Origin of the sequence: Pandoraea anhela (assembly GCF_902459655.1) — a bacterium.
Classification (GTDB): Bacteria; Pseudomonadota; Gammaproteobacteria; order Burkholderiales; family Burkholderiaceae; genus Pandoraea; species Pandoraea anhela.
This window is the reverse complement of sequence record NZ_CABPSB010000002.1, coordinates 55327-169883: the sequence shown is the minus strand read 5'-3', so window position 1 is coordinate 169883 and position 114557 is coordinate 55327. Positions and strand designations below refer to the sequence as shown.

General features: G+C 65.2%; 102 protein-coding genes, 1 tRNA gene, 1 pseudogene and 1 riboswitch (2 of these 105 only partly in view). Of the genes and pseudogenes, 25 read left to right on the top strand and 79 right to left on the bottom strand.

All coding sequences use genetic code 11. The annotated features are described in order from the left end of the window. Together PAN31108_RS03875 and PAN31108_RS03870 are read left to right on the top strand one after the other, a co-directional pair. Positions 1–955 carry the 3' portion of a catalase gene (locus tag PAN31108_RS03875; RefSeq protein ID WP_150667575.1) on the top strand. Its footprint begins 515 nt before the window's first position, so 955 of the gene's 1470 nt are visible here — the last part of the coding sequence; the start codon falls outside the window, past its left edge; the stop codon is at positions 953–955. A 184-nt stretch (positions 956–1139) separates the two neighbouring features. Further along, positions 1140–1218: riboswitch (Fluoride riboswitch) on the top strand. 147 nt (positions 1219–1365) lie between these two features. After that, a complete protein-coding gene (locus PAN31108_RS03870) occupies positions 1366–2757 on the top strand; it encodes a voltage-gated chloride channel family protein (protein WP_150667849.1) in 1392 nt (463 codons plus the stop codon). Positions 2758–2798: 41 nt separating this feature from the next. Here the strand turns inward: PAN31108_RS03870 and PAN31108_RS03865 are convergent, their stop codons facing one another. Further along, a complete protein-coding gene (locus tag PAN31108_RS03865; protein ID WP_150667574.1) occupies positions 2799–3758 on the bottom strand; it encodes a DUF72 domain-containing protein in 960 nt (319 codons plus the stop codon). Positions 3759–3987: 229 nt separating this feature from the next. On the opposite strand from PAN31108_RS03865, the gene PAN31108_RS03860 reads away from it, so the two are divergent. From PAN31108_RS03860 to PAN31108_RS27140, 4 genes are all read left to right on the top strand, one after another. Next, entirely contained in the window at positions 3988–6072 is a 2085-nt protein-coding gene (locus tag PAN31108_RS03860) for an ATP-dependent helicase (protein WP_150667573.1), read from the top strand. Next, a complete protein-coding gene (locus PAN31108_RS03855; protein ID WP_150667572.1) occupies positions 6063–6425 on the top strand; it encodes a GNAT family N-acetyltransferase in 363 nt (120 codons plus the stop codon). The genes PAN31108_RS03860 and PAN31108_RS03855 overlap by 10 nt, the downstream gene beginning before the upstream one ends. A 198-nt stretch (positions 6426–6623) precedes the next feature. Further along, the gene (locus PAN31108_RS03850) at positions 6624–7358 is read left to right on the top strand and encodes a bestrophin-like domain (RefSeq protein ID WP_174994839.1); all 735 of its coding nucleotides are present in this window, start codon (positions 6624–6626) and stop codon (positions 7356–7358) included. 302 nt (positions 7359–7660) lie between these two features. Further along, positions 7661–7813, top strand: a complete 153-nt coding sequence (locus tag PAN31108_RS27140; protein WP_370819567.1) for a DUF6726 family protein — start codon at positions 7661–7663, stop codon at positions 7811–7813. Between the two features lie 239 nt (positions 7814–8052). On the opposite strand, the gene PAN31108_RS03840 is transcribed toward PAN31108_RS27140, so the two are convergent. The 7 genes from PAN31108_RS03840 to PAN31108_RS03810 all read right to left on the bottom strand — a co-directional run bounded on the left by PAN31108_RS03840 (position 8053) and on the right by PAN31108_RS03810 (position 16750). After that, a complete protein-coding gene (locus PAN31108_RS03840; protein ID WP_150667569.1) occupies positions 8053–9225 on the bottom strand; it encodes an alpha/beta hydrolase in 1173 nt (390 codons plus the stop codon). Between the two features lie 125 nt (positions 9226–9350). Continuing rightward, a complete protein-coding gene (locus tag PAN31108_RS03835) occupies positions 9351–10751 on the bottom strand; it encodes an HdeD family acid-resistance protein (RefSeq protein ID WP_150667568.1) in 1401 nt (466 codons plus the stop codon). 239 nt (positions 10752–10990) lie between these two features. Then, the gene (gene argG / locus PAN31108_RS03830; protein WP_150667567.1) at positions 10991–12325 is read right to left on the bottom strand and encodes an argininosuccinate synthase; all 1335 of its coding nucleotides are present in this window, start codon (positions 12323–12325) and stop codon (positions 10991–10993) included. Between the two features lie 166 nt (positions 12326–12491). Further along, positions 12492–13388, bottom strand: coding sequence for a LysR family transcriptional regulator (locus PAN31108_RS03825; protein ID WP_150667566.1), 897 nt, complete (start codon positions 13386–13388; stop codon positions 12492–12494). Between the two features lie 275 nt (positions 13389–13663). Then, on the bottom strand, positions 13664–14512 hold the full coding sequence (locus tag PAN31108_RS03820) for a DMT family transporter (RefSeq protein WP_150667565.1): 849 nt from the start codon (positions 14510–14512) through the stop codon (positions 13664–13666). A gap of 482 nt (positions 14513–14994) precedes the next feature. Next, positions 14995–15978 (bottom strand): pyridoxamine 5'-phosphate oxidase family protein, encoded by a 984-nt coding sequence (locus tag PAN31108_RS03815; protein WP_174994838.1) that lies wholly within the window; start codon positions 15976–15978, stop codon positions 14995–14997. A 49-nt stretch (positions 15979–16027) separates the two neighbouring features. After that, positions 16028–16750 carry a glutathione S-transferase family protein gene (locus tag PAN31108_RS03810; protein ID WP_150667564.1) on the bottom strand — a complete coding sequence of 241 codons (723 nt, stop codon included), beginning with the start codon at positions 16748–16750 and terminating at the stop codon, positions 16028–16030. Positions 16751–16901: 151 nt separating this feature from the next. On the opposite strand from PAN31108_RS03810, the gene PAN31108_RS03805 reads away from it, so the two are divergent. Beyond that, positions 16902–17795 (top strand): LysR family transcriptional regulator, encoded by an 894-nt coding sequence (locus PAN31108_RS03805; RefSeq protein WP_150667563.1) that lies wholly within the window; start codon positions 16902–16904, stop codon positions 17793–17795. A 282-nt stretch (positions 17796–18077) separates the two neighbouring features. Here the strand turns inward: PAN31108_RS03805 and PAN31108_RS03800 are convergent, their stop codons facing one another. The 6 genes from PAN31108_RS03800 to PAN31108_RS03775 all read right to left on the bottom strand — a co-directional run bounded on the left by PAN31108_RS03800 (position 18078) and on the right by PAN31108_RS03775 (position 23578). After that, positions 18078–18371 carry a hypothetical protein gene (locus PAN31108_RS03800; RefSeq protein WP_150667562.1) on the bottom strand — a complete coding sequence of 98 codons (294 nt, stop codon included), beginning with the start codon at positions 18369–18371 and terminating at the stop codon, positions 18078–18080. Between the two features lie 379 nt (positions 18372–18750). Further along, positions 18751–18827 (bottom strand) — tRNA-Val (locus tag PAN31108_RS03795). An 81-nt stretch (positions 18828–18908) separates the two neighbouring features. After that, positions 18909–19736 (bottom strand): NYN domain-containing protein, encoded by an 828-nt coding sequence (locus tag PAN31108_RS03790; RefSeq protein WP_174994837.1) that lies wholly within the window; start codon positions 19734–19736, stop codon positions 18909–18911. A 282-nt stretch (positions 19737–20018) separates the two neighbouring features. Beyond that, positions 20019–21452, bottom strand: a complete 1434-nt coding sequence (locus tag PAN31108_RS03785; protein WP_150667561.1) for an MFS transporter — start codon at positions 21450–21452, stop codon at positions 20019–20021. A 133-nt stretch (positions 21453–21585) separates the two neighbouring features. Further along, complete coding sequence (locus PAN31108_RS03780; RefSeq protein WP_150667560.1) at positions 21586–21810, bottom strand: DUF2783 domain-containing protein; 225 nt, start codon at positions 21808–21810, stop codon at positions 21586–21588. 49 nt (positions 21811–21859) lie between these two features. Further along, the gene (locus PAN31108_RS03775; protein WP_150667559.1) at positions 21860–23578 is read right to left on the bottom strand and encodes an FAD-dependent monooxygenase; all 1719 of its coding nucleotides are present in this window, start codon (positions 23576–23578) and stop codon (positions 21860–21862) included. Positions 23579–23780: 202 nt separating this feature from the next. On the opposite strand from PAN31108_RS03775, the gene PAN31108_RS03770 reads away from it, so the two are divergent. Beyond that, a complete protein-coding gene (locus tag PAN31108_RS03770) occupies positions 23781–24236 on the top strand; it encodes a MarR family winged helix-turn-helix transcriptional regulator (protein WP_174994836.1) in 456 nt (151 codons plus the stop codon). A gap of 142 nt (positions 24237–24378) precedes the next feature. Here the strand turns inward: PAN31108_RS03770 and PAN31108_RS03765 are convergent, their stop codons facing one another. Together PAN31108_RS03765 and PAN31108_RS03760 are read right to left on the bottom strand one after the other, a co-directional pair. After that, complete coding sequence (locus PAN31108_RS03765; protein WP_150667557.1) at positions 24379–26100, bottom strand: acid phosphatase; 1722 nt, start codon at positions 26098–26100, stop codon at positions 24379–24381. A gap of 254 nt (positions 26101–26354) precedes the next feature. Then, a complete protein-coding gene (locus PAN31108_RS03760; protein ID WP_150667556.1) occupies positions 26355–27284 on the bottom strand; it encodes a LysR family transcriptional regulator in 930 nt (309 codons plus the stop codon). 188 nt (positions 27285–27472) lie between these two features. Between PAN31108_RS03760 and PAN31108_RS03755 the strand changes: the two genes are divergently transcribed. Further along, complete coding sequence (locus PAN31108_RS03755; protein WP_150667847.1) at positions 27473–28201, top strand: DsbA family protein; 729 nt, start codon at positions 27473–27475, stop codon at positions 28199–28201. A 67-nt stretch (positions 28202–28268) separates the two neighbouring features. Further along, positions 28269–28889 carry an NAD(P)-dependent oxidoreductase gene (locus PAN31108_RS03750; RefSeq protein WP_150667555.1) on the top strand — a complete coding sequence of 207 codons (621 nt, stop codon included), beginning with the start codon at positions 28269–28271 and terminating at the stop codon, positions 28887–28889. A 77-nt stretch (positions 28890–28966) separates the two neighbouring features. Here PAN31108_RS03750 and alkB read toward each other — a convergent pair whose 3' ends face one another. The 5 genes from alkB to PAN31108_RS03725 all read right to left on the bottom strand — a co-directional run bounded on the left by alkB (position 28967) and on the right by PAN31108_RS03725 (position 33199). Further along, on the bottom strand, positions 28967–29632 hold the full coding sequence (alkB, locus tag PAN31108_RS03745) for a DNA oxidative demethylase AlkB (RefSeq protein ID WP_150667554.1): 666 nt from the start codon (positions 29630–29632) through the stop codon (positions 28967–28969). Between the two features lie 55 nt (positions 29633–29687). Then, a complete protein-coding gene (locus PAN31108_RS03740) occupies positions 29688–30485 on the bottom strand; it encodes a 2OG-Fe(II) oxygenase (protein WP_370819565.1) in 798 nt (265 codons plus the stop codon). 20 nt (positions 30486–30505) lie between these two features. Continuing rightward, complete coding sequence (gene ada / locus PAN31108_RS03735) at positions 30506–31696, bottom strand: bifunctional DNA-binding transcriptional regulator/O6-methylguanine-DNA methyltransferase Ada (RefSeq protein WP_246183763.1); 1191 nt, start codon at positions 31694–31696, stop codon at positions 30506–30508. Positions 31697–31793: 97 nt separating this feature from the next. Beyond that, positions 31794–32783 (bottom strand): CopD family protein, encoded by a 990-nt coding sequence (locus PAN31108_RS03730; RefSeq protein WP_150667552.1) that lies wholly within the window; start codon positions 32781–32783, stop codon positions 31794–31796. Beyond that, complete coding sequence (locus tag PAN31108_RS03725) at positions 32783–33199, bottom strand: copper resistance CopC family protein (protein WP_246183762.1); 417 nt, start codon at positions 33197–33199, stop codon at positions 32783–32785. Before PAN31108_RS03725 ends, PAN31108_RS03730 begins: the two co-directional genes overlap by 1 nt. Positions 33200–33958: 759 nt before the next feature. Between PAN31108_RS03725 and PAN31108_RS03720 the strand changes: the two genes are divergently transcribed. Then, positions 33959–35245 carry a GTP-binding protein gene (locus PAN31108_RS03720; RefSeq protein ID WP_150667551.1) on the top strand — a complete coding sequence of 429 codons (1287 nt, stop codon included), beginning with the start codon at positions 33959–33961 and terminating at the stop codon, positions 35243–35245. Further along, positions 35242–35763, top strand: a complete 522-nt coding sequence (locus PAN31108_RS03715; protein ID WP_306440130.1) for a 6-pyruvoyl trahydropterin synthase family protein — start codon at positions 35242–35244, stop codon at positions 35761–35763. Before PAN31108_RS03720 ends, PAN31108_RS03715 begins: the two co-directional genes overlap by 4 nt. A 197-nt stretch (positions 35764–35960) precedes the next feature. On the opposite strand, the gene PAN31108_RS03710 is transcribed toward PAN31108_RS03715, so the two are convergent. Further along, positions 35961–36680, bottom strand: coding sequence for a pirin family protein (locus PAN31108_RS03710; protein WP_150667550.1), 720 nt, complete (start codon positions 36678–36680; stop codon positions 35961–35963). A 398-nt stretch (positions 36681–37078) separates the two neighbouring features. On the opposite strand from PAN31108_RS03710, the gene PAN31108_RS03705 reads away from it, so the two are divergent. Both PAN31108_RS03705 and PAN31108_RS03700 read left to right on the top strand, forming a co-directional pair. Beyond that, entirely contained in the window at positions 37079–37948 is an 870-nt protein-coding gene (locus tag PAN31108_RS03705; protein ID WP_150667549.1) for a PhzF family phenazine biosynthesis protein, read from the top strand. A 146-nt stretch (positions 37949–38094) separates the two neighbouring features. After that, the gene (locus tag PAN31108_RS03700; RefSeq protein ID WP_150667548.1) at positions 38095–38679 is read left to right on the top strand and encodes an IMPACT family protein; all 585 of its coding nucleotides are present in this window, start codon (positions 38095–38097) and stop codon (positions 38677–38679) included. Positions 38680–38901: 222 nt separating this feature from the next. Here the strand turns inward: PAN31108_RS03700 and PAN31108_RS03695 are convergent, their stop codons facing one another. The 7 genes from PAN31108_RS03695 to PAN31108_RS03665 form a co-directional block, all read right to left on the bottom strand. Then, positions 38902–39360, bottom strand: a complete 459-nt coding sequence (locus tag PAN31108_RS03695; protein ID WP_150667843.1) for a cupredoxin domain-containing protein — start codon at positions 39358–39360, stop codon at positions 38902–38904. Positions 39361–39494: 134 nt separating this feature from the next. After that, entirely contained in the window at positions 39495–40841 is a 1347-nt protein-coding gene (locus tag PAN31108_RS03690; RefSeq protein ID WP_150667547.1) for a multicopper oxidase family protein, read from the bottom strand. Further along, positions 40838–42499, bottom strand: a complete 1662-nt coding sequence (locus tag PAN31108_RS03685) for a TolC family protein (RefSeq protein WP_150667546.1) — start codon at positions 42497–42499, stop codon at positions 40838–40840. The genes PAN31108_RS03690 and PAN31108_RS03685 overlap by 4 nt, the downstream gene beginning before the upstream one ends. Beyond that, entirely contained in the window at positions 42496–43065 is a 570-nt protein-coding gene (locus tag PAN31108_RS03680; protein ID WP_150667545.1) for a hypothetical protein, read from the bottom strand. The genes PAN31108_RS03685 and PAN31108_RS03680 overlap by 4 nt, the downstream gene beginning before the upstream one ends. 261 nt (positions 43066–43326) lie before the next feature. After that, positions 43327–43794 carry a hypothetical protein gene (locus PAN31108_RS03675; RefSeq protein ID WP_150667544.1) on the bottom strand — a complete coding sequence of 156 codons (468 nt, stop codon included), beginning with the start codon at positions 43792–43794 and terminating at the stop codon, positions 43327–43329. A gap of 82 nt (positions 43795–43876) precedes the next feature. Next, a complete protein-coding gene (locus PAN31108_RS03670; protein ID WP_150667543.1) occupies positions 43877–44281 on the bottom strand; it encodes a hypothetical protein in 405 nt (134 codons plus the stop codon). A gap of 249 nt (positions 44282–44530) precedes the next feature. Beyond that, positions 44531–45001, bottom strand: a complete 471-nt coding sequence (locus PAN31108_RS03665) for a hypothetical protein (protein ID WP_150667542.1) — start codon at positions 44999–45001, stop codon at positions 44531–44533. A 627-nt stretch (positions 45002–45628) separates the two neighbouring features. Here PAN31108_RS03665 and PAN31108_RS03660 point away from each other — a divergent pair. The 4 genes from PAN31108_RS03660 to PAN31108_RS03645 all read left to right on the top strand — a co-directional run bounded on the left by PAN31108_RS03660 (position 45629) and on the right by PAN31108_RS03645 (position 49503). Further along, positions 45629–46144 carry a hypothetical protein gene (locus tag PAN31108_RS03660; RefSeq protein WP_150667541.1) on the top strand — a complete coding sequence of 172 codons (516 nt, stop codon included), beginning with the start codon at positions 45629–45631 and terminating at the stop codon, positions 46142–46144. A gap of 287 nt (positions 46145–46431) precedes the next feature. Next, positions 46432–46710 carry a hypothetical protein gene (locus PAN31108_RS03655; RefSeq protein ID WP_150667540.1) on the top strand — a complete coding sequence of 93 codons (279 nt, stop codon included), beginning with the start codon at positions 46432–46434 and terminating at the stop codon, positions 46708–46710. Between the two features lie 605 nt (positions 46711–47315). Then, positions 47316–48365 carry a porin gene (locus PAN31108_RS03650; RefSeq protein ID WP_370819564.1) on the top strand — a complete coding sequence of 350 codons (1050 nt, stop codon included), beginning with the start codon at positions 47316–47318 and terminating at the stop codon, positions 48363–48365. Positions 48366–48654: 289 nt separating this feature from the next. Next, positions 48655–49503, top strand: a complete 849-nt coding sequence (locus tag PAN31108_RS03645; protein ID WP_150667539.1) for a 3-hydroxybutyryl-CoA dehydrogenase — start codon at positions 48655–48657, stop codon at positions 49501–49503. Between the two features lie 135 nt (positions 49504–49638). On the opposite strand, the gene PAN31108_RS26285 is transcribed toward PAN31108_RS03645, so the two are convergent. The 14 genes from PAN31108_RS26285 to PAN31108_RS03570 form a co-directional block, all read right to left on the bottom strand. Next, the gene (locus PAN31108_RS26285; protein ID WP_174994835.1) at positions 49639–52047 is read right to left on the bottom strand and encodes a hypothetical protein; all 2409 of its coding nucleotides are present in this window, start codon (positions 52045–52047) and stop codon (positions 49639–49641) included. 41 nt (positions 52048–52088) lie between these two features. Beyond that, positions 52089–54305, bottom strand: a complete 2217-nt coding sequence (locus PAN31108_RS03630) for a hypothetical protein (protein ID WP_150667536.1) — start codon at positions 54303–54305, stop codon at positions 52089–52091. Positions 54306–54363: 58 nt separating this feature from the next. After that, entirely contained in the window at positions 54364–56598 is a 2235-nt protein-coding gene (locus tag PAN31108_RS03625; RefSeq protein ID WP_150667535.1) for a hypothetical protein, read from the bottom strand. A gap of 112 nt (positions 56599–56710) precedes the next feature. Next, complete coding sequence (locus PAN31108_RS03620; protein ID WP_150667534.1) at positions 56711–58651, bottom strand: hypothetical protein; 1941 nt, start codon at positions 58649–58651, stop codon at positions 56711–56713. 171 nt (positions 58652–58822) lie between these two features. Continuing rightward, positions 58823–61066: a hypothetical protein gene (locus PAN31108_RS03615; protein WP_150667533.1), complete on the bottom strand. Its 2244-nt coding sequence runs from the start codon at positions 61064–61066 to the stop codon at positions 58823–58825. Positions 61067–61403: 337 nt separating this feature from the next. Then, positions 61404–62351 carry an NAD(P)H-dependent flavin oxidoreductase gene (locus tag PAN31108_RS03610; protein WP_150667532.1) on the bottom strand — a complete coding sequence of 316 codons (948 nt, stop codon included), beginning with the start codon at positions 62349–62351 and terminating at the stop codon, positions 61404–61406. 422 nt (positions 62352–62773) lie between these two features. Continuing rightward, on the bottom strand, positions 62774–63697 hold the full coding sequence (locus PAN31108_RS03605) for an MBL fold metallo-hydrolase (RefSeq protein WP_150667531.1): 924 nt from the start codon (positions 63695–63697) through the stop codon (positions 62774–62776). Between the two features lie 63 nt (positions 63698–63760). Next, positions 63761–64192: a MaoC family dehydratase gene (locus PAN31108_RS03600; RefSeq protein WP_150667530.1), complete on the bottom strand. Its 432-nt coding sequence runs from the start codon at positions 64190–64192 to the stop codon at positions 63761–63763. A gap of 72 nt (positions 64193–64264) precedes the next feature. Then, on the bottom strand, positions 64265–64522 hold the full coding sequence (locus PAN31108_RS03595; protein ID WP_150667529.1) for a DUF1289 domain-containing protein: 258 nt from the start codon (positions 64520–64522) through the stop codon (positions 64265–64267). A 21-nt stretch (positions 64523–64543) separates the two neighbouring features. After that, positions 64544–64981: a thioesterase family protein gene (locus PAN31108_RS03590; protein ID WP_150667528.1), complete on the bottom strand. Its 438-nt coding sequence runs from the start codon at positions 64979–64981 to the stop codon at positions 64544–64546. Between the two features lie 78 nt (positions 64982–65059). Further along, complete coding sequence (locus PAN31108_RS03585; RefSeq protein WP_150667527.1) at positions 65060–65578, bottom strand: YbaK/EbsC family protein; 519 nt, start codon at positions 65576–65578, stop codon at positions 65060–65062. Between the two features lie 100 nt (positions 65579–65678). Continuing rightward, entirely contained in the window at positions 65679–66611 is a 933-nt protein-coding gene (locus PAN31108_RS03580) for a hydroxymethylglutaryl-CoA lyase (protein WP_150667526.1), read from the bottom strand. Between the two features lie 74 nt (positions 66612–66685). Beyond that, the gene (locus PAN31108_RS03575; RefSeq protein WP_150667525.1) at positions 66686–67630 is read right to left on the bottom strand and encodes a 2-hydroxyacid dehydrogenase; all 945 of its coding nucleotides are present in this window, start codon (positions 67628–67630) and stop codon (positions 66686–66688) included. A 333-nt stretch (positions 67631–67963) separates the two neighbouring features. Further along, positions 67964–68515 (bottom strand): YaeQ family protein, encoded by a 552-nt coding sequence (locus tag PAN31108_RS03570; RefSeq protein WP_150667524.1) that lies wholly within the window; start codon positions 68513–68515, stop codon positions 67964–67966. A gap of 258 nt (positions 68516–68773) precedes the next feature. Here PAN31108_RS03570 and PAN31108_RS03565 point away from each other — a divergent pair, with 258 nt between their 5' ends. Further along, a complete protein-coding gene (locus tag PAN31108_RS03565) occupies positions 68774–69610 on the top strand; it encodes an alpha/beta fold hydrolase (protein WP_150667523.1) in 837 nt (278 codons plus the stop codon). 98 nt (positions 69611–69708) lie between these two features. Here PAN31108_RS03565 and PAN31108_RS03560 read toward each other — a convergent pair whose 3' ends face one another. The 3 genes from PAN31108_RS03560 to PAN31108_RS03550 all read right to left on the bottom strand — a co-directional run bounded on the left by PAN31108_RS03560 (position 69709) and on the right by PAN31108_RS03550 (position 72604). Then, positions 69709–70086 carry a helix-turn-helix domain-containing protein gene (locus tag PAN31108_RS03560; RefSeq protein WP_150667522.1) on the bottom strand — a complete coding sequence of 126 codons (378 nt, stop codon included), beginning with the start codon at positions 70084–70086 and terminating at the stop codon, positions 69709–69711. A gap of 595 nt (positions 70087–70681) precedes the next feature. Then, a complete protein-coding gene (locus tag PAN31108_RS27060) occupies positions 70682–71551 on the bottom strand; it encodes a helix-turn-helix domain-containing protein (protein WP_306440129.1) in 870 nt (289 codons plus the stop codon). A gap of 129 nt (positions 71552–71680) precedes the next feature. Next, the gene (locus PAN31108_RS03550; protein WP_150667521.1) at positions 71681–72604 is read right to left on the bottom strand and encodes a DMT family transporter; all 924 of its coding nucleotides are present in this window, start codon (positions 72602–72604) and stop codon (positions 71681–71683) included. A 347-nt stretch (positions 72605–72951) separates the two neighbouring features. Here PAN31108_RS03550 and PAN31108_RS03545 point away from each other — a divergent pair, with 347 nt between their 5' ends. Continuing rightward, the gene (locus PAN31108_RS03545) at positions 72952–74223 is read left to right on the top strand and encodes a diguanylate cyclase (protein ID WP_246183760.1); all 1272 of its coding nucleotides are present in this window, start codon (positions 72952–72954) and stop codon (positions 74221–74223) included. Positions 74224–74273: 50 nt separating this feature from the next. Here PAN31108_RS03545 and PAN31108_RS03540 read toward each other — a convergent pair whose 3' ends face one another. From PAN31108_RS03540 to PAN31108_RS03520, 4 genes are all read right to left on the bottom strand, one after another. Further along, the gene (locus PAN31108_RS03540) at positions 74274–74519 is read right to left on the bottom strand and encodes a hypothetical protein (protein WP_150667519.1); all 246 of its coding nucleotides are present in this window, start codon (positions 74517–74519) and stop codon (positions 74274–74276) included. Positions 74520–75318: 799 nt separating this feature from the next. After that, positions 75319–75504 carry a hypothetical protein gene (locus PAN31108_RS03530; protein ID WP_150667517.1) on the bottom strand — a complete coding sequence of 62 codons (186 nt, stop codon included), beginning with the start codon at positions 75502–75504 and terminating at the stop codon, positions 75319–75321. A gap of 299 nt (positions 75505–75803) precedes the next feature. Further along, positions 75804–77018 (bottom strand): porin, encoded by a 1215-nt coding sequence (locus PAN31108_RS03525; RefSeq protein WP_150667516.1) that lies wholly within the window; start codon positions 77016–77018, stop codon positions 75804–75806. A 224-nt stretch (positions 77019–77242) separates the two neighbouring features. Further along, positions 77243–77833: an NAD(P)-dependent oxidoreductase gene (locus PAN31108_RS03520; RefSeq protein ID WP_246183759.1), complete on the bottom strand. Its 591-nt coding sequence runs from the start codon at positions 77831–77833 to the stop codon at positions 77243–77245. A gap of 191 nt (positions 77834–78024) precedes the next feature. Between PAN31108_RS03520 and PAN31108_RS26965 the strand changes: the two genes are divergently transcribed. Together PAN31108_RS26965 and PAN31108_RS03515 are read left to right on the top strand one after the other, a co-directional pair. Further along, entirely contained in the window at positions 78025–78159 is a 135-nt protein-coding gene (locus tag PAN31108_RS26965) for a hypothetical protein (protein WP_281350032.1), read from the top strand. Continuing rightward, complete coding sequence (locus PAN31108_RS03515; protein WP_246183758.1) at positions 78159–78821, top strand: AraC family transcriptional regulator; 663 nt, start codon at positions 78159–78161, stop codon at positions 78819–78821. Before PAN31108_RS26965 ends, PAN31108_RS03515 begins: the two co-directional genes overlap by 1 nt. Positions 78822–79054: 233 nt before the next feature. Here the strand turns inward: PAN31108_RS03515 and PAN31108_RS03510 are convergent, their stop codons facing one another. The 16 genes and pseudogenes from PAN31108_RS03510 to PAN31108_RS03435 all read right to left on the bottom strand — a co-directional run bounded on the left by PAN31108_RS03510 (position 79055) and on the right by PAN31108_RS03435 (position 97367). After that, on the bottom strand, positions 79055–81076 hold the full coding sequence (locus PAN31108_RS03510) for an acetyl/propionyl/methylcrotonyl-CoA carboxylase subunit alpha (protein ID WP_150667515.1): 2022 nt from the start codon (positions 81074–81076) through the stop codon (positions 79055–79057). Positions 81077–81290: 214 nt separating this feature from the next. Next, positions 81291–82298 (bottom strand): annotated as a pseudogene (gene bioB / locus PAN31108_RS03505) (biotin synthase BioB); the annotation flags it as partial. A 136-nt stretch (positions 82299–82434) separates the two neighbouring features. Next, complete coding sequence (gene bioD / locus PAN31108_RS03500; RefSeq protein WP_150667513.1) at positions 82435–83229, bottom strand: dethiobiotin synthase; 795 nt, start codon at positions 83227–83229, stop codon at positions 82435–82437. Continuing rightward, positions 83222–84430, bottom strand: a complete 1209-nt coding sequence (gene bioF / locus PAN31108_RS03495; RefSeq protein WP_150667512.1) for an 8-amino-7-oxononanoate synthase — start codon at positions 84428–84430, stop codon at positions 83222–83224. Before bioF ends, bioD begins: the two co-directional genes overlap by 8 nt. Beyond that, the gene (gene bioA / locus PAN31108_RS03490; RefSeq protein ID WP_246183757.1) at positions 84427–85848 is read right to left on the bottom strand and encodes an adenosylmethionine--8-amino-7-oxononanoate transaminase; all 1422 of its coding nucleotides are present in this window, start codon (positions 85846–85848) and stop codon (positions 84427–84429) included. Before bioA ends, bioF begins: the two co-directional genes overlap by 4 nt. 383 nt (positions 85849–86231) lie before the next feature. Continuing rightward, positions 86232–87023: an enoyl-CoA hydratase/isomerase family protein gene (locus tag PAN31108_RS03485; RefSeq protein WP_150667511.1), complete on the bottom strand. Its 792-nt coding sequence runs from the start codon at positions 87021–87023 to the stop codon at positions 86232–86234. A 52-nt stretch (positions 87024–87075) separates the two neighbouring features. After that, entirely contained in the window at positions 87076–88683 is a 1608-nt protein-coding gene (locus tag PAN31108_RS03480; protein ID WP_150667510.1) for a carboxyl transferase domain-containing protein, read from the bottom strand. An 80-nt stretch (positions 88684–88763) separates the two neighbouring features. After that, a complete protein-coding gene (locus PAN31108_RS03475) occupies positions 88764–89171 on the bottom strand; it encodes a YchJ family protein (RefSeq protein ID WP_150667509.1) in 408 nt (135 codons plus the stop codon). A 19-nt stretch (positions 89172–89190) separates the two neighbouring features. Then, entirely contained in the window at positions 89191–89796 is a 606-nt protein-coding gene (locus PAN31108_RS03470) for a 2-hydroxychromene-2-carboxylate isomerase (RefSeq protein ID WP_150667508.1), read from the bottom strand. Positions 89797–89931: 135 nt separating this feature from the next. Then, complete coding sequence (locus tag PAN31108_RS03465) at positions 89932–90609, bottom strand: SDR family oxidoreductase (protein ID WP_150667507.1); 678 nt, start codon at positions 90607–90609, stop codon at positions 89932–89934. A 201-nt stretch (positions 90610–90810) separates the two neighbouring features. Then, positions 90811–91995 carry an acetyl-CoA C-acetyltransferase gene (locus tag PAN31108_RS03460; protein WP_150667506.1) on the bottom strand — a complete coding sequence of 395 codons (1185 nt, stop codon included), beginning with the start codon at positions 91993–91995 and terminating at the stop codon, positions 90811–90813. Positions 91996–92172: 177 nt separating this feature from the next. Further along, positions 92173–92853 (bottom strand): carbonate dehydratase, encoded by a 681-nt coding sequence (gene can, locus PAN31108_RS03455; RefSeq protein WP_150667505.1) that lies wholly within the window; start codon positions 92851–92853, stop codon positions 92173–92175. Between the two features lie 55 nt (positions 92854–92908). Beyond that, complete coding sequence (gene aceK, locus PAN31108_RS03450; protein ID WP_150667504.1) at positions 92909–94729, bottom strand: bifunctional isocitrate dehydrogenase kinase/phosphatase; 1821 nt, start codon at positions 94727–94729, stop codon at positions 92909–92911. A gap of 107 nt (positions 94730–94836) precedes the next feature. Beyond that, positions 94837–96018, bottom strand: coding sequence for an isovaleryl-CoA dehydrogenase (locus PAN31108_RS03445; RefSeq protein ID WP_150667503.1), 1182 nt, complete (start codon positions 96016–96018; stop codon positions 94837–94839). A gap of 155 nt (positions 96019–96173) precedes the next feature. Continuing rightward, the gene (locus PAN31108_RS03440) at positions 96174–96656 is read right to left on the bottom strand and encodes a PaaI family thioesterase (protein ID WP_150667502.1); all 483 of its coding nucleotides are present in this window, start codon (positions 96654–96656) and stop codon (positions 96174–96176) included. 279 nt (positions 96657–96935) lie between these two features. After that, positions 96936–97367 (bottom strand): MerR family transcriptional regulator, encoded by a 432-nt coding sequence (locus PAN31108_RS03435; protein WP_150667501.1) that lies wholly within the window; start codon positions 97365–97367, stop codon positions 96936–96938. Between the two features lie 210 nt (positions 97368–97577). Between PAN31108_RS03435 and PAN31108_RS03430 the strand changes: the two genes are divergently transcribed. Then, positions 97578–98660 (top strand): MBL fold metallo-hydrolase, encoded by a 1083-nt coding sequence (locus PAN31108_RS03430; protein ID WP_150667500.1) that lies wholly within the window; start codon positions 97578–97580, stop codon positions 98658–98660. A gap of 227 nt (positions 98661–98887) precedes the next feature. Here PAN31108_RS03430 and PAN31108_RS03425 read toward each other — a convergent pair whose 3' ends face one another. The 6 genes from PAN31108_RS03425 to argS all read right to left on the bottom strand — a co-directional run bounded on the left by PAN31108_RS03425 (position 98888) and on the right by argS (position 105758). Further along, positions 98888–100207 (bottom strand): MFS transporter, encoded by a 1320-nt coding sequence (locus PAN31108_RS03425; RefSeq protein WP_150667499.1) that lies wholly within the window; start codon positions 100205–100207, stop codon positions 98888–98890. A gap of 243 nt (positions 100208–100450) precedes the next feature. Beyond that, positions 100451–100915, bottom strand: a complete 465-nt coding sequence (locus PAN31108_RS03420) for a hypothetical protein (protein ID WP_150667498.1) — start codon at positions 100913–100915, stop codon at positions 100451–100453. Between the two features lie 453 nt (positions 100916–101368). Then, positions 101369–102277 carry an SDR family oxidoreductase gene (locus tag PAN31108_RS03415; protein WP_150667497.1) on the bottom strand — a complete coding sequence of 303 codons (909 nt, stop codon included), beginning with the start codon at positions 102275–102277 and terminating at the stop codon, positions 101369–101371. 46 nt (positions 102278–102323) lie between these two features. Then, complete coding sequence (locus PAN31108_RS03410) at positions 102324–103004, bottom strand: thiol:disulfide interchange protein DsbA/DsbL (RefSeq protein ID WP_150667496.1); 681 nt, start codon at positions 103002–103004, stop codon at positions 102324–102326. A 245-nt stretch (positions 103005–103249) separates the two neighbouring features. Next, positions 103250–103933 (bottom strand): SPOR domain-containing protein, encoded by a 684-nt coding sequence (locus PAN31108_RS03405; RefSeq protein WP_150667495.1) that lies wholly within the window; start codon positions 103931–103933, stop codon positions 103250–103252. A 61-nt stretch (positions 103934–103994) separates the two neighbouring features. After that, on the bottom strand, positions 103995–105758 hold the full coding sequence (argS, locus tag PAN31108_RS03400) for an arginine--tRNA ligase (RefSeq protein ID WP_150667494.1): 1764 nt from the start codon (positions 105756–105758) through the stop codon (positions 103995–103997). Positions 105759–105910: 152 nt separating this feature from the next. On the opposite strand from argS, the gene PAN31108_RS03395 reads away from it, so the two are divergent. Further along, complete coding sequence (locus PAN31108_RS03395) at positions 105911–106237, top strand: DUF1840 domain-containing protein (protein ID WP_150667493.1); 327 nt, start codon at positions 105911–105913, stop codon at positions 106235–106237. A 311-nt stretch (positions 106238–106548) separates the two neighbouring features. On the opposite strand, the gene PAN31108_RS03390 is transcribed toward PAN31108_RS03395, so the two are convergent. From PAN31108_RS03390 to PAN31108_RS03375, 4 genes are all read right to left on the bottom strand, one after another. Further along, positions 106549–106884: a hypothetical protein gene (locus PAN31108_RS03390; protein WP_150667492.1), complete on the bottom strand. Its 336-nt coding sequence runs from the start codon at positions 106882–106884 to the stop codon at positions 106549–106551. Positions 106885–107092: 208 nt separating this feature from the next. Next, entirely contained in the window at positions 107093–107803 is a 711-nt protein-coding gene (locus PAN31108_RS03385; RefSeq protein ID WP_150667839.1) for an MgtC/SapB family protein, read from the bottom strand. Between the two features lie 384 nt (positions 107804–108187). Further along, positions 108188–110929, bottom strand: a complete 2742-nt coding sequence (gene metH / locus PAN31108_RS03380; RefSeq protein WP_150667491.1) for a methionine synthase — start codon at positions 110927–110929, stop codon at positions 108188–108190. A 180-nt stretch (positions 110930–111109) separates the two neighbouring features. Further along, positions 111110–112204, bottom strand: coding sequence for a homocysteine S-methyltransferase family protein (locus tag PAN31108_RS03375; RefSeq protein WP_150667490.1), 1095 nt, complete (start codon positions 112202–112204; stop codon positions 111110–111112). 144 nt (positions 112205–112348) lie between these two features. On the opposite strand from PAN31108_RS03375, the gene PAN31108_RS03370 reads away from it, so the two are divergent. Further along, positions 112349–112741: a rhodanese-like domain-containing protein gene (locus PAN31108_RS03370; protein WP_150667489.1), complete on the top strand. Its 393-nt coding sequence runs from the start codon at positions 112349–112351 to the stop codon at positions 112739–112741. Positions 112742–112873: 132 nt separating this feature from the next. Here PAN31108_RS03370 and PAN31108_RS03365 read toward each other — a convergent pair whose 3' ends face one another. From PAN31108_RS03365 to PAN31108_RS03355, 3 genes are all read right to left on the bottom strand, one after another. Next, the gene (locus PAN31108_RS03365) at positions 112874–113131 is read right to left on the bottom strand and encodes a BTH_I0359 family protein (protein WP_044453626.1); all 258 of its coding nucleotides are present in this window, start codon (positions 113129–113131) and stop codon (positions 112874–112876) included. 193 nt (positions 113132–113324) lie between these two features. Further along, positions 113325–114119, bottom strand: a complete 795-nt coding sequence (locus PAN31108_RS03360; RefSeq protein ID WP_150667488.1) for an alpha/beta fold hydrolase — start codon at positions 114117–114119, stop codon at positions 113325–113327. A 342-nt stretch (positions 114120–114461) separates the two neighbouring features. Beyond that, positions 114462–114557, bottom strand: the 3' portion of a protein-coding gene (locus PAN31108_RS03355; RefSeq protein ID WP_150667487.1) for a DUF3108 domain-containing protein. It continues 927 nt past the right edge of the window; the window shows 96 of its 1023 coding nt (coding positions 928–1023); the start codon falls outside the window, past its right edge; the stop codon is at positions 114462–114464.

Here is a 114557-nt window from a genome sequence, read left to right as displayed (position 1 = left end):
CAATCCGGAATCGGCGCATCAGGTCACTTATCTGATGGGCGATCGCGGATTGCCGCGTACGTGGCGTCACATGAACGGTTATGGTTCGCACACCTACATGTGGGTGAACGACAAGGGCGAGAAGTTCTGGGTCAAGTACCACTTCCACACGCAGCAGGGCATGGCGTTTTTCTCCAACGCCGAAGCGGCCAGGATGTCGGGAGAAGACGCCGACTTCCATCGTCGCGATCTTTTCGATGCCATCGCGCGTGGCGAGCACCCGAGCTGGATCCTGTCGGTACAGGTCATGCCGTATGCCGACGCCAAAGCCTATCGTTTCAATCCGTTCGACCTGACGAAGACGTGGTCGCACAAGGACTATCCGTTGATCAAGGTGGGCAAGATGACGCTCAACCGCAATCCGGAGAACTTCTTCGCACAGATCGAGCAGGCTGCGTTCTCGCCGGGCAACACGGTGCCCGGCATCGGTCTGTCGCCGGACAAGATGCTGCTCGGTCGTGCATTCGCCTATAACGATGCCCAGCGCAATCGCATCGGCACGAACTTCCATCAATTGCCGGTGAATCGTCCGAAGGTGCCGGTGCAAACGTATATGTTCGACGGCCACATGGCTTACGAACACACCGGTAATGCACCGGTGTATGTGCCCAACAGCGGTGGCCGTCCGTATGCCGATCAGACCGGCGCGGCCGACGACGGTTGGGAATCCGACGGTCCGATGGTGCGCAGCGCCTACACGCTGCACAAGGACGACGACGACTTTTCGCAACCGGGCGATCTCGTGCGCAACGTGTTCGACGACGCCTCGCGCGCGCGGCTGGTCGAGACGGTGTCGGGCGCCTTGCTCGGCGGCGTGCGCAGTCCCGTGCTGGAACGCGCATTCGACTATTGGAAACAGATCGACCCGGATGTCGGCGCGCGCATCGAGAAGGCGGTGAGGGACGCGAAGCGGTGACGCTTGCATTCCGGTAGCGTCATGGCGCCATGGCGCCATGGCGGCGGGCGACGGTGCACGACATCGTCCCCGCAGTTTTTCACTGCGGAGCGCGTTGGCGTCCGGTGTCGCAATGCCTGTCGGAAGCCGCCGCAGAAAAATTGTCACGCATTGTGAGTGCGTCCGCTTCCTGATAGCATGACGCCTGCTTCACGGAGATGGCATTCCTCCGGCGTTCGTTTCGCAAACCGCCCCACCCCGGGGCTGATGATGCCTGCAAGATCCTGGCGTGCCGGGAGGTTGCGGGCTATGCGAACGGGCGTTCTCTCGTTCCCCTCGAAGTCCCCCCGCCTTGCTGCCCTCTCTGTCGCGTTCAGGCGTGTTGTCGACGGTGTCGTCCGCCGCACTTCTCGATGTTTGCCACCATGAAGATGTTTCACGACTCTCCTTTGCGTGAGGTGTTCTGCGCCTTTCCGGGTGCCGCCCGCGCCAGCGCCCTCGCGGCCCTCGTCGGTGTGATGGCCGGCAGTGCTTCCGCGCTGTTCCTCGTCGCGCTCGATCTCGCGACCGATACCCGGCTCGCCCATCCCTGGCTGCTCTGGGGCTTGCCCCTTGGCGGCTTCGTCGTCGGCTGGCTCTACCTCCGGCTGGGCGCGAGCGTCGAGGCGGGCAACAATCTGCTGATCGACGAGATCCACGCTCCCCGGCGCGTCGTGCCGCTGCGCATGGCGCCGCTCGTGCTGGTCGGCACGGTCGCGACGCATCTGTTCGGCGGTTCGGCCGGGCGCGAAGGCACCGCCGTGCAAATGGGCGGCGCGCTGGCCGACCAGCTCACGCACGTTTTCCGTCTGTCCGGCGAGCCGCGTCGTGTGCTGTTGATGTCGGGCATCGCGGCCGGCTTCGCCTCGGTGTTCGGCACGCCCCTTGCCGGTGCGATATTCGGGCTGGAGGTGCCGGCCATCGGCCGGCTGCGTTACGACGCACTGCTGCCATGCGTCGTCGCCGCACTCGTGGGCGACGCCGTGACGCGCGCCTGGGGCGTGCATCACACCGTGTATACGATCGCACCGTCGGCATTCGGCGCGTCGATGACGCTGTCGGGCGCCTTCAGCGCAGCGGTGGCCGGCGTGCTTTGCGGGCTCGTCGGCATGGCTTTCGCGCAAGCGACGCATGCGACATCCGGCTTCATGAAGCGCCACGTCGCGTATGCACCGCTTCGCCCGCTGCTGGGCGGTCTGGCGGTCGCGCTCGCTGCTACGGCACTGGGCGTGCCGCAATATCTGGGACTGGGCATTCCGACCATCGTCGAGGCGTTCCATACCTCGCTGCCGTGGTACGACTTCCTCGGCAAGCTGGTCTTCACCGTGGTGACGCTGGGCACCGGCTTCAAAGGCGGTGAAGTCACGCCGCTGTTCTACATCGGCGCGACGATGGGCAACGCGCTTTCCCATGTATTGACGCTACCCGCTGCGGTGCTGGCCGGTATCGGCTTCGTCGCGGTCTTCGCGGGGGCAGCCAATACGCCGATTGCGTCGACGTTGATGGCCATCGAAATCTTTGGCCCGTCCATCGGCGGATACGCCGCCATCGCCTGTGTGCTGGCCTATCTGTGCTCGGGACATACGGGTATCTACCGCGCGCAACGCGTCGGACACAGCAAGCATGGTGCGGTGCCGGAAGGCACGCGGCTCGCCGACGTGCCGTCATGGCGCAAGGCGCGGCGGGCCAGCGCCGGCCCGGCAGGCGACGCGAGCGTCACTGGACACGGCAATGCGGGCAACGACGCAGGCCACAGTACCGACAACGGCGCACCTCGCGTCTGAGATCGGGAACATTTGCGAGGATTGTCGGGCTGACGTTCGAATTAGCGTGCGCGTTGCGCCAGATCGGTGAGGGCGCGTTGAAACGCCGATGCGTTTTTCATCCCCTGATCTTCGTGGTTCGTATTGAACAGCACGTGCGTGTCGTCGACGAGGGCGGCGATACGCGCGACGCGCGCGGAAATGTCGATCAGCTCGCTTGCGCTGTATTCGTAGACGAAGCGCCCCGACGAAGCCGTGATTCCCCATCGATTCCACGCGGCCGCGTGACGGCCGTGCAGACGCACGACACACAGGTCGTCGCGGGTCGTCGCCCACACAGCGGGCACCGTGTTGTCGAAGCCCGTCGGGCTGTCGACGATCGTGTGCGCCGCCCCTGTCTCGCGCAGCATCGCGAGCGTGGCGGCGGCTCGCGAGGGCGTATCGAACCAGCTCCGGTGACGAAACTCGACGGCGTGCCGCTCGCCGTCCAGACGCCTGGCCGTCTCGAAGACGAGCGCGCGTCCGGCGCGATCGTTCTGTACGCGGGGCGAGAACTGGAAGTGGATGGCCGTCAGTTGCCCGCTCTGGCGCAAGGGTTCGATGCCTTCGAGGTAGCGGCGCCACAATTCGTCCTGCAACTCGGCCGGGATGTCGCCGGGGGCGATTTGCGTAGCCTGCGGCGCGGGAGGATTGCTCGGGGCGCCGGCATCGCTCGGACCGATATGCGCCGCGCATGCCCGTGCGATATCCGGCGGGAGCGCGCCGAGGGGCGTGCTATGCCCGGTGAACGCGCGAAACGCCTTGATATGGAAGCGAAACGACGGGGGCGTGCGCTGAGTCCAGCGCCAGGCGACGGCGGCGTCCGGCAGGCGGTAGTAGCTGCTGTCGACTTCCACCAGATCGAACATCGATGCGTAGTGGCGCAGCCGTGCTTCCGGGGTGTCGACGCCCGGCGGGTAGAACCGGCCGCACGCGATGAGCGTCGGGTCGGTCCAGGAGGCGGTGCCGGTGCGTATCGTCATCGTGTCGCGTGTCGTGTCGCGTGTCTGGTGCCGCTGGTGCGGTGCGGGGGTGGGGGGCGTGTTCGGATCGGCTACGGCTGAGGAAGGCCGGAGGCCGGGGGCGCAGCCGTGATTCGTCCGAACTCCTCAGGGGTCTCGATGAGCGTCGAACCCGTCGTTATAATGTATAAATATACAGTAGTCTTCGAGCGTACCTTCTTCGCCTTCCACGTTCCGTCTTTCACGTCGCATGTCAGAACAACCGTCCGTCCCCGCCCGCGATCCGTGGGCCGAACTCAATGACCGTCAGCGCGAAGCGGTCGACTATGGCGTGGGCGATGACGGTGCGCCGGGCGGGCCGCTGCTCGTCATTGCCGGGGCCGGTTCGGGCAAAACGAGTACGCTCGCGCACCGCGTGGCCCATCTGATCGCGCGCGGCGCCGATCCCCATCGCATCCTGCTGCTCACGTTCTCGCGGCGTGCGGCGGCGGAGATGGAGCGCCGCGTCGGCACGGTGCTGCAAAAGGTGCTGGGGCTGGCGTCGGCACAGCCGCCCTCGCTGCCATGGGCCGGCACGTTCCACGCGATCGGCGCACGCTTGTTGCGCGACATCGCGCCGCGTATCGGACTCTCGGAGGCATTCACCATCCACGATCGCAGCGACGCCGAGGATCTGCTCGGGCTGGTGCGTCACGATCTCGGCTTCTCCGCCACGCAATCGCGTTTCCCGCTCAAAGGCACCTGTCTGTCGATCTACTCGCGCGTGGTGAACAGTCAGGCGCCGCTTGCCGAGGTGCTGGCCAAACATTTCCCGTGGTGCGCGCAGTGGGAGGCGCAACTCAAGCAACTCTTCGGGGCTTACGTCGACGCCAAACAGGCGCAGCACGTGCTCGATTACGACGACCTGCTGCTGTATTGGGCCGAGACCATGGGCGCACCGGAACTGGCGCGTGAACTGGACGGGCGCTTCGACCATGTGCTCGTCGACGAGTATCAGGACACCAATCGCTTGCAGGCCCAGATTCTGTTGTCGATGAAGCCGCAGGGGCGTGGCCTGACGGTCGTGGGCGACGACGCGCAGTCGATTTACGCGTTTCGTGCCGCCACGATCCGCAACATCCTCGATTTTCCCGGCCAGTTCGCCGAACCGGCGCACGTGGTTACGCTGGAGCGCAACTATCGGTCCACGCAGCCGATTCTGGCGGCGTCCAATGCCGTGATTGCCGAGTCGCGCGAGCGTTACGCCAAAGCGCTCTGGACGGATCGGCAATCGACGCAATTGCCGCAACTCGTCAATGTGAGCGACGAATCCGGTCAGGCGCGCTGGGTCGCGGATCAGGTGCTGGCACAGCGCGAAACCGGAACGCGGCTCACGCAGCAGGCGGTGTTGTTCCGCACCGGCAGCCACAGCGCGGCGCTTGAGCTCGAACTCACCCGCCGCAACATTCCGTTCGTGAAGTTCGGCGGATTGAAGTTTCTCGAAGCGGCGCATGTGAAAGACATGTTGTCGATTCTGCGGTGGGCGCATAACCCGGCGAGCCGCCTGTCGGGATTTCGCGTCGCGCAGTTGATTCCCGGTATCGGCCCGGTCAGTGCCACCCGCTTGCTCGACGCCATGGCGTCATCCGCGACCCCGGCGCAGGTGCTGGCGGACTTCAAGCCGCCCTCGGCAGCGGCAACGCCATGGCGGGCGTTCGTCGAGGTCTTCATGGCGCTGCACGACACGCGTCTGGCTTGGCCTGCGGATGTCGATCTGGCGTTGCGCTGGTACGCGCCATTGCTCACACAGCGTTTCGACGACGCGGCGGTGCGTCAGGCCGATCTCGAACAACTGGCACGCATTGCCACTACCTATGGCTCGCGTGAGCAGTTCCTGACCGAGCTTACGCTCGATCCGCCCGACGCCACCAGTGCGCAGTCGGGCCCGCCGCTGCTCGATGAGGACTATCTGATTCTGCCGACGATTCACAGCGCGAAGGGGCAGGAGTGGCACTCGGTGTACGTGCTCAATGTGGTCGATGGCTGCATACCGTCCGATATGAGCACGGGGGACGACGAAGACATCGAGGAGGAGCGGCGTTTGCTCTATGTGGCGATGACGCGGGCAAAAGTGTCGTTGCAACTGGTCGTGCCGCAGCGGTTCTACGTGCATCAGCAAACCGGTCTGGGCGACCGCCATGTGTACGGCACACGCAGCCGCTTCGTCTCCGACGCGATGCTGCCGCTGTACGACATCTTCCCAAAGCCCCGTGAGGAGGCGTTGCCGCGTGGTCCGGTCGGCGATGTCACGGTGCATATCGATGTGGCCCGGAAGCTTCGCAATGCGTGGTCCTGAGATTGTGGCATGTGCCGCCATCGCAGCAGCGCGGGGGCATCGGCGCATTGCTGCTGGCGCACGCCGAAGCGCAGATGCGCTCGCTGGGGCATCGGGTCTCGCGTCTGGAGACCGACACCTTCCACCCCCAAAGTTGGGCGTTCTACGAGGGGCGAAAGGGTGACTGCGAGGTCGCCGTGTCTCCCGACGAAGCGCGGGATCGCGGATTTACGACAGTGCTGCTCACCACGGCGCTCCGGGGTCGCTGTCGTGCGTCGACGTGGCAATGTGCATCGACGCGCGGGCTTTCGCCGCAGGCGCCCCGCAGCCGCTCCCGGAAAGCGCATGAAACTTTCGTCGCGTTTCGCCTGTGAGGCGCGGAAATTTTCGAAAGTTGCCGTCTTTCGTGCATCGGGTATAGTCGCCGCATAGGCGGCGGCGCTCTGCGCTTCGACCGCCAGGAAAGTTTCGGAAAGCACGATCGGGACACGATCGCGACGAATCGGGGGACGTGAATGCAGCGGGTGGTGGATCAGATGACGTTGCTGCCGATGGGTGTGCTGCTCGTCTGCATGGCGATCGGCACGGCGGTGCTCGCCGTGGTCGTCGCCTGGCTGGCACGCGTCACGTTGTTCGACCGGCTGAAAGAACCCAACGAAGTGCGCGGCACCGTCGCCGACGTGGTCCACGGCAGCCTGCTGGCCTTCATCGTATTCGTGCTTGCCCATGTGTTGACGGACGTGCGGGCCAATCTGGGGCATGCCGACGATCAGGCGCTGCACGAGGCGTCGGTAGTGCGGCGGCTCGATCGTGAATTGAAAGCCGTGGGCGACGACGACGCCAAGCTGGCGCGCGTACTGCTGCGTGGCTATGTGACGTCCGCCGTCACCGACGAATGGAAGACGCTGAGCAGTGCCGACCCTGAGCTCTCGCCGGACACCGAAGCGGCGCTCACCGCATTCGTGGGGGCAACGCGGAGGGTGATCGCTCGGCACGAGGACAGCGCCAGCTCGATCCGCACCTTGCTGGATCGTCTGGAAGAGGCGAGGCAAGGACGCTTCGAGAACTCGACCAAAACAGTCCCTGGCGTGTTCTGGTGGGTGATCTCACTGTTCATGCTGTCTGCGATGGCGATGAACGGACGATATCCGGGCTCATGGAAGAGCAACATGATCGTCGCAATGCACATGGGGGCGATCGGCATGGTGATCGCGCTGATCGTTAATCTCGACGAACCCTTCCGCGGCACCTCGGGTATCTCGCCCGTGCCGCTGGCGAAATCGGTCGGGATCGTCGTGCCGCGCTGAAGCGCTGAACGCACGACATTCGAGAAAATTTTTGCTGGATTTTTTGTCGGATACCCACACGCAGACGACTGACTTGACGATTCACCAGAACCGCCGGACGACCGGTACCTAGCCCTTCTCAGGACCCCCCGATGACTACGCAGCCTACGATGAGCCGAAAGGCCATCGCGACCCCGCACGCCCGTAACTTTGTGACGCCCGACGCACATGACCGACAACCGTCCGGTCCGACGGCCGTTCCCGACCGCGCCGTTCGGTCCGAGTCGAAACCCGCGCCGCGCAACTGGCGTCGCTGGTGGGCCTTGTTTGCGATTCTCCCGTTCGTGACGTCCGTGGCGGGATGCGGATTGCTCGCGGCGCCGTGCCGGGTGGCATCGGCCGGGCTGAAGATCATTCCGGGGATCGGTGGCGTGCTGGCGGCGCCGACGGACGCCTGCGCTGCGGCGATCAACTGACCGCAGAAAAAAAGAAAGCCCGCGCGTTGCGGGCTTAATCCATATCAGGAGGAGACATGGAGGAGACGAGTTCAGTATAGGACGACGTGCTGCGTCGCACCATATGTATTTTTACGTAAGTGTCCGCATGTTGCGTGCGCGCAACGGAAAATAAAAATGAGCAAAATCAATGATTTATTTTCGCAATCGTCAGGTTGATCGCCTCGTCCCGACCGTCGAATTCCGAGTCTTGCCTCTAGTTATTGTGCGCGCGCACCTTTTTTCGTCGACATCAGTTGAAGGAGGAACGGCACCGTGTCGCGCAGGGACGGATTGACCGTCGCATCGTGATCGAGGCCTTGATAGACGCGAACGAGCGTCTTCGTACCGGCCTTGGTGACATCACGCGCGAAAGCCTGCTGCATGATGAGCGGCACATCGTTGTCTTCCGAGCCCATGCCGATGAACACCGGATGCTGGATACGCAGCGTCGGGTAGCGCAGGGAAGGGGTCTGGCTGTCGAGCAGCTTCTGAATGTCCGGTTGCATGCTGTTGCCCGCGTTGAGCCCCGCCGCTGTGGAACGGTCGGTCAACGTATCGATGCAAAGCGTGTGGGCTTCGCGCAGTACCGGCAGTGCCTGCGGGGAGAAATACTTCGCGGGGTTCAGCGACGGATCGCGGTCGGCCGCCGACAGGAACATGTACATCGCGTAGGGGATCTTCGGGTCCGGTGCGCCCGGGTCGGGTTGGCTCGAGAACAGCTTGCCGGCCGAGGTTTGTGCGTTGAAATACGGCGTGCCGGTCAGGATGGTGGCGATGATTTTGACGTCCGGTGCGTACTGCGGCTGATATCCCGCCGCGGCGAACGCCGCGTGGGCGCCCTGCGACTGTCCGATGAGCACGACACGGTTCTGCAACGGGAAGACGCTGCGCGCGGCCAGCAGGCTGTCGAGCACGCTATACGCTTCCGCGCGTGAATTCAGATAGTGATGCAGTCCCCGCGAGCCGAGGCCGGCATAGTCGGGCGCAACGACGGCGAAGCCGAGCGAGAGCCACGTATCGAGATATTGAATGTCGCGCGGGCTGCGGACGTTGAGCGACGGCGCGCAGGCGCTGGCGATGCCGACTGTGCCGTGCGCCCAGACGACGACCGGCCAGCCGCCCTGTGGCGTCGGCCCTTTCGGCAAGAACACGGCGCCGGTGTCTTCGCGGGCTTCAATGCCGTCGACGCCGTCGATGGAGCTGTACCGGATGCTGAATTGCGCGCCGGCTTCCGCCAGTCCGTAGTCGGCTTTGAGCGGTTGCCGCTCGACGATGCCGCCGTGCGGGATGGTGACGGGCGCGGTCTCCGGCGTGATCGCGTGCGCGGCGCGGCCGATGACCAGACTGGCGACCAGGGCGGCGCTGACGTAGCGCCACAGGCGGTTGAACATGTTGAACTGTCCTCGTATTGGATGATGCGTGACGCTTGGATGGGCAGCGCTCGTGCGCCGTCCGGATGCCTGCTGCGGTTGCCGGGCCAATACGGGTGACGTGACACGTCTACATCGCTACATCGTTACCCGTGTGACGCCTGACCGCCCTGCACTTGCGACGCTGCGGCCTGCTCGGCCTCACGCCACGCACGACGCGAGCGACGCATCCGACGCAGCGCCAGCGACGTCATGGTGATCCAGCCGAACGGTCGCGGATCGACGAGCATGCTCACTGCACGCGCGTAGTCCAGCACCAGACCAGGAGTCCAGGCCATCGTCTTGGCGCGTTTGCGCAGTTGCGCGGCGACCCACAACTCGGGCGTGAGCCACAGGCGGACAAATGTCCACCAGCCGGCGTCCACACCGTTCTGCAATTGCCCCACACGACCTTCGATGGCGGCTTCGAGCGCCTTGGCCACACTGCTTGAGCAGTTGCGGTGCGTGAGGTTATACGTGGCGTTCTCCCGGTACGTCTGCCAGAAAGCGGCCAATTGCTGTGGACTGTAATTTCGAATGCGCACCTTGACCGTGGACGGGCACCACGCCTTCGACTCCGTAGCGTAGTCCGGCTGGAAGATGCCGGGCACGTCGTTCTCGCGCGTGGCACGCAACAACTGTCCGAACTGGTCCGGCGAACGGTCGATTTCCTTGGCGGGATACAGGCTCACGTACACGCCTTCGTGACTCTCCAATGCAGCGTGCCCGGTGGAGATCACGCCATTCTTGTCGACGGCGGCGATGTAGCGGTCGATCACCGGGTGACGTCGGGCCGGCGCCTTGGATGACCCCGACGGCGTCCAGACGTGGACCGTGAGCGCCGGTTCGGTGTCTGTGGGCGGGCCGTCCCAGCGCGGGGCGCGAGGACGCTGGCGCCACAGGCGGCGCTTGTCTTCCGGGCTGCCCAGAATCTGCTCGACGCGGAAGTCGCCGCGCATGCGTCGTGCGCGCATGGCGAGTACGAGCACGTTCCAGCCGGTGAAGACCAGCCCCAGCCCGATGGCGTACGGCAGCGTGCCTTTGTAGTGCGTGGGGTACGGCTGATAGAAGAAGATCGCGACGCCGATTTCCAGCAGACCCCCGGCCATCGCCCAGACCCAGCGCGGGTAGCGCACCACGTATGCCGCCACGCATTGCAGCAAGCCGTCGGCAAGGAACAGCGTGCCGAACAGCATCGACAGCCAGAAGTTGCCGTTGTGCTGATCGAACAGAAGCACGAGCAGCGCCGCGACGGCGAAGGTGCCGCCCTTGAGCCCGCGCACGAGACGCTGGCCGCCCACGCCGATGGTCGCAATGGCCAGCGTCGCCAGCCCTTCGAGCAGCAACAGCCACGCGAAGACCTTGAGGGGGAAGTGCACCACGCCGTCCAGCGCATCGACGATCAGCGCCATGCCGAAGGCGAAGAAGATCGCGCCGATCCAGATCAGCGCAAGAGCCCGGCGACGCAAGTAATTCACGCCGAGAAGTAGCAGAATCAGACGTACCAACGCAGGGTCTCCATCGCATGCGCGCGCCCCCGGCAGTCCGGGGACGACACGCCCCCCGGATGCGGGAGGGTTAGGACTAATTTGGGATGCCGCTTATTTTTTAGCTATCTTAGCGCGTCAGCCGCGACAGGCCAAAAACAAAGGCGGCGCGCTCCTTTCGGGGCGCGCCGCCTGTTGTGACAGACGACACAGGCGCATCGTCGCCTCGCGAGGCGACGCGATGCGTCGGACGGCTGATCTTAGTCCTTCTTGCCTTCGAGTTGCGGCAGGGCGTCGTCGCTCGTCGACGTGAGCAGACCGGCCTTGGCGTACGTCATCAGCTTCTCGCGCGTGTCGACGATGTCGAGCGTGCGCATCGTGAGCTGACCGATACGATCGAGCGGCGTGAAGACCGATTCGCCCTTCTCCATCGTGAGGCGTTCCGGCTTGTACGTCAGGTTCGGCGAGGTCGTGTTCAGCAACGAATAGTCGTTGCCGCGACGCAGTTCGATGGTCACTTCGCCGGTCACGGCGCGCGCCACCCAACGTTGCGCCGTCTCGCGCAGCATGATCGCCTGCGGATCGAACCAACGGCCCTGATACAGCAGACGGCCCAGGCGACGGCCGTTCTCACGGTACTGCTCGATGGTGTCTTCGTTGTGGATGCCCGTCACGAGACGCTCGTAAGCGATGAACAGCAGCGCGAGGCCCGGGGCTTCGTAGATGCCGCGGCTCTTCGCTTCGATGATGCGGTTCTCGATCTGGTCGCTCATGCCCAGACCGTGACGGCCGCCGATGCGGTTGGCTTCCTCGAACAGCTCGACGGCGTTGGCGAACGTCTTGCCATTGAGCGCGACCGGCTGGCCTTCCTCGAAACGAACCGTGACCGCTTCTGCCTTGATCGCGCAGTCGTCGCGCCAGAACGGCACGCCCATGATCGGCTGAACGATCTTGATGCCCGAGTCCAGGTGTTCGAGGTCCTTGGCTTCGTGCGTCGCGCCCAGCATGTTCGAGTCCGTCGAATACGCCTTCTCGACCGACATCTTGTAATCGAAGCCGTTCGCGATCAGGAATTCCGACATCTCCTTGCGACCACCGAGTTCGTCGATGAACGTCTGGTCCAGCCACGGCTTGTAGATTTGCAGGCCCGGGTTGGTCAAGAGACCGTAGCGGTAAAAACGCTCGATGTCGTTGCCTTTGTACGTGCTGCCGTCGCCCCAGATGTTGACGCCGTCTTCCTTCATGGCGGCCACGAGCATCGTGCCCGTGACGGCACGACCGATCGGCGTGGTGTTGAAGTAAGTGATACCGGCGGTCGAGATGTGGAACGCGCCCGATTGGAGGGCGGCGATGCCTTCGGCCACGAGCTGTGCACGGCAGTCGATCAGGCGGGCGTTCTCGGCGCCGTAACCCATGGCCCGGCGCGGAATGTCTTCGTAATCAGGTTCGTCCGGCTGACCCAGATTGGCCGTGTAAGCGTAGGGAATCGCGCCCTTTTGGCGCATCCAAAGCAGCGCAGCGCTGGTGTCGAGACCGCCCGAAAAGGCGATGCCGACCCGTTGTCCCGTAGGGATGTGTTGCAGAATCGTGGTCATCGGCGTGAAAAAGCTGGGTTTTTAACCTGTCAAGTATCCTCGTCCAGACCAGGGATGGTCAAGTCTGATGGCCGGATCGTCGCGACGATGCCCAGGGTTCCCGCCTGCCGGGACCCCTTTCCAGCGATGTCATCCTTGCCGGCTCGCCGTCATGTTCGCGCCTGGCTCACCACTGCGTGCCGGCCACGCTGCACGCGGACGCCAGGAACTCCGAAAACGCCCGGATCACGAGCGATGCCTGACGATGCTGCGGGTAGACGACATAAATCGACGACGGCGCCGGCTCGAAGTCGTCGAGCACCGTCACGAGACGACCGCTCAGCAAGGCCGGTGCGACGATGAACACCGGCAGCCACGTCAGGCCCAGGCCCGCCACAGCGGCATCGCGCGCCAGTTCGCCGTTGTTCACACGAAGGCGCCCCGAGACAGGAACCTCCAGCGGGTGTCCGTCTCGTGCGTAATGCCAGTTCACCCGCTGGCTATGGCCGTAGGGCAGCAGGGCGTGATCGCGCAGGTCGTCCGGCGTTTGCGGCGTGCCGTGGGTATCCAGATAGCGCGGACTGGCGCAGGTGACCATCCGCATCGGGGCGACCGTGCGGGCGATCAGCGACGAATCGGCCAGCGCACCGATACGCACCGCTACGTCGTAGCCCTCGCCGATGATGTCGACGGTGCGGTCGTTCAGTTCCAGTTCGATGGTGACGTCCGGATACGTCGTGAGAAACGACGGGATGACAGTGCCGAGGAACATCGTGCCGAACGACATCGGGGCGGAGACCCGCAAATTGCCGCGCGGGCGCTCCCCCTGACTGCTCACCGCCAGATTTGCGGCTTCGACGTCGTCGATGATGCGTCTGGCCCGTTCGTAATAAATACGCCCGAGGTCGGTCACCGCCAGCCGCCGCGTGGTTCGCAGCAGCAGGCGCGCGCCCAGCGACTGCTCCAGCGACGAGATACGACGGCTCACGAACTGCTTCGACAGCCCGAGTTTCGCCGCTGCGCCGGTAAAACTCATGGCGTCTACCGCGGTGACGAAGATGCGCATGTCGTCGAGGAGGTCCATCGGGCGGCGTTCCGTTGTCGAAGCGGTGAGTGGGCGTGAGGGCGGTGGGATAGGGTGACAACGAACGCAAAGGCATGCCGATTGTCACCCTGGAGCCGACAATCATAGCCGAGATGGCGCGACGCGACGGTGAATCTCGATACCACTGCACACGACATTCGCGTCTTCCCGTCTTCCCGACTTCCCATCGTCCGATCGTCCTACCGTCCCATCGCGACGGGTACCGTCCAGTGGGGGGGCGACGATGGCTCTCGTGCCCCACCCATCGACGACGACTACCTGAGCGCCAACCGAAGCCCCAGCAAGATCGCCCCGGTGCCTGCGACGGCCAGCGCCGTGGGCCGATGGCCGAAGATGCCCCAGTCAAGCAACGCCGTCACCACGGGCACCAGATAGAACAGGCTGGTGACGGTGACGAGATTGCCCGAGGCGATCATGCGGTAAAGCAGCAGCGTCGCGCCCACCGAGATCACGAGTCCCATGTAGAGCAAGGGCAGCCAGAAGCCGACATCGCTGTCCACGTGCCACGGCTGTGTCGGCGCGACGAGCAACGCCAGCGCGAGTCCCACGGCGTACTGCAACGGCAGCACATCGAGGGGCGTTTGCCGCGAGCCTTTCTGTGCAAGCGTGCCGAGCGTCATGCAGGCGAGCGCGGTCAGCGCCCAGAGGGAGCCCGCCGCCGACAGCCTGGCGGCCATCAGGCTCTGGGCGACGACGAGCGCCAGTCCGGCGAGTGCGACAGCGAGGCCGGTCAGACGACGCCCGCTATGACGCCGCTCCAGCGCCACGAGCGTGAGAATCGGCTGGACGCCGAGTACCGTCGCCAGCGCGCCCGGCGTGATGCCGTGGGCCAGCGCGAGCAGATACGCCGCCTGATAACCGCCGATGAGCAGCACGCCGGTGCCTGCGACCTGCCATCGCGTACCGGGCGCCGGCCACCATTGCCGTCGGGTGAGCGCAATCAGCGTGAGCGCGGCGAAGGCCACACCGAGCCGAATGACGAGAAACGCAAACGCCGACGCATGCGCCAGCCCCCATTTGGCGGCCAGTGCGCCGCCGCTCCACAGCAGAACGAACAAGAGCGTCGCGCCATGCCGGCGCCACGCGAGACCATCGAGTTGCATCGATCTTCCCCAGTGCAGTCTGTCCTGCCCGTCTACCGTGCGGTGACGCCGACGCCAATGTCGGGTCGCCGCTCATGCATTGGCTGGCGCGGCGCGCAACGACGTCATCGCCGCTCACGCAACGCGCGCAGCCGGGCGGGACAAAACTGAGATTCGGATGAAAAGGTGTTGTGCCGGGTGACGAACACCCGACGCGCCGAGCGTGGCGTCAGGCCACCACGGCGGGCGGTGCCACGCCGCACGGCGGGGGAGGTGCGACGGCCGCAAAACGTCCGCGCAGCCGAGCGCTCACACCGCGTTGCGGCGGCGATACGGCGAGACGGATGGAGGAGTCAGCAGTCATGGATCGATGGAAGAGATCGCCCGTCACTCGACGGGCGTGGTCGTACTGTACACGGCGCGTCCGCAACGAGCAAGCGTCGGTCTCGCATGGGGGCGACGTGAGCCGTGACGATGGGCACGGTATCGCAGCACGGCCGGCATCAGGCAGTCGGCCAGTCGCCGGTGCGCGCCACGCTGGGCGACGTCTCGCCGTCGCGCCACGCGGCGGGCAACGCACCGCGCACGCGTCGCACCTCGCGCACACGCAGACGCAGACGCACCAGCCGCAGCGCGCCTTCGAAACCGCTCTCGGTTTCGTCCTGCCAGAGCAGTTCGGCGTCGCCCGCGATATGCAGAAAGTCGCCTGACGCGAAGTCCACGAACACCAGCCCGGCCCGGGGATTGACGTGCAGATTCCCGAGCGTGTTGTAGAACGAGTTGCCGCGAAAGTCGGGCCATATCAGCGTGTTCGCGTCCTCGACGCGCACGAACCCCGGCTTGCCGCCGCGATGCGAGACGTCGGTGCCGGCGCTGCGTGGCGTGGCACCGTCGCCCGCGTAGTGCGTCGCGACGAAGAACGTGTCGGCGCTTGCGATTTGCCATTGCGCCTTGTCGTCGAGCGATGTTTGCGACGCCTCGGCGACCGGCGGCGCGTCGTGCGCCTGCGGCGTGATCTCCCGCTTGCGGATGTACTGCGGGCAGTTGCCGAAGCTCTGGGCGACGCGCAGCGTGAAGCCCTGCGCATCGACCTGCGCAACGCGCCCGTTCACGCGATTGCGACGGCGCGTGGACGGCTCGATACCCAGCAGGCCGATCTGCGCGTCCGGCTTCACGGCGCCGAACAGGGGATCCGTGGGCGGTGCCAAGGCGTTCACCCTTAACAGCGTGGGATCGGGGGAGTGCGCGAAACCGGGCGTGCCGCTCAAGAGCGTGGCCCATGGCTGATCGTCGGCGTCCAGCGCGCCCATTACCAGAAACGGCAGTTGCGCGAAGAACTGACGATGCTGATCCGGCATCGCGAGACGGATCACGCGCGCGCCCAGTTCCGCCATGGCTTCGCGCGAACCGGCCAGCGTCTGCACATACCTCTCGCCGGCATGGAACGGCGATTCGAGTTGAAGCGATGACGGTGTGGGGGCGTTCATGACGTTCTCCTTCCGATCGGACGACGTGTGTCGTCAGTTGCCCGGCAGTTCAGGCGGCGACGGCATTCAGACCGCAAGGGGTCGACGCCATCGGGACGAAACGCGGCAATGCCTCGATGCGGGCCAGCCACGCGCGCACGGCGGGATACGGCTGGAGCGAGACATTGCCTTCGGGGGCGTGCGCGAGATAGGTGTACAGGGCGATGTCGGCAATCGTCGGCGTGGCTGCGGCGACGAACGCCGTCGCCTGCGCGCGGGCCAGATGCGCTTCCAGACGCGTGAGCAGCAGCACGCCGCGCTCGATCATCGCGGTCGTATCGACGTCGCGGTTGAACACCACGGCCACGCGTGCGGCGGCCGCGCCGAAGGCCAGATCGCCGGCGGCCACGGACAGCCAGCGTTGCACATGCGCGGCCGCTACGGCATCGCGCGGCAACCAGGCATGGCGAGTGTCGTAGCGGCTCGCGAGATACACGAGGATCGCGTTGGAATCGGTGAGCACCACGCCGTCGTCGTCGATGGCGGGCACCTGGCCGAACGGGTTGATGGCGAGGTAAGGAGCCTGCTTGTGCTCCCCCGTCGCCAGATCGATATCGATGGCCTCGTATGGCAGATCCAGCAGTCGGAGCATCAGCTCGACGCGGTGACAGTGGCCCGACAGCGCGAACCGGTACAGACGGATCGGGCGAGCGGCGCGGATGGGGACGTCGGGAATGGCTTCGGGAATGGCTTTGGTATTGGCGTCGGTAGCGGCGTCGGCAGGGCGGCTCATGGGGCATCTCCGGTAGCAAGGGCAGGTCTGGCGAATGGCGGGGGCTGTAAGCACCGCCACGCGATAAGGGCATTCTCCATCCTGTCGATTTTTGGATAAATGGTGGTAACCTGATTTGACTACTCCAGAAATCGGAGTAATGATGCGCCGCATGGACAAACTTCGCGCAATGCAAACCTTCGTGGCCATCGTCGATCAGGGCAGCCTGAGCGCGGCGGCGCGTGCGCTGAATGCTTCGCTGCCGGCGGTGGTGCGCACGCTGGCGGCACTCGAAACGTCGCTCGACGTACGGCTGCTCAATCGCACCACGCGCCGCATCGCGCTCACGGAGGAGGGGCGGACGTATCTCGACACCTGTCGCCAGATCCTGAGCGAGTTGCACGAGGCGGAGGCGCGGCTGGCGGCGCGTCACGAGGCGCCTACCGGCACGCTCGTCGTCACCGCGCCGGTGCTCTTCGGGCAGTTGCACGTGGCGCCGGCGCTGTATCGCTTCTTGCGGGCGTATCCGGCAGTGAAATGTCGCCTCATGCTCAACGACCGCGTGGTGAACCTGTGGGAAGAGGGGATCGACGTCGGCATCCGCATTTCGCCGCTGGACGACTCCACGCTCGTCGCGCAGGGCATCGGGGCGATCCGTCGTGTGGTGGTGGCGAGCCCGTCGTGCATCGCCGAGCAAGGGGACGTGAAGCACCCGCGCGATCTGGTCGGCAAGAATTGCATCCTCTCCCATGGCGGCGGCTATGGGCAGTGGCGTTTCTGGGAGGGGGGACGGGAGTATGTCGTCGCGGTCGACGGCAACCTCGAACTCAGTCACGGGATGACGGCGGTCGACGCGTGCATCGACGGCATCGGCTACGGTTGCTTCCTGTCGTACCAGGTGGCGGGCGCGCTGGCCGACGGCCGGCTGGTGCGGGTGCTCAGGGACTACGAAGGACCGGCGCGCCCGGTGAGCATCGTTTATCCGCACGCGCGGTTACTACCGTCGCGCACGCGCGCGTTCGTCGAATGGATGAAGCGGGAGTTGCACGATGTGGCGATGACGTGACGCTCTCGAGGCTGCGGCAGACATGGCAGACACCGCCGCCACGGTGACAACGGTAGCCGCGTTGGTCGTGAAAGAAGAGAGGAGCGAGGAAAAAGGAGAAAGGAGAAAGGACGGGGCAGTAGGGGGCGGGTGACGACGCCGCACAAAAGAACGCGGAAAGCGACGGTGTCGCTTCCCGCTAAAAAAGCCCGCCGACGCCAACCGGCGGGCCGCTTCGTTCTTCGTTCTTCGTTCGTTCAGATCGGGAGCGGGCTCACACCCGGTGCCTGTCGGCGCGGTGCGTTACCAGCCGCGATGCCAGCCGCGGTCGTGACGCTCCTCCCAGCGGCGGTGTTCCCAGCGGCGCTCACGCCAGTCGTCCCAGCGATCGCGGCCGTAGTACACGACCGGCTGCGGTGCGCGATAGACCGGTTGGGGCGCGACGTACACCGGGGCCGGTGCGACGTAGACCGGGGCCGGTGCGACCACAGGCGCGGGCACGCCGAGATAGAGGCCGACGTCCACATGGGCCGACGCGGCGGTCGATGCGGCAGCGGCGGCGGCGCCGAGGGCAGCGATGATCAGAATGCGTTTCATGGTGTCCTCCATGAGCGCTTGTAGCGGCTGCGGGATGCAATCGAACTACGCGCGCAGTGGCAATAAGGCCGGTGAGTCGGATCGATTCGCGAAGGCCGCAGACCTGATCGTCTGGAGGATCTGCGGTGAGCCTGTCGTCGAACCGTTGATGCCAGTCTAGCGATGGGTCTGCGTCGCAGGTGCTACGAGTGTGTTCGGGATGTGTCGTTTTGTAACGCCGGTGGTCGCGTCGGATGCGAGCGCAAGAGAGCGCATGTGAGCGCATGAAAGCCGCAGCGATGGCGAGGGCGCATGCGCGCGACGACTGTCGGCGGATCCGTCGCGGAAAAAACAAAAGGCGTCACGCGAGAACGCGGACGCCTTGTGTTTTTTTGTTCGTTGGTAGGCTCGATTGGATTCGAACCAACGACCCCCACCATGTCAAGGTGGTGCTCTAACCAACTGAGCTACGAGCCTAGAAAGACCGCGAGTATAGGGTGAATTTCTGAGGCTGGCAAGCGTTTCGCGAGAAATTCTTGAAAAAAGTGAGCGCGACGCTCATTCGCCGCGTTTCGCCGACCCTGGTGTGGCCGCCGGGGCGCCCTGCGCAGCCGGTGCGGTCCGCTTGGACTTGCTGCGCACCCAAATCCCCCGGTTGGCGCCGCTGCCTGTGCGATGCTCCACGTCGAACAATCCGCTGGTCGACACGAGATCGCTCAGTTTGGCGAAGCCGTAATTGCGCGAGTCGAAGTCCGGCGCCTGCTTCGCGATGTGGTTTCCCATGGCGCCGAGATTGGCCCAGCCGTCCTCGTCGGACACGTCGGTCACGGCATTGCGCAGCAGCCGCACCAGTCGCGTATCGCCTTTGAGTTCGGCGGCGCTGCGGCGTTTGCGCGGGGCGGGGGCCTCGTCATCGTCCGGCTCGTCGTCCTGACGCAGCAATTCGGTGTAGATGAATTTGTCGCAGGCGGTGACGAAAGGCTGAGGCGTCTTGCGCTCACCGAAGCCGTAGACGATCAGCCCTTGCTCGCGGATACGTGACGCGAGGCGTGTGAAGTCGCTGTCGCTGGAGACGAGGCAGAAGCCGTCGAAGCGCGCCGTGTAGAGCAGGTCCATCGCGTCGATGATCATGGCGCTGTCGGTCGCGTTCTTGCCGACGGTGTAGCGGAACTGCTGGATCGGCTGAATCGAATATTCGAGCAGACACTTCTTCCAGCCATCGAGATTCGGTTTCGTCCAGTCGCCGTAGATGCGCTTGACGCTCGCGACGCCGTACTTGGCGACTTCGGTCAGCAGTCCTTCGACGATGGCAGGGGCGGCGTTATCCGCATCGATGAGTACGACGAGCGTCGGGCCCTGAGCGGCCACTGGCGTTGTCACTGGCATGGCGGGGTTCCTTGAACGCGAACACAAAAGAGGGGCGCAGGCGAAGACGCTTTCGACCGCCGACGTCGGACGTCGGCACGGCCTGTTGCAGCGACGCACGCCCTTACGCCGGCAAAGCTGCATACAACCGCCTGCATTATGGCCCGGAACCGCGACCGTCATGCCCCAAACGATCAGGGGTGGCGCTGAACCGCCCAACTGGCGCGGCTGCGCGTCGTTCGGCGCGTCGTTTGCCTGATCGTTCGCTTAATCGCTCAATTCCCTACGCTTTCCCACACTGACCTACGCCACCCGACGCTGCCCCAGCGGCGCGAACCACAGCACGCCGATACCCACGAGCAGGCTCGCGGCGGCGAACAGCAACCCCGAGGTGAAGGCGTGCGTCCAGTCCCTGAGCACGCCGACGACGATCGGGCTTAGCGCCGAGCCGAGATTGCCGATGGCGTTGATCACCGCGAGGCCCAGCGCACGGGAGTGTGGCGCGAGGCTGCGCTCGGGCACCGTCCAGAAGATCGCCATCGCCGTGTACGCCCCGGTCGATGCCATCGCGACCCCGGCCAGCCGCAGCGAGGGCTCCGGCGCAAAGCATGTGACGATCCAGCCCGCTGCGGAGAACAGCATCGGCAGCAGCAGGTGCCAGCGGCGTTCTTGCAAACGGTCCGAGCGGCGACCCCACCAGATCATGCCGGCGATAGTACAAACGGATGGGATGGCCGCGAGCAGCCCGATCGTGACGTTGTTGCTCGTCGTGCCGAAGCTTTTCACGATCTGCGGAATCCACAGCGACGCGAGCGAGAGCGTGTTGACGAGACAGAAGTACCCGAGCGCGAACTTCGCCACGCCAGGTGTGAGAATCGCGCGCCACATGCCGGGGCGACGGGCAGTGTTCGTGCGCATGTTCGGGCGCGTGTTCGCGAACTGTGCGACGGCGGCCGCACGGTCGCGCTCGATCATCGCCCCGAGCGTTTGCTTCTCGGCGGCGCTCAGCCAGCGCGCATCGGCGGGCTTGTCGTCGAGATACCACCATGTCACGACACCGAGCAGCACTGTCGGCAGCCCTTCGAGCACGAACAGCCATTGCCATCCCGCGAGACCGCCGAGGCCGTCGAGCCGCAACAGATAGCCTGACGCCGCCGCACCGAGCGCAGACGTCACCGGCATTGCGATCATGAACCACGCGTTGGCGCGCGCCCGTGCGGCAGACGGAAACCAGTCCCCCATGTACAACAGCATGCCCGGCAAGAAGCCCGCCTCCGTCATGCCGACGATGGCACGGATCAGATAGAGGCTCGTGGCGTCGTGCGCGAACATCGTGGCGCTCGACGCGAGTCCCCACGCAATCAGCATCGCGCCGATCCAGCGGCGCGCGCCGAATCTCACCAGCAGGAGGTTGCTCGGCACACCGCACAGCACGTACGTGAGATAGAACACGGTCGAGGCCATGCCGAACATCGTGCTGGTGAGCCCGAGGTCCTGACTCATCGTGAGGGCGGCGAAGCCGACGTTGATGCGGTCGAGAAACGAGAACAGAAACAGCACGAACAGGAAGCCGAGCAACCGGCGCGAGACCCTGTGCACAACGGCATGCTCGGCCATTTCGACGAGCCGGTCCGATGCGCTCGGGGGCCTGTTCGCGTGAGCCTCTTCGCGCGAAGCGACAGGCAGAGATGCGGCAATGCCGCCGGCAGTACCGGCGGCGGGCGTGATACGGCTCATGATGGGTGTCTTCTCCAACGCTCCCCGCCTCGATGCGTGTGTGGCGGTGTTTTGAAAGCGGGCCCGCCATCGAGGGCGGGCGCCGGAATGACGATGTGGCCCGGTCTGCGTACTCGCACAGGCGGGCGGATGTCTAGGCCGGATCAACCGCCTGATCAACAGATTGATTCGTCGCCCGATCGGTGGCCTGATGGATGAGCGAGATCACGCGCTGCGGATCGTGGATCTCGTTGGCGAGCAGCAGAACGACCTTCGCGAGCAACAACTCGCGTTTGGCTGGCGGCGCGGCGTCGATGGCCAGCGCGAGGGTGTCGTAAATCGCTTCGAGGCCGGCGATGGCGGTTTGTTGGGCGGTCATGACAGAGCTTTCCTTGAATCCCGATGGCGTCGATGCGTCGATGCGTCGCTCAGGCGCGCGCCGTCGCTTGCACGAGTGCGTCGGCGAGCCGTGTGGCGTCGAGTCGCAGCCAGCGGGCACAGATGTGATGGTCGGGGCGCACGAGGTAGGTCGTGCCGTTGTCTGCGCCGTACTTCGCGGCAGCGTGGCCCGTGGGGTCCGGTAGCGTGAGATCGGCACCGGCGACGTCTTGCTGCGACAGGGCGAACGACACGACCTTCACCGGCACGCCACGTTCGCGCCACGTCACGATTTCCCGGCGCAACGCGTCGTCGAGCGGTGTGTCGCCGAACGTCACCAGATGAAAAGCCGCGCCGAAGTGGTCGTAAAGATAGTCGTTCTCGCCGAGTCTTACGTTGGGCGCAGGGGCGCCGACGGTCGGGCCGGCGGTCATCTTCGCGTTGTCGTCGCTCGGGCTGTTGAGCGGCGAGTCGCGATAGTCGTGCGCGCGCGACGTGCGCCAATGAAAGAGCGGACGCACGAATTCGTGTTCGAGCGAAAGGTCGAGCACAGCGTCGCGCAGCACGCGAAAGCCGTGCGACGGCGGCGTCATGAAGCGGGTGCTTTTGCCCGCTTCCGCGATGATCTCGCGGGCCGCCCCCACGCGGTCGTGCGAGTACGACGCGAGCAGCGCCGCGGGCGCCGCGCCCTTGACGACCGCCGCGAGTTTCCACGACAGATCGATGGCGTCCTGAAAGCCGGTGTTCGCGCCGCGCACCCCGAAGATCGGCAGCAAGTGTGCGGCGTCGCCCGCGAACAGAACGCGGCCGTGGACATAGTCGGGCAGCGTGAGCGCGCGTGCCGAATACACCGAGCACCAGTCGAGATCCCACGGCTTGCCGCCCAGCCCCATCATGTCGAGCTGCGCATCGATGCGCTCGCGAATCGTCTTGGGTTGCAGCGCGTGTTCGGAGGATTCATCCGCCGGCAACTGATAGTCCACGCGCCAGATGCCTCCCGGCTCGCGATGCATCAGCACGGTGTTGCCGGGATTCCAGTCGGGCGCGAAGTAAGCGAGGCGCTCGGTCGGCAGATCGAGATCGATGCGAATGTCCGCGATGACGAAACGCCCCTCGTAGCTCGCGCCTTCGAAGCGCAGACCGAGCGCGGTGCGCACCGTCGAGCGCGCGCCGTCGGCAGCCACGAGCCATGCCGTGCGTTGCATGTACTCGCCTTCGGGGGTGTCGATCCGCAGCGAGACGTGGCCCTCACCCTCACCCTCACCCGCGTTCTCCTGGGTCATGTCGACCAGCTTGTTGCCCCAGCGCATCTCCACGAGCGGCTCGCGCTCGATGGCGTTCACCAGATAACTTTCGAGCACGTTCTGTTGCAGATTGATGAGCGGCGCGAAGCGGTCGTCCTCGTCGACCGGCGACTCCATGCGGAACACGCGCTGGCCGCGATAGAACGAATTACCGCTGGTCCACGGCAGGCCATTGGCGACGACGGCGTCGGCCACGCCGACCGTTTGCAGAATCTCCTGCGAGCGACGCGTGAAGACGATGGCGCGACTGCCTTCGGAGACCTGCTGCTCGGCTTGCAGCACCACGCAGCGCACGCCGTGGCGGGCCAGCGCGAGCGCCGTGACCATGCCGATGGGGCCGCCGCCGACGATGGTGACGGGCACGGTCGGTGCCTCGCGCCGTGCGGCAGCGTGCGGATAAAAATGAGGATAGACGCGATACGTGTGATACAGCGACGCGCGCGGCGTGGTCTCTGGTTTATGCATGGCGATGCGGCACCCGAAAGGCAGCTCGACGCACGTGCGGCGAGTCTCGCGCCGAAACATCGACGGCACGCAGGGGCAGGCGTCACGCACATATGACGTGAAACGTCATCGAGCATTTAGTTGCTAACGCAACAATTCTAGTGTGCTAATGTTGCGTTCGCAACCAAATATCGGCCCCTTTCGTCTAGGGGAAAACACTGAAATGCGACCCGCCCACAAATCGCTCGACCAGTTCCTGACGTACAAGATGCACCGCCTGATGAAGCAGCATGACAGGCGCATCTCGCAGTCGTACGCGGACAGCGCGCAGCTGAGTCTGGCGGAGTCGCGCGTGCTGGCGGCAGTGGGCACGGCGGGGGCGTTGTCCAATTCCGAGTTGGCACGTCGCGCGAATCTGGACAAGAGTCAGGCGAGCCGGGGTGCCGACGGGCTGGTGTCGCGTGGGCTGGTGCGCCGCGCGCCGGACGCGCACGACGGTCGTGCCGTGCAAGTGACGCTCACGCCGGAGGGCGAGCGCATGTGGCGTGTGGTGATCGACGCGGCGCGCGCCCATTACGAGCAACTGTTCGCCGCGCTGTCGGACGATGAAATACGGGTGTACGAGCGCTTGCTCGACAAATTGCTGCTGCGCTCGGACGAACTCGACGAACAAGCGTAATCGAACAGGCCGATCGGGCGGCGCCGTCGGCATGGAGCACCGGCACGGAGAAATGCATAAGGGCACCCGAGGGTGCCCTTATGCTCAGGCGAGCCGTGATACCGCGCTATCGCGGCGCGATCACTTCGCCATCACTTCAGCATCAGGCAAACGTGAGCGTCTTCGTCAGGTCGCCCGGCGGGTTCGCACCGCGTGCCGCGAAGGCGGCGTTGCGATACGCGATGCCTTCGAGCGTCGGCAGGTCGTGCAAACGCGTAACGAAGCGCAGGATCGACGTGGTGTCGTAGAACGTGTGATCGACGGTGCCGCGTCTGGCGAACGGGGAGACGACCATGGCCGGAATGCGCGAGCCCGGCCCCCAGCGGTCGCCCTTGGGCGGTGCGACGTGATCCCACCAGCCGCCGTTCTCGTCGTATGTGATCACCACCACCATGTTGTTCCACTGCGGCGACTTCATCAGGTGCGCGAGCACATTGGCCACGTGCTGATCGCCGGACTCCACGTCCGAGTAACCGGCGTGCTGGTTCAGGTTGCCCTGCGGCTTGTAGAACGTGACGGCAGGCAACTTGCCGGCAATTGCGTCGGCGATGAATTTGTTAGAGATCGGGCTGTCGCCCTCGCCGCCATCGCGCAGGTGCGTCTCGCGCGCTGCCGTGCCCGGCGCGAATTGTGCGAAGTAGTTGAACGGCTGATGGTGATACTGGAAGTTCGGCCTGTCCGCGCCGCCCTTGTGATCGAGTGCCGACTGCCATGCCCCCGCGTACCACGCCCACGACACGCCCTTGTTCGAGAGCAGATCGCCGATGGTGGCGTAGTTCTGCGGCGGCAGCGTCGAGGGATTCGACGGATCGGCCAGACGTTTGTCACCCGATGCGGCCGGCTTGACCGGCGACGGCTGGTAGGCCGGCATCATCGTGTTCACGGCGTAATCGTCCGGCGTGATCGCACCGTCACGCACGAACTTCGGCTTGCCGTCGGCGGCCGACGCGGGCGAGTCTGCCGCCACAGCCAGACGCACCCCTTGCGGGCCGTCGGCCAGCACGGCGATCTTGTCCTTGGCCGGGCTTTGCGCGGCGTTCGGATACACCGGCGGGCGTGCCGTCACGAGGAACTGGTGGTTCAGGAACGAGCCGCCGAAAGCGGCCATGAAGAAGTTGTCGCACATGGTGTACTGCTGCGCGATCTTATACATGTCGAGCGTCTTGGCCGTCTCGCCGTAGTAGCCCATCACCAGACCGCCCGAGTCGGCCCATGCGGCGAACTGATTGTTCGCGCCGTCGTTGATCTGCATCTGGTTTTGCCAGAACAGGTGCCATAGGTCGCGCGTGATGACCGACTCCGGCAGCAGCTTGCCTTCGGCGTCCTTGAGCATGAACGGCGCGTTCGGCTGACGCGCGATGTCTTTCTCGCCAATGTGGTACTTCTTGCCGCCGATCATTTGCGCGCGCGGCACCATACCGTCGAAGACCGGGGGCAGCAGCGACATCGGCGTCTTGCCGTCGCGATCGAGCTGCGTATAGGCCGACGCGGGAACCTGCGACAGCGGCTTCTCCAGGCCGGGGAAGTCGGCGAACAGGTTGTTGAAGCTGCGGTTCTCGAGATAGATCACGACGACCGTTTTGACGTTCGCCTTGAGCTGGGCGTCGAAGGTGCCGCCCGCCGCGACGGCCGTGGGTGCGCCGGCGCCGCCTTCGGCAGCGCAACCGCTCAGCGTGGCGCCGGTAGCGCCGGCGGCCCCGATGGCGGCCAGTCCCTGAAGGATGCGGCGGCGCGACGGGTTCGTCGGATCGTCGTTTTGCGAGAGATCGGCATCACCGGCGATGGCGGCGGGATCGTGCGGCTGGGGCGTGGTGTCGTGCGTCATGATGTCCTTGGTTGACGTGTCGGGCAGTGGGGCGCGCGTATGCGTCCGCGACCGTTCGGCAAGGACTGACGGATGAAAAGCGTGAGAGGAGCGTGCGCGTTACATCGTCAGCTTGCCCGGGGCGGGCGAGGCAAGCGCGTTTTTACGCGGGCAATGTGACATTTCAGTGACATTTCCCGCGTGTCACGCAGCGCGAAACACCGCGGGGAGGTTGCGGGGAGGTTGCGGGGGGAAGGCGAGGGGGCGGGTGTCGATCAGGTGGACGATGTCGGCTGGCGACCCGGATATCCCGTGTCTTCGAACAGCCCCGTGTGGAATTGCACGACCAGATCGTCGAGCAGCGCGCGCAGGGCGCTGGGCATCTGCTTGCGTGAGATGTACACGCCGTAGACGGTCATTTCCCGTGGCACGTAGTCGGGCAACAGCGCGCGCAGTGTGCCGTCGCGCAAATGCGGTAGCGCCGAGTAGACCGGCTGCATCGAGATGCCTGCGCCGGCGAGCGTCGCGGCGAACACGACGTTGACTTCGTTTGCCGAGAGGTTGCCGCCCACAGGCACGCCGAGCGGCACACCGTTGTGCGTGAATTGCCAGAGACTCTTGCCGAAATAGGTGTACGTCAGACAGTTGTGAAGCGCGAGGTCCTCGGCGCGCTCCGGCGTGCCGTGACGCTGGAGGTAGGCGGGCGCTGCGCACACCACCGAATGGCAGGTCGCCAGCTTGCGGGCGATGAGACCGGGAGACGGTTCCGATGTAACTCGGATCGCCAGATCGATGCGTTCGTCGACCAGGTCGACGGTGCGATCCGCGACCACGAGATCGATGGCGACGCCCGGATGCCGAACGACGAAGCGGGTGACGGCGGCGGCCAGAAACGCCTGCCCGAGCGATGTGCTGCATGCTACGCGCAGCAAGCCGCGCGGCGTGCTGTCGGCGTTGGATGCGCAGGCCAGATCGTCGGCGATGCCGAGCATTTCCCGGCAGCGCGGCAGGGCGTCGTTGCCGGCGTCGGTGAGGCTTACGGCCCGCGTGGTCCGGTGCAGCAAACGCGTGCCCAGCCACGCTTCGAGTTCCGCCAGATAGCGCGAGACCATCGCGCGCGACATATCGAGACGTTGTGCCGCCGCCGTGAGCGAGCCGCGCTCGGCCACTTCGGTAAAGACCCGCATCGCAGTCAGACGGTCCATGATTTGCTCGATCGATGCAACAAAGTGATCGCCATTATGGGCTTTTTTTGCGCGAGTGGCGCGACTACGATGGCACTCATGGAAAGCGCTTCGCTCGTCCGCCGTGTCAGGCGACGGCGGCGCAGTCTGACTTTATTTTCCAAGGACACCCCGACATGCCACGCGCTACATTGCCCACATTGCCCACATTGCCCACATTGCATTACGTCGCCGACCCGCTATGCGGCTGGTGCTACGCAGCCGCACCCCTCGTGCGCGCCGCGCGCGACGTGGCGGGCCTGAACGTCGTGTTTCACGGCGGCGGCATGATGGCGGGCCCGAACGCGCAACCGGTCACGCCGCAACTGCGCAACTACGTCATGCCGCACGATCACCGGATCGCGGCGCTCACCGGTCAGCCGTTCGGCGAGGCCTACTTCGAAGGCCTGCTGCGCGACGGCACCGCCGTATTCGACTCGGCGCCGCCCACGGCCGCCGTGCTCGCCGCGCAGGCGATCGCCGGTCGCGGTCTCGACATGTTCGCCGCGGTGCAGCGTGCGCATTACGTCGACGGCAAACGCATCGCGGATCGCGACGTGCTTGTCGGCCTCGCTAACGATCTCGGACTGGATCGCGACGGGTTCGCCGCAGCGTTCGATGCCCAGGACCCCGCAACGCTCATGGCGCATTTTCGCGACAGCCGTGCATGGCTCGCCCGCGTCGGGGGCAGCGGTTTCCCCACGTTCGCGCTGGAGATCGACGGGCAGTGGGAGCGGCTCGAGGCCGGACATTACCTCGGCCAGCCCGACGCCTGGCGCGACGCGCTGCGTGAGCGTCTGCTTGCCGCCGAAGCGAACAATGCCGCCAATGCCGCGAACGCCGAACCTGATGCCGCCGGCGCGCTGTCGCGGTGCGGCCCGGACGGCTGCGCGCTCTGAGCCGCGTCGTCTGTCGTCTTCCCGAATCCGCATGTCGAATACCGCCCTCACCTCCAGGAGAGTCCTGATGAAAGTCGCTTTGATTGGTATCACCGGCCGCGTCGGTACGCGCGTTGCCGAAGAACTGCTGCAACGTGGTCACACCGTGACGGGTATCGCCCGTAACCCCGAGCGTGTCGAAGCCGAGCAAGGTCTCACCGTGGTCAAGGGCGACGCGGCCGATCCGTCGTCGCTCACGCCGCTGCTTGCCGGGCACGACGCCGTCATCAGCGCCGGCCGCTTCGCGACCATGGACGCCGCCAGGCTCGTCGACGCCGTCAAGCGTGCGGGCGTGCCGCGTCTGCTGGTCGTGGGCGGTGCGGGCAGTCTGGAGATTGCGCCGGGCAAGGCGTTGATCGACACGCCGGACTTTCCGGACGCCTACAAGCCGGAAGCGAGCGCCGGCCGTGAGTTCCTGCAAGTGCTGCGTGCCGAGCCGAAGGATTCGCCGCTGAACTGGACGTTCCTGTCGCCGTCCGCGCTGTTCGAGCCGGGCGAGCGCACCGGCAAGTTCCGCATCGGTGCGGACGCTCTGCTCGTCGACGCCAACGGCAAGAGCTGGATTTCGATGGAAGACTATGCGATCGCGCTGGTCGACGAACTCGAAAAGAACCAGCACCCGCGAGCGCGTTTCACGGTCGGTTATTGAGTTTTTTGCGTTTCTCGAGTTTGGTTTCTATCGCCAGTCTTGAAGACGATGGCAGCGCGCGAAGCCGCCCGGCGGGTTCAGCGCGCCTGCCGGAATGTGAGGTTATAGCGCACGGCCTGCGCGTCGAAGCTGCCTTCGACGCTTGCGATGCCGTGATAGACGAGTCGTGAGGGACCGCCCCACACGACGACGTCGCCCGGTTCCAGCCGCACGCGACGCGTTCGGTCGTTGCGTTGCAGACCCCCCCACAGAAAAATCGCCGGCAATCCCAGCGACACCGACACGATGGGGGCGCCGAGTTCACGCTCGTCGCGATCCTGATGCAGTGTCAGACGCGCGTCGAGCGTGTAGCGGTTGATGAGGCAGGCATCCGGCGAGAAGTCGCGATAGCCGGCAGCCTGAGAGGCGTCACGCGCGAGAGCGACGAACGACGCCGGCATCGACGGCCACGGCTGCTTCGAGAGCGGATCGTGCGTGCCGTAGCGGTAGCCCATCTTGTCGCTGATCCATCCCACTTCCCCGCAATTGGTCATTGCGACCGACATCCGTTTGCCACCCGGCGTGAGCCAGTGACGCAACGGCGCTTGCGCCGTCACGCCGTCGATATCCGTCTGCAACGTCGCCAGACGCGAGCGCGCGAAGCCGCGCAACACGAACGCGCCCGGGCCGAGTGTATCGGTTTGCGGGGCGGTGTCGTGTGCGGCGTCGTGTGCGGCGTCGTTGCCGAAGAGGTCGAGCGTCATTTCACTTCAGGGACTTTCGTGGATTCTCGTGGGCTGGCGTGCCCTGTATGACGCGTCATGTCGCGTCGTGCAGGATCACGCCCAGCGTGTACCGATGACCGCTGCGTAAGCGGCTCACGCCGTGCCGCATGTTGACGCTATACACACCGCGCGTGCCGTTCACCGGCCGGTGATGCACGGCGAACACGACCGCGTCTCCCTGCATGAGCGGCACGACTTCGGCGCGCGACTGCATGCGCGGGCGCTGCTCGGTCAGTACGAACTCGCCACCCGTAAAGTCCTCGCCGGGTTGTGACAGCAAGATCGCCACCTGCAACGGGAAGACATGATCCCCATAGAGGTCCTGGTGCAGACAATTGTAGTCGCCCGCTGCGTAACGCAGCAGCAGCGGCGTAGGGCGGCGCTGTCCGGCCTCGTGGCACTGCGCGAGGTAGGCGCGATGCGTCGACGGATAACGGGTGTCGATGCCCATCGCCTTGTGCCAGCGGTGCGCAATGTCGCGTAACGGCGCATAGAACGCTTCGCGCAACCCGGCGACGAGCGACGGCAGCGGGTAGGCGAAGTACTGATATTCGCCTTGTCCGAAACCGTGACGCGCCATCACGATCCGACTGCGAAAACGCCCGGACGTCGGTGCGGTGCCGGGGCGTTCCTGCGATTCGCTTGAACCGCTCGATCCCTTCGATCCCTTCGCTGCCTTCGATCCGTTTGCGTCCCCGTACATCTCGCAAAGCCCGGCACATGCCTGTGCGCTTAGCAGACCGGGAATGCGCGCCGCGCCGAAGCCGTTGAGTTCGTCTTCCAGCGCGGCCCAGTCGAGCGACGGCACACGCTCGCTTATTGCTTCATTCATCGCTTCGGTCGCCGCTTCGTTCATCGCGTGCCCTTCGCGTCGGCGTCGCCACGTTCGTCGCGCTCATGCGCGAGCAACGCGCGCTTGCGCTCGACACCCCAGCGGTACCCCGAGAGTGCGCCGTCGTTGCGCACGATTCGGTGGCAGGGAATCGCCACGGCCAGGGTATTCGACGCGCAGGCCTGTGCCACGGCACGTACGGCGCGAGGCGACCCGATGCGCTCGGCGATCTGCGCGTAGCTTGCCGTCTCGCCGGCGGGCACGTCGCGCAGCGCTTGCCATACGCGTTGCTGGAACGCTGTGCCGCGCACGTCGAGCGGCAGCGACAGGCCGACGTGCGGTGACTCCACGAAGCCCACGACCTGCGCCACCCAGCGCTCGAATTCGGCGTCGGCGCCCACGAGTTCGGCTTGCGGGAAACGGTCCTGCAATTCGCGCACGAGTGCGTCCGGATCGTCGCCGAGCGAGATCGCGCACAGACCGCGCGGCGTCGCCGCGACCAGCAGCGCGCCGAGCGAGCACTGCGCGACCGCGAAGCGAATCGACTCGGCTTTGCCGCCCGCACGGAACGCAGCGGGCTTCATGCCGAGCAGGGCATCGGCACTGGCGTAGAAGCGGCCGTTGGAGTTGAAGCCTGCGTCGTAGTAAGCCGACGTCACGCTCGCGGCGGCAGGCAGTGCGTCGCGCACGCGTTCGGCACGGCGGGCATTCGCGTAAGCGCGCGGCGTGACTCCCGTCACCGAGCGGAACAGCCGGTGGAAGTAGTGCGGGCTGAGACCCGCCTGCGCGGCGAGCGTCTCCAGCGTTGGCGGTACATCGGCCGTCTCGATCTGGCGGCAGGCGGCCGTCACCAGGGCGGCATGGCGCGCCTCGGGCGCGTCCTGATCGGGCTTGCAACGCTTGCACGGACGAAAGCCGGCCCGCTGCGCCGATGCCGTATCGGGATGGAACGCCACGTTTTCCCGCCGGGCGAGGCGTGCGCCGCACGACGGACGACAATACACGCCGGTGGTGCGCACCGAGTAGAAGAATTCGCCGTCCGCCTGCTTGTCGCGCGCGACGACGGCGGCCCATCGGGCGTCGTCGGTGGCGTAGCGGGGTTGGCTTGATGCGGCAGATGAAGCACGTCCGTCAGACTTGACCTGACGCTGACTTGCGGCATCACTGCGCGGCATCGACGGACGTTTTGCGGTCATAGGATGAGGTTGCATCGCGAGGATCTCCCGAGGACTGATGACTTGCCTTCAGTCTAGGGAGCGCGTCGCGTTGCTGCGCTCCGTTTCTTGCTATTGAATTCGACGAATGCCGTCAGACGCCGGGCGGCATGGTCGTGCCGAGTTTCGCGGCAAGGCTCATCACCATCACCAGAACGAGCGCCTCGACGGCTACCACGCGCGCGAAGGCGGTCGTGTCGAACGGCGTCTCGCCGGTGTCGAGCGCCAGACGCGGCAGAAAGTGCCAGCGATTCCATGCCCCCAGCAGGGCGGCGCACGCGACGAGCACGAGTTTCGTCACGAGCCACGCCAGATAAGGCGCATTTTGCGCCGAAAACCACAGCGAGGCATTCTCGCCGAGCGTTCGCCACGCGTTGAAGGCCCCCGTCACCAGCGCGACGACCATGGCCAGTGTCGCGACGGACGACAACCGGTCGCCGTAGGCCGCACGCGCGCCGACGGGCCAGTGCCGCCAGCCGGGAATCGCGCATCCGGCAACGAGCAACGCGCCGGTCCACGCCGCCGCCGCCGCGACGTGCAGCGTATGAATGCCGATGGCGAGCCACGGCGTGACGGCATCGGCCGCATGCCCGGTGCCCGCCCGCGCCAGCGCGAGAATTACCGCACCGGCTGCGTAGACCCCACGGGCGTAACGTTCCTGACGATGCTCGCGACGGCGATGCCGGTCACGCGGATCGTCCGCGACGGGCATGACGGCGCGCAGGCGCCGCCGCGCGTCGTACCACGCCCATGCGCCCGCACACAGCAGCGCGGCGCCGAGGCCGGCGATCCACTGCGCGCGGCCGAAATGCGATTGCGTGAGCACCAGCCATACATCGCCGGCCATGGCGGACAAGGTTTCCCAATCGCCGCCGGTCATCGCCTCGGTGCTCGCAAGCACGTAGGCGAGCCACGCGAGCAGCGCCAACCCCGCCGCGAAAGCGGGCAGCACACGCAGGGTGAGCCCTCGCCGCACCGCGTGCGGGCTTCGTAGCAGCAATACGCCGAGGGCGAGCGCCAGCGCGAGATCGAGCAGGCCCGCCGTGGCGGGCTGCCAGGTCCCGGCGGCCAGGTCCGCCGACATCACTTCACGGTGAACTTGAAGTTGCCTTGGGTGCGATGGCCGTCGCTGGCCACGGCGACCCAGTTCGCCTGATAGTCACCGGCCGCCAGCGCGGGAACGGCGAGCGTGAGGGTCTTGCGCGCCGCGTCGAGTTCGGGCTTGGCGTCGGTGACGGCCTTGCCCTTCGCATTGACGACGGTGAGCTTGGAGAGCGCGCCTTCGAGCGCCGAGTCGAACGTCACGCGTACCGCCTTCGGGGCCTCGACCGTTGCCTGGGCGGCCGGCTCGCTCGACGCGAGGTGCGCATGCGCCCACGCGCCCTGCGAGAGACCGGTCAGGCCGATGGCGGCCGCCATGGCGAGACCTTGGACGGCGCGACGCAGGCCGTTGGCACGGCGAGGGCGGGCTGCGTGGGAGACGAGCTTGGAAGTACGCATATGGGATTCGGGTAAGAACGAGAAGATCGCAAAGTCATCGGTAAGGCAACGGCGGCAGGACGTCGTTGCGGGGATGTCGTGAGACAGACGCCGCAAACATCGCAATGCCGCCGCACTCCATGGCAGAACCACGGGGCAGAAGCACGGGGTCGGACACCACCGAAGCGCCCGCAGGATGTACGCAAACTGCGCTGCCTGCGCAGTATCGCAGACCTTGCAGACCGGCGCTGCGACTCGCGGGTTCCCTTCGCCACGCGGCGGCGCGGCAAAGTGTCGCGCCGCTTCCGCGGGTTTCGGGTGGCGAACTTGACGGCTGACGACCAGAAAGCCTATCACCCAAGGAAATGTCGGTTATGTGCAACTCAGTTGCAAAATACGGATGGCCGCCGTATCATCGCGCAATATTGCAACTGTGTTGCATGTAGACGATGTTAGCGATGTTAGTGCGGCTGCGAAACGTGCGGTGACGGCAAGCGAGGCAGGCATGGCCACAGGTCATCGCCGGCGGCTTGCCGACACGGCAGGAATCCTCCGCCATGCGATGTCCGGTGGTTGGCTGGCATCGCCACGAATGCGCGCCGACGCGCCCGCGATGGCGTGACGTCGCGCCGGTCCCCCCCGAACGGCGCGCGCCAACGGCGTCACCACCCGCTGTGCCGGTCTTCCCAGGCGCCGGCGCGGGGCGTCATCCCGATGAGAAGTCGTCGGCGCGCATCCTTCGGGCGAAAGCCTGCCCCCAAAACACAGGACTTTGTTGTCATGACTCACCCGCTCGCTTCCACCGGTCAACCCGATCAAAAGGACCGTCGTCTTCCCGTGACGGTGCTCTCCGGATTTCTTGGCGCCGGCAAGACCACACTGCTCAATCATGTGCTGCGCAATCGCGATGGCCTGCGTGTGGCCGTCCTCGTGAACGACATGAGCGAGGTGAACATCGACGCCTCGTTCGTCGAGCGCGGGGCGATCAACGCCGGGGCGGCGCTCTCGCGCACCGAAGAGCGTCTCGTCGAGATGAGCAACGGTTGCATCTGCTGCACGCTGCGCGAGGACTTGCTGATCGCCGTGCGCGAACTTGCGCAGGATGGACGCTTCGACTATTTGCTCATCGAATCGACCGGCATTGCCGAGCCGATGCCCGTGGCGGCGACCTTCGAATTCCGTGACGAGGCCGGGCAATCGCTGGCGGATGTCGCACGTCTGGACACGATGGTCACGGTCGTCGACGCCTTGCACGTGCTTCAGGACTTCAACGGACTGGATACGCTCGCGCAACGTGGCGAAGTCGCGGGCGAGGAAGACGAGCGACGTCTCGCGGAGCTGCTCACCGAGCAGATCGAGTTCGCCGACGTGGTCGTGGTGAGCAAGGTGGATTGCGTCGACGCGTCGCAACTCGACGCCGTCAAGGCGCTGATCACCGGTCTGAATCCCTCGGCCAAAATCGTGCTCGGCGACCGCGGGCAAGTGCCGCTCAACGAGGTGCTGGGCACCGGCCGCTTCAATCCCGATCGCGCCGAGCAGATGGCGGGTTGGGCGCAGGCGCTCGCGGGTGAACATGACTCGGAGGCCGATACCTACGGCGTTTCGAGCTTCGTGCTGCGTCAGCGCGAGCCGATGCATCCGGCGCGTTTCGCGTCGTTCATGTCGATGCCGTTCGACGGCCTGATTCGTGCGAAAGGGTACGTCTGGGCCGCGAATCGCCCGGCGTGGGCGCTGGCCTATTCGCGTGCCGGCAATACGGCAACGCTCGAAGCGATCGGCCAATGGTGGGCTGCGGCCGACCCCGAGCAATGGCCGCCCGTCGGTGATCCGCAGCGAACGGCCATCGAAGCGAATTGGGAGGCGCCGTGGGGCGACCGTATCAATGAAGTGGTCTTCATCGGACGCGATCTCGATCGCGACGCCATCGAGAAAGCATTTCAGGCATGTCGCCTGAGCGTTGTCGAACTGGCGCAGGGCGACGCCGCGTGGCGTGACGCGGATCACGCATTGCCGCTGGAAATGGCGGAAGACGCGGGCGCGGAAGATGCCGTGGGCGTGAGCGCATGAGTCGCGAGCGTGCGCCGAAGGCCACGGGCATGCGTGCGTCGCATCTGTCCCAAGCGTTATCTGAGCCACGTGAGCGCTCACTGAATCGAACGGCGCCGCGCCGCGCACGCACGCATGCGTCGTCCGGCACGCGAGCGCAGTTCACGTTGTCGCGCAGCTTCGTTTTCGAAGCGGCGCATACGCTCAACCGCCGCGATATCGACCTGCCGAGCATGGACGCGAGTCGTCGCATTCACGGCCATAGTTACCGGGCGACGGTCGAAGTGACGGGCGTGCCGACCGGCGAGTCGGGCATGGTGGTCGATCTCGGGCAACTGGACGTTGTGCTCGCGCGCGTGAGCCAACGCCTCGATCATCGTCTGCTCGACGATGTTGCCGGGCTGGGGCCGGCCACCCTGGAGAACTTGTGCGCCTTCATCTGGCGCGCGCTGGCGCCGCATCTCTTGGGACTCTCGCGCGTGACAGTCAGCCGTGACTTACGCGGCGACGCGTGCTCGTTGACGATGCACGCGGCTTGAGCGGTCGGGCACACGCGCAAGCGAGCGTGTCGCGCGAGGTATTGACTTGCGCGAGCATCCGGCGCCGGCCCAAAAAGAAGCGGCCGGCACCCTGAGGTACCGGCCGCGTGGACACCGAGGGAAGGCGGTGTCCGAGGGGCGGCGCACGGCGGGAAGCTGTCCGTACGCCGCATCCACCCGTTGCGTGTCGCGCCGTCTTAAAAATCGGGCGTTTCCACCGGACGGAGATCGAACACGAGCACTTCGGCGTCGCTGCCGTTGGCGAGCGTGAGCGCGGTTTCGTCACGCACCCGCACACCATCCCCTTCACCCAGCGCCACACCGTTCACACTGACGCTGCCGCGTGCCACGTGCACATAGGCGTAGCGGTTCGGTGCGAGCGTGAGCGTGGCCGACTCGTCGCCGTCGAACAATCCGGCATACACGCGCGCATCCTGATGGATGTGCAGCGAGTTGTCGCTGCCGTCCGGCGAGATGATCTTGCGCAACTGGCCGCGCTTTTCTTCCGGCGTGAAGCGTTGTTGCTGATACTCGGGGGCGATGCCCGTCTGGTTCGGCACGATCCAGATTTGCAGGAAGTGCACCGGCGACGTCGGCGAGTGGTTGAACTCGCTATGCGCGACACCGCGCCCGGCGCTCATCAATTGCACGTCGCCCGGCTCGATCACCGATCCTGTGCCCATGGTGTCCTTGTGTTCGAGCGCGCCTTCGAGCACGTACGAAAAAATCTCCATGTCGCGGTGCGGGTGCTTGCCGAAGCCCTGCGCCGGGGCGACCCGGTCGTCGTTGATCACGAGCAGATCGGAAAAGCCGACTTGCTTCGGATCGTAGTAATTCGCGAAGGAGAAGGTGTGGCGCGAGCTCAGCCAGCCATGGTCGGCAACGCCTCGGTCCGCAGCTTTTCTGATGTCCAGCATGATGGGCTCCTGTCTTCATTGTGTCGTTAATCGGCCTAAGTGGCCCCGATGAATGACATTTTAGAGTCCCCTGAGGAAACCACAATCCACCTGAATTGAGAATAATTGTCCTATTTTAGATGACAATTGAAGCGGTGCCGTCGCGTGAATTTCCGGCATCGGGACAGGCGATTCCTAGGGCACGGGGTAACGGCGGCGCAAAACGTGTCGAAAGCGGTGCAGGAGTGCGCGTGCCAGGCGCCGATGTGCGAGACTACGAGCCTTCATTCGAAAGGTCAGCCAGCCGGCCCGCGCAATGGCAGAAACGGCAGGCAAGGTTGATCCGCTGGCGGTCGCTCATGCTCATGAGGTGTGGGGGCCGCGTCACGATCCGAGCCACCCATTACTGGAGCATCGTCATGAGCCGCAGTTACGCCTTCCGTATCGTCAATGTCTTCGCCGAATCCACGTTCGGTGGCAATCCGTTGTGCGTGTTCGAAGACGCACGCGGCATGCGCGACGACGAGATGCGATTGCTGGCGCGACAGTTCAACCTGTCCGAGACGACGTTCATCCTGCCGTCCGAGACCGCCGACGCTCACGTGCGCATCTTCACGCCCGGTTACGAAATGCGCTTCGCGGGGCACCCGACGCTCGGCACGGCCCACGTGTTGCGCGCCATGCGCAATATTGGCGACAACGTGACGTTGCAGTTCGCCGCCGGTCTGGTGCCGGTGCAGGCGCAGGGCGATCACTGGACGCTCACGGCGCCCTCGTCCGGCGAGCCGAAGATCGAGAAGGCGACCGAGGCGGATTCGGACATCGCGGCGCTCGTGCGTCTGGGGCGCGACGACCTCGCGCAATCACCGCAGTGGGTCGACACCGGTGCCGATCAATTGCTGATTCCGGTGCGCAATGCCGATGCGGTCGCGCGTGCGCAGCCTGACAGCGCGAAGCTGGAGCGCTGGCCGCTTTCCAGCCTTGAGCGCAAGACCGGCTACGTGTTTTCCATCGACGACCGGACGGGCGACGAATTGCAGGTCACGGCGCGCTACTTCTTCACGACGCAGGGCGGCGGCGTAAGTGAGGATCCGGGCACGGGATCGGCGTGCGCCAATCTGGGCGGCTGGCTGATCGGGCAGGGATACCCGCTGCCGGTGCGCGCGCGCGTGTCGCAGGGCGACGCGATCGAGCGTCCGTGCCGCCTGACGCTCGAAGTCACGGCCAATCGCGAGATTCGTGTCGGTGGAAATGTGATCGAAATCGCACGCGGCGAGGTGAGTCTCTAAGGCATCAGAGCACCGGGGCACAAGGGCACCAAGGGTACTGGGGCGCCAGGACACCAAGAGCAGGCAATCGAGCACGTCAGCACGAAGGTGTCTGGGGCCGGCAAGGCAATCGAGCAGGCAAGTCAGGGGCGAGGGACAACAGTCGTATGTACGCATTGGCAGCACCGGTGGAGACCGAGCTGGACATCAGAAAGAGCCGGTTCATCGGCATTGTCATGCCCGTGGCCTCGCGCGAGGCGGCCATGCGCGAACTTGCCGCGCTGCGCGTGCGGTATCCGAACGCCACGCATTACTGCTGGGTTTTGTTGTGCGATGGCGCATCGGGTTTCGACGACGACGGCGAGCCGGGAGGCACCGCCGCCAAGCCGATGTACAACGTGCTCATGCACAAAGGACTGGCGAACGTATTCGCGGTGGTCGTGCGTTACTACGGTGGCATCAAGCTCGGCGCGGGCGGACTCACGCGAGCGTACGGACAAGCGGTGAGCGAAGCTTTGAAGCTGTCGACGCTCACCGCTGTCGAACCGACGGTCGAGCCCCGGTATCGCTGCACATTCGCGCATGAGGCGACGTTGCGCCGGCTGGCGGAGCGTCATGCGGCGCAGGTGCTCGACGTCGCCTATGACGAGGCCGTCACCCTGCGGCTCCGGCTGAAAGTGCGTGACGTCGACGCATTCGAGGCCGATGCCACGCAAGCGCTTAGCGGCGGCCTCGAACGCTGTCCGGACTGAAGCGGTAGACGATCCGCCATCCAACGAGGTCACGACGAGGTCACGCTTACCGGCGAGGGTGATGTCTTCGGCGCCCTCGCTCACACGCCTGACATGGCGTCGCAAACGCCGTGGGCGTCCCTCCCGCAAATGCAGGCCCGGGATTGCCGCCCTCGTCGCGCGACGCTCAACGCTTAACGCCCAACGCTTAACGCCCAACGCTTAACGCCCAACGCCCAACGCTCAACGCACGTTGATCACGCCTTTCATCCCGGCTTCGAAATGGCCCGGTTCGAGGCATGCGAAGTCCACCGTTCCGGCCTGGGTGAAGCGCCATACGAGTGTCTTTTTCTGACCGGGCTCGACGGTCACGGCGTTCGGTTCTGCGTGGCTCATGCCCGGCATCTGCTGCATCATCTTCGCGTGCTCCGCGAGCGAGGCCGCCGTGCCCAGCGTCAGTTCATGACGGATCTTGCCGTTGTTCGTGACCACGAAGCGTACCGTGTCACCCCGTTTGACGGTGAGCGTGGCGGGCGAGAAGCGCATGGTGTCGCGCATGTCGACGTCGACGGTACGCGTGGCGTTGGCGTCGACCCCCGGTTCACCGATAGCGGTCGCTTCACCGCCGTGGCCGTGCTGCATGTGCATGGCGTGCGCCTCGTCGGCGAGCGCGGGCTTGGCAAAACCGACGAGCGCAAGCATTGCCGCGCCGAGCAGCACGGTGGCGTTGGGGAACTGGCGACGTGACGAGGCGCCCCTTCCGACCGGCGAGTCAGAAGGTGAGGTCACGTCGGCGGCGATCGGCGAGGTGGCGGGCGAAGCGATGTGCGAACGAATCATGATTTGACTCCGGTTTTGCTCGTGCTGGCGGGCTGACGATAGGTAGAGGGTAACGCTGAAGTGCTGCCTTGCCACGGGCTCGCGACGGAGCCGCGTGGCGCGCGATACCAGCCGGGATCGCGATAACTGTCGCGCGGCAGGTCTTGCCGCACTTTCAGGGTGGTGAACATGCCGCCCATTTCGATGGGACCGTACGGGCCGGTGCCGGTCATCATCGGCAGCGTGTTTTCGGGCAACGGCATTTCCATGCCGTTCATCGAAGCGCCCGTCGCGCCCATGGTCATGTAATCGGGAATGATGCGCGCGATCTTCGTGGCGATCTCGCGCTGATTCACACCGAGCATGGTGGGCACGTCGTGCCCCATCGGGTTCATGGTGTGGTGCGACTTGTGGCAGTGGAAGGCCCAGTCGCCGGGTTCGGTGGCGTCGAACTCGATGGCGCGCATCTGACCCACGGCGACATCGGTCGTCACTTCCGGCCATTGCGCGCCGGGTGGGACCCACCCGCCGTCGGTGCCCGTCACTTTGAATTCGTGTCCGTGCAGATGGATCGGGTGATTCGTCATCGTGAGATTGCCGATTCGAATCCGAACCCGGTCCCCCTGTCGGGCGACCAGGGGATCGATGCCCGGAAACGCGCGGCTGTTCCACGTCCAGAGACTGAAGTCCGTCATCTCGTTCACGCGGGGCGTGCGCGTGCCGGGATCGATGGCGTAGGCGTTGATGAGGAACACGTAATCCCGATCGACCGGCAGGAACGACGGATCTTTCGGGTGCGTTACCCAGAAACCCATCATGCCCATCGCCATTTGCATCATCTCGTCGGCGTGCGGGTGATACATGAATGTGCCGGGACGCTTGGCTTCGAACTCGTACACGTATGTCTGGCCCGGCGCGATCGCACGCTGATTGAGTCCCGCGACGCCGTCCATGCCGTTGGGCAAGCGCTGACCATGCCAGTGCACGCTCGTCGCTTCGGGAAGCTTGTTGGTGACGTAAAGGCGTACGCGGTCGCCTTCGACCACTTCGATGGTCGGCCCGGGGCTTTGGCCGTTGTAGCCCCAAAGGTTCGCCTGCATGCCCGGTGCGATTTCACGCACGACGGGTTCGGCCACGAGGTGGAATTCCTTGACGCCATTGCGCATGCGCCACGGCAATGTCCAGCCGTTGAGCGTGACGACAGGGCGGTACGGACGGCCGTTGGGCGGGGCGAGCGGTTTTGCGGTGCTGGCGTCGTCGCGGGTTGCGGCGTCCGGTAGTGCGGCAAGGCTGGTGCGTTCGACGGCGGCCGCGCCCATGACGGCGAGGCTGGCGTCACGCAGGAATCGTCGGCGCGAGGTCATGCGCCACCTCCGTGTTGGTGGGATTGTGAGGGTTGCGCGGGTGTCGCGGCAGGTGCGGCAGGTGTGACAGGTGTGACAGGTGTGGTGGGCGGCGTTTGCGCAGGCGCAGCCGAGGCCCCGGACGTGGCCGAGGAAGCGGGCGCTGTCGCCGATGACGCTGATGATGCCGATGCCGATGCCGCCGCCGCCGCCGACGACGACGGAGCGGGCGATGCCGTCAAGGTCGATGCGACCGGCTCGCCGCCCCCGACGCTTTCGCGAAATGCGGTGTCTGCAAGCCAGTAATCGGATGTGGCGTCGATATAACCGAGCACCGTATCGCGCTGCTCGCGCGCGTCCGTCAGCAGATCGAAGACGCTGGCGAGCATGCCGTTGTAGCGCAGCAGCCACTCGTCGGACACGCGCTGGCGCATCGGCAGAATGGTCGTGCGGTAGTGCTCGGCAATGTCCCATGCCGCCAGGGTCTGGGCACGACGCGTCCTGACGTCCGCGCGCGCGGCCACGGCAACATCCGCCAGACGGTCGAGGCTTTGGCGATAGCGGGCCTCGGCGCCGGCCACACGCGTCGAGCCCCAGTCGAACAGTGGCACCTCCAGCGAGATTTCGTAGCCGTGCTCGCTGGGCGAACCGGTCGCGCTGTTGTTGCGATAGGCCGTGTCGAGCACGTTGACGAACCGTGTGACGCGCGTCAGCCCAAGGTCGCTCGCAGTGGCGTCGAGCGCGACGCGTGCGGCACGAACATCGGCGCGTTCGCGGATCGCCTGCGCTTCGGCGTCAGGCCATGCAGGACGCGTGCGTGGCATCTCGGGCAAACGCGCGGGCAAGGTGAAGCCGAGTTGCTGACCCCATAGCCCCATCTGTCGCGCCAGTTGCTCGCGCGCCCCGTTGGCTTGCTCGCGGGCGCGGGCGAGACGCGTGGCCGTGTCTGCGTAGACGAGATTCTCCTGCGTGCGGCGCATTGCGCTGAAGTTGCCTGCGCGCGCCATGCCGTCGGCGAGTTCGCTGGCGGCTTGCGTCGCGAGGCTGGTCTGTTCGAGGATCTGCACGCGCTCCTGCGCCGCGACCGCTTCGATCCAGGCGCGCCGGGTGAGCGTTGCCTGTTCGACGACGGCCTGCGTCACCTGCGCCTGCACCTGTGCGAAGCGGCGTGCCTCGACACGGGAGGCGAGCGGCATCGTCAGCACACGGACGAAGTCGATGCCCCACGTGCGCTCGATGCTGACGTCGCCTCCGCCCTGAACGCGCTGGAACGCGAAGCGCGGATTGGGCAGGCGTCCGGCCTGCACCAGCGAAGCCTCGGCAATGCCGAGTTCTGCATAGGTCGCCTGCAAACCTCGATGGTTGAGCAGCGTAAGGCGAACGGCGGCGTCCATGTCGAGCGGACGAGCGAGCAAGTCGTCGCGCTCTTTCGCGAGCGCCTGCGCGGTGGCGTCGTCGCGTGCCCATACAGCCGGTTTGCCGAGGCGTTGTTGCGTTGCGTCGGCGACAGGTTTGAAGCCGCCGTCGTCGCTGAACGTCGCGCAGCCCGACAGCGCGAGCACGGCAAGTGCCGCCAGTACGAGTGGGGTCCGGCGCCGCAACCGTTTTTTCGGTTCTGCGGCGCGCCGTGTGACCGGCGTCGCGGACGGTGCGAGCGGCAATGAAAGCGCGCTGATCATCGTACGCCTCCTTGCATGGCGTGGCCCGCATGCGGATCGTCCGCTGCACCGGAGGCCGGCGTCATGGGCATGGCGTGCCCCATTGCCTCGTGCCCGGACATTGCGGGGGCCGCTGCGCCGGAAGCCGGCGTCATGGGCATGGCGTGCCCCATTGCCTCGTGCCCGGACATTGCGGGGGCCGCCGCACCGGAAGCCGGCGTCATGGGCATGGCGTGCCCCATCGCCTCGTGCCCGGACATTGCGGGGGCCGTTGCGCCGGAAGCCGGCGTCATGGGCATCGACATCGGCATCGACATCGCGTGGCCCATGCCGGCATGTCCGGCACCGGACACACTGGCATTGATCGCACGCCAGTCGCCGGTGGCGACGGACAGCGCCGGTCGGGCGAAGTCGTGCAACACGCCGTCGGGAAGCGCGCCGACGGGGGCGTCGGGAGATGCCGGATCGGTCGCGTCCGGCGGCGGTGCTGCACTCTGCGCGCCGATGGCGGGCGCGGCGCCCGCGCCCCATAGCGATAGCGCGATCGGCACACACCATGCGTGCCGTTGTAAGGAGAGAAACGTCATCGAAAGACTCGTCGTGCTGGCGATGCCGGACATCGCGGCGCGCGGCGCCAATGGCTCGCACACCGTCCGGCGTCGCATGTTCATCTGGCAGACGGACTCGTGGCACAGGCGACAGGCGTACGGGCATACAGGCGTACGTCAGCCGGTCGCAGGACAGTGCGTCAGGTCAGTCCGACGGGGGAACGGAGACGGCGAGCATCCGGTGCGAACGCTTGCGGCATGGGTTGATGCCGACACGGCGTACGACCCGATGCAGGGCCGTCAGGCGACGAAGGCTTTGGGGGGACGTTCGAGAACGGCGACGACGGCGCTCGTGGCCGACGTGCGCAGGAAAGGGATGGCCGTGGACGGTTGGGCGTCCGGCAAACGCAACACGAGGTTCGGCGGCAGCGCCGTGCACACGACGCACGCGGCACAGGCGGAGCAACTGCTGTGATGGCTATACGCGCTTTGCGAATCCTGAGACGCCGCATGGGCGTCGCCGCTCATTGCGGTTGTGCCGACGTCGTCGTGATGGTGCATGGCGTCCATCGCGTCCGAACCCATCGTTGCGTGATGCATTTCCCTCATGGCCGCCGTGTCGCCTTGCACGACGGTGGCGGCCATCGACATCGACATCGAACTCGCAGACGTTCCGGGCGCACAATGCGTGCGCAGCGCGGCCATGGCCTGCAACGGCATGGTCACGCATAACAGCATCAGCACGAGAAGTTTGCGCCAGCGATTCATGCCGCGCAGTCTAGCACCGCCCGCCTGCGAATCGCAAATCGAAGTGAGGCACCCCATCGTGAACATTGTGGCGGCGATGCTATCAATGCTCAAACAGATGAAACGTTTCGAAATGCGTGCGCCGTCTCGACAAGGCGACGAGATTGACGATGCAAACGACCGCGACCAGTACGAATAACGGCGCTGAAACCTCGATCGTGTCGCGCGCCAGCAGCGAGAAGACCGTCAACACGATCATGAGGCTGAGCAACACGCGGTGCAGCCAGGCGGCCAGACGCAGATGCCGCTCGGACTGCGCGACCAGGACCACGAGCGAGACATAGAAAGGTGCGGCAATCAGGGCGAGGACGAGCAGCGCGAGCAGCACGCCGAGCACACTGGCGAGGAGTCCGTGTCCGTCTGGGGCGCTTGATTGCACGCCCACGACGGTCGCCGCCGCGAGATAGAGCAGCATCAGACCATCCAGAACGATCGCGAGTCGGTTCATGACATCTCTCCGGCGGAAAAGGTGCGGAGGAAAAAGCGCTCCCTGCAATACGACGGCAGCCAGGGCGTCGGACATTCCGAACTTCCGGTCTCACAGGCGTGGGTGAAGGGCGGGTGGCGGAACCCTCGCCGGTGGCAGGCCAGACTAGCGGCGTCACACGATAATTCCGTGACAGCGGCCGGCGTGTCGGTGGCCGTATCCGTGGCCGTATCCGTGGCCGTGTCGGTAGCCATATCGCGGTGGCCGTCGTCAGCGGGGCGGTGTTGGCGTCGCGCAGGGCCCCAGTCCGCTGTCCGACGCTGAGCAGCCGGGCAGCATGAGGCCGAGCCAGACGGCAGCCGCGTCGATGCTCGCCGGGTCCGACGCCGCCTGCAAACGGTAGATCGCAACGTTGCCGCAGTCGTCGGCGCAGTACAAATCGCGCTCCAGATCGGCCGCGACATCGAGCCGCTGCTGGACGCGGTAGAAGCCCAGCGGCGTGAGATCCTGCACCAGCGCGGCGAGCGTTTCAGGGTAGAGATAGATGTGGGACGGCCAATGACCGTGGCGCAGGCGAAACTTACCGAGCGCGCCGAGTACGTGCGCCAGCGTGCCGCCGTGACCGCGAACGACGTCGATCAGAAACGACGCGCCGCACCCGCTCGACGGCGTCGGACGCGGTGTGGGCGCCGGGTCCGGCTCGTCGGGGCGAAGACCGCCGGGAGGCGTGGGATGTCCCACGGCTTACCCCGCGCCGTGCGCGATTGCGCATGTGAGCCGAAGTCGGCGCACCGCTGACGATGTACGGATATTCACAAACCCTCCGTCGACTGTCAGGAGGTGAGTGCCCAGTGAATATTGGTCTTGTGATTCGATAGTTGCAGAGCCGCGCGGCAGACGAAATCCGCACTTTCGCTTAGTCCGTCGGCATGAGGGCGGGAGAGCGGCGCGCCCAAACGGAAACCGGCGGGCTAAGCCGCCGGTTGAGGCCCCATCGGGGCATCGCCAGCCGCGTGTACCGTCGCGGCATGGTATGGGCCAAGGAGACTTGGCGCCAGCAGGCATTGCCGTCACGCACTGAACCCCTAAGGGTTCCCGGCCGTACCCATGCAGCTTCGCTGCGATTCGAGTATAGGTCGCCTGCGTCGTGCGCCAATCGGCTTTTTAGATGAGCGCGGCCCATGTCCCCAACGCGAACTATCGGCCAGACGCGCACTCGAATTGACGCACGATTTCCCTTGTGACCGTGGTTTCGTCAGCGCAGACTTTGCGTTCTAATGGCACCATTCCAGGCGATGTCGCGAAGTGGCGTAACCCCACCCGGCAAACACGCCGTGCGCCGCCGTACCCCAGTCAAACGTTCCAACAATGTCAACGAAATCTCTACAACGATGGGCCATGCTGGCTTGCCTGTGCGCAGCGCAGTCGGCGTTCGCGGCCGAGCAGTGCGAGGGCATCCTCCTGCTGGCCAAGAGCGCGCAAACCGGTTTTGAGGACGTCACCGGCCCGCTCGTCGCCAAGAACGACCGCGGTGAAAGTTATCAGGCGACGTATTCGGTCCCGGGCGGCGATTGCAAGGTCTTCCGCGCGACGGGACTGGCGCCGACCTACGAGTGCATCTGGGATTATCAGAAGATCACGCCGATGGAGCTGCGCACGCAGGCACAGAAATTCGCCACCGACGTGGCGCGCTGCACCCGGGGCGTGACCACCATGCGCACGACCACGACCAATCCGGCCGGTCTGCCCGCCGAATGGCAGAGCGCGAGCAAGAAATACGCGCGTCCGGTCAATTTCACGATCACCGCACAGGATCTGATGACACCGCGTGGCGAGCGTCTGCGCGAGATCTCGCTGTCGGTCGAAAAGCAGGTCGATAAGTAATCCGACGTTCTCAACGTGGGCAGGTTGTATGCTCGCCTTGCCCCGTCGGGTCAGGTGCGGCGGCAATCGGGCAGGGGGCGAACGCCCGTGCGTTTTCCGTCCGTCCACTCGGTTACAAACGGTTGCAGACCGCTCTGCGCGTTAACATTTTTTCAGTCGACGCTCGTTTGACTGACCCGGTACAGTCATTCTTGAGGCGTATGGCGCACGTGCAACCCGCAGGTGCCGACCGCGTCTCGTGCCCGCCGGCCCCACATTCGTGGCCGGGGTGATGTGGCTGAACCGACATGCGTGCCCGACTTCGCTGGTGTTTCCTGTTACTGCTGGTGTGTGCCTACCCTGCTCTCGCCGATGGCGGGCGCGGGCGCGACATGCTGGACGTGAACAAGGCGTCATTGCGCGAGGACATCAGTCGTTTCAATGCTGATCGGGGGCGGGGGCAGGCGGCCTACCCGAACTGGGCCGCGCCGGCCGAGCCCCGCGAGCGTCAGTACACGTCGCAGGGCGAACCGCGTGGCGAACGCGGCGGCGGTGGCGGCGGCGCAGACGGCCGTCGCAATCGTTGATCGCGTCGCCCTGACACCACACGCGCGCCCCCCACCTTTCAGGTCCTTCCCGCGCACGATCCCGACCTCACATCAGCGCCCGCGACGCTCGTCCGGATCGCGTCGGTCGCTGCCCGCGATCCGGTGGTGCACCGCCAACCCGGGCGGTGGTTTCACCCTCAACCCGGCCATCAATCTCTGCCTGCGGCCCGCCTGAATTTTTTTCCGCCTCGCGCCTTGGCTGCACCGAATGTTGCACATGTGCAACATTGAATGCCTTCGCGCTTCTCCAAAGTCGTTCGTCAGTCGGGCTTGCACAACACCCATCATTCACGCCGAGTTGGGTGAATGTAAGTCATCGCTAACCCTGGGACGTGCACATTATATCGATCCTGTTATACCGAGATTAACTGTGGCGCGGGTGGCCGTCCGATTTTTGGCTCCCCACCATTTCCCGGCCACTTCGTGAGGTGTTTTTTTCCTGGCGGTTCCGGCCTTTCTGCGCATGGTGCGGCTATGCGAGAATCACGGCCGTTTTCACAGGGAGGCGCTTCTCTAACGGGCGTCGGCAGGTCCCGCGCGGGGCGGGAACAGGCACACAAAAGATAGAAATCAAGGAGAAGTCAATGAAGCGCAGTATGGCCAAGGGCATTGGCGGGGCTGTCGTATTGGGCGCCTGCATGAGCGCGATGAGCGCATCGGCAATCGCACAATCGAACGTCACGTTGTACGGTCAGGTCGACGCCTGGGTGGGCGCCGTCAAGAACCCGGGCGAGAATCGCGCCTGGACGCAGGGTGGCGGCGGCATGTCGACGTCCTACTGGGGCATGAAGGGTAACGAAGACCTCGGCGGCGGGCTGAAGGCCGTGTTCGTGCTCGAAGACTTCTTCCGTCCGCAGAACGGTCAGTACGGCCGCTTCCAGGGCGACTCGATGTTCTCGCGCAACGCTTACGTCGGCTTGCAATCGAATAGGGCGGGCACGGTCACGATCGGCCGTCTGACCACGTCGTACTTCGTCTCGACGATTCTGTTCAACCCGTTCGTCGATTCGTACACCTTCAGCCCGATGGTGTTCCACACCTTCGTCGGGCAGGCCGGTCAGGGCATCGTGGGCGACTCCGGCTGGAGCAATGCCGTGATGTACACGACACCGAACTTCAAGGGACTGTCGGGCAGCGTGTCGTATGCCTTCGGCAACAAGGCGGGTGAAACCGGTCAAAACAAATGGAGCGCGTCGGCGCTGTATTTCAACGGCCCGTTCGCCGCGACCGTCGCTTACCAGCAGGTCAAGTTCGATGCGCAACCGGACGACCTCGCCGGCATGGCGGGCTTCCGCAGTCAGCAGGCCGTGCAACTGGGCGCGACGTACGACCTTCAGGTCGTGAAGCTCTTCGGCCAGTATCAGTACATCCGCAACAACGTCACGGGCGGTGGCGTATCGGAGAACGGCGGCCAGCTCGGTGTGTCGGTGCCGTTGGGTAACGGTCAGGTGCTCGCCTCGTACGCGTACACCAAGAGCTCGGGCGCAAGCAACGTCAACCGCAAGACGTGGGCGCTCGGCTACGACTACAACCTGTCGAAGCGCACCGATATCTATGCCGCGTACATGAACGACAAGGTCAGCACGCTCTCGGGCGGCGACACGTTCGGCGGCGGCGTTCGCATGAAGTTCTGATCGCGCTGGGGCGCGCGTATTGCACGTAGCGCCGACGCGCGGCGACCAGGGTAATGAGAAGGGGAAGACTCGGTGTCTGCCCCTTTTTTCGTCCGGGTGTCCGTGTGTCCGAGGGTGCCGATGACGATGCAATGGAAGACGCCAACCGATGATGTCATTGAAGGCGCTGCGCGAAGCGTTTCGCACAGCGGTTTCGTGTGTCACCGATTCGACCTGTCCGCGCTATGATTTGTGCACCGCGCAAGACGGTATTTCCGCCACCAATCACCACAACCGGAGCAGAGACGACATGACGATTCAACACGTAGGCATCATTGGCGCAGGTACGATGGGTAACGGCATTGCACAGGCCTGTGCGGTAGCGGGACTGCCGGTGACGATGGTCGATATCAGCGACGCGGCGGTGCAAAAAGGCGTGGCGACGATTGCCGGCAGCCTCGATCGCCTCATCAAGAAAGACAAGCTCACGACCGCCGACAAGGATGCCGCACTCGCACGCATCGCCACGTCGACCGACTACGCCGCGCTCGCCCACGCCGACATCGTGATCGAAGCGGCCACGGAAAACTTCGACCTCAAGGTCAAGATCCTCAAGCAACTCGAAGGTGTGGCGAAGGACGGCGCGATTCTCGCGTCGAACACGTCGTCGATCTCGATCACGAAGCTGGCCGCGATCGTCGCGAAGCCCGAGCAGTTCATCGGCATGCACTTTTTCAATCCGGTGCCGCTCATGGCGCTCGTCGAGATCATTCGCGGCTTGCAGACGAGCGACGAGACGCACGCGCGTGTCGATGCGCTGGCGCGTGCGCTCGGCAAGTCGCCCATCACGGTGAAGAACGCGCCGGGCTTCGTCGTCAACCGCATTCTCGTGCCGATGATCAACGAAGCGTTCTTCGTACTCGCGGAGAATCTGGCGTCGCCCGAGGAAATCGATGAAGGCATGAAGCTCGGCTGCAATCATCCGATCGGGCCGCTCGCGCTGGCCGACATGATCGGTCTGGATGTGTGCCTGTCGGTGATGAACGTCTACTACGAGGAGTTCGAAGACTCGAAGTATCGCGCATGCCCGCTGCTCAAGGAGATGGTCGCCGCCGGCTATCTGGGGCGCAAGACGGGACGCGGCGTCTACACGTACTGATCGCGATCCGGCACCGGCGCGTGCAGGGCGCGCCGGTGCGCCCCGACGGGGGCCGCGAGCTGTCGCAGGCTCTCGCCAAGGGATGTCGATGCGCGCCCATAGAGGGGTTAGCACCTGTGTCGTACGCATGCCTGCTCAAGCGCGGCGTACGGCTTCGCCCGCGCTTGTTGGCGGCAGACGGGTCGATTCCACAAATGCCGCCGATTCCACAGTGTCCCCAGCATCCCCAGTGTCCCCAGCGTCGGGCGAACGCGACGAACCGTAGCCGCTCGACGATCCCGAGGTCGAGCCGCCGGTTGTCGCCTCGCTCGACGTTACGCGTGTCGAACCGTTCGTCGAGCCCTGCGAGCGAGAGGGACTGGCGGAACCAGGGGGCGACCCCGCGCGGCCTGCCCGGCGGCGTCGAGGGCCGACCGGGCGCGTGAGCGACACGGTGTACGCTTCGCCCGGCCGGTGGCCGATGTCGGCGAAGGCGGCGTCGAGTACGCTTCGCGTTTCCATGGGGTCTTTCGTCAACGCGAACCCGACGGCCTTTACCCGGCTCCATGGATCGAGCAGCACGGTCGAGTCCTGTGCGCTCATGATGAGCCCGGCGAAGTTGGTGCCCGTAATTCCGTCGACCCCCAAGCCGTCGCCCCCCGAGCCTTCGGCATCGACGGGTGTCGCGAGTTCGAGCGCGTCGATCAATTCTTCGGATGCCGTATAAAGTACGAGCACATGCGGTGCACGATGCTTCGGTCGCACGGTGATCATGCGGAGGCACTCGCCGTGCACGCCGCCTTCGATCAGAAAGTGAAACAGGATCTCGGCGTTTTCCTGACAGAACGCTTCGGCGGCCGGATTCAGCCGGTAATGACTGGCGGTGACGAACGCGGCGAGGCGCTGCCGGTCGAGCAACGAGGCGCCGGGTGGGGCGTGTTCCAGCACGACGCGAACGACGTCGCGATGGCGGAGGATGGCGCTTTCGTCAGACGCGTCATATGTGCCATATGTGCCACGCGCGTCATACACGTCATGCGCACGGCGATCCGCCCGGTCGCTGCGCATCCGCGCCATGCGCGACACCTCGGCGTACGCACCGGCGATTGCGTTCTGCACGTCGTCGTCGCGCAAGTGGCTGAGCACGGCGTCGACGTCATGACGATTCAGGGCGATGCTGTCGGGTGCCGTCGCCCGGCGGTCTCCGACGCTGCACGGACCCAGCGGCGCGTGGGCTTCCCAACGGCCGGTTTTGCGGTCGTACGTCACCGGCACCCGGGCCAACGGGTGCTGCGCGGCGTCGATGAGCCAGTGGTCCTCGCTATGACTGCGGGTTGCGAGATAGTAACCGGCCTCTCCGCGCAGGTAATGGCGCCCGTCGACGACAACCATCCGCCCGCCGCCGCCTGCGGGCAACCGCTCCAAGGCAAGCGGTTGTGCGTACCCTTGCAGATAGATGTGCTCGCTCGTGATGGTCAGCGGCGCAGGCAACTCGGCGGCAACGCCGGCCTCTGCCGACGCGTCGTCGTCGATGCCAGCGTTTTCCATGGCGAGTTCCCGAACGCCTGACGCCACTTTCCGGTCGACGGCGTCGACGGTTTTCTGCGGGGCCTGTTCGAGGTGATGCGACGCGCCGCCGCCGACCGGTTTGTCCGGTGTCGTCTGCGGGGCGCGGCCCGTCGCACCTTGCCGACCCGGCAGGACAGCCCGCCCGGGAGGTGCCGGACGTGCAGGAGGTGCATGGGGTGCAGGGGGGGCAGGAAGCGCCGGACGAACGGCAGGCGCGGGACGAACCGGTCGAATGGCGTTGCCGAGCGCACGCGTCATCACCCGTGGGTCCGCGCTTTGCAGAATCGAGACGATGCGATCGGTCGAAATGCGCTTGCCTTCGATGCCGTCGGCCACGACATCCGTCACTTCCGACGGCACCCGCAGGATCGCGACCTCCGGTATCAACCCGGTCGCTATATCGACCAGGTGCGCGCGCTGTTCGATGTCTTCGCGCGTTTGCGGACTGAATTCCTGTCCGGTGAGCAACGCATAAATGTCGGCCACCGATTCGCCGAAATTCTTGAAGGGTTCGCTGCCCGACCCGATCGATCTCAGCACGTCCTGCGAGGTATACCCGCGTTTGATCGACACTTGCGGAGCAACGGGCTGCGCGATCACATCGGCGTCGCTGTCGACGCTGGCGACGCTTTCCGACGTTACCGCCTGAGCGCGCGAGCAATCGTCGTGGCGTTCTCCCGAGGGGGCGGCATCGTCACATCGCGGCGACGTCTTCGGCACGAAGCTTGCCGCAGGCGGGACGAGGTTCGCCACGAGCATGAGCGCCAGCGCGGCAGGCCAGACGGTCGTCGCGGAAGGCCCGGGCGGTGACGCGCCGTCCGACGTCTGCACACGCGTTCGCGGGCGATGCGATGCGCGAGAGAACGTGTAGCGAAAGCGAACGTTTCGCCCCGGCGTCATGCCGGGGCGAGCAGACGTCAGCCGGTGTTGTACGGCCGCAGGGAGCGAGTACCCGGGAGCGACGGCGTCGGCACGGCGATACGAAACATAGGGCATGACAACGTCTCCGAAGGAAAGATGGCGACGCGCGCGAGGCGTCAGGTTGTCGGGTTTTCCGGGACTGCCGGAGACTGCGGCGGGGGACGCGGCGGCCGCCACGATGTGTCGGGATGGGTGTGACGGCGTGCTTCGTGCCCCATGTCGAACGTCATGCTCGATCCAGAACTGGACACCGACACGGTGGCCGTACCCGACATGCCCGATGTTCCCGAGGCGTCCGACATCCCCGAGCTTGCGGCGCTCCCCAGACTGCCGAGGCTGCTCTGGCTGCTCAGCGGGCCCTTGCGCACCGCAAGCGGACGCGTGACCGACACGGTGTATGGGCTGCCGGTCCGATGACCGATATCGGAGAACGCACTGTCGAGAATATCGACGGCATCCTGCGGACTGTCGGCACGCGCGAACGAGATGGCCTTGTTGCGACTCCACGGGTCGAGCAACAGCGTCGTATCGCGGGTCATGTATGCCGCCCATGCGAACTGCGACGACGAGATGCCGTCCTGACGCAGACTGACCCGGGGTTGCGGCGTCGATGCGTCGAGCATTTCGACAAACCGGTGCGACTCCGTGTAGAGCACCATGACGTGAGGCGATCGGTTCTTCGGCTGCACGGTGATCATCCTGAGCTGATTGCTATCGATGCCGTCTTGCAGCAGGAAGTAGAACAGGACCTCCGCATTCTCCTGACAGAACGCTTCCGCCGAGGGATGCGAATAGTAGTAACGCGCCGTCACCTCCGAGGTCAGACGCTGCTGCTTGACCAGCGGCATGCGACGGTCGATGTCCTTCATCGCAGTGCGCAGCGCGGCCCGGTGATCGACGATGGAGTGATCGCGCAGAGCGCGAAGGTCGGGACGGTTCGAGCGCACGAGATGGAGCCTGCCGAGATCGGCGAATGCGTTCTGAATGGCCTCCTGCGCCGATTCATCGGGCAGATGACGCGTTGCCGCGAAGATGTCGTGGTAGCTCCCGGCGATGCTGTCGGGCGTCATCGGACGGCTCGATCCGCATCCACCGCCGCACATGCGCAACGGTTCATGCGCCCGCCATTCGCCGGTCGCCGGATCATAAGTGACGGGCACTTGCGCACGCGTGTGACGTGGCGCGTCGATGAGCCAGTGATCGGCGCTGACGCCTGGCGTCGCCCGGTAGTAACCGGCTTCGCCGCGCAGGTAGTGATGCCCGTTGACGATGACCAGACGCGTGGCCTTCGCTGCCGGTAATTCCGCCTCAGAGAAGCGTTGCTCGTAACCGTCTAGTTGCTCGAATTCTCCCTGTATCGCGAAACGGCTCACCGGCGGTTCTCCGCTCGACAGGTTGTCGGGCACGCTCACGATGCCGAGATCCTCGTTCGGGATGGGCCAGGGGGCTGGCAAGGCCGACAAGTCCGACATGTCCGACACGCCCGACACGCCCGACAAAGGTCCCTCGTGGGCGACGGGCGGCTGCAACGGGGTCTCGTGAGACGTCGTCGGGGTGCCACCGCCACCGCCACCGCTGCTGCTGCTGCTGCTGCTGCTGCGGGGTGACGCAAACTGCACCAGTCCGATCAGCCGCTCGGGGGACGGGGGTTTGCCTTCGAGGCGATCGGCCGTGGCGTCGGAAATCTCCGCAGGCAGGCGCAGCCATTGGACTTCCGGAATGAAACCCGTCGTGATGTCGATGGCGGACGCCCAGTCTTTCACCGTCTTGCGCACCTCGGGTGAGACTTCGTGCCCTGTGAGGAGCGTGTAGGCGTCCGAGATCGACTCGCTCGTGCTGGAAAAGGGGGCGCGTGCGGCGGCCACGGCGCGCAGCAAGTCGATCGGCGCGTACTGAGATTTGATCGCCGGTGTTTTGACGGGCTCGACATGGACCGCCTCCCATGCGGACGCACCCGGGACGTCGTCGTTTCGCGCGGGCGTTTGCGAGGGGGTGGGGCGATGGCGCAAATCTCGCGGCACCGCCGCCGAGGCGGGCGTGACGAAGTTCGCCACGAGCAGGAGCGCGAAGGCCGCAGGCCAGACGGTGTCGCTGCGTCGCGGGCGGGAAGTGGGCGCCCGCGACGCAGCGATGGCGTCGCGCGTGGCGTGCGCCGGGCGCGCGCTGCGGAATGTGACGGGGAATGTGTCGGGGCATGTGTTGAGCGGTGCGCCTGACAATGGACGTTCAAGCGCGCGGGCGTGTCGTTGATGAGAGGCGGGAGACGGCGAGGCGTGCGGTGCGCCGTAACACGCCGGCATGTGGATGGCGCGACGATGGGCGGTCAATGGCATGGCGATATCTCCGAAGGAAAAGCTGCATGGACGACGGATGTCGGCGGGTGCCGGGCGGTTACACCATCACGCCCGTACCGGAGTTGCCCGCAACGCCGCCGGACTTCGAAGCGCTCGCCGGGCCCGGCATGTGCGCCGACGCACTGCCCAAACTGGTCGAGCCGCTTGATCCACTCGTGCCGCTTGTGCCGCTCGTGCTACTCGTACCGCTGGACAGGCCGACACTGCTCCCGCTTCGGCTGCTGCCCGTGCTGCCCAGGCTGGTCGCACTCTCCCGACGCGTGCCGAGCGGGCGCGTGATGGAGACCCGATACATGCTGCCGGGCCGATGGCCGATGTCCGCGAAGGCGGCGTCGAGCGTGTCGACCAGATCGACCGCATGATTGGCGTTCACGAAGGCGGTGGCGCGCGCGCGGCTCCATGGGTCGAGCAGTACGGTCGAATCGCGAGACTCATAGACCTCGCGCGCGAACAGCATGTCGTTGATGCCGTCGGGTTCGAAGTTCAGCGGTGGTTGCGGCGTGGCCGCTTCTAGCAGACCGATGAGACGTTCCGACTCCGTGTAAAGCACCAGCACATGCGGCGGCCGGTTCTTCGGTTGGACGGTGATCATGCGAATGCGATCGGGAGGAATACGGTTCGCGAGCAGATAGTGAAAGAGGATCTCCGAGTTTTCCTGGCAGAACGCTTCCCCGTAGTGATTCCAGTAGTAATGCATCGTCGTGATCAATGAGGCCTCTTCCTGCTGCTTGATCAGCGGCACGTTGCGCCTGATGCGCTTCATCGAGGCGCGCAACGCCGCGCGGTGATCGATGATCGAGTTGTCGCGCAGACTATGCAGATCGGGGCGATTGCTGCGGATCAGATGCAGCAGGCTGAGGTCGTTGAACGCGTAGCGGATGCCTTCGCGCACGTTGTCGTCACGCAAATGCGCGAGCGCGTCGATGATCTTGTCGCGGTCCATGGCGATGCTGTCCGGCGTGCCTTCGCGGCTCGATCCGCAGCCGCCGCCACAAAGCCGCAACGGCTTTTCCGCGTGCCAATTGCCGGTGACAGGGTCGTAAATGACCGGTACTTGCGCGGCGTGGCCGCTCCCGCGTGGCGCCAGGACGAGCCAATGATCGATGCTTCGCCCGCGCATGGCCCGGTAATAGCCCGCCTCACCTCTGAGGTAATGCGATCCGTCGACCATGACCAGACGGTCGGTGTGCCCGGCGGGCAGCCGGTCTTGCGGCAGCGTTTGCGCATAGCCGTTCAGATGCTCGTGTTCGCCCTCGATGTGCCACCCGGTCGGCAGCGCCGGCGGCGCGACGTTTGTCGCACGCGACGAGTGCGCGACGCCGCCCGGATTGTCGACAGTCGCGATCGCGCCTTCCGGCTTTGTCGCGAGGGGCTCGCGTTGCGGGTCGGCAGGCTCGCGCGCCGCTTTCTTCCGCGCAGCGAAGCGCTCCGGATAGCGTTGCTTGTACATCTCGCGGAAGTCGGGACGCGCCTGCACGATTCCGCGGCTCTTCCAGTTACGGGCGTCGGCAGACTGCACCATGGCGGCCAGACGCTCGACGCTCGTCTCGCGGCCTTCGATCCGGTCGGCTGCGATGCCGGCCGCCTCGCCGGGCATGCGCGTCAGACCGACGTCCGGGATCAGTCCGGTCGCGAAGTCGAGCGCTTCGGTCCATTGTTCGAGTGTCTTGTACGTGTCGGTGTCCACCGTCTCGCCGGTCACTAACGAGTACATCTGAAGCAGGGCATCGCCGGCGTTCTGAAACGGCGCACTGGAAGCGGCGACGGCGGAGAGGAACTCCGAGAGGGTGTAATCGGTTTTGATGACGCGGTTTTCCACGGGGTGAATCGCAACGACGTCCCCGGCGCCGCTTTTCCACGACACGTTGACGCTGGGCGCGTTCGCGTGTGTCTGGCTCGCGTCGAATCCCGGCGCCGTGTCGATGACATCGGGCGACTGCCGGAGCACGCCCCGGGGCAGGCCGCTACCTGCCGGCGGCATCATATTGGCGACGAGGAGCACTGCGAACGCAGCGGGCCACACCGCCTGGGCCCGACGTGACGGCCCCGTGTCCTGTCGATGGCGCGTTGCGCTCGGTGGCTGACGCTCCGTGGCGATTTGCGGGGTGTGGGCGGTGCATGCGGTGGATGTGGTACGTGCAGTCCGTGCACGACGAAACGAATGCGCCAGACCGGGACTGGCGCGTAAGAGCGCAGACGTGGTCTGGGCGCACGGCGTCATGCCGTAGCGTGGCGTGGCAGGGATCGCACGGCAATGTGAAGCGTATGGCATGGAAACGTCTCCGGAGAATCGCCGATGCAGCGGTGAGGCCGGGTGGCGAGGGAGCTTCCCCGCGCGCCGCATCGAGGCGCAGGCGGGGCGAAGTCGAGGCGTCGTGGAGACTTCAGAAGCCGTCTTCCGGCGTGTCGTCGGACGATGACGTCAGGTCCGGGCCGGCGTCCGGGTCTTGCGGCGTCGGCGGATCGAAGACGCTGCCGTTGCTCTCGCTACCGAGGCTCACCGGACTGCCGGGACTGCCCGAGCTGCTGGTGCTGCGCAGACGCGAGCCGGGCGCGTGCGTGCCGAACGGACGGGTGATCGAGACGACGAAAGGATGTCCATCGCGATGCCCGAGTGCGCCCAGCACACGATTGAGCCGTTGCTGCACGTCGCGATCGGTGCTCGTTCCCGCGAATCCGGTGGCCTTCGTCCGGCTCCACGGATCGAGCAGCAATGTCGTGTCGCGGGTGAGGAAGATGGCGCGCGAAAACATGCGGTCGCCGATGCCGTCGGGGCGCCCGTAAATCAGTGGCTGCGGGGTGGCGACGTGCAGCATGTCGATGAACGTTTCCGACTCCGTGTACAGCACCATCACGTGCGCCGGGCGATGCTGCGGCTGGAAGGTGATCATGCGAATGCGGTCTTCGGGCACGCCGCTTTCCAGCAGCAGATGGAACAGGATCTCGGCGTTTTCCTGACAGAAGGCCTCGGCCTGCGGATTGTCGGAGTAGTACATTGCCGTGGCGGCGGCGACTTGCTGTTGTTGTTGTTGCAGCAAGGGTGCGTCGCGGTCGATGTTACGCATCGCTTTGCGTAGCGCTGCACGATGGCCGACGATCGAGTAATCGCGCGAGGCACGCAGATCCGCGCGGTTGCCGCGCAGCAGCCGCAAGCTGCTCAGATTGCCGAATGCCGCCTGAATGGCGTCCTGCGAATCCGCATCGGCAGACGGTCGTTCAGCGGGGATCGGTTGCGCGTAGCCGGCGAGATGGTCGTGTTCGCCAGTAATGCGCGGGATGCGTGCGATCGCGTCGATCTCTGGCACCCGGGCGACTGACGGCGTGTCGTTCGTTGCGGGGTTGGCGATGCCATTCTCCGCTTCATCCGGCGCTTCATTCTCCGCGTCGTGCGCGGCGTTGTCCGTCGCGAGATGAACCATTGTTTCGACCGGCACGGTGTCGTCGGGCTGGCGCGGAATTTCGGCCGGCATCCGGTCGATCCCGGCCTCGGAGCGCATGTCGCCCGGAGGTTGCCGCGCCTCGGGCGCGACAGGTATCACGACGGATTCCGTCGGCCTATCGGCGCGCCATGTGCGCGGGTCGAGGACCTGCATCAGCGTTGAAATGTCGTCGGCCCCCGGCGCACGTCCTTCGACCTGTTCGACGGCCACATGCGAGATGTCGCCCGGCAGCCGGGACATGCGGACCTGGGGCACGAGCCCCGTGCCGATGTCGAGCATCCTGCCGCTGCGCGCAATGGCACGCCGGGTTTGCGGCGCGGGCGCGTCGCCGGTGAAGACTGCGTAGGCGTCGCTTAGCGACTCGCCGAATTTCTCGAACGGTGAGCGCGATGCCGCCACGATTCGCAGCATGTCCATCAACGTGTAATCGGAACGAAAGCGCGTGTACTCGACGGGACGGATATCGACGTCTTCCGACGCGGGCGTGGTGCTCGAAGACGCGATGGCATGGGCGTCTGGCCGCGCGTGCGTGGCGAGCGGCGCAATGTGAGGCAGCGAGTAGTCCTCGTCGTTGGGATCGGCGACCAGATTGCGTCGGGGAATCGCACCGGCCGCCGGCGCCGCGAGATTGGCGACGAGCAGAATGGTGAGTGCTGCCGACCATCCGCCACCGGGTCGCGTCGCATTCGCGTTGCCGCGGGTACGCCGGGATCGTCCGGCGTCGCGATGAGAGGCATGCGGGATATCGATCCGGCGGCCTGCACGTCGAAACGTGCCGGTGAATCCGTCCGGCCCGCCGGCGGACGGCTCGCGACGCTGTCGCGCGTGTGACAACCCGTAGTGCGGCGTGGTGTGCCGAATGCTGTGATACGAGACGTGCGGCATGGCGCCTTCTCCCGAAGTGGGGACCACGGAACGCGGCGCGGTGCAAACGCGGGTGTTCCTGTGGCCCGGGATGAGAAGACTGCCATCGCTGCGATGCAGCGGGCTTGCGTATCGGTCAGAGCGATTGTCGTTTTGTGGCCGCTCGCCTGTCGTCGCTTGGCGGGTTGGCCATCAAACGGAGGGACCTATGGTGTCGTCGGATGACGACGAAGGTGCGTCGTCCCGGCGATCGGTGGATTCGGCGGAGTCGGCAGATTCGGCAGATGCAGAGGATTCAGCGGCCACGTGTCCCGATTCCGCTGAGCCTGCCTGCGCGGCCATCGCCTGCGTTTTCGCCGCCTTTCGCAAGCTCGCGATGCTCTGCCTGACGAGGTGAACCCGCTCGCGCGGCGCCGGATAGGGGCGGGTGACAGACACGACGAACGGATTGCCTTGCCGGTGCCCGGCGTCGGCGAGCGCGACATCGAGCATGCCCATCAGCTCCTCGATGTCGTCGGCGCTCCTGAACGACGACGCTTTGACCCTGCTCCACGGATCGAGCAGAACGGTGGAGTCTCGCGTCAGGAACACGGCCGCCGTGAATTTCTCCCCGTTGATACCGTCGACGTGTCCGACCACCGGCGGCTGCGGCGTGTTCAGTTCCAACAGATCGATGAACTGATCGGACTCCGTGTACAGCACCATGACGTGTGGCGGATGCCCCTGCGGCCGCACCGTAATCATGCGGATGTGATGCGAGGGCACGCCACGTGTCAGGAGGTAGTGGAAAAGGATTTCGGCATTCTCCTGACAGAACGCTTCGGGGCTGAGCGTGTAGAAGCCGGTCTCGGCGTAGTTGTCGTAATGGATGGTCGTGATGGTCGCCGCTTCGCGCTGTTGCTCGAACAGCGTTGCATGGGGATCGAGACGCATGAGTTGGGGCACCAGCACCCGGCGGTGTTCGACAATCGAGTTGTCGCGCATCGCGCGCAGGTCTTCCCGGTTGGTGCGCATCAGATGCATGCGACTGAGGTCGTCGTACGCGAGCAGGATGGCTTTCCTGATCTGCGGATGCTTGATGTGACGGATCGCGTCTGCGACCTGATTCAGACTCATGCCGACGCTGTCGGGGGTGGACTCGCGGCTCGGGCCGCAACCGCCGCCGCACAGGCGCAATGCGCGCTCCGCACGCCACGTGCCGGTTCGCGGGTCGTACGTCACAGGGACCTGTGCGCGGCTGCCGCGCGGCGCGTCGACAAGCCAGTGCTCGACGCCGGACATTGCCGGCGCGCCGGTTGCGCGCGTCACGCGGTAATCGCCGGCCTCACCGCGCAGATAGTGATGACCATCGACGAGAATGAGTCGGCTGTGCGACTCGGGTGGGCGCGATGCCGGTGGCAGGTGCTGCGCGTAACCCGCGAGGAATTCGCGCTCTCCCTCGATGTATCGGGGGCGCGCGGACGTTGCCGGCGGCGCGGCGCGTGTGTCGTGAGCGGTGTCCGGTACCGCGTCGGCAACGCCGCCGTCGGCGGGGGTGTCGGGCGCGTCTGCGGGGTCAGCATGCCCGGCATGACTGCCGTCGGGCTCGCTGAGGGCAACCGCGTCGGCAGGCGCGGGTGGCGCTTCGACAAGGCCGTGATCCCAAGCCGGCGCTGGCGGGAACGCTTTTCCCGTCGCCGTATCGCGGGGCGCGACGCCGGCGTGCATGGAATCCGGCAGACCGAGCGAACGCGGATCGCTCATCTGGATCAGGGACGCGATGCGTTCGGCCGCCGGCACCTGTCCCTGTGCGGCGTCCGCAGCCAGATCCGCGGCGTATCCCGGAATGCGCAGTCGCTGCACGGACGGCACGAGGCCCGTGACCAGATCCACGAAGTCGCCCACGCGCTGCATCGTGGCCAGCGTGTCTTTGTCGATCGCCTCTGCGCTGACGGCGAAGTGCAAGTCGTCGATCGACTGCCCGAGATGGCGGAACGGCGCACCCGCCGACCCGATCGCTCTCATCAGATCCGGCAACGGGTAATCGGTCTTGATGGCGATGCGCCGCACCGGCACGATCCTGACGTCGTCCCCGACGCTGCGTTGTGTGGTGACGTCCGGGGTGTCCGGGCGTCGAAACCGTGCTGATGGCGATGAGGAGGCTGACCGTGCCGCGGGCGATGCGAGCGTGGGAGCGACGAGGTTCGAGACCACGGCGAGCGCGAGGATAGCGGGCCATACGGTCGTGCGCTGCGGGGCATGGTCGGCAACATGCCGGGCGTGTTGCGAGCGGCGTGGCGTGCTGCGCGCGCTGACGGAATTCGCGCGTTGCGTGGCGCGCGAGCCACGAAAACGATGGGGAAACTCATGCGCATGCCGATGGGTGTCGGCGGTGTGTGACAGCGTGTAACGGGGCGTGGCGACAAACGCGCGGTGGTGGTGCGGCATGTGGGGCATGGGAAGACCTCCGGAGAACAGGCCGGGCTTGCGCAGCGTCCGTCGTCTGCGATGCCTCAGCCGGGGGGAGGAGATTGCCATTGCCGGGGGGGCCGACGCTTGCGGTTCGGCCGGGCGCGTTGTCGATTTTTTGTCGACCCGTCAGATCGCATCACATCGCGTCAGGCGCAGTCATGGTCTCTCATGGTCGCTCATGGCCTGTCATGCCCCGTCGCCCGCCGGTCGTGCACGACGCGAGCGCGCGCGTCTCGCGTCGCCGGGCGCTATCGATCACCTCCGATCGACTTCGCTCCAGTCCGAATTCAATCCCAATTCAAGCCAAAATGAACGCGGTCGGTCAGCCTGCCAGTCGCTTGCGCGTGTCGTCGTACTCCTGCTTCAGGCGCGCGATGATCTGTGCCGCCGGGCGCACATCGTCCATCAACCCCACGCCCTGACCCGCGCCCCAGATGTCCTTCCAGGCTTTCGCCTTGGAGAAGTTCATCGCGGACTTGTCGGCAGTGGGCAGGTTGTCGGGATCGAGCCCCGCATTGAGAATGCTCTGGCGGATGTAGTTGCCCGACACGCCGGTGAAGAGGTTCGTGTAGATGATGTCGTTAGCGCTGGCGTCGACGATGGCCTGCTTGTAGTTGTCGCTCGCGTTCGCTTCCGTCGACGCGATGAAGCGCGTGCCGATGTAAGCGAGGTCGGCGCCCATCGCCTGCGCGGCGAGAATCGAGCCGCCGTTGGCGATCGAGCCGGAGAGCACGAGGGGGCCGTCGAAGATCTTGCGCACTTCGCCGACCAGCGCGAACGGCGAAAGCATGCCCGCATGACCGCCGGCGCCGGCCGCGACGAGGATCAGGCCGTCCACGCCCGCTTCGAGCGCCTTGTTGGCGTGACGCAGGTTGATCACGTCGTGCAGCACAATGCCGCCATAGCTGTGCACCGCGTCGAGCACTTCCTTGGGCGGCGCGCGCAGGCTCGTGATGAAGATCGGCACGCGATGCTCGACGCACACGCGCACGTCGTGTTCGAGCCGCTGGTTCGACTGATGCACGATCTGGTTGACGGCAAGCGGGCCGACGACCGCCTCCGGATTCGCCGCCTTGTACGACGCCAGCTCCTCGGTGATGCGCGCGAGCCAGTCTTCGAGAATCTGCGGCTCGCGCGCGTTGAGCGCGGGGAACGAGCCGACGATACCGGCCTTGCACTGCGCGAGCACCAACTCCGGATAACTCACGATGAACATCGGCGAGGCCACCACAGGCAGCGCCAGGTTTTGCAGAATCTTGGGAAGGGCCATGAAGTCTCCTGGATCAGGACGTTCGGTAAGCGGCGCGCGTTGCGTGCCGTCTCGCCCATCGGACGGCGCCGGATGCCTGCCGCCGAAAGGGGAAGCACATTCGCGAACGGTCGTTCGATTATAGGGGGATTCCGACGTTGCCCGACGGGCGGCCACTCGAAGAAAGCTTCGGTTCTTGCCGGGCGACGGCTCCCGTATCAGGGAAAGTCCTCTTGGGCGGCGTGCGTGGGCTGACTACGATGAAAACGCGTGCCAGGGGACATCGGCAACATGGTGTCGCAGGACGAGCGCCGCGTTAGCGACCGCAGTGCTCGTCCGGCACGTCACGTCCTCAAACGCCGCTTGCCGTCAACGGTAAGCGGCGTTATTTTTTTCGCGCTCGCCAGTGGGGTTTGCCGACGTCACCCGCATGCAAAGCGTGCTCAGACGGCATGCAAGGTGTCCGTCTCGCTCACGTAGCGCAGCGCACCCGACTTCGCGAGGTCCGCCACCAGGGTATCGAGCAGGGCCGGCCAGCCCGACGGCGGGGCAAGCATCGCCGCCGCATTGCGCCACGCCCGCGCCGTGTCGAGCGTTGCCTTGAGCGTGGCGCCCGTCATCTCCCCCTCGGCCATCAGCCGGAAAACGATCAGCACCTTGAGGGCGTTGCGCGCATTGCGGGCGGGATCGCTTTGCAGATAGTCCAGACGCGAACGCGCGGCGGCCAGCGCGCCGTCGATATCGTCGAACGGCTTGCCATGGCCGGGAATGACCAGCGAGACGTCGATCTGTTCGATGAGGTCGAGCACGGCGGCCTGCTCGGCGAAGCCCGACTCGCCATCGAGTTCGGGGAAGATCACGCCGAAACCGTTTTCCCACAGGGCGTCGCCGGAAATCAGGATGCCGTCGGCGGCGTGATAGAGCATGAGGGCGTGCGGGTCGTGTCCCGGCGCGCCAAGCACCAGCCATTCATGATCGCCAAGAGCGACGGTGTCGCCGGGCGAGAGCGTGTCGTCGAACGTGAAACGCGCGCATTGCTGGCCGGTCGCCTCGAACGACAGGCGGCGCTCGTCCCAGTGGCGGACCGGATCGGCCTCGGCCGCCGGCACCCAGGTGCGGCAACCGTAGCGCGCCTGTAGCGCGGCGTTGCCGCCGCAGTGGTCGGAATGCAGATGCGTATTGATCAGGCGCGCGAGCGGCTGGCCTTCGGGCAGCGCATGCGCGACGAGCGCCAGCGTTTGTTCGGAATGGCTGACGTAGCCGCTATCGACGAGTGTCGGCGCATCGCCGAGGAACAGCACGTTGTTCGATGAGAGCCAGCCGCGCTCGAACACGCGCAGCCCGGCGGGAAGGGCAAGCGAGGTCATTGGGCGTGTCTCATAAGTCGTTGAAGATCGCAGCGTATCGGGAAACGGTGCACAGCGCCGCGTTCACGCCGGTTTGGCGCACACGAGGATTTTGGCCGTGGCGGCGATCACCGTCTCGCCGCGCTGGTTGACGGCGTGGCCGTCGAGCGACACGATGTCGCCCGCGAGGGACGCCTTCCACAGACTGCCGGTGACGGTCCAACTGACGGTAATGTCGTCGCCTGCGTGCACCGCGCGTCGCAGCTTCATGTCGAATTCGAGCCCGAGCGGTTGCGCCGTCTTCGAGTAATGCGTGGCGAGCAAGGCGGCGAGGTAGGACATCTGCTGCGTACCCGACGAGATCAGCCCGCCGAAACGCGGGTCGGCGGCGGCGTAGTCGGCGTCGAGATGCAACGGATTGAAGTCGTGCGCGAGCGTGGAGAACTCGCGGATCGAATCCGGCGAGAAATGATGGCTGGCGGAGAACGTCTCGCCGACGGCAACGATTTTTCCCATATGCGATGGCGGAAAGTTTGAGGGCGGTGGCGGCGCGCCTGGAACGACGGTCAGCGCCTACCCGGAGCGAACTCAGGACGCATTGTCCGCACTGTCGTCTCCCGGACTGTTTTGCGCGACCACGCGGCGATGCATCTCGGGCGGCGCTTCATGCTCGGCACGTCGCGCGGGCAGCAGCGACCATACGACGCGCTTCGCGTCGTCCGCCATGCTCGACCACGACGCGATCTCGTCGAGCGTGCGCCAGCACCCCGAGCACCAGCCCGTGGCCGGATTCATGCGGCAGATGTTGGTGCAGGGCGACGGCACGGGAGCGTCGAGCGAGGTCATGAGCGGGCCGTGAGGATGAGGTCAGACAGGCAAGCCGAGTTTTTCGGCCTTCTCACGCAGCTTGCCGTGAAAGCGTTCCCGATCGACGATGACGCGCTCATGCGTGCCGGCGCTCACCTTGTCGAGACCGTCCCATGCTTCGACCTCGAAGCGCAGCGTGCGGCCCGCGACATCGACGAGCTTGCCCTGAATGCGCAGCGTGTCGCCCGCCGGTGTGGCAGCCAGGTGCGAGAAGGAGACGAGCGTGCCGAGCGACTGCTCGCGCGGCCAGTCGAGATACGGACGAATGGCTTGCAGGCAGGCGCATTCCAGAATGCCCGCCAGGTAGCCGGTTGCAAGCACCGCAGGCATCTCGCGGCAGAGTTCGACATCGTCGTACAGTTCGGGCACGACGGCCTTCTTCGGCACGCGATACGTCCACTCGAATGTCAGGCCCGGCACAAGTTCGGGGCTCGGCATGAAAGGTCTCCTTGAGGTTGTGGGGGCGGCGTGGGCGGCGTGGGCGATGTGCCGACGCTTGCGCGAGACGACGACGTATCAGGCGCGCAGCGCGACGTCCACGACCGGCGCGCCCGTCATGGCCACCAACTGTTGCGGCGTGAGGTTGAACACGGCGTGCGGGTGCCCGGCGGCGGCCCACAAGCTCGCGAGCTTCAGCAGGTCTTCGTCGATCAGCGTGACGGGCGAGACCACGTGCCCGATGGGGCTCACACCGCCGATGGAATACCCCGTCTTCTCCTTGACGAAGCGGGCGTCGGCACGCGCGAGTTCACCGACTTGCGCGGCGACCTTCTTCTCGTCCACCCGATTGACGCCGCTGGCGATGACCAGCACCGGCGTGTCGTCGGCGGCGCGGCGGAAGATGATCGACTTCGCGATCTGCGCGACTTCGCAACCGAGACCGGCAGCAGCTTCTGCCGAGGTTTTACCCGTGGCCGGCAGCAGCACGATCGGTTGATCGTGGCCCATGCCGGCGAGCAGTCGTGCGACGTGGCGTGCGCCTTCCGGCAGGTCCTGCTCGGTCGCGGATTCGGGGATTTGCGGTGTTTCGCTCATGGTCGGGTCCGTTGGCCTCACGCGGTTCGCGCGAGGCGGGTTCGTTGTGCCGGGAAGTGACGCCAGGTGACGCCAGGGGACGCCAGGGGACGCCAGGGCATCATGCGCTGGCGGCGACATCCTTCATCTTGGCGAGCATCGCGCGGCCCACGCGCGAGGCGTTCGGGCGGCCGATGGCCTGCGAAATATAGTCGCCGGTGTGTACGACGGCTTCCAGATCGATGCCCGTCTCGATACCGAGGCCTTGCAGCAGGTACAGCACGTCTTCCGTGGCGACGTTGCCCGTCGCCCCCTTGGCATACGGGCAGCCGCCGAGACCGGCGACCGACGAGTGGAAGATCGAGATGCCCGAGAGCAGCGCGGCGTAGATGTTGGCCGTGGCCTGACCGTAGGTGTCGTGGAAGTGTCCCGACAGGCGTTCGATGGGGAACACGCTGGCGCAGGCTTCCATGACTTCGCGGGTGCGCGAGGGCGTACCTACGCCGATGGTGTCGGCAATGTCGATCTCGTCGCAGCCGAGCGCGGCGAGCCGTTTGACGACATCGACCACGCTGGCGACCGGCACCTCGCCCTGATACGGGCACCCTAGCGCGCACGAGATGCTGCCGCGCAGGCGCAGGCCGGCGTCCTTGGCCGCGCGCGCGACCGGCTCGAAGCGCGCGATGCTCTCTTCGATGGAGCAGTTGATATTGCGCTGCGAGAAGGCTTCGCTGGCCGCGCAGAAGATCACCACTTCATCCGCCTTCGCTGCGACGGCGCCTTCGAAGCCGCGCATGTTCGGCGTGAGCACCGAGTAGATGGTGCCGGGACGACGCGCGATGCCGGCCATGACGTCAGCCCCGTCGGCCATCTGCGGCACCCACTTCGGCGAGACGAACGACGTCGCTTCGATATTGGCAAAGCCGGCGGCCGACAGGCGATCGACCAACGCGATCTTGATGGCCGTGGGCACCGGCTGCTTTTCGTTTTGCAGGCCGTCGCGCGGGCCGACTTCGACCACTTTCACACGTTGCGGCAGATGGGATGCGGACATGGGGATCTGTCTCCTCGGATTCCTCTGTTTCGTCTGATGGGGTTCGGCAGCGGCGGCTTGGCGAAGGCGGCGACTCAGTAACCGCGCGTCAGATCGACGATGCCGGTAATCGCCTCGCCGCGTGTCAACGCAGCGATCTTGCCCGCGATCTGTTCGACCGTTTCGTCGCGCAACGTCAGGGCGGAAATGTGCGGCGTGACGGTGATGCGCGGCGTGCGCCAGAACGGATGGTCGTCGGGCAGCGGTTCGTTGCGGAACACGTCGAGCGTCGCGCCGGCGATCTGCCCGCTCTCCAGCGCGGCCAGCAAATCGTCGTCGACCAGATGCGCACCGCGTGCGACGTTGATCAGGAACGCGCCCCGGGCGAGTTTGGCGAAAAGCGCGGCATTCAGGACATCCACCGTCTGCGGCGTGAGCGGCAGCAGGTTGACGAGAATGCGTGCGCCGCGCACGCACGCGTCGAAGCCGGCCTCTGCGTGGTGCAGCGCCACGCCGCTGTCATCGTGACGCTCGCTGCGGCTCCACGCGCGCACCGGGAAGCCGAACGTCTTCAGCGCACGCGCGACATGGGCGCCGAGCGTGCCGTAGCCGAGTACGGCGACGGGAAAGTCGGACAAGCGGTTCGGCTTCTGAAATTTCCATTGCGTTTGCGCCTGCTGCGCGTCGAACTCGTCGAGACGACGGAAGTAGCGCAACGCGGCGGCGCTCACGTACTGCGCCATCTGGTCGGCCATGCCGGCATCTTCCAGACGCACGAGCGGCACGCCGGCCGGCAGACGGTGCGCGCTTTCGCCACGCATGCCGAGTACGCCATCGACGCCGGCCCCCAGGTTGAAGATCGCCTTCAGCCGCTCACGGGGTTGCAGAACTTCGGCGTTCGGCTTCCACAGCACCAGATAGTCCGCCGGGGCCGTGTCGCCCGGCTGCCAGCCGCGAATGTTGGCCTGCGGCAGATGTTGCGCGAGACCGGTCTCGTAAGCGGCAGTCTTGCCGTCGGGGGAATAGATCAGGATGTCCATGAAGTGCAGGGGCCGTCGGCGCGATTGCGTTGACTCGATTTACGTTAACGTCAAGTGTAACGCAGCTTCCGGGGCGTCGCGTATTGGGGCGGCGCCCGAGGTTGGACGGGCCGGAATCCGCGGGGCATGCGGCGTTTGCGGCTAACGCGCGGTCGCCCGCGCGCGGCAGGGCTGCGCAAACGACGGGTGAGCCGTTGAGGCGAGGGGAGGTGTAGGGAGGTGTAGGGAGGTGTAGGGAGGTGTAGGGAGGTGTAGGGAGGCGGTGGTGGTGCGGGTCAGGCAGGCTGAGCGCGGGCGCGGGCCGCGCGCTTTAGCGAGGTATGCGTCGCGGGCTCAGTCGCCGGCGGCGGTGCGCAGCGTTTCGAGCTTGACGGCAAAGTTGTGGTTGTCGTCGGCGACCCAGACTTCGCCGTCCTGAATCGTGCATTGCAGCCGCATCGTGCGCGACGCGAGCGCCGTGAGCGCCTCGGCCGAGTCGTCGGCGAGCATGCGCACGGTGAGGTTCGACAGACGATGGATCTGCGATTCGGTGGCCTGCCACCAGACCGCTGCGGGTTTGCCACCGTAAGCGACAACGTCCACATGCGTCGCGCGCCCGGCGGCCTTGACGAGGCGGCGGGCGTCCGGCTGACCCACGTCGATCCAGCGCACGATATCGCCACCGAAATCGTGTTCCCACAGATCCGGCTCGTCGGCCGTCGAAATGCCCTTGCCGAACGATAGCCGCTCACCGGCATACAACATGAACGCGAGCACGCGCACCATCATGCGCTCGTCGGTCTCCGACGGATGGCGGGCGATCGTGAGGTTATGGGACGCGTAGTAATGGCGGTCGAGGTCGGTGATTTGCACCTCGGCCTTGTAAATGGTGGCTTTGAGTGCCATGCCGGGAACCGCTGGAATGAAGAAAGTCGCAAGCATACACCAGCGAGCGGTGTCTCACGGGTCGGCGCGCTTCGGCACCGAGCGCCGTGACCGGCATCGCACCGGTCGCCCGACCGCACCCGCGACCCCGCTGACGCGAGCGCCGTTTTATCTCCCGAACCTGTGCGAGATGCCCGCCATGACGCGCGGGTGTTGCGTTGCAGCAAGTGGGCCGCAAGCTCGCTATACTGGCGACTTCGTCTTACCAGAAGCATCCTCATGCCGGTTCCCGCACCGCAAACGATCGACGTCAATGGCTATCCGATGGCCTACGTCGAAACCCCCGCACCTGCCGACGCCGTCGGCGCGCCATTAGTGCTGGTTCACGGCTCGCTTTGCGATTACCGCTACTTCAAGCCGAACATGGCCCCGTTGGGGCAACGCCGACGTGTCATTTCGGTGAGCCTGCGTCACTATTTCCCCGAAGCGTGGAACGGCCATGACGGCGTGTTCTCGGGTGAGCAGCATGCCGAAGATCTGGCCGCGTTCATCACCGCGCTCGGTGTCGGCCCGGTTCACGTGCTGGGCCACTCGCGCGGCGGCTACGTCGCACTGCGTACCGCCTTGCTCGCCCCCGACACGGTCCGCTCGTTGATTCTGGCCGACCCGGGCGTGGAGATCAGCGGCGGCCCGGTGCAGATTCCGCTCGACAGCGAACGCGGCAATTTCCGCGAGAAGGCCCTACAAGCGATCGAGGCAGGCGATATCGACGGGGGACTTGCGCTCTTTATCGATACGGTGAGCGGCCCGGACACCTGGCGGCGCATGGTGCCGTGGTTCAAGCAGATGGTGCGCGACAACGCCCGCACGCTGATCGGTCAGGTTGCCGAACCGCGCACACCGCTGCCGATCGACGCCCTGGGCGCGCTGCATGCCCCGGTTCTGCTGATGGGCGGCGCGCAGAGCCCCGCCCCCTATCCTGACGTGCTCAACGCGCTCGCCTACGCGATGCCGGAGGCTCGCCGCATGGTGATTCAGGACGCGTCGCACGGCATGAACCTCGCCAATCCGATTGCGTTCCACCGTGCGGTGGACGCCTTCCTCGGCAACGACTGAGATCCGGCGCAGCACGCGACCGGCGCCACCGTGCCGCTCGCGGCGCGTTGCCCGGCGCGAGCGTTGCGAGGGTCTTGCCCCGACCCCCCGCTTCGCTGTCATTCGTCGCGCAACGCGCCATGACCGAGGCGCAGGCTTAGCGTGCGCACCAGATCGGCCATCCATGCCTGATCGCGATCCGACAACTTCTGCATCGCTCGATTGAGCGACGGATACGGATCGCAGGGCGCCGCGACGCCGGTATCCGCAGCCAGCCCGTTCGTCGAGTCGAACGCCAGCAGTTCATGCGGCGGCAACCCCAACGTGTCGGCCAGAATGCAGATGTTGCGCAGCGAGATGTTGCGTTTGCCGCGCTCGACACCACTCAGATAGGAACGCGCCAGACCGCTCTCCAGCGCAAGCTTGTCTTGCGCCCAGTTGTATTTTTTGCGCAAACCGGCCAGATGTCTGCCGAATCGGAATAAATTGGTGTCCATAAAAAAGTTTCCTTGTTAGGGACGAGAAGATTGAAACAAAAATCCGGCATCGGGGACGGTGCCTCGGGTGTCCCTCGTTTGTGAGGCACGAACTACCGGGGGCGCCTCGCAGATTTTTTGTGGACTTTCGGAGAAGGCACAACGAGCGCGGTTGTCCCGAGGGGAGTGGTGGCGCTAATTCGCGTACCGCGTAACCACGCGGCGCTTCGTCCGATATGGCGCAAGCGTGTTGCCGCCTGCCTGCCAACCCGCGCCGCGCAGTGTGACACTGGTCTGACCGGATGGAGTAGAGCGGGGATTCTGAAAGGTTCCGCGTTGGGATGTCACTCGATGTTGACGGCGTGAGCCGGGGGATGTGTCGAACCGCGTGGCGTTGTCGCAGGCGTCTACGCGCTGGCATTCCTGTCGTTATTGATGTGGGCGCGCTTCATCGCCGTCGCGATGCATCGGTCGGGTGCAAGCATGAGATGCGACCGTCATAATTATTTTTAATAGGTTAAACAGTGACTCTTACGAGACGAATTCGCGCGCAGCGCCCCCGGTAACGCCGGGGGACTTTGCGCGATGTCCTAAGAATCAATTGCCCGACGCTCGCTCATGTCTCGTCGTTGCCTGGCAAGCGTAACGATCCTTCGCGCGAGATACGGTCGGAAGCGCTGGGGCGAGCGACGCCCGAGGCGGTCTGTCGATCGTCCATCGGATCCCCGATGCTGGACGGCTTGCCGGCCGCGCTCGATGCTTCGACGGATGCGGAAGTCGCCGGCGCATCATGCACGGCGTCGGCAGCGTCGTAGCGCGTCTGTGCCGGTGGGGTGAGTCGATGCTGTGCGCGATAGCGGGCGTCGAATCCCGGTGGGCTCGGTACGCGCGCCGGCCCCCCCTCGAGAGATGGACGCGATAGGGCGGCGGCCTCGTTGGCGTTGTCGGTGTTGTTGATGGCGCAGACGTCTTCGGCGTCGTCCTCGCGGTCCGAGGCGGTGGCGTCGGCTTCGCCCGCCTGAGCGTCGGCGGACGTTTGCACGTAAGTGCCGGCGGTGTCGATAGCGTTGGAGGTGTTGGTGGTGTTGGAGGTGTCGGTGGTGTCGATGGTGGCCGGCGGGGCGGCATGACTCAGCCGTGAGCTGAGGCTTCGAATGATCTCCGCGAGCCAGACCTGATCGCGGTTTTCGAGTTTGCACAGCGAGCGACTGATTTGCGGCAGCGGCGTGCGCCCGGACTGCGCCGAGGCATCTTCGGCGCCTGCCGACGCCTGTGCGAAACGCAGCATCTCGGACGTGGGCACGCCCAGCGTGTCGGCGAGCACGCAGATGTTGACGAGCGCGACATTGCGTCTGCCTCGCTCGATACCGCTGACGTACGAGCGTGCCAGACCGCTTTCGAGCGCAAGCTTCTCCTGCGACCAGCCGCGTGCTTTACGCAGGCGGGCCAGGTGGTCTCCGAACAGCGCGAGTGGATTCGTTTGCATGGCGGGACTCCGTTGACGAGTCACACAGCGTAATCAATCCCCCCGCGCCCTGCGACGTTATATCGCTCTCCTCCCCATGCGTTACAGGCGGGCCTCTATAAAGAGTCGGTGACGCTAATAGCGCTAAATTTATCGGACGCTTCCCAATTCATCCGCAGTGGCGGGTATCGGATCACGTCCTTTGCGAATCGGAAGATGCCAGTTTTCGCCGAGCGCGACACCGGCGAGTATCATCGCCCCGCCGGCGAGGTGATAGATGGCGAGATGTTCCCCGAGACCGAAGGCGGCGATCAGCGCCGTGAAGATCGGCACCAGATTGATGACAACGGTTGCGCGTCGCGGGCCGATACGTGCCACGCCGACCATCCAGATGAAAGGCGCGACGACGGACACGGGAATGGCCGCGAAGGCCAGTTCGGGTAAGTTGTCCATCGAGATGCCGGCTTTCTGCGAGATCAGATAGAACGGCAGCAACGCGATGACCGCGAACAGGATCTGCGCGTATAACGACGGCAACGGGGCGAGCGGCAAACGCCATTTGCGCAGCAGCACGCAGTAAAGCGCGTAGGCGAGCATGGCGACGACCATCATGGCGTCGCCCACGCCGATGCCCTGATCGGTCAGATGCAGTAGCGAGCCGTGGCCGACCACCAGCAACACGCCGCCGATGGATAGCAGGCCACCCGCGAGCGCACCGGCGGTGAGCGCATCGCCCAGCAGCACGACGGCCAGCGCGAGTGTCGTGAGCGGCAGCAGCGCGAGGATGATGCCCATGTTGGTCGCGCTCGTGTAATGCGCGGCGGAGTAGGCGATGCCTTGATAAAGCGCCATGCCGAGAACGCCGAGCGTCGCGTACTGCGCCATATGCGGCACCAGTTGCCGACGCGCGCGCCACAGTGTCGGCAATGCGATCGGGGTGAGGATGAGCCACGCGGCAAACCAGCGCAGGAAGGCGATTTCGGCGGGGAAGATGTGACCGACTGCGAGCTTGTTGACGATGACGTTGGCCGACCAGATGAGGACTGCGGTCAGCGGCAGAATGAAATTAGCCATGATTCCGTGCAAGGGGCGGGTCGGGCGGCCGACCGGCGATGAGGGGCGAACTGAAACCGATTGTCCGCCCGAAGCGTCCACGCGACATAGCGAATTTCGGACAAAAGATAAGGGTTTTCAGACGCGTCAGCCGCTCGGTCGCCTCACCTCCCGAATCGACTTCGGCGGGTCGGACCGCTTCGACGTTGGTCCCGTGCCATGGCCCGCAGGTAGAATGACGCCTCCGGGCCTTGCTCTCACCGCACGTCGTCGTTGTCGCGGCGCAGGCGCAACGTCAGGTCCCACGATGCGACGGCATCGTGCGCGTTTCGTGATTCGTGATGGGTGATCGGAGCAGCATGGTGTCAGTGAGTCATCAAGACCGTCAGGCACATGCCGACGATTCGCAGCAACGCCGCAAGGCACCTCTGGCGAGATCCTTGTCGTCCACGGGCAGTGTCGATCCCGAGTTGGCTGGCAAGGGCAAGCGGTTCGTGCGGCGCATCTATCGTCTGCGGACGATCGGTCTCGGCATCGGCTTCTTCTGTGTCGCCGGGGTCTTCTACCGGCAGACGCCTGCGACCTCGCTCTGGCTCTGGGCGCTGGTGATTTTCCACGGTTTCCTCTGGCCGCATCTGGCCTGCGTGATGGCGCTCTCGCGCCCGGTGCCTTACCGTGCCGAGCGCACCAATCTCATGATCGATGCCGCCTTCGGCGGCTTCTGGGTCGTTGCGATGCAATTCAATCTGCTGCCCAGTGTGGTCGTGCTCGCGATGATGTCGATGGACAACATCGGCGCTGGCGGCGTGCGGCTGTTCCTTTACGGGTTGCTGGCCAACGTGGCGGGCGGGCTGCTCGGCATTGCCGTGCTGGGGTTCGTGTGGGCGCCGGCGTCGGACACTTTCAACGTCGTTACCAGCTTGCCGATGGTGATTCTCTACCCCATTGCGCTCGGGAAAGTCACTTACGACCTCGCACAAAAACTCGCCCGGCGTTCGCGCGAGATGGAGCATCTCTCTCAGCACGACGGGCTGACGGGCCTGCTCAATCGACGCGCATGGGAACTGCGTCTGGCCGAGATTCATGCGGATTGCAAACTCACCGGGCAACCCGCGTGTCTGGTGCTGATGGACCTCGATCACTTCAAGCGCATCAACGATACGCTCGGGCATGCCGCAGGCGACGCCGCGCTGCGGCGCTTCGCCGGCGTGTTGCGTCAGCGACTGCGGGGTATCGACGCCGTGGGCCGATACGGTGGCGAAGAGTTCGGTGCGGTACTGGTCAATACCGGTGACGTGGCGGGACGCGATTTGATGCACCGTCTGCTCGCCGATTTGCGTGCTCGCGTGACGCAGGCGCAAGCCGCGATCGCGCCCGAAGATGCCGAACGGGGCGCGTTGGCCGAATGCACGGTGAGTCTCGGGCTGGTGCCGTTCTCGACGGAGTTCGACACCCCGCAGGCGTGGCTTCAGCAGGCCGACCGGGCGTTGTATCGGGCGAAGCGGCAGGGGCGTGACAGGATGGTCGTTCTCGACGCCGGTGCGTATGCATCGGACGGGAGACCCGCGCCGGATCACGAATACGTTACCGGTGCAGGGCAGCGTCGCGCCGGGACGGATCGGGGGGAGGGGGAAGACTGACGATGCCGGCGTCTGGCGGCACAGGCGTGGCCGACAGCCCGATGCGTCGATCAGCGAGTGCAGAGGCGCGTGAATGCACCGCGCAGTGCGGCCGGGAGTGCAGCCGCGAAGCTGAACGGACGTGCCAGTGCCGCGAGTCCCTCGCCGTTGAGTACGCGAGCGCCTTCCAGATGCGTTGCCAGCACGCAGAAATCTTCGCGTCGCATACCCACGCGCTGGCACGCATGGTCAAGTTGCTTCAGGTCGTTCGGATGTAGCGTGATGGTGAGGGTGACGTGCTCTGGGTCGGTGGTCATGTCTTTCAATTTCTCTTGTTCAAAACATCGGGCAAGGCGCACGGAGGAAGGTCCTCAGGTGGCACATGCCAAGCGCCCACGCGATCGCGCGGGCGGGCCGGATCCGACTGCGCTGGATCGGCCGGTGCGGCGAACGTGGCGGATCCCCGGAAGGAACGACATCGCGCTGAGGTGAAGGCAATATCGATTCCGACGAGGTACGCGACGTGTGATCGTGGCGTCGGTTGTCTTATGCAACACGTGGGCAATACGAGGCTGTGGGCGCGCAATCCGCCGCCTGAATCGAACGCGGGCGGCGGGACGGCACTGGCGCGTGAGAGCGATGCCTCGTAACAACGGGGAGGGTTGACTCTCCATCCGGCCACGACACTGGCGCCGGAATACAGCATGAGTACTGCGGACTACGAACGACAAACTACGAACGACAGCTACGGGTCATGCGAGACATCGTGGCAACGTTCGTCACCTGACTTTGGCGCCGGTGACTGCACCGCGTTGCCGGGTAAAGCGGGTCATACAGGGACTGCGCGGTGTTGCCGGGTGTGACGGGTATGGCTGGATATTGCTTGATACAGCGGTGATGCGAGACCTTCCAACAACAGGACTGCGGGTGGTGCATGTACAGCGATGCAGACCTCTAACTTGCGATACTGCGACTTGCTGGACTGCGACTGCGGATAAAGCGGAACTACGAGAACCACAAAACTTCCGAACTGCTACTGCTACTGCTACTGCTACTGCTACTGCTACTGCTACTGCTACTGCTACTGCCTGATTCCCACTACCGGACGTCGCCGACTTATACGGCATCCTTGAACTGAATGCGGGGGCATGCCGTTACGCGATGACTGCGGCGATAGCGCAGTACGAGTTCCACATGCGCCGACGCGGCCGTGCGCATTGCACGCCGATGCAGTTGCTTGACGCGCGCCGCCGAAACGGAAATGGCGAATGCCGCGATCAACAACCAACTAACGAAAGCCACCCATTTCTCCTCGTAACGATTGCAGCGTCAGACAAACCGGTGCGCATCGAATTCTTGGGGAAATCAAAAAGCGTGACTACCGCCGGCAGGCAACTGCATATCACTTCAATGGGATGAATTCTAAAGAGATTCCCGAATAGGGTAAACCCTTAAAATCGAAAACAATGTACTTTTTTAGACGAATGATCGGCTTATTCCAAACATTTGTTTGAATTTACATTGCATGACGTTTCCAAAGAAATCGGCCCAAACCCGCATGCGTTCTCGCGTTCGGGCCGATCGGCGTTTTTATCTCGGGATCAGAAGCTGTGCTTCAGCCCCATGCCGAGCAGCAGTTGCGTGCGGGCGCCTGCGTCCAGGCCGTAAGAACCGACCGAGGCGGTCGCTTCCACGGCACGTCCCTGATTCAGTGTCTTGCCCACGGCCTGCTGATAACCGCCAATCACGTAAGTCGACGTGCGCTTGGACAAGGCGTAAGTGACACCGGCATTGAACTGGTTGTAATGCGCCCCGATCGTGCCGTCGGCGCGCAGGCGCGTGTAGCTGTAACCGATGCCTGTGTTGATGGCGGGGGTAAGCGCATAGGTGGCGAACGCATTGACCGTGTCGAATTTCGCCGTGCCGGTAAACAGCGACAGGCTGTCGCTCGCGTACTGGGCGTTCGAAAGCGACACACCGAGCATTGCAGGCCCCACGGCATATTTCGCCCCGACGCGTGCAATGCGTACTTTGCTCGCGGTACGAAAACCGGCATTGATCGGCGAATTGAACAGCGAACCGGCGCTGCTGGTCCATTCGCGGTACGGCCAGTCGGGGTTACCCGTGAACACCCCGCGCTGACTACCGCCGTCCGCGAAGAAATAACCTGCCGCGAGCGCAAGGGGACCATTGCTGTATGCCCCCGCCAGGCCGTAGGACCGGCCGGCCCCTTCCTTGCCGGCGATGTTGCCGGTCGCGTACATCCCTTCGAATTGCAGCCCCCCGAAGTTCGGCGTGGCGTAGCGGATCGCGTTGTTGATCCGCGCGCCGTTGTCGTAGTTGTCGACGTCGCCCGGCGTGGCGAAGAAGCCGCCGAAGTAGCCGTCCGCCGTCAGGCCTTGCACGAGATTGACCACCGGATCGTACTGACGGCCGATCGTCACTTCGCCCCATTCGGCGCTCTTCAGACCGACGATGGCCTTACGACCGAACGCAAGACCCCCGTTACCCATGCGGCCATTGGTCGCGTCGAAACCGCTTTCGATCTGGAACAGCGCAGAGAGACCGCCACCGAGCGACTCGGTGCCGCGCAGGCCCCAGCGGCTCCCGCCGATGATGTTGCTGGTGATGCCGGAGAACGGTGCAGGACCGTTTGCTCCGGCCGTGTGATTGGCGTGCACGAAACCGGAGTCGATCGTGCCGTAAAGGGTGACGTTGCGCTGCGCGCTGACGCTCGTCGGCAAGGCAAGCAACGTGAGGGAGGCGGCGAGCGCAAGGGCGCGCAGGCCGGTTTTCGAGTGTGGACGTTGGTTCATGGTGTCGGGCGCTGATGCGCGCTTGGTTGAAATCGATACCGAGAATATTTCTGAACCCCTATTCGGATTCCTTATGAAAATTCCGAAACACCGTAAGTCCGCGTGGCAGCGACCGTCGTTCTCGGTCGCCCCCGGATTTTCTAGGAACCCTCCTTAGGATTCGTTCCAAAATCCCGCGATAAGCGGTCACGCAAAGCGATCCGCTTTGCGCGTATCCACCGATCTCATTCGTTGTCGGTTCCGCGCAAACCCCCACGGCGCAAGGCCACACGCGAGAGCGCAGCCCAGTCGAGCTGACCTTCATCGTGCGCAAGGCTATCGAGATGCGTGTCGCGCAGCACACTGGCGAACGGCATCGGCACGTTCGCCGCCTCACCCGCGAGCAACGTGAGGCGCATGTCCTTGGCGCCGAGCGCGAACTGGAATCCGGCCGGTTCGAAGACTTGCTTCGACATGGACGCACCGTATCCGGTGTAGGCGGGCGTGTTGAACCTCGGCGTCGTGATCATTTCGAGAAAGTCGCGGCCGGCCACGCCATGACCTTGTGCGAGTGCCGCGGCTTCGCTCATCGACCCAATGGCGCCGGCGATCATGAAGTTGGCGGCCAGTTTCACGACGTTCGCCTGCTCGGGCGCCTCGCCGAAGCGCCACGTGCGCTGACCGAGCCCGTCGAACAACGGCTGAACGGAGTCGATGACGGCGGCCAGAATGTTGAGCCTGCCGGCTTCGGAGACGCTCACGCGCCCAAGCACCGGTGCGGCGAGATAGCGCAGCCCGGGGGCGTCGTAGTGGGCGTGCATCTCGCGCGCGAACACTCGCGCCCCGCCGCTCTCCTGTCGGCGACCCGCGTCAATTCCGCCGAGGAGCGCGGGCGACGGTAAGATAGCGTGCGGATGACGCCGTTCGCGCCATACCCCGCTTTGCACGGCTGTTCCCCGCTTTTCGCCGTTTTTTGCGGCTGCTTTCTCATTGCCCAGCGATCACCGTCGGCCTTCCGCCCGCCACCATGACCGTCCGTTACAACTGGCCGAGCTTCAAGACGTTGCCCTATCCGGTCTACTTCCGCTACGACGAGTTCGATGCGCAGACCGCGTGGGTGCCGCATCGTCACGACTGGGGGACGTTCAGTTACGTGGGGTGATGCAGATCGAAATCGAGGGCGCGCGGTTTCTGTCGCCGCCGCAGTACGCCGTGTGGGTGCCGCCGAAGGCCACGCATGCGAGCTTCAACGCCGAGGCGGTGATCTATCGTTCGGTGTACATCGACGCTTCGCTGGCCGGGGCGCTCCCGGCCCATGCCGCGACATTGCGCATCAGCGGTTTGCTGCGCGCGATCCTGTGCGATTTTGCGGAGCGCGGCGTGGCATGTCCGACGACGGACGCCGACAAGCGTCTCGCGCACGTGCTCGTCGACCAGATCGCGCTCGCACCGGCCGAGCCGCGCTTTTTGCCGCAGGCGAGGTCGCCGTCGCTGGTACGCGTGCTGGAGGCGCTACAAAGCGAGCCCGGCGACAGCCGCACGGTCGAAGCGTGGGCGTCGACGGTCTCCATGACGGAGCGCACGTTCGCGCGTCATTGCCTGACGGAACTGGGCATGACGTTGGGGCAATGGCGTCAGCGCATGCGCTTTTTCCGCGCCATCGAGGCGCTGGAGGCGGGGCGGACGGTCAAGTCCATCGCCTTCGATCTCGGCTATGCGACGCCCTCGGCTTTCATCGAGATGTTCACGCGCCAGTCCGGACTCACGCCCGAGCAGTTCCGGCGTGAGGTGATCCTGAGCGCGCAGGCGCATGACACGGCGTGAGCCTGACCCCAACGGACCGCAACGGACAGCACGGACAGCACGGACAGCACGGACAGCACCACAAGCGTGTCGTATGCCCGACGGCACGACATGCATCCGGCAGATGCTGCGATGACCGCCGGGGGCAAGTGAGGATGGTAAGGATGGCCAGGACGGTGAGGATGATCGGGGCAGCGAGCAAGGGGCGAGCGTCGTAACCACCGCGACTTCCCGCATCGCCCCCATCCTGCCGTTTATCGCTTGAACGCGAGCAACTGCGCGCCTTCCGGCACCTGATCGCCAACGGCGTACAGCACCTCTTCGATCTCACCGTCGGCCGGTGCGCTGATGGTGTGTTCCATTTTCATCGCCTCCATCACCAGCAGCGGCGCGCCTTTCTCGACCTTCGAACCGACGTCCGCGAGCACGGCGATGACCTTGCCCGGCATCGGCGCGGTCAGACGACCCTCACCGCCTTCCTGCGCGCCGGCCTGCGCGAGCGGGTCGTGCCAGCGCAGCGTCCACGACTGCGCGTCGGCGAAGACGTGCGCCGTCTCGTGCTCGAAGTCCACATGTCCCTGAACGCGGTGCTCGCCGAGCGTCACGCGATACACCCCCGCGTCGTGTGCGTAGCGATACGGATACGTCTGCCCGTCGACCGTGAGCGTGCTGGCCTGCGCGTTGCTCGTGAGCACGACGTCCAGACGCGTCTCACCATGATCGAACGACAGCGTTCGGCGATAGTCACCGTTCAGACGCCAGCCGGTCGCCAATTGCCACGGCGAATAACGGTCGACGCTGTCCTGATACTTGCGCAGGCCGACGACGGTCTCGCGCCCGAGTTGCGCGGCCACGGCCAGTGCCAGCGCCGTGGCGGGCACCGGCGCGGTCGCCGGGAAGAGCGTATCGCGGTGGCGCTCGATGAGGCCCGTGTCCAGATCCGCGCCGGCGAACGGTTCGCTGGCGACGAGGCGGCCGAGGAACGCGATGTTCGTCTGCACGCCCACCACCCGGTACTGACCCAGCGCACGACGCATACGGGCGAGCGCTTCGTCGCGGTCCTGCCCCCACACAATCAGCTTCGCGATCATCGGGTCGTAGAACGGCGAGATGGTGTCGCCTTCGCGTACGCCCGAGTCGATGCGCACGGCGGCCGGAGACGCCGCGCTGCCGATATCGAACTGCACCGCGGCCGGGGGGCGCAGCGTCGACAGCGTGCCCGTCGACGGCAGAAAGTTGTTATCCGGATTTTCGGCGTAGATACGCGCTTCGAGCGCATGCCCGTGAATGCGCAATTCCTCTTGCCTGCGCGGCAGCACTTCACCGGCGGCCACGCGCAGTTGCCACTCCACCAGATCGAGACCGGTAATCATCTCGGTGACGGGGTGTTCCACCTGAAGGCGCGTGTTCATCTCCATGAAGTAGAACGAGCCGTCCTGGTTTGCGATGAACTCGACCGTGCCCGCGCCCACGTAGCCCACGGCACGCGCGGCATTGCAGGCCGCTTCGCCCATCGCGCGCCGGCGCGCTTCGGTCATGCCCGGCGCAGGGGCCTCTTCCAGCACCTTCTGGTGGCGGCGCTGCACCGAACAGTCGCGCTCGAACAGATAGACGCAGTTGCCGTGCGTGTCGGCGAACACCTGAATCTCGATGTGACGCGGACGCGTCAGATACTTCTCCACCAGCACGCGTTCGTCACCGAAGCTGCTGGCGGCTTCGCGCTGGCACGACGCGAGTGCGGCGCGAAAGGCGTCGCTGTGCTCCACCACGCGCATGCCCTTGCCGCCACCGCCTGCGCTGGCCTTGAGCAGCACGGGGTAGCCGATCTCGTCGGCGCGCGCGTGCAGGAATTCCGCCTCCTGATTGTCGCCGTGGTAGCCCGGCACCAGCGGCACGGCGGCGCCTTCCATGAGCGTCTTTGCCGCGCTCTTGCTGCCCATTGCATGGATGGCGGCGACCGGCGGGCCGATGAAGACGATGCCGGCCTCGTGGCACGCGGCGGCAAACGCTTCGTTCTCGGACAGGAAACCGTAGCCCGGGTGGATGGCCTGTGCGCCGGTGGCCTTGGCGGCGTCGATGATGGCGTCGATGCGCAGATAGCTGTCGCGCGCGGCGGCGCCGCCGACATGTACGGCTTCGTCGCATACGGCGACGTGCTTGGCATGCGCGTCGGCGTCGGAATAGACGGCCACCGTGCGAATGCCCAGCCGTGCGGCCGTCGCCGCGACACGGCAGGCGATTTCGCCACGGTTGGCGATGAGGATCTTGTCGAACATATTGCCTCCGGAAAATGATCGATTTGGGCGGCGCTCGCTGTCGACGATTCCGCTTGTGACGGAAAGTCGACGCACTCGCGCCATTCTCTTTGCTATTCAGCCTGACCGCTACAGCGAATCGTCTTGCGCGATGTCGTCGCTGCGGCGGCGCTCAATCCTTTCGTCTTTCTATCCTTCCCTGCTATGCGTGCACGCCGGCGACCCTGCCCTGCGCTCAGTGTGTCGCGCAGGGCTTGAGGGCGTCGCACTCGCGCGCGCCGCCGGGACTCGCGGTGTTTTCCACACCGAGCTTCTCCTCGGTCGACGTACGCATGCCCAGACGCGCGAGCAGCGCGCGGTCGTGTTCGGCCTGCGGGTTCTGCGTCACGAGCAGCTTCTCGCCGTAGAACATCGAGTTCGCGCCGGCGAGGAAGCACAGCGATTGCAGCGCGTCGTCCATCATCTCGCGGCCGGCCGACAGGCGCACCATGGCGCGCGGCATCGTGATGCGCGCCACGGCGATCATGCGCACGAAATCGAACGGATCCACCGTCTCGTTGTTTTCGAGCGGCGTGCCCTCGACTTTCATCAGATTGTTGATGGGCACCGACTCCGGGTACGGCGACATGTTCGCGAGTTGTGCGATCAGGCCGGCACGCTCGCGACGCGTCTCGCCGAGGCCGACGATGCCGCCGCAGCACACCTTGAGGCCGGCGTCGCGCACGCGGGCGAGCGTGTCCAGACGATCCTGATACGTGCGCGTGGTGATGATCTGGCCGTAAAACTCGGGCGACGTGTCGAGGTTATGGTTGTAGTAGTCGAGGCCGGCGTCGCGTAGTTGCTGGGCCTGACCGTCGCGCAGCATGCCGAGCGTCACGCACGTCTCCAGGCCGAGCGCCTTCACGCTGCGCACCATTTCGCCCACGGCGTCGACCTGATGCGGCTTCGGGCTGCGCCACGCGGCGCCCATGCAGAAGCGGGTCGCACCGGCGTCCTTGGCGCGCTGGGCGGCGGCCACGACTTCCTCGACGGGCATGAGCTTCTCCGCTTCCACGCCGGTGTCGTAGCGTGCCGACTGGGGGCAGTAGGCGCAGTCTTCCGGGCAGCCGCCGGTCTTGATCGAGAGCAGCGTCGAGAGTTGCACGGCGTTGGCGTCGAAGTGCTCGCGATGCACTTGCTGCGCACGGAAAATCAGATCGTTGAACGGCAGGGCGAACAACGCCTCGATGTCGGCGACGGTCCAGGGCGTCTCATTACGGCGCAGGGCTTCGTCATGTCCGTGAGCGGCGGTGTGGGCGTGAACTTGCATGGTGCGATTCCTTGAGTGCTGTGTGTTCGGTGATGGTGCGGTGCGAAGGGGGCCAATGCGATCTGCGAGGTCAGGGCGCCGTGTGTGGCCGCGCCGCGAGCGAGGGCGCGGCGTGGTGCGGCGCCGCGTCGACGAGCGGCGCGATGTCGAGATAGCCGGAGGCCGTGGCGGCATCGGGATGCGGCAGATGCGGCACGCGCCCGAGCAGCGGTGCACTCAGTCGCGCGGCGATCGCGTCGATGTTCGCATCCACGTGCCGCATGTCCGGGTCGACGTGATTCGCCACCCAGCCGGCGAGCGTCAGACCGCGCGACGCGATTGCCTCGGCGGTGAGCAGCGCATGGCTGATGCACCCCAGGCGCAGGCCTACGACAAGGATGACCGGCAGGCCGAGCTGACGCGCGAGATCGGCAGTGTCCGGCGCACTCGCGTCGGGGCCGAGCGGCACACGAAAGCCACCGACGCCTTCGACGATCACCAGTTCGGCGCGCGCCGCCACCCGCGCGTAGCCGGCGCGGATCACGCTGCAATCGAGCGCAATACCTTCGGCTGCGGCGGCGATGTGCGGCGCCGTGGCGTCTTTGAGCACATACGGGCAATACCAGTCGTCCGGTAGCTTCAGATTGCTGGCCTGATGCAACTGTTCGACGTCTTCGTTCACGAAGCGCCCGTTGTGTTCCGACGCGCCGGCGGCCACCGACTTCAGCCCGGCGCATACCAGCCCGCGACGGGCCGCCGCATGCAGCAGCGCCGACGAGACGAGCGTCTTGCCGATCTCGGTGTCGGTGCCGGTGACGAAGAACGCGTGACGCGCGGACGCGGCGCGCTCGGCGGGCGCGTGGAGATTGAGGTTCCGATCAGTCATGTGCGTGCTCCGTCCAGTCCCGGTCGAGTTGGTTGATGGCGCGGGTCAGGCGTGCGACGTCGTCGGCCGTGTGCGCGGCGCTTAGCGTGACGCGCAGACGCGAGGTGCCCGGCGCTACCGTCGGCGGGCGGATCGCCGGCACCCACAGGCCGGCCTCGGCCAGCCCCGCTTGCGCGTGAAGTGCGGCGGCGTTCTCGCCGAGGATGATCGGTTGTACGCCCGTGGGTGAGACCATGTGACGCCAGTGCGTGAGCGTGAGCGAGTCGCGCAACTGCGCGATCCGCGCCTGCAACGTCGCGCGACGCTGACGGCCTTCGTCGCCTGCGATGATCTTCAGGCTCGTGAGCAGCGCATGCGCCTGCGACGGCGCTGCCGCTGTCGTGAAGATGTACGGCCGCGCCCGGTTGATCAGCCATTCGACGACACGGCGGTTCGCCGCGACGAACGCACCGCCCACGCCGGCCGCCTTGCCGAGCGTGCCGATGATGACGAGGTTGGGCGAGCGCATGTCGAAGTGCTCGAACACGCCGCGTCCGTTCTCGCCGACGACGCCGAATCCATGCGCATCGTCCACGATCAGCCACGCGTCATGACGCTCCGCGAGCGCGAGCAATGCCGGCAGCGGCGCGATGTCGCCGTCCATCGAGAACACGCCGTCGGTGACGATCAGTTTGGTCTCGGCGGTGCTCGCTTCGAGCAGCGCCGCGAGCGCCTCGACGTCACCGTGCGGGTAGACGTGGGTGCGCGCCCGCGACAGACGCGCGCCGTCGATCAGCGACGCATGGTTGAGCGCTTCGGAGAAGATCTCGGCGTCTTTGGTGGCGAGCGCCGAGATCGTCGCCAGATTGGCCATGTAGCCAGTGCAGAAGTACAGCGCACGGGCCTCGACCAGGTGCGGTGACATGAATTCGGCGAGTGCGTCCTCGAGTGCCGCGTGCGCCGTCGAGTGGCCGCTGATCAGGTGCGACGCGCCGCTGCCGGCGCCATAGAGCAGCGCACCTTCGACGAGCGCATCGACGACCCGGGAATGCGCGGCGAGGCCTAGATAATCGTTGCTGGCGAAGGCGAGGACCGCGCGGCCGTCGGCCTCCACATGCGGACGACATGGCGTCGACACCACGCGATGACGACGGCGCAGATGCTGGCGGTCGATGTCCGCGAGTCCGGCGTCGAGGCGATCGAGCAAGGGATGATGCGTCATGGTGTCACCTCCTTGCCGGCGCCGATGGATTGCATGGCGGCGTCGAATGCCGCGAGGGTTTGCGCGGCCAGCCAGTCGATGGCGCCGTCGTCGAGAACATACGGCGGCATCAGATATACCGTCGCGCCGATGGGACGCAGCAGCACGCCGCGCGCGCGGGCTTCCGTATAGAAGCGCTTCGCGAACGCGCCCGCGGCCCCTTGTGCATCCGGCAACACGGCGTCGAAGGCCCAGATCATGCCGCGATGACGGAAGTGCTTCGCGCGCGGATCGTCGGCGAGCGGCGCGAGCGCTTGCGTGAGGCGTGCGGCGCGCACGGCGTTGGCGGCGAGTACGTCGTCGTCGGCGAAGATGTCGAGCGTGGCCAGCGCAGCGCGGCACGCCAGCGGATTGCCGGTGTACGAGTGCGAGTGCAGGAAGCCGCGCGCGGTGTCGTCGTCGTAGAAGGCGTCGTAGATCGCGTCGCGCGAAAGTACCAGCGAGAGCGGCAGATAGCCGCCGCTGATGCCTTTGGACAGCGTAAGCAGGTCGGGCCAGATGCCGGCCTGCTCGCTCGCGAAGAATGTACCTGTGCGGCCGCAACCGACGGCGATTTCGTCGGCGATCATGTGGGCGTCGTACTTGTCGCACAGCGCACGAACGAGGCGCAGGTATTCCGGGTCGTGCATCGCCATGCCCGCGGCACATTGCACGAGCGGCTCGACGATGACGGCGGCGATGCGTCCTTCCCGCTCGGCGAGCAGCGCATCGAGTTGCGCCGCTGCGCGACGGGCGACATCGACCGCACGCTCGCCGTCGCGCGCCTGACGTGCGTCCGGCGACGCCACGACATGCGCGTGACGCAGCAGCGGGTCGTAGGCGTCGCGAAACAGGGCGACGTCGGTCACGGCGAGCGCGCCGAGCGTCTCGCCGTGATAGCCGTGACGCACACACACGAATTCGCGCTTATGCGCATGGCCTCGATTGCGCCACGCGTGGAAGCTCATCTTCAGCGCGATCTCGACGGCGGAAGCCCCGTCGGAGGCAAAGAAGGCATGGCCGAGCACGCCGCCGGTCAATGCCGACAGCCGTTCGGCCAGTGAGACGACCGGCTCGTGCGTGAACCCGGCGAGCATGGCGTGTTCGAGGCGGCCCAACTGATCGACCAGCGCCGCATTGATGCGCGGGTTCGCATGGCCGAACAGATTGACCCACCACGAGCTGATCGCATCGAGGTAGCGCTCGCCATCGGTATCGACGAGCCAGGGCCCCTCGCCGTGCGACAGCGCGACGAGGGGTAGCGTTGCCTGTTGCTTCATCTGCGTACAGGGATGCCAGACCTGCCGCAAACTGCGCGCGGCAAGGTCGCCGGGGTTGCCGCGGTGTCCGGATTCGGCAGCGGCGCCGGCAGCGAAGTTAGGGCGCAGGGAAGCGTCCATCGTTGACTCCTTGGAGGGCCGTGACTCGCAACGTTCGTCACAACGCGCGCTCGGCACGTCGCTCGTCCGGCTGGCCTGTGCGGTGCAGGGAACTGCGGGCTGCTGCACGTGGCCGGAGGTGGGGGATGGGCGCATGGTAGGCAAAGCAATTTGGCAGGGCAATAGGCGGAATTGATGCGAAAAATCGCTGTTTTGTGAGACGTAAAGAGACGTTATCGACAAGTTCGCAAATCTCGCCGGTAACGTTGCGGCATCTCCGCCGTCACCCCTTCCAAAAAAATTTTGTAACCGATAACCGTCGGTAGCCGTCCATAAGCGTCGCTAACGAGATCGACCGCGCGTGCCGATACGGGACCCGATGCGAACCGGGGCCGGCGGCGGGTTCAGGAAGCGTCGCGCCAGGCCGGCGAACGCTTCTCCAGGAACGAGCGCACGCCCTCGCGGCCTTCCGCCGACGCGCGGATTTTCGCGATGCGATCGGCCGTGTCGGCAATGGCGGCCTCATCGATGGCACGTCCAGCGAAGTCATGCACGAGGCGTTTGCACTCCCTGACGGCGTTCGGGCTGTTGTCCACGAGCGCCTTGGCCAGGGCGTTCACCGTGCTGTCGAGCGCCTCGGCGGCGACGACTTCGTGCACTAGCCCGAGACGTTGCGCCGTGGCTGCCGTGAAGCGTTCGGCCGTCACGAAGTAGCGACGCGATGCCTGCTCGCCAAGCGCGCGAATCACGTACGGGCCGATGGTGGCGGGAATCAGGCCGAGCTTGGCCTCCGACAGGCAGAAGTGCGCCCCGTCGACGGCGACGACGACGTCGGCCACCGCTGTGAGTCCCACGCCACCCGCGTAGGTATCGCCTTGCACACGCGCGATCACCGGCTTCGGGCAGTGGTAGATCGTGTTGAGCATGACGGCAAGCATCATCGCGTCGGCGCGGTTCTCGGCGTCCGAGTAGCCGGCCATCTTCTTCATCCAGTTCAGATCGGCGCCGGCGCAGAACGCCACGCCTTCGGCGGCGAGCACGATGGCACGTACGTCGTCGTTCGTGGCCAGCGCGCGAAACGTGCCCGTCAGTTCTTCGATGACGGTTTCGTTGAACGCGTTGCGCACGTCGGGTCGGTTGAGCGTGACGGTCGCGACATGGGCGTCGACACTGAGCTTGAGCGTTGCGAGATTCATGACGAAATTCCTTGAGTGGCCTGGGCTACGGGGCGTCGGGGCGCGCGTGCGCTTACATGCGGAACAGGCCGAAGCGTGTTTCCGGAATCGGCGCGTTGAGGGCGGCGGAAAGACCGAGGCCGAGTACGGTACGGGTGTCGGCCGGGTCGATCACGCCGTCGTCCCACAGTCGGGCGCTCGCATAAAACGGATGACCCTGACGCTCGTACTGGTCGCGGATCGGCTGCTTGAAGGCGTCCTCCTCCTCGGCGCTCCACTGGCCGCCCTTGCTTTCGATGCCATCGCGCTTGACCGTTGCGAGCACCGACGCCGCCTGTTCGCCGCCCATCACCGAGATGCGCGCGTTGGGCCACATCCACAGGAAGCGCGGCGAGTAGGCGCGACCGCACATGCCGTAGTTGCCTGCGCCGAACGACCCGCCGATGATGACCGTGAACTTCGGCACGTTCGCCGTCGCCACGGCCGTCACCATCTTCGCGCCGTGCTTGGCGATGCCTTCGTTCTCGTACTTGCGCCCGACCATGAAGCCGGTGATGTTTTGCAAGAAGATCAGCGGGATCTTGCGCTGACAGCACAGTTCGATGAAGTGCGCGCCCTTTTGCGCGGACTCGGAAAACAGAATGCCGTTGTTCGCGACGATGCCCACCGGATAGCCCCACAGGTGCGCGAAGCCGCACACGAGCGTGGCGCCGTAGCGCGCCTTGAACTCGTCGAATTCGGAGCCGTCGACCAGACGCGCGATCACTTCGCGCACGTCGAACGGTTTCTTCGTGTCGGCGGGGATCACGCCATACAGTTCGCGCGCGTCGTACTTCGGCTCGACCGGCGGCTTCACGGCGACGCTCGCCGGCTTGCGGCGATTCAGGTTCGCTGCGATGCTGCGCGCGATCGACAGCGCGTGCGCGTCGTTTTGCGCAAAGTGATCGGCCACGCCCGACAAACGCGTGTGGACGTCTGCACCGCCGAGGTCTTCGGCGCTCACTTCTTCACCGGTGGCAGCCTTCACCAGCGGCGGGCCACCGAGGAAGATCGTGCCTTGCTCCTTGACGATGATCGATTCGTCGCTCATCGCGGGCACATACGCACCGCCCGCCGTGCACGATCCCATCACTACTGCGATCTGCGGAATGCCCTGGGCGGACATCTGCGCCTGGTTGTAGAAGATGCGGCCGAAGTGATCGCGATCGGGGAAAACGTCGTCCTGATTCGGCAGGTTCGCGCCGCCGGAGTCGACCAGATAGATGCACGGCAGATGGTTCTGCTCGGCGATCTCCTGGGCGCGCAGGTGCTTCTTGACCGTCATCGGATAGTACGTGCCGCCCTTGACCGTGGCGTCGTTGCACACGATCACGCATTCCTGGCCGGACACGCGCCCGATCCCCGTGATGATGCCTGCGCCCGGTGCTTCGTCGTGGTACATGCCGGTCGCCGCCAATGGCGAGAGTTCGAGAAACGGCGAGCCCGGATCGAGCAGTTGCTGCACGCGATCGCGCGGCAGCAGCTTGCCCCGGCCCGTGTGCTTCTTGCGCGCGGCGTCTCCGCCGCCACCGGCCAGTTGCGCGATGCGCGCACGCAGTTCGTCGACCACGGTCTGCATTGCGGACGCGTTGCGCGCAAAGTCTTCGCCGCGCGGGTTGAGTTTGCTTTCGAGAATCGGCATGTGACGAAATCCGGTGGAGTGTGAGTTGTCGTTGAATGGGGATGCCGGCTGACGCGCTGCGCGAGTGTGTCGGTCCGGGCTCAGTCGAACAGGTCGCCGTCGATATAGCGCCAGCGCCCGTCGCCGTCGCGCTCGAAGCGGCTGCGTTCGTGCAAGCGGTGTGCGCGTCCGCCGACTTTGAAGCGGGCGACGAATTCGACTTCGGCGTGCGTGTCGTCGCGTTGCAGATGGGCTTTGACCTGAAGGCCGAGCCATTGCGGGGCGTCGTTGAAGTCGAGCGTGGCGGGACGCGTATGCGCCGCCCATGTGTCGAGCAGATACGGCGCGTTTTGCCGCACGAACGCCGTGTAGCGCGAGCGCATCAGCGCTTCGGCCGTGGGCGCAATGTCGCCGCGTTCCAAATAGCGGGCGCAGCAATCTTCGAACGAGAGACCGCCGCAGGGGCAGGCTTCGCGTTCGGTGTTCTGCGACGGTTGGGGTCTTGCCATCGTGTGTCGTGCCTTGTTGTCAGATCTTGCCGTGCTTCAGACAGGCTTCGACCTGCGAGAAGCGGTCGAAGCCCCAGAACGGTTCCCCGTCCACGATCACGAACGGCGAGCCGAACACGCCGCGCGCCATCGCCAGATCGATCTCCGCCTTGAGGTGGTCCTTGGCAGCGGGCGAATGCATGCCGGTGTCGAGCGCCGCGCCGTCGATGCCGAGCGCTTCGCCGAGTCGGACGAGTTCCGCCGGATCGCCGATGTTCAAGTCGTCGACGTAGAGCGCGCGGAAGATCGATTTCGCGAATTCCGCCGACAGGTCGCCGCCGCGATGATCCTGCACCCACAGCACGGCACGCTCGGCGGCTTGCGTGGGAATCGGGAAATGCGTCGGCCGCTTGTAATCGATGCCGTGAAAGCGTGCGGTGCGCTCCACGTCGTGCCGCAGATACTCCGTCTTGATCGGGTGCTGCACCGGCGCGCCCGTGCCGTTCACCTTGTAGACGATGTCGAGCAGAATCGGATGCCACGCGACGCCGCGTCCGTAGCGTGAGGCGATGTCGTCGATGCAGGTGCTCGCAAAATACCCGTAAGGGGATGCGAAGTCGTAATAAAAGTCGATGGCGGACGTCATGTTGGCTCCATTCCGGTCTTCCCGAGTGACGTTTCTGGCCCGCGAATCAAAAGATACGGCGGTGTGGCGACAGCTTGTTGTCGATGCTTCGAGTGCGTGATGCGTGGGTTCGTCCCAGGTTCGTTCGGCGGCGCATTACCACGTGAGCGCGTTGCCGTCGTAGTTGTAAAAACCGCCGTGATGCGTAGCGCGCTCGCCCGGCGCACGCGCCAGCACGCGGCGCATGCCGCGCACGCTCGTCTGCACGTCGATATCGGCGTCCTCGCCGCCCATGTCGGTGCGCACCCAGCCCGGGTGCATCGCGACGCACGTGGCGCGCTGCGCTTCGAGCGCGACCGCCCTGACCACCGAATTCACGGCGGCCTTGCTCGCGCGATACAGCCAACTGCCGTTCGACTCCATCAGGGCGATGCTGCCCATGCGGCTCGACAGGAAGCCGAACGTGCCGCCCGCCGCTTCCACGAAGGGCAGCACGAGCGGCGCGACCTGCATCGCGCCGAGTACGTTGGTGTGGAACACGTGATCGAACTCGGCCTTCGTGATCGGGGCGAGGCCGGTGGTGCGCGCCGAATTCACGCCGGCGTTGTAGATCGCCACGTCGAGTTCCACACCGTCGAGTTGCCACGACAGGCCGGAGAGCGATTCCACACGCGTGACGTCGAGCTTCAACGCGTCTGCGTTCATCTCGCGCAGGGCCGCCAGCCCGTCGTCGCTGCGCGCGGTTGCGAAGACGCGCCAGCCGTCCTCGCGGTACTGGCGCACGAACTCGTGGCCGATGCCGCGTGACGCGCCGATGATGAGTGCTGTTTTCATAACTGTCTCGATGATGGCTCAATGACGGCTCGATAGCCGCTCAACAACCGCTCAACAACCCTTCCACGACCGCTTGATACTTGCCAAGCGACGGCTCAACCACCGCGTGCGGATCGCCAGACTATCGCGTGTCTGCGTCGACCGGTGTGCAGTCCGATCGACGTCGTTACGCGTCGACCTCATCGATCTCATCGACCTCGGTCAGACGAGTTCGATCGCCATGGCCGTCGCTTCGCCGCCACCGATGCACAGGCTCGCGACGCCGCGCTTGCCGCCGGTCTTACGCAGCGCGCCGATGAGCGTGACGAGAATGCGCGCGCCGGACGCCCCGATCGGATGACCGAGCGCGCAGGCGCCCCCATGAATGTTCACCTTCTCGTGCGGCAGATCGAACTCGTGCATCGCGGCCATCGTAACGACGGCGAACGCTTCGTTGATCTCGTACAGATCGACATCCGACGTCGACCAGCCGGTCTTCTCGAAGAGCTTGCGCATTGCGCCGACCGGGGCCGTGGTGAACAGACCCGGCTGCTGGGCGAACGTGCTGTGTCCGGCGATGCGGGCGAGCGGGGCGAGGCCGAGGCGTTTGGCCGTCGATTCGCGCATGAGGACAAGCGCCGCGGCGCCGTCGGAGATCGACGACGAGTTCGCCGCAGTCACCGTCCCGTCCTTGCGGAAGGCGGCCTTGAGCGTCGGGATTTTCTCGGGATTGGCCTTGAACGGCTGTTCGTCCTGATCGACGACCGTGTCGCCCTTGCGGCCCGGCACCGTCACCGGCGTGATTTCCCAGGCGAACGAGCCGTCTTTCGTGGCGCGTTGCGCGCGCTCGAGCGAGGCGATGGCGAAGGCGTCCTGCGCTTCGCGGGTGAACGCGTAACGGTCGGCACACGCCTCGGCGAAGGTGCCCATCAGGCGACCCTTGTCGTAGGCGTCTTCCAGGCCGTCGAAGAACATGTGGTCGATGACCTGACCGTGGCCCATGCGCATGCCGGCACGCGCCTTGGGCAGCAGATAGGGGGCGTTGCTCATGCTTTCCATGCCGCCCGCGACGATCACGTCGGCGCTGCCTGCGGCGAGCATGTCGTGAGCGAACATGGCGGCGCGCATGCCCGAGCCGCACATCTTGTTGACGGTGGTGGCGCCGGCGGCGAGCGGCAGGCCCGCACCGAGCGTGGCCTGACGCGCCGGGGCCTGACCTTGTCCGGCAGGCAGCACGCAGCCCATCACGACTTCGTCGACCTGCTCGGGCGTGAGGCCGGCGCGTTCGACGGCCGCACGAATGGCGGCCGCGCCCAGTTGCGGTGCGGCGACATCGCCGAACACCCCTTGCAGGCCGCCCATCGGGGTGCGAACGGCAGAAACGATGACGATCGGGTCTTGTTGCATGGCAGTCTCCTGTAACCGGTTGAGGGGGCTGCGCGATGTCCTTGCGGACGAGGGCGCGCGCCCCCGGATATCCAAAGCCTCAGTCCTTCCACAGTCACGCGCCCGGGTATCGTCAGGGCGGTCCGGCATATCGGCCGCCGGCATACCCCAATGCCGGCCAGCGCCGGCCGCCGAGCGCTATGCGCGTGGATGACGTAATTCGGCCATCGCCTGCACGCAGCGGTCATAGACACGCGGCAGCGCTTCGAGGCTGTTCACCGACATGCGCAGGTCGCGCACCAGACCGTCGCGCAGGCCGTACACCCAGCCATGCACCGTGACCGGCTGGTTACGCGCCCATGCGTCGCGCAATACCGTCGTATGGCAAATATTCACGACCTGTTCGATCGCATTCAGCTCGCACAGGCGATCGTGCCGGGCGTCGCGCGAGGGGAGTGCGTCCATCTGGTCGACGTGGCGCTCGTAGACGTCGCGCACGTGGCGCAGCCAGTTGTCGACGAGACCCATCTTCGCGCCGTCGAGCGCCGCACCCACACCGCCGCAGCCGTAGTGACCGACCACCATGATGTGGCGCACCTTCAGCACTTCGACGGCGAACTGCAATACCGACAGACAGTTCAGATCGCTGTGCACGACCACGTTCGCGATATTGCGATGCACGAACACTTCGCCCGGCGCCAGACCCGTGATCTGGTTGGCCGGCACACGCGAGTCCGAGCAGCCGATCCAGAGGTATTCCGGGGCCTGTTGTTTGGACAGCCGCTCGAAAAAGTCGGGATCTTCCGCGTTCACGCTGGCGACCCAGGCGCGGTTGTTATCGAGCAGATGGATGAGAGGCTGGTCTTTGTCTTCGGTCATGGTCGTGTCATCCGGCGGGCGTGTCGTGTGCTGGTTCGTTCAATGTACCGGGCGCTCAGGCGGCCGCCGCGCGCGGCGGGGTGCCCGTAGCGCAGGCAGGGCTGCCGGCGCCGTAGCGATTGACGAAGCGCAGCGAGACATCGTACGGATAGAAGTCGTGCATTTGTCCGGCTCGCACACGATCCTGAAAGCCTTGCCACAGGTCGGGGTCGAAGAAGTCCGGATGATGCTGGCTCAGATAGCGCCGCACGCGCGCGTCTCCCGTCAGAAACGTCTCGAACGTCTGCGGAAACACGTCGTGCGGGCCTACACGGTACCAGACTTCCCCCGACATCGCCTCTTCTTCGTTACGCGGTTCGGGCACCCGACGGATGTGGCAATCTGTCAGATATTCCAGCTCGTCGTAATCGTAGAAGACCACCCGGCCGTGACGCGTCACGCCGAAATTCTTGTACAGCATGTCGCCCGGAAACACGTTCGCCGCCATCAACTCCTTGACCGCGTTGCCGTACTCGCGCATGGCGTGATCGACCTGCTCGTCCGACGCCGTTTGCAGCCACAGATTGAGCGGTGTCATGCGGCGCTCGATATAGCAATGGCGGATCACCAGTGCGTCGCCGTCCACTTCCAGCAGCGAAGGCACTTCGGTCTGCAACTGGGCGAGCAGGGCGTCGTCGAAACGCGAGAGCGGAAAGGCCACGCTGGAGAACTCCAGCGTGTCGGCCATCCGGCCCACGCGATCATGCTGCTTGACCATCAGATACTTGGCTTTTACCTGCTCGCGTGTGGTCTCCTTGGGCGGCGCGAAACGCTCGCGAATGAGCTTGAAGACGTACGGATACGAAGGCAGGGTGAACACCAGCATCACCAGCCCGGGAATGCCCGGTGCGCTCACGAACTTGTCGCTCGAATGCTTCAGGTGATGCAGGAAATCGCGGTAAAACAGATTCTTGCCGTGTTTCTGCAGGCCCAGCGACGTGTAGATTTCCGCCTTCGGCTTGCTCGGCATGATCGTGCGCAGGAACTGCACGTAGGCCGACGGCACCTCCATGTCGACCATGAAGTACGCATGCGTGAAGCTAAAGACCACGCGCAGTTCGTCGCGACGCAGCAGGACCGAATCGAGCGCGAGCTTGCCCTGGCTGTCGTGCATGATCGGAATGGCGAAGGGCGTGGTGACGTCGCCGTTCACGATGCGTCCCACGATATACGCGCCCTTGTTGCGGAAGAACAGCGACGCGAGTACGTGGATCTGGAAATTCGGCGCGACATCGAACGTCTCGGGCGTGCCGAACGTGGCCTCGATGGCGCGCATGACATAGCCGACGTCGCGCGCCAGATCGGCGAATGGACGTTTCAACTGGAAGTTCGTGACGATGCGCGAGAGCGTGGCGGCCATGCCGTCCTGCGCCGGGTAGTAGACGCGGTAAGTCGGCCGGGCCGCGGGCGCGTCGTTCTCGATGTACTCCGTGGCCACGGCGGGGCGCACGAAGATGAAGCGGTTGTTGAAGTACGAGCGGTGCAGAATCTTGCAGCACACCGAGTTGAAGAACGTCTCGGCGAGTTCCGGTTGTCCATGCTCCGTGAGCAGGCCGATGTAGTGCAGTTTCACTTGTCGCCAGACATCGTCGTCGAGCGACTGCGCGTCGAACTCGTCTTCGAGCGTGACGATGCATTCGCGCACGCGTTCGTCGTAATAGGCGATGCGATCCCGCTGGAGCTTCTGGATGCCCATGAAGTCACCCGCCTCGAAACATGCCTGCGCCGCGACGCACACCTCGCGGAAGATGCGGTAATGCTTGTCGAAGCCGTCCAGCATCGTGCGGGCGACGTCGAAAGCAAACTGCGACGACAGGAGTTTCGGGAAGTGATTCATACCGGTCGGGACAGGCGCAGGGCGGGCTTGCGAAGATTGTAGCGCCGCTGCCTGCGCCTGATGATCCGTCTGGGGTGATGTCGGTTGTGCGTCGGTGGCCTCGGGCGTTACATCGTTTCCGCGAACAGTTCGCGGCCGATCAGCATGCGTCGGATTTCCGACGTACCCGCACCGATCTCGTACAGCTTGGCGTCGCGCCACAGGCGTCCGACCGGATACTCGTTGATGTACCCGTTGCCGCCCAGAATCTGGATCGCTTCGCCGGCCATCCATGTCGCCTTTTCCGCCGTGTAGAGAATCACGCCGGCGCAGTCCTTGCGCACCTGACGCACGTGATCGCTGCCCAGCGAGTCCAGTTGACGGCCCACGGCGTACAGATACGCGCGGCTCGCTTGCAGGATCGTGTACATGTCGGCGACCTTGCCCTGAATCAGCTGGAACTCGCCGATCGACTGGCCGAACTGCTTGCGGTCGTGGATGTAGGGCACGACCACGTCCATGGCCGCCTGCATGATGCCCAGCGGACCGCCGGCGAGCACGGCGCGCTCGTAGTCGAGGCCGCTCATCAATACCTTCACGCCGCCACCGACCTGGCCGAGGATGTTATCTTCCGGCACTTCCACGTTCTCGAACACGAGTTCACCCGTGTGCGAGCCGCGCATGCCGAGCTTGTCGAGCTTCTGCGCGACGGAGAAACCTTTCATGCCCTTCTCGACGATGAACGCCGTCATGCCACGCGCACCGGCCTCGATATCCGTCTTGCCATAGACGACGAGCGTGTCGCAGTCCGGGCCGTTCGTGATCCACATCTTCGTGCCGTTGAGCACATAGCGGTCGCCGCGTTTCTCGGCGCGCAGCTTCATGCTCACGACGTCCGAGCCGGCGTTCGGTTCGCTCATCGCGAGCGCGCCGACGTGTTCCCCCGACACCAGCTTCGGCAGGTATTTCTCCTTTTGCGCAGCGGTGCCGTTGCGATGGATCTGGTTCACGCAGAGGTTCGAGTGCGCGCCGTACGACAGGCCGACCGAGGCCGAAGCACGCGAGATTTCCTCCATCGCGATCATGTGGGCCAGATATCCCATGTTCGCGCCGCCGTAGTCTTCCGAGACCGTCATGCCGAGCACGCCGAGGTCGCCCATCTTGCGCCAGAGGTCCATCGGGAACTGGTCCGTGCGATCCACTTCAGCGGCGCGCGGGGCGATTTCCTTCGAGGCGAAATTCGCCACCGATTCGCGCAGCATGTCCAGGTCTTCGCCGAGCATGAAATTGAGGCCGGGCAACGTCGTCATGACACAGTCTCCAGAGGGTGGCGCGGGGCGGTTCGCCCGCGCTTGTGTTCGATGGTGCTTGGTAAGCGGTGGTGATACCGAAATTCTTGTCGCGTGTGCGTGCGTGTGTGTGCGTGTAAGCGTGAGTCAGGCGACAACGTTGTGCGACGAATCGATCAGCGTGCGGTGCCGGCCGCCGTGGCGGAACCGGGTGCCAGCACGAAAAGCGTTTGCTGCATGAGGGCGCAGAGCGTCCATTTGCCGTGATCGACGGCGAACAGTTCGGCCGTGGCGACGATGAGCGTGCGTCCGGATTTGACGACCTGACCGCGTCCGACCAGTGTATCGCCCTTGCCGGGCGCAAGAATGTTCAGTTTGTATTCCGCCGTGACCAGTTCCTGATCGGGCGAAATGCGTGTGTAGCCGGCATAACCGCCTGCCGAGTCGGCGATGGCGCCGATGACGCCGCCGTGGAAATAGCCGAGTTGCTGGTTGACCTTGTCGTAGAAAGGCAGCGAGATTTCGCAGAAGCCGTCGGCAAGGTGCGTGAGTTGCGCGCCCCAATGGGTCATCACGCCCTGCTTGTCGAAACTGGCGCGGATTTTTGCGGCGACGGCGTCGTCGAGCACTGCGGCATGAGGGACAGGAACAGTGGCCATGGTCGTGGACATAGGCAAGGGCAAGGGCACGAAAGGCTGAAAAGCCGGGTGCAGAGATACTACTTTACGTTTACGTAAACGTAAAGTCGGGGGTTTCCTGAATCGAAATGAGGACGGAGCGATCGATCGTCGGCAATGAGGGAAAGGCACCGCGGGCGCGGCGGCCGGGTCATTGACCGTCCCCCCAGCCCGAGGGCGAGGACAGAACTGGGGAGGGGGACGCGGGATGGGTTTGTCCGGTGCGTGACGAAACGTCAGGGCGCCAGACCCGCAGAAAAATCAGTGAGACGCCGCCGTTTTGACCCGACGCACGGACGGCGGCGCGGACTCCCCTGCGGCTTCTAGCAGCGCGAGGCATTGCGCTTCATGCTGGGAGACTTCGTCGAGCGTCGCGTGGAGGTCTTCGAGTTGCTGCTCGAGAACCTGCCGGTGTTGGGAGAGCGTCTCGAGAAAGACTTTGAGTTGCGGCACCGTGTCCTTCGGCGATTCGTAGAGATCGAGAATCGACTTGATCTCGGAGAGCGTGAGCCCGAGGCGCTTGCCGCGCAGCGTCAGTTTCAGGCGCGTGCGGTCCTGACCCGTATAGACGCGGTGGCGTCCACCGGGGCCTTCGCGGGCCGGGGTGAGCAGTCCCTGATCTTCGTAGAAGCGGATGGCGCGGGGGGTAATGTCGAACTCGCGGGCGAGGTCGGTGATCGTGTAAGTGAGCATCGGATCGGGTTACGCGAGTCGTAATGCGAGGTTGAGCACAAGGTCGGGTGCAAGGTTGGGCACAGGCATCGGCACGAAGTCGAGGTTAAGCGAATGCTTACCATTGCAGATAGAATTGCCGTTTACGTTAGCGTCAACTTGCATCGTATGCAATCGGTGATGGCGTCAACCTGACAACAAGAGAACAAGCCCATCTGGAGCGTGGCCCCCGTGAATGCCCTCGAACAACAACTGAACTATCCCCTTGGCGACTTCCTGCCCGACGGCGGCACCGTGCACGAAGTCGTGCCGGGCGTCTTCTGGGTGCGCATGCCGCTGCCGTTCGTGCTCGATCACATCAACCTGTGGTTGTTACGCGACGAAGTCGATGGCGTCAGCGGATGGACCGTTGTCGATTGCGGTATCACGCATCCTCAGATCAAAGCGTATTGGGAGCAGGTGTTCGACAGTGCGCTCGGCGGCGAACCGGTGTTGCGTGTCGTCGTCACGCATTGCCACCCCGATCACCTCGGCCTCGCGCACTGGATCTGCAAAGGCGGCGACAAGCAGCGTTGGGAAGCGCGCCTTGTCATGTCGCTCGGCGACTATGCGTGGGGACGTCTCATGTCCGAAGGCGACAACAACAATGCCGCCAACGCCGGGGGCGAATTCGCCGTTGCGCACTTCCTCGCACACGGTCTCGCCGATGCCGCGATGATCGAACAGATTCGCAATCGCAAGTCGTACTTCAGCGATCTCGTGCCCGAAGTCCCGTCGCGTTACTTCCGTCTGAAAGACGGCGACACCCTGCGTATCGGTGGCAGCGACTGGCGCATGATCGCGGGCTACGGTCACTCGCCCGAGCACATGGCGCTCTACTCCGAACAGCACAACGTGCTCATCTCCGGCGACATGGTGCTGCCGCGTATTTCCACCAATGTGAGCGTGTTCGACATCGAACCCGAAGCCAACTCCCTGCAACTGTTCCTCGACTCGCTGGGCGTCTATCTCGATCTTCCCGCCGATTGTCTCGTGTTGCCCTCGCATGGACGCCCGTTCACGGGATTGCATACGCGAATTCGTCAGCTTCGCGATCATCATGCGGCGCGTTTGCAAGAGGTGCGTGAAGCGTGTGCCAGGTCGCCGCAAAGCGCCGGCGACATCGTCCCCATCATGTTCCATCGCAAGCTCGACGCGCATCAGACCACCTTCGCCATGGGCGAAGCGCTCGCGCATCTGCACATGCTCTGGCGTGCCGGCGAACTCAAGCGTGAGCGCGATGCCCGGGGCGTGTGGCGGTTCTCGCCCGTCTGACGGCGCCAGGTCGTCGATCGGCCGTCCCGCGCCGCACCGTCACCGCCTTGCGTCGGGCCACGTCATAACGCAGGTTGTCGCGCAGATTGTCGCGCATGATGTCGCACGGATGCCCGGGGCGGCGTCGGCCATCGTCGCAGCCATACAAAACGCCCTGGGACGTGAGCGGAAGCGAGCCCCAGGGCGTTGTTGTGGCGCGTGGCGTGCGGCGTGCGCCGCGCATGATGTCAGACGTGTTGCACGGACGTCTGGACGTGCCGGCCTTCACGACCCAGCAGGCCGTACGTGACGAGACTGATCGTCACCGTCAGCAGAATGTAGTACGCCGGTGCGAGCGGGTTCTGCGTGACCTTGATGAGATATGTGATCCAGAACGGCGCGAGGCCGCCGAACAGCATTACCGAGACGTTGTACAGGATCGAGACGCCCGTTGAGCGCACGCCGACCGGAAACACTTCCGTGACGGCTGTCGGAAATGCCCCCCATACGAAGCCCATGCAGATCGCCGGGAGAATCTGGGCGAGCAGCAGATTGCCCATCGACGGTGCGCCGTGCAGGCGCGTGAACATCCAGAACGACGTCAGCCCGTAGAGCAGCACGAACAGCAGAATGAGCGGCTTGCGGCCGACGCGATCCGAGATCCATCCCGTGAGCGGGCACAGGGCCGCAATCAGCATGGCGGCGACGAACGTCGACAGGCTCGCCGCGCCTTGCGTCAGGCCGAGTTGCTTGACGGCGTAGATCGGTGTGTAGATCAGCGTGACGTAAAACGATGTCGTGGCGGCGACCGTCAGCCCGAAGCCGGCGATAAGCGAGCGATAGTGCTTCGAGAAGACGTCGGCGAGCGGCGTGCGGCGCGTCGGTTCGCGCGTGGCGGCGTACGCGAGGAACTCCGGCGACTCCGTCATGCGGCGTCGGATGTAAAAGCCCACCGGGCCGATCAGAATCCCGAAGAGAAACGGCAGGCGCCAGCCCCACGATTCGAGCGCTTCTTTGGACAGCCCCGCGTTGAGCACGTAAGCGCACAGCCCCGCAAGTGCGACGGCGAGCGCCTGCGAACACATCTGGAAGCTACCGTAAAATCCGCGCAGATTCGGTGGCGAAAACTCGATGAGCATGGCCGTCGAGCCGCCGAATTCGCCCCCCGCCGAGAAGCCCTGAATGACGCGCGCGAGCAAAATCAGCAAGGGCGCAGCGAAGCCGATGGTGGCGTACGTCGGGGCAATGCCGATGAGGCCCGTGCCGAGCGCCATGAGCAACACCATGACGGAGAGCGCCGACTTGCGGCCCGCGCGGTCCGCATACAGTCCGAACGCCAGTCCGCCGATAGGGCGGAAGAAGAACGCCACGCCGAGCGAGGCCACACTCGCGAGCAGCGACGTCGTGTCGTTATCCGCAGGGAAGAAGAGCTTCGCGATGACCACCGCGAAGAGACCATAGACCGTGAAGTCGAACCACTCGAACGCATTGCCCAGGGTAGAGCCGATCACCGCTTTGCGTCGCAGCGCCGGATCGATGACCGGCGTGCCGGTAGGGGTTGCCTGCATGTGCCTCTCCTGCTTGGTTGGGAGTGCCGCAGTCGGATCGGTCGCCGACGGATCGTGTGTCGACATGCGTCCGCTCTATGGCGGCGAATCCGGATTAACGTCGTGTGTACCTCTATTCAAGTTACACGGACACTCTAACGCAGGTTTGGAATGCACCTCAACGGGACAAAAATACGATCGAATCTTGCGTGAGCCGGTGTGTTTCACGCATGGAATGCGATGTCGGGGGGGCGGCCGGTCGTCTCACCGATTTCCGCTACTGCCCTTCCAGTGATAATCGCGCTGGCCGACCCAGTCCCAGCCGCCTGTGTACGGATTGAATTCGTAGCCCTCACGGTACTCGCTGGTGTAGCAACCGCCTTTTTCCAGATAGCAGCGTTCGCGCAAGAAGTGCCCCGCGTCGCGCGACGAACGGGGTTGAGCGGGCGCGACGACGACGGGCGGACGCGGCCCCACGATCACCGGCGCGGGCGCCACCACGACAGGGGCGGGTCCCACGAGGGGCGGCGCCGGGGTCACGATGATGGGCGCGGGCGCAACGATCATGGGGGCCGGGGCGACGATGGCAGGCGCGGGGCGCACGTACGATGCCGGCGGACCGAAGACTTGCCAGTTGCCCGGATCCATTGCGGCGCATCCGGCCAGTGCCGTGAGCGCGGACAGGCCGGCGAAGCGAAGGACGTGGGTCAGGAGACGGACGTGGCGCAAGCGTCGGAACAGGTGCCGGCAGAGGGTTCGGCAGAGGGGCCGGCAGAGGGGGCGACGCGAGACGCCGCCGCGCGAAGCGCAAGCGCGCGCTTCGGCTTGCGAGAACATGGCGTTCATGGGGACACCGCAGGTTTGGAATGCGGGGCACTGTAACGCGCCGCAGAGGCGATTCCCCGGCTTCGGCCTGCAATTTGGGGGATGTCCGAGCGCGGTCTGCGTGAGTGGCGTGGGGGATGGGTGGCGTGGGCGGTGGGAGCGGTGTGAGCCGCCTGAGCGACCGCGCTACCCCGCTACCCCGCTACCGCGTGCAGACCTGTCGCGGCACGGCGGCCCCCGTCGCGTCGATCCTGAGGGGGCCTTGCCGTTCCTTACTGTGCCCTACTGTGCCTTACCGCACCTTACCGCACCTTGTCGCAACGTACCGCCGCATGCTGCGCCGGACCGGCCTGACGCTCAGCCGTTGCGGCTTGTCTCGTCGTTGTCCGTTTGGGTTTGCACCGCGCCTGCCGCTTTCGTCGCTTCCGCTGCTTCCGCTGCTTCCGCTGCTTCCGCTGCTTCGTGCGCCTCGCGCGCCTGCCGCTGCGCCATCGTCGGTTTGCGGGGCGCACGTGCAAACAGCATATCGTAGAGCCAGCGCGGCAGCCGCCGCATGGCACACGCCACGATACCCATCTGCCAAGGCAGCACTACGAAACGTTTGCGGCCCGCAATCGCCGCTGCCGCTTTGCGGGCGAACTTGTCCGCATCCATCAGGAACGGCATCGGGAAGGGATTGCCGTCCGTCATCGGCGTCCGGATGTAGCCCGGCGCGATCGTCACCACGGCGACCTTGTCGGCGCGCAACTCGACCCGCAGGCTTTCCAGATAAGTCATCGCCGCCGCCTTGGACGCGCTGTACGCCCCATGCCCGGGCAGTCCGCGCACTCCCGCCACGCTGCCGATGCCCACGAGCGTGCCGCGCTTGCGCTCGCGCATGGGGGCGACGAAGGGGCTGAACGTGGCGACCATCGCCGTCCAGTTCGTCTCCATGACGGCGGCGAAGTGAGGCAGGTCCGCCGGGTCTTCCGTGTTCACGCCATGGCTGATGCCGGCATTGGCGATCACGATATCGGGCACGCCGTGACGCGACATGAAGTCGCCGGCGGCGGCGCGCAGCGCGAGGGCGTCGCGCACGTCGAGTGCATAACAATGCACGGCGTGCGGATGCGGCAGCGTTGCCGCCAGCTCGGTGAGTGCGTCGCCGCGCCGGCCGACGAGACCCAGAATCGCACCCTGCGCCGCATAGTGACGCGCGAGCGCCTGCCCCAGCCCGCTTGACGCGCCGGTGATGAAGACCTTCGGTGATGTCGTATGTGTGGCCATATAACGCAAAAGCCCGGCCGGGGCCGGGCTTTGTGAGCGGCGAAGCTTACATCTTCTTCGCGCGGATCTGATTGATGATCGAGTCGGCCGTCTTGAGCGCTGCATCGAACGTCTGCTGTTCGCTCGTGGCCGGCTTGCCGGCCTTTTGCAGCGCGTCGCCCGAGGTGGCCGGCGAGACGAGGTACTTGCCCTGAATCGCGATCGTCGGCACGCCGTCGATCTTGTAGTCCTGCCACGTCTTGTTGGCCGTCTTCACGCTGGTCGCCGTCGAGAAGCCGTTGTAGGCGTCCATGTACTTCTGCTTGTCGATGCCGAACTGCGCGAGGAAGTCGGCTTGCTGCTGCGGGGTGAGCAGATAGTTGTGCTTGACGTGGATTTCGTTGAAGACCTTCGGCGTGAGTTCGGCTTCACGGCCGAGCGCCGTCAGCGCGAAGAACATGCGCGTGTGCGGTTCGAACCGGTCCTGGAAGGCGACCGGCACGCGCTTGAACACCACGTCCTTGCCCTGGGCCTTGACCCACTTCTCCAGCGTCGGCTCGAGCGCATTGCAATGCGGGCAGCCGTACCAGAAGAATTCGGTCACTTCGATCTTGCCGGGACCCGCCGACGTCGGCTGTTGCGCAATCGTCAGATAGTCGGTCCCCGAGACCGGTGCTTCAGGCGAGGCCGAGGCGACACCCGAGAGGAAACCGAAAGAAATCAGTACGGCACCAAGAAGTTTTTTCATGATCGTTGTGTAGGAGTGAGGCGGACGCGCCGTTCATCGGTGAGCGACGCACCCGCGAAACCATATCCCGGATTCAGGCAAATTAGCCAGTGCATATGACCGGTGTTGCGCCGCCGGGTTCAACGTCCCGTTCGTTTGGCGAACGCAGGCCCGATGATGCGGCCTTTTGCGGTGCGTTGCCCGGTCCTGAGGGTTCGTCAGGGAAAACAAAAGGCGTTGCCCTTACGGTGCAACGCCTTTCGCGCTCATTGCTTCGTGAAACGGATGACTGCCGTGTCGTAGCCGCCGTCCTGCAGGCGCTGACGCACGTGGTTCATCTCGTCGAGCTTGCCGTACGGGCCGAGACGCACGCGGAACAGCGTCAGACCGTTGGCGTCTCGCTGCGTGACCTTCGCTTCGAAGCCCGAGAGAGCCAGCTTGGCGCGCAGTTGTTCGGCGTCGCTCTGCGATTTGAACGCGCCGACTTGCAGGTAATAGCCCGTGCTGGCGTTATCCGTGGCGCTCGCGGGCGGCGTGGTCGGCGGAGCGACCGGTACCGTCGATTTCCCGTTCAGAATGTCGGCCGGCGACGGCTTCGGCTGTGCCGGCGGCGTCGCCGGGGCCGCCGGAGTGGAAGCTGCCTGCGGCGCGACCGGCACCCCCGGCACCAGCGGCGACGACTCGACCGCCGACGCCGTATCCGGCACGGCGGGACCCGACGCGGCGCCCGGCAACGGCGTGCGCGGCTGGAGCGACTTGTTCGGATCCGGTGCCTGCGCCGCCGGCGAATTGTCGGCCGGGCGCGGCGGCGTCTTTTCGACGAACGGCGTCGGCGTCTTCGTGATGTAGAGCGCAACGACGACGGCAACGGCCAGCCCAACGATCAGGCCGAGCACGATGCCCAGAAAAGTACCGCCCCGCTGGCGGGGTGGTCGACGTGTGTTTGCCATCGAGTCGATTCCGTCCTTACAGAGTTCCGATGCGGGTTGCCGTTCGGAGTGGTTGGATAACTTACATCTTGGCCGGGGCCGACACGCCCAGCACGGCAAGCCCGTTGCGCAGCACCTGACGTGTCGCCGCGAGCAGCGCCAGCCGCGCGTGCTTCACGGTGTCGTCGTCCACGAGCACGCGATCCGAGTTGTAGAAGGAGTGGAACGCCCCCGCCAGATCCCGCAGATAGAAGGCCACGGCGTGCGGCGCGAGTTCCTCGGCGGCACGCGTGAGCATGTCCGGGTACTCGGCGAGCAATTGCAGCAGGGCGAGCGCGCGTTCGCTGTCGAGCGGCGCGAGATCGGCGCTGGCCAGCGCGGCTTCGTTGCCGCCCCACTGCGTGAGGATCGAGCAGATACGTGCATGTGCGTATTGCACGTAGTACACCGGGTTTTCGTCGTTCTGTTTGAGCGCGAGGTCCACGTCGAACACGAATTCGGTATCGGCCTTGCGCGAAATTAGGAAGAAGCGCACGGCGTCGCGACCACGGCGCAGCGCGTCTTCACGCGCGACGGGGTCCGTGACCGGCGTCTCGGCCGTAATGCCGCCCGACCATTCGATCAGATCGCGCACCGTCACGTAGCTGCCGGCGCGCTTGGAGATTTTCACCTCTTCGCCGTTGCGCATGACGGTGACCATCTTGTGCAGCACGTAGTCGGGGTAGCCCTTCGGAATGCCGATGCCCAAGGCTTGCAGGCCGGCGCGAACGCGGGCGATGGTGCCATGGTGATCCGAGCCCTGCACGTTGATGACCTGATGGAAGCCGCGATCCCACTTGCGCGTGTGATAGGCAACGTCCGGCACGAAGTACGTGTACGTGCCGTCGGACTTGCGCATCACGCGGTCCTTGTCGTCGCCGTAGTCGGTCGTGCGCAGCCACAGCGCGCCTTCCTGCTCATACGTCACGCCGGCGTCGATGAGCGCCTGCACCGTGCGCTCGACGCTGCCGTCGGCGTACAGCGACGATTCGAGATAGTACTGATCGAAGATGACGCCGAACGTTTGCAGATCGATGTCCTGCTCGCGGCGCAGATACGCCACGGCGAATGCGCGGATCGAGTCGATGTCTTCGATGTCGCCGCTGCCGGTGACGGGCGCGCCATCGGACGCCTGCACGGTCTTGCCGGCGAGGAAGTCCTGCGCGATGTCGCCGATGTAGTCGCCGTTATAGGCCGATTCCGGCCATTCGGCGTCGCCCGGCTTGAAGCCGCGCGCGCGGGCCTGCACCGAGGTGGCGAGCGTCTGGATCTGGACGCCGGCGTCGTTGTAATAGAACTCGCGGTGCACCGGACGGCCTTGTGTGCCGAGCAGCGCCGAGATCGTGTCGCCGAGCGCGGCCTGACGTCCGTGACCCACGTGCAGCGGGCCGGTCGGGTTGGCCGAGACGAACTCGACGAGCACCGGGGTGGCCTCGTTGCTGGCGGCGCGGCGGCCGAAGGCGGCGCCTTCGGTCAGGATCGCGCGGGCGACCGACTGCTTGGCGGCATTGGCCAGACGCAGATTGATGAAGCCCGGGCCGGCGATTTCGACGGCGTCGACGAGACCCTTGGCGCGGGTGTCGGCGAGGATCGCGTCGGCAATCTTCTGGGCCAGCTCGCGCGGGTTGGCGCGCAAGGGCTTGGCGAGTTGCATCGCCACGTTACAGGCCAGATCACCGTGCGCGGCGACTTTCGGGCGTTCGAGCAGGATGACGGGCGCGGCGGGCGCAGTGCCGTCCGCAGGCATCAAGCCGGCGACGACGTCGCCGATCAGCGCGACGAGAGCATTCTTTTGTGCGGGTAGCATTGGCGGGTGTTTCGGGTGCGTCCGGACACGTCCGGACAGGCAGTTGAATCGTCAGCAACGGATTTTAACAGGTGTATGATGAAGTCACGGTACCCCTCCTTGCGTAACAGGGCAGGGACGGCGGTGGTGATAACTCGAATAGGGAGCCAACCATGCTGGTAACGTTCAAGGCGCACGCCTCGCCCACCATCAACATGCTGGAGAATCTCGCCCAATTGCTGCTGGGGATCGTCGGGAAGAAACTCGGCGAGCGCGGCGCGATCGGGTCGGACGAAACGGCGGATGCCATCGCGAAGCTCGAAGCCGCCATTGCGGAAGACACGGCGGCTGCCGACAAGGAAAGCAAAGGCAAGACGTCCGATGAGCGTGATGAGGACAATCGCCTGCGTCTTTCGCAACGCGCCTATCCGCTGCTGAACATGCTCAAGGAAGCACATGCGGAAGGCAGCGCCGTGATGTGGGAGGTCGGCAGTCGCTGACGCCCTGGCTCGCCGCCGGTGTGCCGACAGTATCCCGGCGCAATCGAGTCGATGACACGAAAAAAGCAGGCCCGCAAATCGCGGGCCTGCTTTTTTATCGTCGGTCATGTCCGGCCCGGACTGCCCCCGGGCGAGGGGGGTGGGCCAGGCCCGATGCAGGGCCCGTGCGGTCGCGGTACCGACGGAATGCCATCGCCGGGATGTCCGGCGAGACGACCTAAATGATCGAGAAATGACCGGGAAATGACCGGGAAATGACCGTGATGATGCCGGTGTCGCCACCGGCACATCGTCACCGGCTTCGTGCCACCTTACTGCGCCTTGCCCGGCGCGTTATCCGGGGCGTTCGTGGCGCCATTGCCGGTATTGCCGTTGTTCGGCGTTTTCTTGGTGCTGTGACGCGGCTTCTGCGCCTTCGCATTCGGATGCGGATCCGACGGCGTCATGGTTTGCGCGCCCGGCGTGGGCGCCTGACGCGAATCCGGCGACGCCTGACTCGGCATCGGGGCCGACGGGTCCGTTGTCGTACCGCCGCCAGGGCCGGCTGCGCCGCCGCCCGCCGCACCTTGCGCGAAACTCAGTGCCGATGCGCCGGCGAGGGTCAGGGCGGCGAGGGACGCTGCAATCGAAAAATTCAGCTTCTTCATCAGATGGACTCCTTGGCTTTGCGCTGCACAGGGAAGGAACGGCTGTCGTGCAGGCATCACTTGCGTTAGTGAGATTCCAGTCTAAGAAGCGGTGGCGTGCGGTGCTGTAAGGGTTTGTAATCGAATGTAATTCGACTTTTTCCTGAGGAATGTCCAGGGTTGTCAGAGATATCCGATGATTTTGTCGGACATCCCCCAAGACAAATCATTAGTCATCCGAACGACTCGACCAGAACACCTGATTGACGCCTGGCAGCGTTTCCAGATGATCGGTCAGCGCATCGAGTTCGCCGGCCTTGACGGCCGTCGGCAACAACAGCGCTTCGATTTCGACTTCCGCTTCGCCGAACGGATGAATGTCGAGCGCACGCACCGGATAGTTCGAGGCTTCGAGCCATGCCTCGACCTTATCGAGCACGTCGCGCTGCGTGGTGCGCGCGCAGATGACGGACAATGCGTAACTGGCTTCGGAGGTTGCCTCGTTGATCGGTGCACGGTTGATGCGGTTGACGACCGGCCGCAGCAGCGTATTGGCCGCGAGTACGAATAACGCAACGACCACGGCCTCGATGACCATGCTCGCGCCTGCCGCTGCGCCCACGGCGGCCGACCCCCATAGCGTGGCGGCGGTGTTCAGGCCGCGCACGGACGCACCGTCCTTCATGATGGCGCCTGCACCGAGGAAGCCGACGCCCGATACCACGTACGAGATCACGCGCGTGTCGCCCGGCAGGAGCCGCATCGACAGATCGACGAACGCTGCCGCACCGACGGCCACGAGCACGTTCGTTCGCAGTCCCGCGGTACGTTGTCTGACCTGACGCTCCACACCGATGATCGTGCCGAGGATGAACGCCACGGCGAGCGATATGAGGGTGTTGAGCAGTGGGAGGAGTTGGAAGTTCTGGATGCTGTGCAGGGCTTGCATGGGACGTCTCGACATGAACCGGCGGGTCGGGCAAGAGACCGATCGACGGGGATTCGATAGCGTCGCTCCGCCGCTCGGGGACGGGGGCGACGCGCGTGCAATCGCGCAATGAGCGCACAAGCGGCAAAAGCGGCAAAAGCAGCAAAAGCAGCAAAAGCAGCAAAAGCAGCCGTCAGGGCGCTCGGATGCGCCCAGCGCTCGACAGTAGGCTGCGGTTACGACAGGGGCGTGACACGCCGGCCATGTTGCGCCGCCGCATTATGGCACCGGGATTCGGTGGGGGGAAGGTGTCTTGCACGGGCGAGGGGCGACATGTTGTTTTTCGTCGCCCCTCACCCGCTCTCTCGCCCCGTCTCCATGACGAGGGAATGCCGATTACGACAGTTGCGGGGCCAGCAGACGGCGCGCCGTGGCTTCGTCCACGCCGGTGCGCTCCATGAAGTCCTCGACCTGGTCGGGACCGATCTTACCGAGGGTGAAGTAGGTGCTGTCCGGGTGCGACAGGTAGAAGCCCGAGACGCTGGCGGCCGGCAGCATGGCGAGCGACTCCGTCACGCTCATACCGACTTCGTGCGCTTGCAGGTACTGGAACATCGGCCCCTTGACCGAGTGTTCCGGGCAGGCGGGATAGCCGGGCGCCGGGCGAATGCCGACATACTTTTCCTTGATGAGCGCGTCGTTATCGAGTTGCTCGTCGGCGGCGTAGCCCCAGAAGTCACGGCGCACGCGCGCGTGCATGCACTCGGCAAAGGCCTCGGCCAGACGGTCGGCCAGCGCCTTGAGCATGATCGCGCTGTAGTCGTCGTGTGTGGCGAGGAAGCCGGCTTCCCGGGCGTCCACCCCCAGTCCTGCCGTCACCGCGAACACGCCGATGTAGTCAGCCACACCGCTGTCCTTCGGCGCGATGAAGTCGGCCAGCGAGCGGTTCGGGCGACGTACGCCGTCCACCACGGGGCGCTCGCTTTGCTGACGCAGGTTGTGCCAGGTGAACGCGACGTCCGAGCGCGATTCGTCGGTGTAGATTTCGATGTCGTCGTCGTTCACCACGTTCGCGGGCAGCATCGCGATCACGGCGTTGGCGGTCAACCAGCGGCCCTTGATCAGACGGTCGAGCATGGCTTTGCCGTCGTCGAACACGCGTTGTGCCGATTCGCCGACGATCGCGTCGGTGAGAATCGCCGGATAGGGGCCGGCGAGATCCCACGTCTGGAAGAACGGACCCCAGTCGATGAATTCCGCGAGTTCGGCCAGATCGTAGTTCTTGAACACACGGCGCCCGATGAACTTCGGCTTGGGCGGCACGTAGCGCGACCAGTCGACCTTGAACTTGTTCTCACGCGCGCTCGCGAGCGAGACCATCGGTGTGGCCTTTCGATTCGCGTGTTGCGCACGCACCCGGTCGTAATCCGTCTTCACCTCTTCGAGGTAGCGTTCGGCGGCTTCGTCGGAGAGCAGGTTCGAGGCGACCGACACCGAGCGCGAGGCGTCCGGCACGTAGATCACCGGGCCCTCGTAGTGCGGCGCGATCTTCACGGCGGTGTGCACGCGCGAGGTCGTGGCCCCGCCGATGAGCAGCGGAATGTTGCGCAAACGGAAGTAGTCGTCGCGCTGCATCTCCGACGCCACGTACGCCATCTCTTCCAGACTCGGCGTAATCAGTCCCGACAGGCCGATAATGTCCGCGCCTTCTTCCTTCGCCTTGGCGAGGATTTCGGCGCACGGCACCATCACCCCCATGTTGACGACCTCGAAGTTGTTGCACTGAAGCACCACGGTGACGATGTTCTTGCCGATGTCGTGCACGTCGCCCTTGACCGTGGCGATCACGATCTTGCCCTTCGAGCGCACGTCCTCCCCGGCGGCGGCCATGCGCGCTTTTTCTTCCTCGATGAACGGCACGAGATGCGCCACGGCCTGCTTCATCACGCGCGCACTCTTCACCACCTGCGGCAGGAACATCTTGCCCGCGCCGAACAGGTCGCCCACGACGTTCATGCCGTCCATGAGCGGGCCTTCGATGACCTGAATCGGACGACCGCCGGCATCGGCGATCTTCTGACGCACTTCCTCGGTGTCTTCGACGATGAAGGTCGTAATGCCGTGCACCAGCGCGTGCGCGAGACGCGCTTCGACCGGCTGATTGCGCCACTCCAGATTCTCTTCGCGCTTTGCCGCGCCGCCCTTGAAGCGATCGGCGATTTCCAGCAGACGCTCGGTGCTGTCCTCGCGACGATTGAGCACCACGTCTTCCACGCGCTCGCGCAGTTCCGGGTCGAGGTTCTCGTACACGCCGAGCTGGCCGGCGTTGACGATGCCCATGTCCATGCCCGCCTGAATCGCGTGGTACAGGAACACGGTATGGATCGCTTCGCGCACGAGATCGTTGCCGCGGAACGAGAACGAGACGTTCGACACACCGCCGCTGATCTTCGCGCCGGGCAGATGTTGCTTGATCCAGCGTGTGGCGTTGATGAAGTCGACGGCGTAGTTGTTGTGCTCTTCGATGCCGGTGGCGACCGCGAAGATGTTCGGGTCGAAAATGATGTCTTCCGGCGGGAAGCCCACCTCGTCGACCAGCACGCGGTAGCTGCGCTCGCAGATCTCGATCTTGCGCTGGTAGGTGTCGGCCTGGCCCTGCTCGTCGAAGGCCATGACCACGGCCGCCGCGCCGTAGCGGCGAATCCGCCTGGCGTGGTGCACGAAGGCTTCCTTGCCTTCCTTGAGCGAGATCGAGTTGACGATGGCCTTGCCCTGCACGCACTTGAGACCGGCTTCGATCACCTCCCACTTCGACGAGTCGATCATGATCGGCACGCGCGCAATGTCCGGCTCCGAGGCGATCAGGTTCATGAAGCGAACCATCGCGGCCTTGGAGTCGAGCATGGCCTCGTCCATGTTGATGTCGATGACCTGGGCGCCGTTTTCGACCTGCTGGCGCGCGACCGCAAGCGCTTCGTCGAACTGGCCGTTCAGGATCATGCGTGCGAACGCTTTCGAGCCCGTGACGTTGGTACGCTCACCGACGTTCACGAAAAGCGTGCCCGCGCCGATGTTGAAGGGTTCGAGGCCGGACAGGCGCATCGGCGGGACCGACGTTTCGACAGACGTTTGGCTCATGGGGCAATCCGTTCAGTGGTTGGTGCACCGAGCCGCCGCGTTCCTTCCGTGACACCACCGCGATGGCGGCGGGAGGATCGGGCGGGCTGTCGCGTTGTCGGCGACAGCGCCGGTGCGCCGGGCTACGTGCAATCAGTCTTGTGACGCTTGTGAGATGTCAGGCGGGAGACGGTGCGCGGCTCACGCCTCGCCGTCCCCGCCATTGCGATACTGCGACGGCCAGCGGCGCGGCTTCACGCTCGCGAGCGCCTTGGCGATCTCGGCGATGTGCTCCGGCGTGGTGCCGCAGCAGCCGCCGGCCAGATTCACCAGACCGGCCTGTGCAAATTCCTTGAGCAGGCCGGACGTTACGTCGGGCGTCTCATCGAAGCCTGTGTCGCTCATCGGGTTGGGCAGCCCGGCGTTCGGATACACCGATACGTAGGTGTTGCACAGCTTGGCCAGCTCGGCGATGTACGGGCGCATGAGCGTGGCGCCCAGCGCGCAGTTCAGGCCGAACGTGAGCGGGCGGGCGTGACGCAGCGAGTTCCAGAACGCTTCGACGGTCTGACCGGACAGAATCCGCCCGGAGGCGTCCGTCACCGTGCCCGAGATCATGATCGGCAGGATCTCGCCGGTGTCTTCGAACAGTTCGTCGATGGCAAAGAGCGCGGCCTTGGCGTTGAGCGTGTCGAAAATGGTCTCGACGAGGAACAGGTCCACGCCCCCTTCCATCAGCGACTTCGCCTGCGCGTAGTACGCGTCGCGCAACTGATCGAAGTCGACGTTGCGCGCGCCGGGATCGTTGACGTCCGGGCTGATGCTCGCAGTCTTGGGCGTCGGGCCGATGGCGCCGGCGGCAAAACGGGGCTTGTCCGGGGTGCTGAACGCCGCGCATGCTTCGCGGGCCAGACGCGCCGACTCCCGGTTCATCTCGTCGGCCAGATCTTCCATGTGGTAGTCGGCCTGTGCGATCGTCGTCGCCCCGAAGGTGTTCGTCTCGATGATATCGGCGCCGGCGGCCAGATACTGGCGGTGGATCTCGCTGATGACGTCCGGGCGCGTAAGCGAGAGCAGCTCGTTGTTGCCCTTCACGTCGTGCGCGAAGGCGGCGAAACGCTCGCCCCGGTATTGCGCTTCGTCCAGCTTGTAGCGCTGAATCATCGTTCCCATCGCCCCGTCCAGAATCAGGATGCGCTTTTCGAGCAGGGCAGGCAGGGCCTGACCGCGCGTGTATTGCCGTGCACTCGACGCTACTGGCAGTGCGCTTGCGGCGGATGGGGTTGCGGTGGTCATGACGGACGTCGCCTTGGAGTGGCCGGAAAACCTATAATTGTAATGGTTTTCGTGAATGTCGCCCGCGTCCCGATGCCCCATAGGGCGGCTGTCGGACGCCCGCCGGGCGGCGCCGTCCAACTTTCCCGAAGTTTTGTCGACGAAATGGAATTTTTGCTCCCGAGCGCCGCTCACAAGTTCCTTCAAGCCCATGCCAATGCGCTGTTCGTGGATTGCCGCAGCGAAATGGAACATTTGTTCGTCGGCCATCCGGTCGGGGCGATCCACGTGGCGTGGAACGACGGCCCGGACTGGGAGATCAACCCGCACTTCGTGCAAAGCGTGCGCAAGCTGGCGGGGGCGGGGGGCGAGCGTCCCGTGATGCTCATCTGCCGTAGCGGCAATCGCAGCATGGCGGCCGGCGAGGCGCTGGAGGCGGCCGGCTTTCTGAATGTCTACGGGGTGCTGCACGGCTTCGAAGGCGATCTGGACGCCACGCACCACCGCAATGCCGTCAACGGCTGGCGTTTCGACGGGTTGCCCTGGCAGCAGTGCTGAGCATTGCGCCGCGCCGCCATGCCGGGGCTCAAGCCTGACAGGCGGTCGGATTCTCGCCCCATGAAAAAACCCTCGCCGAAGCGAGGGTTTTTCGTGTGGCTGCACCGCGTAGGGTGATGTCCGAAGCGGGCATCAATGGAGCACGACCGGATTCGTCATGAAGTTGTCGAACTGACCGAGGAATTCGTCGACTTCGTCCTCGGAAGGCTCGGAGGCAATCAGCTTCTGCACTTCTTCACGGAATTGCCGGGCAAGCGAGCCGTCGAGAAAAATCTCGCGGCCTGCGGTCTTGTCCACGATTTCATAGCCACCGGCGGACAGCGAGTGATTGCCGTTATCGGCGGCAAACTCAACGACACAGTAGTTCGGGCTGTTGTAAATCATGAGCATGGCAACTCTCCTGGTGTTCCTGCATGGTCCTTGCTAACCCACATAGGGGCGACGCGGCGCGATTTCAAGAGGCAGTGCCCCATGATTCGCTTATCGGCACACCGGCTGACGAATTCAATGGTTTTGGCCCTCCTTTTATCAAAGGTCCCGCTTCAAGACCCGCAAGTTCCACATTTTTCCCATTTTGCAGGTTTCAGACGTTAGATGCAGTCCCTTGCAAAAATGTTGCAAGGGCTTTCGTTACGAACTGTTTCTGCTCGACGATCGACAGGTGCGCAGCGTCGGGCACAATTTCCAGATGGGCGCCGGCGATCCCGCTGGCGATGCGCCGGGCCACGGCAGGGGGTGTCGAGGGATCGTTTTCCCCGACGAGCACCAGCGTAGGCGTTTCGATTTCGGACAACCGTGATCGCACGTCGAACGCCGCGAGCGCCTCGCACGCGGCGGCAAAGCCTTCCGGATCGGCGTGCGCGACGAGCGAACGAATGCGTTCGGCCGTCTGGGGATGATGTTTGCGAAAACGCTCGCCCAGCCAGCGCTCGAGCGTGCCGGCAGCGAGCTCCTTCATGCCGTGCGCACGGGCTTTCGCGGCACGTTCGAGGAAGCTTTGCGCGTCGGCGTCGTCATAGCCGGCGGTGGTGTCGATCAGCGTCAGGCTGGCGATCCGCTCGGGGGCGTCCAGCGCCACTTGCTGGGCGACGGCACCGCCCATCGAAATGCCGACGAAATGCGTACGCGGGATTTCCAGTGAACTCAGCAGCGCCGTGGCATCGGCGGCCAGTTGTTCGACGGAGTATGGGCCGCGCGTGACATCGCTCCGTCCGTGGCCACGGCTGTCGTAGCGCAATACCCGGAAGTGTGCCGCCAAATCGGGCACCAGATCGTCCCAGACGGTGAGGTCGGCGCCCAGCGGATGCGCCAGCGTCACCCAAGGTCCATGGCCGTCTACCGCGTAATGAATCGATGCGCCGTTGGCACTGACTTTCATGAGTGGCCCCCTGGGGTCGTCATTACGTTGCGAGATGGTGTCGTCGGGCGTTGTCGTCGGGCGTCGAGGCTGATCAGGTGTCGAAGATACTGCTGAGGCGACATGATGCTGTCGGAATGATCCTGATTATGTCAGGAAGATCAGGATCTTGCCGAGCGTTTCGTCGTGGTTGGGCAACACCGTGCCGCATACCCGCATCACGCCTGCATCGCTCGAAATTCTAAGCAATCGCAAGGCGTTTGCAAGGCGTTTCTCAGGGGTGGAAAACCCTGTGTGTCGTCGGGAATCGTCACGCCTGGCCGAGCGTCGTCGCGCCGAACGTCGTAGCCCTCGCCGCCCTGATCACTGCGCCGATTTCTCCGTGAAGATCAGCTCGAACTCCGTGCCCGACGGTTCCGTCTGTCTGACCCGAACCGGCAGCCAGTCGAGGGACGGCGC

Excerpts from the sequence above, each read along its gene's own strand:
- PAN31108_RS03870 (WP_150667849.1), top strand. The coding sequence starts at position 1,366 with ATGTTTCACGACTCTCCTTTGCGTGAGGTGTTCTGCGCCTTTCCGGGT.
- PAN31108_RS03865 (WP_150667574.1), bottom strand. The coding sequence starts at position 3,758 with ATGACGATACGCACCGGCACCGCCTCCTGGACCGACCCGACGCTCATC.
- PAN31108_RS03860 (WP_150667573.1), top strand. The coding sequence starts at position 3,988 with ATGTCAGAACAACCGTCCGTCCCCGCCCGCGATCCGTGGGCCGAACTC.
- PAN31108_RS03850 (WP_174994839.1), top strand. The coding sequence starts at position 6,624 with ATGGCGATCGGCACGGCGGTGCTCGCCGTGGTCGTCGCCTGGCTGGCA.
- PAN31108_RS03840 (WP_150667569.1), bottom strand. The coding sequence starts at position 9,225 with ATGTTCAACCGCCTGTGGCGCTACGTCAGCGCCGCCCTGGTCGCCAGT.
- argG (WP_150667567.1), bottom strand. The coding sequence starts at position 12,325 with ATGACCACGATTCTGCAACACATCCCTACGGGACAACGGGTCGGCATC.
- PAN31108_RS03825 (WP_150667566.1), bottom strand. The coding sequence starts at position 13,388 with ATGGACCTCCTCGACGACATGCGCATCTTCGTCACCGCGGTAGACGCC.
- PAN31108_RS03820 (WP_150667565.1), bottom strand. The coding sequence starts at position 14,512 with ATGCAACTCGATGGTCTCGCGTGGCGCCGGCATGGCGCGACGCTCTTG.
- PAN31108_RS03815 (WP_174994838.1), bottom strand. The coding sequence starts at position 15,978 with ATGAACGCCCCCACACCGTCATCGCTTCAACTCGAATCGCCGTTCCAT.
- PAN31108_RS03810 (WP_150667564.1), bottom strand. The coding sequence starts at position 16,750 with ATGAGCCGCCCTGCCGACGCCGCTACCGACGCCAATACCAAAGCCATT.
- PAN31108_RS03805 (WP_150667563.1), top strand. The coding sequence starts at position 16,902 with ATGGACAAACTTCGCGCAATGCAAACCTTCGTGGCCATCGTCGATCAG.
- PAN31108_RS03800 (WP_150667562.1), bottom strand. The coding sequence starts at position 18,371 with ATGAAACGCATTCTGATCATCGCTGCCCTCGGCGCCGCCGCCGCTGCC.
- PAN31108_RS03790 (WP_174994837.1), bottom strand. The coding sequence starts at position 19,736 with ATGCCAGTGACAACGCCAGTGGCCGCTCAGGGCCCGACGCTCGTCGTA.
- PAN31108_RS03785 (WP_150667561.1), bottom strand. The coding sequence starts at position 21,452 with ATGAGCCGTATCACGCCCGCCGCCGGTACTGCCGGCGGCATTGCCGCA.
- PAN31108_RS03780 (WP_150667560.1), bottom strand. The coding sequence starts at position 21,810 with ATGACCGCCCAACAAACCGCCATCGCCGGCCTCGAAGCGATTTACGAC.
- PAN31108_RS03775 (WP_150667559.1), bottom strand. The coding sequence starts at position 23,578 with ATGCATAAACCAGAGACCACGCCGCGCGCGTCGCTGTATCACACGTAT.
- PAN31108_RS03770 (WP_174994836.1), top strand. The coding sequence starts at position 23,781 with ATGCGACCCGCCCACAAATCGCTCGACCAGTTCCTGACGTACAAGATG.
- PAN31108_RS03765 (WP_150667557.1), bottom strand. The coding sequence starts at position 26,100 with ATGACGCACGACACCACGCCCCAGCCGCACGATCCCGCCGCCATCGCC.
- PAN31108_RS03760 (WP_150667556.1), bottom strand. The coding sequence starts at position 27,284 with ATGGACCGTCTGACTGCGATGCGGGTCTTTACCGAAGTGGCCGAGCGC.
- PAN31108_RS03750 (WP_150667555.1), top strand. The coding sequence starts at position 28,269 with ATGAAAGTCGCTTTGATTGGTATCACCGGCCGCGTCGGTACGCGCGTT.
- alkB (WP_150667554.1), bottom strand. The coding sequence starts at position 29,632 with ATGACGCTCGACCTCTTCGGCAACGACGCCGCACACGACGCCGCACAC.
- PAN31108_RS03740 (WP_370819565.1), bottom strand. The coding sequence starts at position 30,485 with ATGAATGAAGCAATAAGCGAGCGTGTGCCGTCGCTCGACTGGGCCGCG.
- ada (WP_246183763.1), bottom strand. The coding sequence starts at position 31,696 with ATGCAACCTCATCCTATGACCGCAAAACGTCCGTCGATGCCGCGCAGT.
- PAN31108_RS03730 (WP_150667552.1), bottom strand. The coding sequence starts at position 32,783 with ATGTCGGCGGACCTGGCCGCCGGGACCTGGCAGCCCGCCACGGCGGGC.
- PAN31108_RS03725 (WP_246183762.1), bottom strand. The coding sequence starts at position 33,199 with ATGCGTACTTCCAAGCTCGTCTCCCACGCAGCCCGCCCTCGCCGTGCC.
- PAN31108_RS03720 (WP_150667551.1), top strand. The coding sequence starts at position 33,959 with ATGACTCACCCGCTCGCTTCCACCGGTCAACCCGATCAAAAGGACCGT.
- PAN31108_RS03715 (WP_306440130.1), top strand. The coding sequence starts at position 35,242 with ATGAGTCGCGAGCGTGCGCCGAAGGCCACGGGCATGCGTGCGTCGCAT.
- PAN31108_RS03710 (WP_150667550.1), bottom strand. The coding sequence starts at position 36,680 with ATGCTGGACATCAGAAAAGCTGCGGACCGAGGCGTTGCCGACCATGGC.
- PAN31108_RS03705 (WP_150667549.1), top strand. The coding sequence starts at position 37,079 with ATGAGCCGCAGTTACGCCTTCCGTATCGTCAATGTCTTCGCCGAATCC.
- PAN31108_RS03700 (WP_150667548.1), top strand. The coding sequence starts at position 38,095 with ATGTACGCATTGGCAGCACCGGTGGAGACCGAGCTGGACATCAGAAAG.
- PAN31108_RS03695 (WP_150667843.1), bottom strand. The coding sequence starts at position 39,360 with ATGCTTGCGCTCGTCGGTTTTGCCAAGCCCGCGCTCGCCGACGAGGCG.
- PAN31108_RS03690 (WP_150667547.1), bottom strand. The coding sequence starts at position 40,841 with ATGACCTCGCGCCGACGATTCCTGCGTGACGCCAGCCTCGCCGTCATG.
- PAN31108_RS03685 (WP_150667546.1), bottom strand. The coding sequence starts at position 42,499 with ATGATCAGCGCGCTTTCATTGCCGCTCGCACCGTCCGCGACGCCGGTC.
- PAN31108_RS03680 (WP_150667545.1), bottom strand. The coding sequence starts at position 43,065 with ATGACGTTTCTCTCCTTACAACGGCACGCATGGTGTGTGCCGATCGCG.
- PAN31108_RS03675 (WP_150667544.1), bottom strand. The coding sequence starts at position 43,794 with ATGAATCGCTGGCGCAAACTTCTCGTGCTGATGCTGTTATGCGTGACC.
- PAN31108_RS03670 (WP_150667543.1), bottom strand. The coding sequence starts at position 44,281 with ATGAACCGACTCGCGATCGTTCTGGATGGTCTGATGCTGCTCTATCTC.
- PAN31108_RS03660 (WP_150667541.1), top strand. The coding sequence starts at position 45,629 with ATGTCAACGAAATCTCTACAACGATGGGCCATGCTGGCTTGCCTGTGC.
- PAN31108_RS03655 (WP_150667540.1), top strand. The coding sequence starts at position 46,432 with ATGCGTGCCCGACTTCGCTGGTGTTTCCTGTTACTGCTGGTGTGTGCC.
- PAN31108_RS03650 (WP_370819564.1), top strand. The coding sequence starts at position 47,316 with ATGAAGCGCAGTATGGCCAAGGGCATTGGCGGGGCTGTCGTATTGGGC.
- PAN31108_RS03645 (WP_150667539.1), top strand. The coding sequence starts at position 48,655 with ATGACGATTCAACACGTAGGCATCATTGGCGCAGGTACGATGGGTAAC.
- PAN31108_RS26285 (WP_174994835.1), bottom strand. The coding sequence starts at position 52,047 with ATGCCCTATGTTTCGTATCGCCGTGCCGACGCCGTCGCTCCCGGGTAC.
- PAN31108_RS03630 (WP_150667536.1), bottom strand. The coding sequence starts at position 54,305 with ATGCCATTGACCGCCCATCGTCGCGCCATCCACATGCCGGCGTGTTAC.
- PAN31108_RS03625 (WP_150667535.1), bottom strand. The coding sequence starts at position 56,598 with ATGCCATACGCTTCACATTGCCGTGCGATCCCTGCCACGCCACGCTAC.
- PAN31108_RS03620 (WP_150667534.1), bottom strand. The coding sequence starts at position 58,651 with ATGCCGCACGTCTCGTATCACAGCATTCGGCACACCACGCCGCACTAC.
- PAN31108_RS03615 (WP_150667533.1), bottom strand. The coding sequence starts at position 61,066 with ATGCCCCACATGCCGCACCACCACCGCGCGTTTGTCGCCACGCCCCGT.
- PAN31108_RS03610 (WP_150667532.1), bottom strand. The coding sequence starts at position 62,351 with ATGGCCCTTCCCAAGATTCTGCAAAACCTGGCGCTGCCTGTGGTGGCC.
- PAN31108_RS03605 (WP_150667531.1), bottom strand. The coding sequence starts at position 63,697 with ATGACCTCGCTTGCCCTTCCCGCCGGGCTGCGCGTGTTCGAGCGCGGC.
- PAN31108_RS03600 (WP_150667530.1), bottom strand. The coding sequence starts at position 64,192 with ATGGGAAAAATCGTTGCCGTCGGCGAGACGTTCTCCGCCAGCCATCAT.
- PAN31108_RS03595 (WP_150667529.1), bottom strand. The coding sequence starts at position 64,522 with ATGACCTCGCTCGACGCTCCCGTGCCGTCGCCCTGCACCAACATCTGC.
- PAN31108_RS03590 (WP_150667528.1), bottom strand. The coding sequence starts at position 64,981 with ATGCCGAGCCCCGAACTTGTGCCGGGCCTGACATTCGAGTGGACGTAT.
- PAN31108_RS03585 (WP_150667527.1), bottom strand. The coding sequence starts at position 65,578 with ATGAGCGAAACACCGCAAATCCCCGAATCCGCGACCGAGCAGGACCTG.
- PAN31108_RS03580 (WP_150667526.1), bottom strand. The coding sequence starts at position 66,611 with ATGTCCGCATCCCATCTGCCGCAACGTGTGAAAGTGGTCGAAGTCGGC.
- PAN31108_RS03575 (WP_150667525.1), bottom strand. The coding sequence starts at position 67,630 with ATGGACATCCTGATCTATTCCCCCGACGGCAAGACTGCCGCTTACGAG.
- PAN31108_RS03570 (WP_150667524.1), bottom strand. The coding sequence starts at position 68,515 with ATGGCACTCAAAGCCACCATTTACAAGGCCGAGGTGCAAATCACCGAC.
- PAN31108_RS03565 (WP_150667523.1), top strand. The coding sequence starts at position 68,774 with ATGCCGGTTCCCGCACCGCAAACGATCGACGTCAATGGCTATCCGATG.
- PAN31108_RS03560 (WP_150667522.1), bottom strand. The coding sequence starts at position 70,086 with ATGGACACCAATTTATTCCGATTCGGCAGACATCTGGCCGGTTTGCGC.
- PAN31108_RS27060 (WP_306440129.1), bottom strand. The coding sequence starts at position 71,551 with ATGCAAACGAATCCACTCGCGCTGTTCGGAGACCACCTGGCCCGCCTG.
- PAN31108_RS03550 (WP_150667521.1), bottom strand. The coding sequence starts at position 72,604 with ATGGCTAATTTCATTCTGCCGCTGACCGCAGTCCTCATCTGGTCGGCC.
- PAN31108_RS03540 (WP_150667519.1), bottom strand. The coding sequence starts at position 74,519 with ATGACCACCGACCCAGAGCACGTCACCCTCACCATCACGCTACATCCG.
- PAN31108_RS03525 (WP_150667516.1), bottom strand. The coding sequence starts at position 77,018 with ATGAACCAACGTCCACACTCGAAAACCGGCCTGCGCGCCCTTGCGCTC.
- PAN31108_RS26965 (WP_281350032.1), top strand. The coding sequence starts at position 78,025 with ATGACCGTCCGTTACAACTGGCCGAGCTTCAAGACGTTGCCCTATCCG.
- PAN31108_RS03515 (WP_246183758.1), top strand. The coding sequence starts at position 78,159 with ATGCAGATCGAAATCGAGGGCGCGCGGTTTCTGTCGCCGCCGCAGTAC.
- PAN31108_RS03510 (WP_150667515.1), bottom strand. The coding sequence starts at position 81,076 with ATGTTCGACAAGATCCTCATCGCCAACCGTGGCGAAATCGCCTGCCGT.
- bioD (WP_150667513.1), bottom strand. The coding sequence starts at position 83,229 with ATGACTGATCGGAACCTCAATCTCCACGCGCCCGCCGAGCGCGCCGCG.
- bioF (WP_150667512.1), bottom strand. The coding sequence starts at position 84,430 with ATGACGCATCATCCCTTGCTCGATCGCCTCGACGCCGGACTCGCGGAC.
- bioA (WP_246183757.1), bottom strand. The coding sequence starts at position 85,848 with ATGGACGCTTCCCTGCGCCCTAACTTCGCTGCCGGCGCCGCTGCCGAA.
- PAN31108_RS03485 (WP_150667511.1), bottom strand. The coding sequence starts at position 87,023 with ATGAATCTCGCAACGCTCAAGCTCAGTGTCGACGCCCATGTCGCGACC.
- PAN31108_RS03480 (WP_150667510.1), bottom strand. The coding sequence starts at position 88,683 with ATGCCGATTCTCGAAAGCAAACTCAACCCGCGCGGCGAAGACTTTGCG.
- PAN31108_RS03475 (WP_150667509.1), bottom strand. The coding sequence starts at position 89,171 with ATGGCAAGACCCCAACCGTCGCAGAACACCGAACGCGAAGCCTGCCCC.
- PAN31108_RS03470 (WP_150667508.1), bottom strand. The coding sequence starts at position 89,796 with ATGACGTCCGCCATCGACTTTTATTACGACTTCGCATCCCCTTACGGG.
- PAN31108_RS03465 (WP_150667507.1), bottom strand. The coding sequence starts at position 90,609 with ATGAAAACAGCACTCATCATCGGCGCGTCACGCGGCATCGGCCACGAG.
- PAN31108_RS03460 (WP_150667506.1), bottom strand. The coding sequence starts at position 91,995 with ATGCAACAAGACCCGATCGTCATCGTTTCTGCCGTTCGCACCCCGATG.
- can (WP_150667505.1), bottom strand. The coding sequence starts at position 92,853 with ATGACCGAAGACAAAGACCAGCCTCTCATCCATCTGCTCGATAACAAC.
- aceK (WP_150667504.1), bottom strand. The coding sequence starts at position 94,729 with ATGAATCACTTCCCGAAACTCCTGTCGTCGCAGTTTGCTTTCGACGTC.
- PAN31108_RS03445 (WP_150667503.1), bottom strand. The coding sequence starts at position 96,018 with ATGACGACGTTGCCCGGCCTCAATTTCATGCTCGGCGAAGACCTGGAC.
- PAN31108_RS03440 (WP_150667502.1), bottom strand. The coding sequence starts at position 96,656 with ATGGCCACTGTTCCTGTCCCTCATGCCGCAGTGCTCGACGACGCCGTC.
- PAN31108_RS03435 (WP_150667501.1), bottom strand. The coding sequence starts at position 97,367 with ATGCTCACTTACACGATCACCGACCTCGCCCGCGAGTTCGACATTACC.
- PAN31108_RS03425 (WP_150667499.1), bottom strand. The coding sequence starts at position 100,207 with ATGCAGGCAACCCCTACCGGCACGCCGGTCATCGATCCGGCGCTGCGA.
- PAN31108_RS03415 (WP_150667497.1), bottom strand. The coding sequence starts at position 102,277 with ATGGCCACACATACGACATCACCGAAGGTCTTCATCACCGGCGCGTCA.
- PAN31108_RS03410 (WP_150667496.1), bottom strand. The coding sequence starts at position 103,004 with ATGAAAAAACTTCTTGGTGCCGTACTGATTTCTTTCGGTTTCCTCTCG.
- PAN31108_RS03405 (WP_150667495.1), bottom strand. The coding sequence starts at position 103,933 with ATGGCAAACACACGTCGACCACCCCGCCAGCGGGGCGGTACTTTTCTG.
- argS (WP_150667494.1), bottom strand. The coding sequence starts at position 105,758 with ATGCTACCCGCACAAAAGAATGCTCTCGTCGCGCTGATCGGCGACGTC.
- PAN31108_RS03395 (WP_150667493.1), top strand. The coding sequence starts at position 105,911 with ATGCTGGTAACGTTCAAGGCGCACGCCTCGCCCACCATCAACATGCTG.
- PAN31108_RS03390 (WP_150667492.1), bottom strand. The coding sequence starts at position 106,884 with ATGAAGAAGCTGAATTTTTCGATTGCAGCGTCCCTCGCCGCCCTGACC.
- metH (WP_150667491.1), bottom strand. The coding sequence starts at position 110,929 with ATGAGCCAAACGTCTGTCGAAACGTCGGTCCCGCCGATGCGCCTGTCC.
- PAN31108_RS03375 (WP_150667490.1), bottom strand. The coding sequence starts at position 112,204 with ATGACCACCGCAACCCCATCCGCCGCAAGCGCACTGCCAGTAGCGTCG.
- PAN31108_RS03370 (WP_150667489.1), top strand. The coding sequence starts at position 112,349 with ATGGAATTTTTGCTCCCGAGCGCCGCTCACAAGTTCCTTCAAGCCCAT.
- PAN31108_RS03365 (WP_044453626.1), bottom strand. The coding sequence starts at position 113,131 with ATGCTCATGATTTACAACAGCCCGAACTACTGTGTCGTTGAGTTTGCC.
- PAN31108_RS03360 (WP_150667488.1), bottom strand. The coding sequence starts at position 114,119 with ATGAAAGTCAGTGCCAACGGCGCATCGATTCATTACGCGGTAGACGGC.